This is a genomic window from Rhodoferax ferrireducens (assembly GCF_031458075.1).
In the GTDB taxonomy this organism is placed as follows: Bacteria; Pseudomonadota; Gammaproteobacteria; order Burkholderiales; family Burkholderiaceae_C; genus Rhodoferax_B; species Rhodoferax_B ferrireducens_A.
On the sequence record NZ_JAVDXT010000005.1, the window covers coordinates 1 to 111,520 of the forward strand.

The following is a 111,520-nucleotide window of genomic DNA, read 5'->3' on the forward strand; positions in this document are numbered from 1 at the left end:
AAGGATCAGCACTGCGACTTTTACCTCGCCTTGCCTGACTCGCTGTGATCAGCGAAGCCTTGTATTCTAGCATGCTTTTTCAAGCTTGCTGCAAACGTTTTACGTTTTCTTTAGAGCTTGGAGGTAAGCACTAAAGAAAACGCCCAGTCCGCTGGACTGGGCGTTTCTTGCTGTAATAGCCTGACGATGACCTACTTTCACACGGGAACCCGCACTATCATCGGCGCAGAGGCGTTTCACTGTCCTGTTCGGGATGGGAAGGAGTGGTACCACCTCGCTATGGTCATCAGGCATAACTTGTTGCCGCCCTGACATCGGTCAGGGCAACGAATTCATAGAGATTTAATCAGCTCCGGCATCGCACCGGATATGTTTTTGAATGCGTCACTTGGCATAACTATTCCTTGATCACACCTGCGTATGTATCAAAGTTATAGGGTCAAGCCGCACGAGCAATTAGTATCAGTTAGCTTAACGCATTACTGCGCTTCCACACCTGACCTATCAACGTCCTGGTCTTGAACGACTCTTTAGGGGGCTCAAGGCCCCGGCAGATCTCATCTTGAAACGAGTTTCCCGCTTAGATGCTTTCAGCGGTTATCTCTTCCACACTTAGCTACTCGGCAATGCCACTGGCGTGACAACCGATACACCAGAGGTGTGTCCACTCCGGTCCTCTCGTACTAGGAGCAGGCTTCCTCAAATCTGCAGCGCCCACGGAAGATAGGGACCAAACTGTCTCACGACGTTTTAAACCCAGCTCACGTACCTCTTTAAATGGCGAACAGCCATACCCTTGGGACCGGCTACAGCCCCAGGATGAGATGAGCCGACATCGAGGTGCCAAACACCGCCGTCGATATGAACTCTTGGGCGGTATCAGCCTGTTATCCCCAGAGTACCTTTTATCCGTTGAGCGATGGCCCTTCCATACAGAACCACCGGATCACTATGTCCTGCTTTCGCATCTGCTCGACTTGTCAGTCTCGCAGTTAAGCACGCTTATGCCATTGCACTATCATCACGATGTCCGACCGTAACTAGCGTACCTTCGAACTCCTCCGTTACGCTTTGGGAGGAGACCGCCCCAGTCAAACTGCCTACCATGCACTGTCCCCGATCCAGATAATGGACCTAGGTTAGAACCTCAAACACACCAGGGTGGTATTTCAACGTTGGCTCCACAAGATCTAGCGACCCTGCTTCAAAGCCTCCCACCTATCCTACACAGATCTGTTCAAAGTCCAATACAAAGCTACAGTAAAGGTTCATGGGGTCTTTCCGTCTTTCCGCGGGGAGATTGCATCATCACAAACATTTCAACTTCGCTGAGTCTCAGGAGGAGACAGTGTGGCCATCGTTACGCCATTCGTGCAGGTCGGAACTTACCCGACAAGGAATTTCGCTACCTTAGGACCGTTATAGTTACGGCCGCCGTTTACTGGGACTTCAATCAAGAGCTTGCACCCCATCATTTAATCTTCCAGCACCGGGCAGGCGTCACACCCTATACGTCCACTTTCGTGTTTGCAGAGTGCTGTGTTTTTAATAAACAGTCGCAGCCACCGATTTTTTGCAACCCCGTTGGGCTCCATCCGCGAGGGACTTCACCTACTAAAGGCACACCTTCTTCCGAAGTTACGGTGTCAATTTGCCGAGTTCCTTCTCCTGAGTTCTCTCAAGCGCCTTAGAATACTCATCTCGCGCACCAGTGTCGGTTTGCGGTACGGTCGTGTGTAGCTGAAGCTTAGTGGCTTTTCCTGGAAGCAGGGTATCACTCACTTCGGCTGCAAGCAGCCTCGTTATCACCCCTCATCTAAGCCCGGCGGATTTACCTACCAGGCACGACTACAGGCTTGAACCAACATATCCAACAGTTGGCTGAGCTAACCTTCTCCGTCCCCACATCGCACTACACATCGGTACAGGAATATTGACCTGTTTCCCATCAACTACGCATCTCTGCCTCGCCTTAGGGGCCGACTCACTCTACGCCGATGAACGTTGCGTAGAAAACCTTGCGCTTACGGCGAGGGGGCTTTTCACCCCCTTTAACGCTACTCATGTCAGCATTCGCACTTCTGATACCTCCAGCAGGGTTTACACCACCACCTTCACAGGCCTACAGAACGCTCTCCTACCACTTGCAATAAATTGCAAATCCGCAGCTTCGGTAACTGGCTTAGCCCCGTTACATCTTCCGCGCAGGACGACTCGATCAGTGAGCTATTACGCTTTCTTTAAATGATGGCTGCTTCTAAGCCAACATCCTGACTGTTTTAGCCTTCCCACTTCGTTTCCCACTTAGCCAATTTTAGGGACCTTAGCTGGCGGTCTGGGTTGTTTCCCTCTTGAGTCCGGACGTTAGCACCCGGTGCTCTGTCTCCCAAGCTGTACTCGTCGGTATTCGGAGTTTGCATTGGTTTGGTAAGTCGCCATGACCCCCTAGCCAAAACAGTGCTCTACCCCCGACGGTAATACTTGAGGCACTACCTAAATAGTTTTCGGAGAGAACCAGCTATTTCCAAGTTTGTTTAGCCTTTCACCCCTATCCACAGCTCATCCGCTAGTTTTGCAACACTAGTCGGTTCGGACCTCCAGTGCGTGTTACCGCACCTTCATCCTGGCCATGGATAGATCACTTGGTTTCGGGTCTACACCCAGCGACTGAATCGCCCTATTCGGACTCGGTTTCCCTACGCCTTCCCTATTCGGTTAAGCTTGCCACTGAATGTAAGTCGCTGACCCATTATACAAAAGGTACGCAGTCACCCCTTGCGAGGCTCCTACTTTTTGTAAGCATGCGGTTTCAGGATCTATTTCACTCCCCTCCCGGGGTTCTTTTCGCCTTTCCCTCACGGTACTAGTTCACTATCGGTCAATGATGAGTATTTAGCCTTGGAGGATGGTCCCCCCATATTCAGACAGGATTTCTCGTGTCCCGCCCTACTTTTCGTTAACTTAGTACCACGCGTCTGTTTTCACGTACGGGGCTATCACCCGCTATGGCTAGCTTTTCCAAGCTATTCCGTTAACAGTCGCGCTATCACTAACAGGCTTTTCCGATTTCGCTCGCCACTACTTTCGGAATCTCGGTTGATGTCTTTTCCTCGAGCTACTGAGATGTTTCAGTTCACCCGGTTCGCCTCGCATGACTATGTATTCATCATGCGATACCCCGAAGGGTGGGTTTCCCCATTCAGAAATCTCCGGATCAAAGCTAATTTGCCAGCTCCCCGAAGCTTATCGCAGGCTATCACGTCTTTCGTCGCCTATCATTGCCAAGGCATCCACCACATGCTCTTATTCACTTGACCCTATAACTTTGACGTCTCTTTACAGAAACACCGCCGTTGTCTTCAAGGAATGTTTGATTGGTCTTTCACCAATCGCGTTATGCCGTAAACAACTACAGCTCTTTCGAGCTTTCATCGTTAATTTTGAATTTCAAACCAAAGTCTGAATATTCGTTTTGACGCAATCAAAAAATTGTCGCTAGCGGCACGGTCTGCACTAAACCTTTACGAATGTGCAGTTTCCGCTAGCAACGCTGATTAAACTCTATGAATTTTTAATGAACAGCCGATCAACCTTTCGGTTAATTTATATCGATCAATAGATATTGATCAACAACAAAGTAGCCTCGTTAAAAGCCACTTTGGTGTTGAATAAATAAGCACCAAATTATTGGTGGAGGTGACAGGACTCGAACCCGCTACCTACTGCTTGCAAAGCAGCCGCTCTCCCAGCTGAGCTACACCCCCACAAAACGGCAGTGTTGTTGAATGGATGGTGGGTCTGGTTGGTTTCGAACCAACGACCCCCGCCTTATCAAGACGGTGCTCTAACCAACTGAGCTACAGACCCAAGCCGGTCGCTCTGAGATTCATTTCAAACTAAATACGAGACTCAGTTTAAAAATTGTCTTAGCGACAACCTTCCAACAACCGATAAGTGTGGGCATTCAAATTTGATTGCAGTTTCCAGAAAGGAGGTGATCCAGCCGCACCTTCCGATACGGCTACCTTGTTACGACTTCACCCCAGTCACGAACCCTGCCGTGGTAATCGCCCTCCTTACGGTTAGGCTAACTACTTCTGGCAGAACCCGCTCCCATGGTGTGACGGGCGGTGTGTACAAGACCCGGGAACGTATTCACCGTGACATTCTGATCCACGATTACTAGCGATTCCGACTTCACGCAGTCGAGTTGCAGACTGCGATCCGGACTACGACTGGTTTTATGGGATTAGCTCCCCCTCGCGGGTTGGCAACCCTTTGTACCAGCCATTGTATGACGTGTGTAGCCCCACCTATAAGGGCCATGAGGACTTGACGTCATCCCCACCTTCCTCCGGTTTGTCACCGGCAGTCTCATTAGAGTGCCCAACTAAATGTAGCAACTAATGACAAGGGTTGCGCTCGTTGCGGGACTTAACCCAACATCTCACGACACGAGCTGACGACAGCCATGCAGCACCTGTGTTACGGCTCTCTTTCGAGCACGAAGCTATCTCTAGCGACTTCCGTACATGTCAAAGGTGGGTAAGGTTTTTCGCGTTGCATCGAATTAAACCACATCATCCACCGCTTGTGCGGGTCCCCGTCAATTCCTTTGAGTTTCAACCTTGCGGCCGTACTCCCCAGGCGGTCAACTTCACGCGTTAGCTTCGTTACTGAGTCAGTGAAGACCCAACAACCAGTTGACATCGTTTAGGGCGTGGACTACCAGGGTATCTAATCCTGTTTGCTCCCCACGCTTTCGTGCATGAGCGTCAGTACAGGTCCAGGGGATTGCCTTCGCCATCGGTGTTCCTCCGCATATCTACGCATTTCACTGCTACACGCGGAATTCCATCCCCCTCTACCGTACTCTAGCTATGCAGTCACAAATGCAGGTCCCAGGTTGAGCCCGGGGATTTCACATCTGTCTTACATAACCGCCTGCGCACGCTTTACGCCCAGTAATTCCGATTAACGCTCGCACCCTACGTATTACCGCGGCTGCTGGCACGTAGTTAGCCGGTGCTTATTCTTACGGTACCGTCATTAGCCCACCGTATTAGGGCAGACCGTTTCGTTCCGTACAAAAGCAGTTTACAACCCGAAGGCCTTCATCCTGCACGCGGCATTGCTGGATCAGGCTTGCGCCCATTGTCCAAAATTCCCCACTGCTGCCTCCCGTAGGAGTCTGGACCGTGTCTCAGTTCCAGTGTGGCTGGTCGTCCTCTCAGACCAGCTACAGATCGTCGCCTTGGTGGGCTTTTACCCCACCAACTAGCTAATCTGATATCGGCCGCTCCAATCGCGCGAGGCTCTTGCGAGTCCCCCGCTTTCATCCAGAGATCGTATGCGGTATTAGCACAGCTTTCGCTGCGTTATCCCCCACGACTGGGCACGTTCCGATATATTACTCACCCGTTCGCCACTCGCCACCAGGATTGCTCCCGTGCTGCCGTTCGACTTGCATGTGTAAGGCATGCCGCCAGCGTTCAATCTGAGCCAGGATCAAACTCTATAGTTCGATCTTGAATTTTTGCCCCTGACTTTTACCACCAGGGGCCACTCATAAATTGGAATTGACATGAACTTCATTTCTGATATTCACATCTTTTTTACTTCATGAGCGTTTGTAGTGCTATGCACTAGTTCCGAAGAACTTGGCAATCGCATTCAAACGCCCACGCTTATCGGCTGTATATTTTTAAGGATCAGCACTGCGACTTTTACCTCGCCTTGCCTGACTCGCTGTGATCAGCGAAGCCTTGTATTCTAGCATGCTTTTTCAAGCTTGCTGCAAAAAACTTGTTTTTTGCTTACCTGCCGCAGAACGCTTTCGTTTAAAACTTGGCGCTTGCTGCGTTTAGCAGAGCCTCGAATTATATACTGGTTTTCACCAACTTCCGAGCCATCTGCGACCTTTTGATTTGCTTTCGCATCCTGCATATTTCTACGCATCATCAGGGCAGCTTTCGACTTTAGCACTGTTTCGACGCACAACACAACCCACACGGCAATTTCTCTCAACTACACCGTGAGCGTGGCGTCATCTTTACATATATAAGGCCTGTTTAGCCGCCCTATACAGGCACAAACCCGCAGGCCGGATAATCCCCCCAACATGGCACTCATTACCCTACTCGACGCCCAACTGGCTTTTGGACACGTCGCACTTCTCGATAAAGCCGCTTTTTCCCTTGAAACCACGGAGCGTGTGGGCCTGATCGGCCGCAACGGGGCGGGTAAATCGTCCATGCTCAAGATCTTGGGCGGACTGGAGAAGCCCGACGACGGCACCATGCACGTACAGCAAGGTCTGCGTATCGCCTATGTGGCCCAGGAACCGCTGCTGGACGCGGACGTCAGCGTCTTCAAAGCGGCCAGTGTCGGCCTGGCCGCGGTGATTGAAGCGCGGGACCTGTATTTGTCGGGCGCCGATGGCGTGGATCTGGATGCACTGCAGTCGCAGATTGAAGCCTTTGATGCCTGGAACTGGGAGCAACGCGTAGAAGAAACCCTGCACCGCCTGCACCTGGACCCGGATGCGATTGTCGGCACACTGTCGGGTGGCACCAAGAAACGCGTGGCCCTGGCCCAGGCGTTGGTCGCCAAGCCCGACGTGCTACTGCTCGATGAGCCGACCAACCACTTGGACCTGGACTCCATCGAATGGCTGGAAGACCTGTTGATCGACTTCAACGGCAGCCTGATCACCATCACCCATGACCGCAGCTTCCTGAACCGCGTAGCCACCCGGATTGTGGAGCTCGACCGCGGCAAGCTCAACTCCTACCCCGGCAACTTCGAGCAGTACGTGCTGCAGAAGGAAGAGCAGCTGGCGCAAGAGGCGGTGATTTCCGCCAAGGCCGACAAGCTGCTGGCGCAAGAAGAAATCTGGATCCGCAAAGGCGTGGAAGCCCGCCGCACCCGCAGCCAAAGCCGCATCAGCCGCCTGGAAGCGCTGCGCGACAGCCGCGCCAAACGCCGCGAAGCCCAGGGCAGCGTGAACCTGGACGTGGCCTCGGGCCAGTCCAGCGGCAAGATCGTTGCCGAGCTCACCGATGTCAGCAAATCCTTCGGCGAAAAGATCATCGTCAAGGGTTTCAGCGATGTGATTCTGCGTGGCGACAAGGTCGGTTTTCTGGGCGCCAACGGTGCCGGCAAAAGCACCTTGCTCAAGCTCATTCTGGGCGAAATCCAGCCCGACAGTGGCAAGGTGCGCCAAGGGGCGAACCTGCAAGTCGCCTACTTCGACCAGATGCGCAATGCGCTGGATCTGGACGCCACGCTGGAAGACTTCATCAGCCCCGGCAGCGAATGGATCGAGATTGGCAACCAGCGCAAGCACGTGAAGAGCTATCTGAGCGACTTCCTGTTCTCCCCGGCGCGCGCCAACTCCCCGGTGCGCTCGCTGTCGGGTGGCGAACGCAACCGCTTGCTGCTGGCACGCTTGTTCGCCCGCCCGGCGAATGTGCTGGTGCTCGACGAGCCGACCAACGACCTGGACATCGACACGCTGGAACTGCTGGAAGACCTGCTGCAGAACTACGATGGAACCGTGTTCCTGGTCAGCCATGACCGCGCGTTTCTGGACAACGTAGTGACCAGCATCATCGCCCACGAACCCGAGGAGCGGCCCGGCTTCTGGCGCGAGTACGAAGGCAGCGTGCAGGACTGGCTAATCCAGAGCAAGCGCGCCAAACTGATCACCGAAACCAACCGCAAAAATACGCCACAGCGCACATTAGATCTACCGGTGGCGCTAGCAAATACAGAGCAAAAGCCAGTGGCGGCGGTTGCCGTGACCAAAGCCCGCAAGCTCAGCTTCAAGGAGCAGCGTGAGCTCGATGGCCTGCCGGAGCAGATTGCGGCGCTGGAGCTGGAACAATCCGGCATCACCGCCGAACTGGCCGATGGCAGCATCTACAGCAAGGACGCCGCCCGCGCTGCGACCCTGGTGCAACGCAATGCCGCGATCGACGAACTGCTGCTGGCGGCGCTGGAGCGCTGGGAAATGTTGAGCGCCTAAACGCTATTATTTACATAGCTGGTGGCGCTTATCAAATAAGCGCCAGATGCCAATTACCCATAGGGAATGCGGCATCAAATCCGGTTGTGTAGCCGATCGCCGCTCGCCCCGAGCTTGGCCAACAAGGCCGGGGCGATCTTGTCGAGCGGCAGCACTTCATCGGCCGCACCATGTGCAATGGCTTCGCGCGGCATGCCGAACACGACACAGCTGGCTTCATCTTGCACGTAGTTGTAGCTGCCTTTGTCGCGCATTTCGCGCATGGCGCGCGCGCCGTCGTTGCCCATGCCCGTGAGCATGATGCCGTAGGCGTTGCGACCAACCATCTCGGCACAGGACAGGAACAGCACCTCAACCGAGGGCCGGTGACGGTTGACGGGTTCGGCATCTTCCACCACGGCCACGTAGTTGGCACCGCTGCGGTTGATGCGGAACTGCTTGCCGCCCGGCGCGATGTACGCATGGCCGGGCAGGATGCGCTCGCCATGGACCGCCTCTTTGACCGTGATCTGGCACAGGCTGTTCAAGCGCGCGGCAAAGCTGGTGGTAAAGCCTGGCGGCATGTGCTGGGTGATGACGATGGCCGGCGAGTCGGCCGGCATGTGGACCAGAATCTCCTTGATGGCTTCGGTGCCGCCCGTGGAGGCGCCGATGCAAATCATCTTCTCGGTCGACAAGCGGCCTATCAACGAGTTGGTGGGACGCGCGGCCGAGGCAGCAGCGGGTACGGCGGTAGAGCCGGGAGGGGTGAGCACGGGCAACAACGGACGGCGGAACTTGGCCACCGCAGCAACGCGCACCTTGTCGACGATTTCCGAGGCCAGCTCTCGCAAGCCGCTGGCCAGGCCGATACGCGGCTTGGCGACAAAGTCCACCGCCCCCAGCTCCAGCGCGCGCATGGTGACTTCAGCGCCTTGGGCGGTCATGGTCGAAATCATCACCACCGGCATGGGCCGCAGGCGCATCAAACGGCCCAGGAAGTCGATGCCGTCCATGCGCGGCATTTCCACATCCAGCGTGATCACGTCAGGATCGAGGTCGCGAATCATTTCGCGCGCAATCAGCGGGTCGTTGGCCGCACCGATGCACTCCATATCAGCCTGCCGGTTAATGATTTCGGTCAGCAGACTGCGCACCAAGGCCGAGTCGTCCACCACCAACACACGGATCTTCTTCATCACTCTACCTGGCTAAAACAAATCGACAGAACCACCGGACGTTGACTGCACCACCGTGGCCACATTGCCACGCCGCTCGTTGACTGCCTGGTCCGGATGGGCATGGGCCAGTCGCTTGACCATGGCCTTGCCGGTTACCGGAAAAAAACACACTTTGCGCGGATAAATGTCCAACACGTCTTGCGACAACAGCGGAATCCGCTCGGTGTGCAAATAATCAATCACGAACTGGGTATTGCGCTCACCCACATTCATGGTGGTGAAGTTGGACATCACCTGGCCGCCGCCAAAAATCTTGGCCTGCATGGTTTCACGGCGGGCGCCGTTCTTGAGCATTTCGTTGATCAACAACTCCATGGCGTAGGAGCCGTAGCGCCCGGCCCCGATACCGTCTTCGCCATCGGGCAGCATGAAGTGGTTCATCCCACCCACCTGCGCCCGGGTGTCCCACAGGCAAGCTGCGATGCACGAACCCAGTACCGTCATGATGACCAGGTTTTCGTCCGACACAAAATACTCGCCGGGCAAGACCTTGACGGCATTGAACTGAAAGTGGTGGTCGGCGTAAAAAAATGATGCCTCCCCGGGCTTGCGTGGACGAGCCTTAAGCTGTTCTATCGTGCTATTGCGCTCGCTCTGGGGGCGCCCCACCGGCGTACTTCCTACGCGCAGGGCCCGCCGGCGATCAGCGTCAGGACCGATGGGGAACTCGCCCGCAGCCATGCGCTGGGCAAGCGTGGGACCGGAGGTTCTAGGAATGTCCATAGTCTTTATTCGTCCAACGCAGCTGCGTGGCCCGCACACGGAAAGCCCGACCAGCGGGGGCGGTTGTTAGCAACGCTCATAGCTGGTCTTTCCCCGCAAAGTAAACAAATCGCGCGACTCGCTGAAGTTTTCTGCGTGGCCTACAAACAACATCGCCCCAGGTTTCATCACGCGATGGATGCGCTCCAGCACTGCGCGCTGGGTGGGGCCATCAAAGTAAATCATGACGTTGCGGCAAAATACCACGTCGAACGGCTCACGGAACGGCCAGTCGTCGCGAATCAGGTTGACGCTGATGAAGTCGATCATGCGGCGCAGCTCGGGCTTGATACGCACCAACCCGGCGTTGTCGCCTTTGCCGCGCAACAGGAATTTCTGCATGCGCCCCTGGTCCAGCCCCTTGAGGTTCTCCAGCCGGTAAATGCCTTGTGCGGCCGACGCCAGCACCTTGGAGTCGATGTCGCTGGCCACCAATTTGAAACTAGCATTGGCCCCCAGGGACTCCAACGCCGTCATGGCAATCGAATACGGCTCCTCTCCCGTCGACGAGGCACTGCACCAGACATTCCACGGCGCGCCCGCAGGCTTGGACTTGAACAAGGTGGCCAGAATTTCAAAATGGTGCTGTTCGCGGAAAAAGGCCGTGAGGTTGGTCGTCAAGGCATTCACAAACTCTTGCCACTCAGGGCCATCGGTTTGTTCCAGCCACCCCAAATAATCCCGAAAACTGCTATGCCCGGTATCGCGCAGGCGGCGCGACAAACGGCTATACACCATGGCGTGCTTGCCATCGTGCAGCTTGATACCGGCATGCTTGTAGATCAGCGACTGGACGCGTGCGAAATCGGCGTCCGTCCAAACGAATTCACGCCCCTCCAAAATGGGGCCATTGCCGGCCGCGGCAGGGGAGTGGCTAGGCAACATAGGCTAGGCAGCTCAGTCGGCCGACAAGCCCATTTCCGGCCCGGACATGAGGCGCTCAATGTCCAGCAAGATCAACATGCGGTCACTGACCGAACCCAGGCCCAGGATGCAGCCGTTGTCAATAATGCTCTCGATATCGGGGGCGGTTTTGATGCTGTCTGCCGCGAGTTCCAGCACATCGCTGACCGAATCCACCACGATGCCGACGATGCGGCTGCGCAAATTCAAAATGATGACAACAGTGAAGCTGTTGTACTCGGCCTCGGAGCAGTTGAACTTCAGCCGCATGTCCACGATGGGCACGATGGTGCCGCGCAGATTGACCACCCCTTTAATGAAGGTGGGGGCGTTGGCAATCCGCGTGGGCGGCTCGTAGCCACGAATTTCCTGCACTTTCAGAATGTCGATGCCGTACTCTTCCTGGCTGAGCCGGAAGGTCAAATACTCGCGCGCTGCGGTGGTCAAATCACCAACCCGTTCCATTGCACCCATGTCACTCTCCTTCAACATCTACTCGTTTGTACTGCTTGGCCAGGCGCTCAATGGCGGGACCGGCGCACCAAGGCACCGATGTCCAAAATCAGGGCAACCTTGCCGTCGCCCATGATCGTGGCGCCGGACACATTCGACACCTTGCGGTAGTTAGATTCCAGATTCTTCACCACCACCTGGTGCTGGCCCAGCAGCTCGTTGACCAGCAAGGCCACGCGGCTGCCTTCCGACTCCACCACCACCATGATGTTGTTGGTTTTTTCAGCATCGGCAATAGGCACCTGGAAGATGCGTTCCAAAGCAATCACCGGCATGTACTCTTCACGCACCTTGACCAGCTGCGAACCTTGGGCAACGGTGCTAACGGCCTCGTCATTGACCTGGAACGACTCCACCACCGACGACAGCGGCAGGATGTAGACCTCGTCCCCCACACTGACCGACATGCCATCCATGATGGCCAAGGTCAACGGCAGGCGCACCGACACCTTCATGCCAAAGCCTTCGCTCGAATCAATATCCACCGTGCCATTCAGTGAAGCAATATTGCGCTTCACCACGTCCATGCCTACGCCACGACCCGACACATCGGTAACGGTCTCGGCGGTGGAAAAGCCGGGCGCGAAGATCAGCTGCCAGACCTCGGCATCGGTCATGCTGTCGCTGACATCCAGCCCCCGTTCACGGGCTTTGCGCAAGATTTTTTCACGCGACATGCCTTTGCCGTCATCGCGCACCTCGATCACGATGGAGCCGCCCTGGTGGGCTGCAGACAAGGTGATGGTGCCGTTCTCCGACTTGCCGGCAGCACGCCGCTCTTCGGGCATTTCAATGCCGTGGTCACAGCTATTGCGCACCAAGTGGGTCAGCGGGTCGGTGATTTTCTCGACCAGGCCTTTGTCCAATTCGGTGGCCTCACCTTGGGTCACAAAGTCCACCTTTTTACCCAAACGGTTGGCCAGATCACGCAACATGCGCGGGAAGCGGCTGAACACGATGGACATGGGAATCATGCGGATCGACATCACCGACTCTTGCAGGTCGCGGGTGTTACGGTCGAGATCGGCCAAACCAGCAAACAGCTGCTGGTGCATCGCAGGATCCAGCCCCTGGCTGTTTTGCGCCAACATCGCCTGCGTGATGACCAACTCGCCGACCAGATTGATCAGTTGATCGACCTTTTTGATATCAACGCGGATGGTGGTGGCTTCCAGCGGCGTCTGGGCTGCCGCTTTAGGCTCGGCCTTGGCGGCTTTGGCGGCAGCATCTGCTGCAGGCACCACGGCCTGGGACTCTGATGGATGGCCGGGTGCACCGGCGAAAAACCCATATTCCTCTTCTACTCCCGTAGAGGCCGCAGCAGCGGCCAGCTCCGGCTCTGGCGCAACAGCCACCGCTTCAGGAGCAGCCGCCTCGCCATCGCGGTCGGAAATCTTCACAATCTCTTTGGCGACGTGAAAAACAAAAAGATCCAGTAAATCCTCATCCGAGGAAGTCGTCTCCACCGCAAAAACCCGGGTATCAGCGCGGTCACTAGGCAGGCTGGACATGCTGCCCAAACCCGGAATGTCCCTGAACAGTTCTTGCACCGCATCGGCCTGGTCAGGCCGTTCCAGTGGCCCAATGTGGATGACCAACGAGCGCGGGCCGCCAACTTTCTTGCTGACTGCAACAGGCGCCGGCGCCGGGGGGGCAACCACGACCGGTGCGGCAACTGGAATCTCGCCGGCAGCCAACACGCTAATGCGCTTGACCAAGGCCGAGGTGGACACCGCGACGCCCTCGCCGCCGGCCTGGTGCCGCGCGAGCAAACTGCGGGAAGCATCGGCAGACTCCAGCAAGGCATCAACCATAGGAGGAATCAACTTGAGCTCATGGCGGCGTAAACGGTCTAGCAGCGACTCCATCTGGTGGGTTAACTCAGCCACATCCGAGAAACCAAAAGTGGCGGCCCCACCCTTGATGGAGTGGGCGCAACGGAAAATACCGTTCAGCTCTTCATCATCTGTATTCGCAAGGTCCAGATCCAGCAACATCTGCTCCATCTGGTCCAGGTTCTCCCCAGCCTCTTCAAAGAAGATTTGGTAAAACTGGGTCAGGTCAAAATCGGCGCCTGAGCTCTCTTGGTGCATTTCAGCCATACGGACTCCTGTGTTGCCTCTATCCGAGCGCGTCGAATTTAGCGAATAACTTTCTGGATCACCTCAATCAACCGTGCCGGATCAAACGGCTTGACCAGCCAGCCCGTGGCTCCTGCGCTCCGCCCTGCCTGCTTCATCTGGTCACTGGATTCAGTGGTCAAGATGAGAATGGGGATGGTCTTGAACTTAGGATGCTCTCGCAACAGGCGCGTCAGGCCAATGCCATCCAGCCTGGGCATGTTTTGATCGGCGAGCACCAAATCGATAGAGTGCGACTGCGCTTTCTCAAAAGCATCCTGCCCATCCACCGCTTCAATCACTTGGTAACCCGCTCCGGTCAACGTGAATGACACCATCTTTCGCATTGAGGGTGAATCGTCAACGGCAAGAATCGAATGCATGAAAAGCTCCAGCTAAAGAAGAGAGTGCTTGTAAATTTCGGAGGATAGGCGTGTCAAAACAGCTCAATGGACCCTGCGTCCATTTCGCTTTGGGTCACAGGGTTAGGACGGTCGGGAACCATAGCCCCAAAGGGCGCAGCCTCTTCACCATCTTCCTGTCCCATGCTTTCTGATGCCAAGCGGAACGCACAGCCTTGCAGCATAAGCGTTGTGTGCACGATTAATTGCGAGGCCATATCTTGGAACTGCAGCTCTGTGACTGCCGCACGCAGGTTGCTGCGCACATCGTCCACGGCGGGCACATCGGGTAAAGCAACAGCATCCAGGCCTTGGTTCACGCTGTTAAAGCGCGCCATTAAGTTGTCCATGGTGTGGCTAAGCAAACTTTCGAGTCGACTCAGGTCGTGCATCACCACCATCAGGGAGTCCTGTACCTCAGCGACCAACATCACCGGTAACTGGACGACAGGTCCCGTAGACATGGAAGGCTCTGTTTGCATGTATTCTCCGTCGCTGCAGGAAAGCCCTAGACAAATTGCCTCGTTATAGCCGGATGTTAATTCTATTTCACATTCTGTTACGAACAATCTGCAAATTGATTCGCAAGGCCCCAGCATATAACAGGCCACCACCTTATAGGTATCTGATTTTTATGTGGCTCATTTTTCCATGGATTTGAGGTTGGCATGACACCCTGGTTTGAGACTCAACCTATCCACATACTGCACCTGGAGGATTCCGTCATCGACCACCAAATTGTGGTGCATGCCTTGAAGAAACAAGGGCTTGCCTGCACGGTCAACCGGGTCGAATCACTGCCCGCCTTCGAACAGCTGACACGCAGCACACGGTTCGACCTCATCTTGGCCGACTACCGCCTGCCGGGCTTCACGGCCATTGATGCCTGGAACGCACTCCAACAACAGGAACAGCAGCCACCTTTCGTGTTGCTTTCAGGCGCCATTGGTGAGGCGGCGGCCGTGGATGCGATTCGACTGGGGTTTAGCGACTACCTGCTCAAAGATGACATCAATAAGCTGGCGCATGTCATCGCCCGGGCCATCGAAGTAAGAGAGATCCGCCAAGCCAAAGAGCGCGCAGACAAAGACCTGGCCGCCTCCGAACGCCGCTTGGCAGAGCTGGCAGAACACCTGCAAAGCTCCATAGAACAAGAAAGGGCCGCAATTGCCCGGGAAGTGCACGATGATATTGGCGGTTCCTTGGCCGCAGTCAAACTCGATCTAGCCTGGCTGGCCCGGCACCACAAGGACGCCCCCACCGCCGCACATATTGGTTCGGCCCTGGAAATGCTGCAGCATGCGCTGGGCGCCAGCCAGCGCATCATGATGGATTTACGCCCGCCTATCCTGGACCAAGGCCTGAGTGCCGCGGTACAGTGGCTGGCACAAAGCTTTCAGAAGCGCACCGGCATCAGCACCACGTTTCATGCGACCCATGAAAAAATCCATACCAACAAAGCAATTCAGCTGGTGGCCTACCGCACAGCACAAGAGGCTTTAACAAATATATCGAAACACGCTGAATGCAGCGCCGTCAGCATCGAACTGACCGACGGAGAAGGCGTTTTGACCCTCGAAGTTACCGACAATGGCCGCGGTATACAAAAAAACCAACTGGACAAACCTAAGGCTTTTGGCCTGCGAGGCCTGCACGAAAGAGCCAAAACCGTCCAGGGCTGGCTGGACATCAGCAACCGGGGCGGCGTCGGCACATCCATTATTCTGTCTGTGCCGCTGCCCTCCGAGACAGCAGACCCAGCCAACGGGAATTCCCCATGATCCATGTAGTTTTATGCGATGACCATGCCATGGTCCGCCGCGGTATCCGCGACACCTTGTCCGAAGCAGTAGATATTCAGGTCACCGGCGAAGCATCGGGCTACGCAGAAGTCCGGGAGCTGCTGCGTACCATAGCGTGCGATGTACTGGTATTGGATTTGAGTATGCCCGGGCGGGGCGGCATGGAAGTACTCGCGAGCCTGCGGGAAGCGGACTCGCCCATCAAGGTACTGATTGTGTCGATGTTCCCAGAGGACCAATATGCGATTCGCTGCCTACGGGCAGGCGCACAGGGTTATCTGAACAAAGCCGGCGACCCCGAAGAGCTGGTGCAGGCAGTGCGCACCGTGATGCAGGGACGCAAGTATGTGACGCCCGAAGTCGCGCAAATGCTGGTGGAAAGCTTATCGAAACCGGTGCTTGAAGTCCCTCATGCATCTCTGTCGGAGCGGGAAATGCAGACTCTGTTGAAGATTGCCTCGGGCAAACGCCTGTCTGACATCGCAGAGGAATTGCTGCTGAGCCCGAAAACAGTCAGCGTCTACCGCACACGGGTACTGGAAAAACTGAAACTGACGAACAATGCAGAACTGACGGTGTACGCTATTCGAAACAATTTGGTCTGAGCAGCATTGCCGATAAAGACAGCCCTAACGCCGGGCGGAGAATAAATCGATGGCACGCTCCATCAATGCCATCGTCGGCTGGTCCAACATGGGTAGGGTGACGGTTACCCCCACAAGACCCATGGTTAACGTCACAGGAAAGCCAATCGCGTAAATATTCATCTGCGGTGCGACCCTGGAGATCACCCCCATCGTCAAATTGACGAACAACAGCATACCCACCATGGGCAGGGCCATCCATAAAGCACTGGCAAACAGGTCTGCGCCCAGGGTGTACATCTTGATGTGCTGCAGGGTCACCAGAAAATTGCCATCGACTGGGAAGCTCTCAAAACTCTTGATAACGGCCATTAGCACCATCAGGTGCCCGTTCATCACCACAAACAGCAGTATCGACATGTGGCCTAAGAAACGGGATACCGCACTGACCTGGGCATTGCTCGCCGGATCAAAAAAGGAGGCGAAATTAAGCCCCATTTGCAAACCAACCAATTCGCCCGCTAACTCTACGGAAGCAAATACCAAACGTACCGCGAAGCCGATTGCCAAACCGACCCCGACCTGCTGAACCACTGCAGCCAAAGCTTGCGGACTGTTCAGGCTGATCATGGGTTGATTAGCCAGACTTGCCTGTGCGGCCAAGGCCACGAAAAAAGCCAACGCCACTTTGGCGCGCTGCGGTATGGCCTTTAACGAGAACACTGGCGCGACACTGAACATCGCCAGTACGCGCAAAAATGGCCAGACGATGGGAGACAGCCACCCCGCCAACTGCGCTTCGGTAAAAGTGATCACCGATAAGCCCTGCGCTACAACACCAGGGTAGGAATGGATTCGATGGTGCGGCGGATGTAGTCCACCAAGGTACTCAGCATCCAAGGGCCGGCGATGGCAAACACCAGTACGGCCGCAATCAGCTTGGGCACAAAAGAAAGCGTGGCTTCATGGATTTGCGTGATGGCCTGGAAGATGCTCACAACCAAGCCCACCACCAGCACCGTCACCAAAATCGGGGCCGACACCATCAGCAGCAACCACATGGCTTCTTGCCCTGTGGTGAGAACCATTTGCGAGTTCATGCAATCTGCTTATTTTTTGCTACTGGACAAAGCTGGCGGCCAAGGAGCCGATCAACAAATTCCATCCGTCCGCCAAGACGAACAACATCAGCTTGAACGGCAGTGCCACTAAAACCGGGGACAGCATCATCATGCCCAAGGACATCAGCACACTGGCGACAACAATATCAATCACCAGGAAGGGGATGAAAATCATGAAGCCAATCTGGAAAGCCGATTTCAGCTCACTGGTCACAAACGAAGGTACAAGCACCCGCAAAGGCGCGGTTTCTGCCGTAACACCTGCATCGAGTTTGGCCAACTTGGCAAACAAGGCGAAGTCCGATTGGCGGGTCTGCTTCAGCATGAATTGGCGCACGGGCGCTTCGCCCTTCTCCAACGCTTGCTCAAACGACAAAGCATTGGTCGTGTAGGGGACGTAAGCGTCGGTGTACACGCGGTCCAGCGTTGGCCCCATCACAAAGAAAGTGAGAAACAACGATAAGCCAATAACAATTTGATTCGGAGGCGCAGACTGGGTTCCCAGAGCTTGGCGCAGCAACGACAGCACGATCACGATGCGGGTAAAACCCGTCATCATCAATAAAACCGCTGGCAGAAACGACAACGCGGTAAAAAACAGCAGCGTCTGGATTGGTACGGAATAACTAACACCTTGACCCGGGGCACCAATCAACAGCGGCAAAGTACCGGCAGCCTGGGCAAATACAGGCGCGTGAATCAGGCCCGCCAATACAAGCCCCCAGGTGCGTAAGCGTAACTTAAACATTCGGCGTCCCACTCTGCACAGCAGATGCCACGGCCGCATAAGTCACAGCCTGCCCCGCCACCTGAGCGGTGTGCAGGCAGGTAATGGCCTGCCCGGTAACACCTAGCACCAGCCAAGCCCTCGCACCCTCAGGCCCCACCTCGACCGTCACCACCCGTTGTTGCGGACCTACCGCTAAAACAGACACCAGGCGCGAAGCATTCAATGTTGCATTTGCACTACCCAAGGTACGCCGCTGTATCCACTTAACGGCGAAAGGAAGCATCGCCAAAACAATGACGAATAGCACCACCACGAGCAGCGTCTGGCTCATCATGCTCGATCAGCCTTTGCTCAAGCGCTTCAAGCGCTCGGAAGGCGTCACCACGTCGGTCAAACGGATGCCGAACTTGTCATTCACCACCACAACTTCACCCTGGGCAATCAGGTATCCATTGATCAGAACGTCCATGGGTTCACCAGCGAGCGCATCCAGTTCGACCACCGAACCTTGCGCCAGTTGCAGGATGTACTTGATAGGGACCTTGGTACGCCCCAACTCCACTGACAAAGTGACAGGGATATCCAAGACCATATTGATGTCTTGGGAGGTTCCATCTTTAGCCTGCACGTTTCCGCCAAACAAAGGACCACCCTGCCCGACATCTTCCACCTTTGCGTCGGAAACCTTTTGCTCTTCCAAGGCCTCGGCCCAGGCGGCCATCGGATCTTCAGCTTCGTCGTTCTTGTTATCCGTTGCCATTTAAATCTCCTGGGGAATTACTTTCACTGCCTCGCAAACACTCTTCAATACGAATCGCATACTTCGAATTGTGCGTTCCGTACTGGCACTCAAATATCGGCACACCGCCGATAGAAGCCCGAATCCGAGGCTCCCGCTCCAGCTCGATAAAGTCGCCAGGCTTCATACTCAGAAGCTGCTCTACCGTGGCTTCTGCTTGGGCCAGTTCGGCTACCAACGTAACTTCAGCCGACTGGATCTCCCGGCTCAGCAAGGTGATCCAGCGCCGATCCACCTCCACGGAATCACCCTGCGTAGACGAATACAACACGTCCCGGATGGGCTCCAGCGTCGAATACGGCATGCAAATATGGATCGCGCCGGCGATATCGCCAATTTCGAGCTGAAACACAGTCGAAACCACGATCTCGCTCGGCGTTGCAATATTGGCAAACTGGGGCTGCATCTCCGAGCGCTGGTAGTCCAGCTCCAAGGGGTAGATGCCATGCCAGGCTTTTTTGTACTCCGCACAGACGACATCCACCAGGCGATTGATCACCCGCTGCTCCGTCATGGAAAACTCTCGCCCTTCGATACGCGTTTGGAACTTGCCGACACCACCATACAAGGTATCGATCACCCCAAACACCAAAGAGGGCTCACAAACGATCAAGCCACTGCCGCGCAAGGGGCGGATCGCCATGATGTTGAAATTGGTGGGAACCGCTAGTTCTCGCAAGAACGCGCTGTAGCGCTGCACCGAAACCGTCCCTACGGAAATTTCAGGGCTTCTGCGAATGAAGTTAAAAAGGCCAATGCGGAAATTACGGGCAAACCGCTCGTTGACGACCTCCATGGTCGGCATGCGGCCCCGGACAATACGCTCCTGGCTGGAGATATCGTAGTTGCGGATTTCACCCGCCTCGAAAACTTCCTCTGCCGCTTTTTGGCTTTCACCGGTGACGCCCTCCAGCAGGGCATCAACTTCTTCTTGCGATAAGAATGATTCACTCATGAAGCGACTCCATGGTGGCCCATCATTGGATGATGAAACTGGAGAACAGAATGCTCAGCACCGGATTGGCCGCTGCAGCGGATTTCTTCTTGGCCGCGCTCTTCTTCTTGGGTGCGGCATCTGCGGCAGGCTCTTCTTCGTGCTCTTCCACCTCGTAACCCAGGGGAGTAGACACCTCGCGCAAAATATCGCGCGCCAGCTTCTCTTTGCCTTCTTTAGTTAGTAGCTCGTCCGACGTGTGCTGCGAAATCAATAGCAAAACACCGCTGCGGATAGTAGGCAAATTCGCCTTGACGGCATCTGAAGTCTTTTGATCCACCACGCCAATGGTGATACCAATCTGTACAAACTTCTCCCCACCCGGATCGGCCAAGTTCACGACCATATTGTCCATGGGAAGAAATACGGGAGGCACCATGTGCTTGGCTTCAGCATGGGCCGCAGGAGCAGCATCCTCGCCATCCTCAGAGGCAGGAGCGCGCAAAAAGACAAACCACCCACCACCCGCAAGCACCAATAACAAAATGACCGCCACGATGATGACGATCATTTTTTTGCCCTTGGCCTTAGGGGGCGCGGACGCTTCAGCGGCAGCAGGTGCAGACACAATAATTCCTTCCGGGGTGGGGCTTTTCACGGCCCACGTTCGCCATCAACTCAACATGTATGGATGCATTATTTATCCAAACAAGTTTACTGGCAGCCAGATAAGCGGTACAAAACCGCCGTATTCACACCACTCAGAACAATAAGAGCACGGACTCCTGGCGCACCCAGCTATACAAACAAATCAACCGCACGACCAGAAGTACGTGCAGGCACCACCGCCCGAACCGCCAGCTCCTCCGATACATTGCGCGCAGCATTCTGCCTATCTTCGGAAGGCGCACGGCGCTCACGGGCCCCGGCACCACCAGCCCCAGAGGAGCCCACGGAGAGACCGGAAAGCACCATGCCCTCTTGCTGCAGCAAATCCTTGAGATGGGCCGCAGCTCCGGTCAACAGCTCCCGGGTTTCCACTTGGTCCGTACGGAACTCGACATGGGCCTCATTGCCAGACAGGGAAATGCTCACCTGCACAGGCTCCGCACCCGCGCCATCGAACGTCAACTCCGCATTCTGGATGCCCTGGGATATCCAATAGTTGACCTGGTCCGCAATGGCTGCTTCAGGAGCTATCTGGGCGGCATCCACCGCCACGGCAGTGCTGTCGAATTGAACCGTGGGGGTAAATTGATGCTGCCCTATGCCGCCTTCATGGCCCCGCTCCCCCTTTACCGCCGAAACATCCTTGGTCTCTAGAGCGGTAGCCTTCAGTGCGGCGGCGGCATCTGATGCCAGCTGGGTTGCCGAGGGTTCCGTCACCGGCATCACCCACTTACCGCCCTCCGCCAAGCTGGCCAGGCGATCCGCACGGACATCCGCGACCGCGGTACCCAGCACAGGTTTGGCAGCCCCTTTTTTACCGGCCTCCGCCAGACCGGCTGTTGCCTGCCCGGCATCTGCTGCCGCTGTACTGCCGGCAGCCAGGCGACTTTGAATTTGCTCAAAAACCGAGGCGTAGTTCGCCAAATTGGCCGACTGAGCCTGGCGGTCCGATGCCGTCAATTGCGCCCCCCCCTTACCTGCATCAGCCACACCCGAGGCCATCGTGCCAAGCTCACCGACCAGATTTGACGCCTCCGACTGCTCCGCTCCGGCTTGCGGCAATGTGGCCGGCGTCGCCACCGGCACAGCTGGAGCAAGCCAAATAGCGTCTGGCACCACTGTATCTTTTGCCGGCTTGCTGGCACCTGCTGATTTCTTGCGTGCCAGCCCTTTGGCCTCGGAATCCTCGTCTGCAGAGGCTTCTACGACTTTTTCCGGAGAGGCCTCCGGCTCTTTATCCAGCCCATTCAGCAAGTTGGAAAACGCATCCGGTTCCTTGTCGCCGTTTGCGCCATCGGCTTTGGACCTCGCTCCGCCTTGCTGGATCTCACCAGCCTTTGGCACCAGCGCAACAGGAACACTTTCGATACTCATGACACCCCCTCACCAAATTGCTGGTCTATTGATTTTCCAAACCGTAACGCCGCAAACTCATCGATTTGCTTTTGTTCACGGCGACTCTGCAGGCGGTCCGCCTCCAGCTGCTTGTTTCGGCATACTTGCTTCAATGTAGCGACCCGTATCTCTGCATCCGCCAATTGCTTCTTTGCAACGTCAACCCATCGGGCCTGGTCGGCCAAAATGCCCTGCTGCATCTGAATCGCCTGCGCCAAACGCTCCATAAATTGGTAATGGTGGCGCATCATCTCCGGCAATGCACAGTTCTGCGCCTGCACCATCCAGCGGTCCTCAGTTTCGGTGGCGTAGGTTTCCAGCTGCTCCAACTGGTTCTTCGCTCCCAGGTACTTCTGCTGCGCCTGCCCTAATGCACGGCTTGCCTCATCGCGCTTGAGATGCGCCACATCAATCGCCACCGCCAATGTTTTGAGAAGCGTCATAGTGGCCCCAATTTACGCTTTTGCGAGCTCATCGGCTACCAGGAGCTTTGGTGATGCTCCGCTCCATGTCGGTCAAGCTCTGCTGCAGAGAGGCGGATACATACATGCCCTGCTGCAAGAAGTCGGTCATGCCACCATTCAGGCGAATGGCTTCGTCCAGCCCAGGGTCCGAGCCGCTCGCGTAAGCCCCGATTTGCACCAGATCACGGCCCTTCTGGTAGCGCGAATTGATCACCCGGAACTTTCGAGCAATCTCGAAGTGTGCCGGCGACACCACGTTATGCATCACCCGCGATGCCGATTGCTCTATATCGATTGCCGGGAAATGCCCGGCCTCGGCCAGGGAGCGCGACAACACAATATGCCCGTCCAGAATCGCCCGGGCCGCATCGGCAATCGGGTCTTGCTGGTCATCCCCCTCCGACAGCACGGTATAGAAGGCGGTAATTGATCCTACACCGTTCAACCCATTTCCACTGCGCTCCACCAACTGCGGCAACTTGGCAAAGCACGAAGGTGGATAGCCCTTGGTAGCCGGAGGTTCGCCAATGGCCAAAGCAATTTCACGTTGCGCCATGGCAAACCGGGTCAACGAATCCATCAGCAACAAGACATGCTGGCCCTTGTCCCGGAAATACTCAGCCACAGCCGTCGCATAGGCAGCGCCTTGCAAGCGCAGCAGTGGCGGTGCATCGGCCGGTGCAGCCACGACCACGGAACGGGCGCGCCCGTCTTCGCCCAAAATATCTTCAACAAACTCTTTGACTTCCCGACCCCGCTCGCCGATCAGGCCGACCACGATCACATCCGCCTTGGTATAGCGGGCCATCATGCCCAGCAACACGCTCTTGCCCACCCCAGAGCCAGCAAACAAACCAATACGCTGCCCCCGGCCCACCGTCAACATGGCATTGATCGCACGCACCCCGGTATCGAGCGGTTCACGCACCGGATCGCGATCCATAGCATTAATCGGCTGGCGATCCAAAGGCACGGCCATCACATCTTGCATCGGACCGCCATGGTCCAAGGGTACGCCTTGGGCATCCACCACCCGCCCTAGCAAGCCATCTCCCAGTGGCAAACGCAGCACACCTGCCGTCGCGACTTTGTCGCGCGGCGCATCCCCCAACCGAGGTACCGCGATGTAAGGCGCTGCAGGCACCACGCTGGCTCCGCTGCGCAGGCCATGCACATCGCCAGCGGGCATCAGGTAAGCACGGTCGTTCGAAAACCCCACCACCTCCACCAAGACGGAGGGGCCACCCTCCATGGAAACGTTGCATTGCGACCCCACTGGAGTACGGATACCAACTGCCTCCAACACCAGGCCGGCCAAACGGGTCAACGTGCCTCGCACCTCCAAGGGGCTTCCACTATCGACGCGCTGCTGCGCATCCGCCATAAAGCGTGACCAAAGGGGCAGGCCTTCAGGCTCCATCGTCAACATCCGTCCAGGCCGATGTCAGCCCCAAATTGGCGACCGCACGCTCCCAACGCTTAGACAAGGTGCCGTCGATGACCGTGCCGCCAGACTCCACAAAACAGCCACCGCGCTCAACCGCATCATCGGCCAGCCAGGTCAATGTCGGAGAAGGAAACGCTTCTTGCAATGGTTCGCGCAGCACCTCCAGGTCCAAGGGATGCAATTTGACAATTGCCCGCTTGCCATCCATGACCAGCATACCGAGCGCCTCTCGAATCACGGGCTCCAAGGCGGTCTTGTCGATGGCAAGCTCACGCCGTACCACTTGGCGCGCCAAACTGCATGCAAGCGCCAGTACCTGCTGCGCAATATCTTGTTCCGCTTGGGTCAATCGCTCCTGCATGCCAGACAATATTTGTGCCAGCGCACGCGCCGTCTCCACGCCCTGCCCCTGCACGAACGCGTCCAAACGCTGGTTTCCCTCGTTCATCGCCTCGGTATGGCCCTGCGCATACCCGGCTGCATGGCCATCTTCCCAGGCCCGATCCAGCCGGACCTGCTCGGGCTCTTCCGGCTCTGGTTCTGGCTCCGGAAGCTGCTCCACCACCAAGGCCGGAGGGCCTACGGAACCAAACTGCCACTCCGATACAACCCCCAGTTCTTCACTGCGAATGAAGCGGGAGTGGGTCCGGGCTTTAGACGAAGCTGTCATCGCCACCCGTTCCCAATACAACCTGTCCTTCGTCCACTAAGCGACGCACAATTTTGAGCACTTCCTTCTGCTGAGCCTCGACTTCTGACAAGCGCATTGGGCCACGGGATTCCAGATCTTCGCGCATCGTTTCTGCCGCGCGAGACGACATATTGGCCAAGATTTTCTCTTTCAACTCTGGCCCCGCGCCCTTCAAGGCCACGATCAAGGTCTCCGATGCCACTTCTTTCAGCACCAGTTGGATGGACTTGTTGTCCAGCTTGATGACGTCATCAAAGACAAACATCTTGTCGACAATCTTCTGCGCCAGATCCGAGTCAAAGCCTTTGATCGACTCGATGACCGTGCCTTCGATATTGGCACCCAGCAAATTGATGATTTCGGCCGCCGCCTTGACGCCACCCAGGGAGGTCTTGCGGATCTTGTCGCCGCCCGCCAGGACCTTAAACAAAACCTCGTTCAAATCCTTCAGCGCAGTAGGCTGGATACCCTCCAAGGTGGCCACCCGCAACAGCACCTCGTTACGCTGGCGTTCAGTCAATTGCTTCAGCACTGCCGCCGCCTGCTCGTAGTCCAGATGTACCAGGATAGCTGCAACGATTTGGGGGTGCTCATTGCGCAGCAGCTCGGCGACAGACAGCGGGTCCATCCACTTCAGGCTTTCAATCCCGGATACATCCCCGCCCAGCAAAATGCGGTCAATCAGCAGTGAAGCCTTATCGTCGCCCAGCGCGCGCCGCAGCACCGCCTTGACATAGTCGGCGGTATCGGTGACCAGCAGGCTTTGGGCTGCGGCTGCGCTGGTAAACCGCACCAACACCTGGTCGACCTTTTCCCGTGTCACAACCTTGGTCTTGGCAATCGTTTCGCCCAGCTTTTGTACTTCTTTCGGCGACAGATGCTTAAAAACCTCGGCCGCCTCTTCTTCGCCCAGAGACATCAGGAAAATGGCGGCGTCGGTGAGACCTTGTTCATCCATGGTGCTCTTTCATGCGCCGGCCTCTCAGCCTGCGGACTCTCCGTTAATCCAGTTTTTCACGATATTGGCGACTGCCGTAGAGTTGGTTCGGGCCAGTTCTCGCGCATCCTCCAGCCGCAGCTGGTGCTCGGTGGGGGCCAGTACCTGCACACCATCCTCGTTAAATGTCGTCGGCCGCTGCGTATCGTTGGCAACCAAGGCATCCAATGGCCCGCCCAGAGAGCCCATCGCCGGCGAACCATCGGGCCCGAAGCCACCACCCACGGGACCACCTGAAGGGGCGGCCTTGGGAGTCGCCATAGCCTTCAAACCAGGGCGTACCAAGCCCAGAATAACCAGGGCCGCCAGCAACAGCGTGCCCACAGGCCAAGCCAGGCTGCGCGCCATCTCCAGCGTCTGCGGTTGCTTCCAGAGAGGTGTGTCGTCCACCACCGGGGCTTGCACCATAAACGGTGCGTTCATCAGGTTCACAGAGTCGCCGCGGTCTTTGTTGAAGCCAATCGACTCCCGCACCAGGGCAGTCATCTGTTCGATTTGCTGCTCGCTCAGAGCCTTGGTGACGGGTTTACCCTTGTCATCTTCGGTGGTGGCGTGGTTCACGACCACGGCGGCGCTCAAGCGCTTGATGGCACCGGAGCCCCCCCGCACCACCCGCACCGTCTTGTCCACCTCGTAATTGGTAACAGACTCTCGTTTCATGGTGCCGCCATTGGCACCTGCCGCTGCATTGCCCCCCCCGGCCGTCAAAGGCACGGCCGCCCCATTGATGGGTGCCGCTGCCGACGCTGGCGGCTGGTTGGAGGTTGCACCAGGAACACCGCTCGGACCCGCGTTGGCCGCGTTGCCGCTGCTTTCCACCACTTGCTGGCTCCGCACCGCGCTTGCGTCACTGGCCAGATTGGGCTTGTGCATCTCGGCAGTCGACTCGGTCTGCGAAAAATCAACTTCCGCAGTCACCTGGGCCTTCACATTCTGCCGCCCCACAATGGGCTCCAGCATGTCCAAAATACGGCGGCTGTATTGCTGTTCTATGCGCTGCACATACTGCAACTGCTCTGCATCGGCACCACCGGTGGTGCTATCGGGCGACTGCGACAACAGCTTGCCTGTGTCGTCCAGCACACTCACGGCGCTGGGCTGCATCTCTGGCACGCTGGAAGCCACCAGATGCACGATGCCCGCCAACTGGGTACGGTCCAACGACTGACCGGGGTGCAAACTCACCAGAATGGATGCCGAAGGCTTTTGCTGTTCTCTGAAAAACCCGTTCTGGTTGGGCAACGCCAAGTGCACACGGGCACTGGAGACCGAGGACAACGCCTGTATCGAACGGGTCAGTTCCCCCTCGAGCCCGCGCTGAAACGCCAGGCGCTCCTGGAACTGCGTCATACCAAAGCGGTTGGCTTCCATCAGCTCGAATCCGGAAACCGAGCCCTTGGGCAAACCCAGCGACGCCAGCCGCAAGCGGGTGTCGTGTACCCGGTCGGTGGGCACCAGGATGGCCCCGCCACCCTCAGTGTACTTATAGGGAACATTCATTTGCGACAGCTGCGCCACGATGGCGCCGCCATCTTTGTCCGCCAGATTGGCGTACAGCACCTTGTATTCGGGTTGCCGCCCCAGCACCAGAGCGGCAATCACCACCACCACCAGCAAGGCAATACCCGCACCCAAGCGCATGCGCTGCGGGCGGTCCAAATTGGCCAGCCTTTGCGTCAACGGTGAACTAACGGGTATTTCGGCAACTGCAGACATCATGCTTTCCGGATCGGTATGGCGCGAGCTTGCTCCACGGACAATGGAGATTATTCGGGCTGGCCGCCAAACCATCGACCCAATAAGCTGGGGATTTGGCAACCATTTCCCCGCAATGCTACAGCGTCGGTGTCGCTACGATCCAGGCATTGCATCCATCACCAGGAGGAACCGCCATGGATCTCCGCTTGTCACCCATTTCGCCCAGCCTGCCCAGCCGTACCGGGGCCACCTCACGCATCAGCCCGGCAGCCACACAAGACACCAAAAGTGCCGGCTTTGCAGGCGCGCTAAAAGGCGCACTCACAGAGGTCAGCGCCGCGCAGAACAATGCAACCCAGCTGCAAAAAGAAGTGCAGATGGAAAACCCGAACGTCAGCTTGGAAGAAACGATGGTGGCGATCCAGAAAGCGCAAATCGGCTTTCAGGCCACGTTGCATGTACGCAACCGCATGGTGCAGGCGTACAGCGACATCATGAATATGCAGGTCTAACACCTGCTTGACTGGGCTCTCCCTGGCGGGAGCGCCCTCCCGCCCCTCAATGCAGCAGTTGGGGGCGGCGCTCCAGAATCTGTTCAAACTGCTGAATCCAGGGCTCGGTCAAACAACGGATTTGCGCGTCGTTGCGCAAAATACGTTGCATGATGCGGGCCTTTTCTGTTTTGTGCTCAGGAGTCAGCTGCTCCGCCAACGACTGGTGGCGCAGTTGCTCGATCAACACCGCACAAGCCCCCTCATAGCGCACGACCTCGTCCCAGTTCTCATGCTGGGCAGCCTGCAGCATCTTGTGGCTGCTGTCTTCAATGGCTTTGTAATAGTCAATCAGAATTTGCGACATAGTCTGGGTCCGGCACGATAGGTGAATTTAGATTTTTGCGACAGGAGACACAGCGATGCTTTTCCAGGCATCAAACACAGGGGCAATCAATTGCACGACCTCGTCAACCAAAGCCGCATCATTTTTGAGATTGGCCGTCGTCAGTTGCAAGATGCTGTAGTTGTATACACCACGCAGGTTGAGCGCCAGATCACCACCAGATTCGATATCCAGCGACAACTTCAGACCCTCGTCCAGAATGCGCACTGCCTTGGACAAGGCATTACCCTTGCCTTCCAGGTCGCCGCGGTCGATACAACCACGGGCGGAATACAGAGATTGCATCAAAGCTTCAAACAACAGGCAAACCACTTGGTGCGGACTGGCTCCCTCTACACTGGTTTGAGCGCCGACTCGCTTGTAAGCAGATGCAGCTCGGGCGCTAACTGGAGTAAACATGGTCGTGGATTCCATTGGACTTGATACTTTAGTTATCGGCATGGCCCATAGAAACTCAAATCAAAAATTGGCATTTGGAAAAATTCAGATCCCTGGGTACACAACAGCGAGCAGTACTCCTATTTACTGCTGCTATTCCAAACCTCTACCTGCTGCGTGATGTAGGTACTAAGCGCACTCAAGGTGGCCATCTTGGTGTCCAGCGCGGTATAGGTGGCACGCAAACGCTTTTCTACGGCTGCTGCACGTGCAGTCACCTTGTCCTGCTCGGCTGTATTGCGCTTGGTCTCCGCGGCCAGCGCATCGGCCTTGTTGTTCATTGCACCACTGAAGGACAGCAAATCCGTCGTGAAGGCTTTCACCTTGCGTGCCAAGCCATTGCTGGCGACATCGTTGTTGTTCTGGGCAAAAAAGGTTTTGACCTTGTCCGGGGTATCCAGTGCCGTACTCAGCTTGGCTGCATTCACAGTCAAATTGCCGTCTTGACCCATGCTGATACCAAGTTCATACAAGCGGGTCACGCTGCCACCTGTCGTAGCCGTTCCCATCATCGAACGCAAGCTGTTGCGCAAGCCAATCGCCGTGGCATCCCCCTGCAAATCCCCTGATGTTTTCGAGGTGGCATCGTAAGCCGTGGCATCGGCCAGGTATTTGTTGACGGCGTTGTAGGCATCCACAAAGGCCTGGATATTGGTCGTCAATGCCTCTTTGTCGTTGGTGGCGGATATCTCCACGTTGGTACTGGTCACCTCGGATGCGGTAATCGTCAAACCCGCAATCACGTCCTTGAACTTATTGGTCGTGGAGGTCACGGCAATGCCGTTGATCGTAGCCTTGGCGTTTTGCCCGGCCTGGTAGGTGTTGGCGCCCATGCCGTAGGGGGTAACCGCCGACAAATCAAAGGCCAGACGCGACAAACCACTGCTATCGGTGTTGTTCCCATCGCCATCGGTGGCCAGGATACGAAAACCTGCGGCCTCTCCTGTGGCGGACGAACGCAACATCAAACGGTCGCCAGACGCATCGGTCAACACCGTCGCCACCAGGCCCGAGCCGGAATCATTGATCTTGGTTGCGATCTGGGCCATGGTGTCGGTAGCCGTCACCGTCACAGCCACGCTGGCCGCCGATCCTGCCGTAAAAGCATTGCTGGCCCAGGTGCCCAGCTGCAAGGTCAGGGTGCCCGAAGACCCGAGCGCCGCGCCGGCAGTCACCGCAGTTGACGCCGTAGACTGGGCTTTGGCCAGCTGCGACACCCCGACGTTAAAACTGGTCGCCGAGGCCAGGCCGGTTACAGAAGCCGACACCGCCGAGCTATTCGAGGACGACACCGACAGGCTGTTCCAGCCGCTGTCCAGCGTCATTTTGGAAGCAGCATCCGACAAGGTGGACACCAGCGACTTGATCTGCGAATAGTCGGAGATTTTGGTCTGGATAATCGTGGCCTTGGTTTGCAGCGTTGTCAAAGGCTGCTTTTCCAACGCCACCAGCTTGGTGATGATGGACTCCACCTCCAAACCACTGCCAATACCGGTTGATGAAATACCCATGATGACCTCCGAGAGCGGTGCCTGCCACGCTGAATGCGAATAGCTGTATTTGTATCCGCATTCCAGAAGGCAAAACGGCGGATAAAGGGGGTTCCTTTATCCGCCTTCGAGTTTTAGCACCTTTTTACCAATAAGCAACCTGCATATCGGGGTCGCCTTGGCAACCCGAACCTGCAGACCGCGGTGCTTACAAACTTATTGCAGCAGAGACAGCACGCTCTGTGGCAGCTTGTTGGCCTGGGCCACCATGGCGGTACCCGCCTGTTGCAGGATCTGGGTGCGCGACAGATTGGCGGTTTCCGACGCGAAGTCAGCATCCACAATCCGGCCACGTGCAGCGGAGATGTTTTCCACGCTGATCGCGATATTGCCCACGGCGCTTTCAAAGCGGCTTTGCAAAGCACCCAGATCCGCACGTGCCGAATTCACCTGGTCGATGGCCGCATCGATCTTCTTCAGGGCCACCCAGGCATTGCGCTGCGTGTCCACCGTCAAAGTGTCGATACCCAGGGCATCGGTAGTGGTATTGGTCGCATTGATATTGGAAGCCAATGCGCCGCCGGCCAGGCCGGTGGTGGCGGTGGTGAAACCAGCCAGGGTCACGACCTTGGCATCGCCAGCCGAGTCCAGTTCGCTGGACATCAGGTCGATACGGTAGGTCTGGTCGTCGTTTTGCGACAGAAATGCTGTCACACCGGTATCAGCAGACTTACGGTTGATCGCCTCAACAATTTGACCCATGCGTTCTTCGCCAGAGCTGGCAGCGGCAATCGCCCCCAGATCGAAAGCGGCCGAGTCACCGGTCACCGACACGGTCAACACGTTGGTGGCGATAGAAGTCAGCGTGCTGACGGCGGAGGCATCAACATTGCTGGCAGCTTGGTCGAATGCGTAAGACACATCGGACAAACCCGAGGCAGTAGAGTCCGTCAGTGCACCCACAGAAATGTTGTCACCAGCGTTGGCACCCACTTGGAACACCGCACCGGCGAACGAACCGTCCAACACTTTTTTACCGTTGAAGGTGGTTTGCTTGGCAATCCGGTCGACTTCGTCGGTCAGCTGGGAAACTTCAGCCTGCAGCGCGGCACGGTCGGCCTTGCTGTTGGTGGCATTGCTGGCCTGTACCGCCAGTTCACGCATGCGTTGCAGCATGTCGCCAACCTTGCCCAAAGCGCCTTCAGCGGTTTGCGCCAGCGAAATACCGTCGTTGGAGTTACGGGCACCGACCGTCAAACCTTTGGCCTGGGTCAGGAAACGCTCGGAAATCGCCAGACCGGCGGCGTCGTCCTTGGCGCTGTTCACCCGCAAACCCGAGGACAAACGTTGCATAGACGTCGCCAACGAGTTGGCCGACGACATCAAATTGCGCTGCGCATTGAGCGAATTGATGTTCGTATTGATAGAGGTGGACATTTCAAAGCTCCTGAAGGGTTGAGTTCAATGACGAACCAGTGAAAAGGCCCGTTGAGTATGTTTTCGGGTGCCCCACAGAAAACTTTAGGCCTGACATGTAAATAACCCGGCTTTTCTGCCGCTTATCGCGCCACTGCATTTTTGCCCGATGCCCACAATTTACTTACCGCTCATGGTCGTTGGCCAGCTGAGCTGACCCGAACTGGCATAGGCCAACTTTCATCTGAAAAAGGAGCTCCGTAATGGCTGCAACGATCAACACGAATATCAATTCGCTCAATGCGCAGCGCAACCTGGCAACCTCGGCCAACTCGCTGGCAACCTCCATGCAACGTTTGTCCTCGGGTTTGCGGGTGAACAGCGCCAAGGACGATGCCGCCGGTTTGGCCATTTCGGAGCGTATGAGCACCCAGGTGCGCGGCCTGACCGTAGGCGCACGCAACGCCAACGACGGTATTTCGCTGGCGCAAACCGCTGAAGGCGCGTTGGGCAAAGTGGGCGACATGCTGCAACGTATGCGTGAATTGGCCGTGCAGGCCAGCAATGCCACCAACAGCAAGGCCGACCGCGCCGCGCTACAGGCCGAAGTCTCCCAGTTGACCGACGAAGTCGACCGGATTGCCAAGCAAACCTCGTTCAACGGCAAAAAGATCCTCGACGGCTCGTTTGCCGGCGCCGTATTCCAGGTAGGCGCCAACTCCGGCGACGTCGCATCTCTAGGTGCATTGACCAATTCGACCGCCAAGGGTCTGGCCGACATCTCCTATGCATTCGACCAATCCTCCAGCAATGTGGACGCTTCTGCCGTCAGCACGCTGACATCCATCGCCACCAATACATTGACGATCTCGGTGACAGGCGACACCGCAGCCTTCGACCTGGGCGCCATCGAAGCGGCCAACTCGGGTGAAGAACGCATGGGCCAGGTGATCGAGGCCATCAACCGCAAGTCCTCCGACACCGGTGTCACCGCCTTCCTGTCGCAAAACGACGACCAAACCTACCGCATTGACCTGATGTCCGCCGAACTGGACTCGGCCGGCGATGCCAAAGTTGTGACGCTGGCGGGCTTCTCGCTGGCCACCACCGGGCTAGCCGCTACCACGCTGGCCTCTAACATCAACGCCACCGACACCACCACCGACGCTCTGGGCATCGACACCTTGACGGTCGACACACAGCGCAACTCCTGGGTGGCCCTGAAGAAGATCGACGCCGCCATCGACCAGGTGAACTCGGCGCGCGCCGGTCTCGGTGCTTTGCAAAGCCGCTTTGAAAGCGCGGTCAGCAACATCAGCATCCAGATCGAAAACCTGGCCGCCGCCAAAGGACGGATCGTAGACGCCGACTTCGCCCAGGAAACCGCCAATCTGTCGCGGACCCAGATCCTGCAACAGGCTGGTACCGCCATGGTAGCCCAGGCCAACAAGCTGCCACAGAGCGTGCTGACCCTGCTGCAACAGTAAGCCGGTACCTACGCCCCAAACAAAAAAGACCCCTCGGGGTCTTTTTTGTTTGGGGCTCAGTTCTTAGACAAAACAGGGCTCCAGCGCTTATTTAGATTGCGCTAGCAGCTATGGATAACATAGCAACCGACGATTTTGCATACAAACGTTTACCTAACCCACGCGCTTCAGGAAGCCTTCGGGCGCCACCGTCACCATCAGTCGCGACTCGGCGGTCGGGTCCACCGCAAACTCCGGGTGGCTCTTCAGCCATTGGCGGGTGGCGGTCTTGGGGTTGTTGCCGATGTCCCAGGGGCGGTCGGCAAAGAATTTGGACGGCATGTCTTCTACAAAGGTGTCAAACACCACGCAGTAGCTGCCCGGAGTGACCAGCGGCGCATACGCATCCAGCTCGCCCAGCACATGGTCGTGGGTGTGCATGGAGTCCAGAAACACCATCACTTTTTTGTAACCCTGGGCCGCCGCCCGCACCTGGGCCACCACATCCGAGTCGATGGACGAGCCCTGCACCATGTGGATACGGCTGGCCATGGGGTGGGCTTCGATAGCCGCGCGGTTGTGCTCGCGGATGTCGATGTCGATGCCGATCACCTTGCGCGCCGACACCCGCGGGTCGATGCTGTTGCCGCTTTCAATCGCATCGCACATGTCCAGCATGGCCAGCATGGACGCGCTGAGTACCAGCGAGCCCCCGTGGGCAATGCCGGTTTCGATGATGAGATCCGGCCGCACCGTCCACACCAGCTCCTGGATGGCCACCATGTCCTGCGGGTACTGGATGATGGGCCGGCCCAGCCAGTCAAAGTTGTATACATACTTTTTGTCCATCGACGTTTGCAGCCATTGGCGCGACAAATCTTTGAACGCGGCGTCCTGCGCGTAGGCGCTGAGCCGCTCTTGGCGCTCGGCCGCGAATTGTTGTTCTGGGGTGCTCATGGTGATCTCCTGTTGACATCAAGGTGTGGAATGGACCAGGGCGGCCAGGCCCTGCTCCAGCGTAAAAGCAGGTCGCCAGCCGGTGGCCAGCAAGCGGGTGTTCTCGCCCACCAGCATCGGTGGGTCGCCGGGGCGGGCGGTTGCCAGGGCCAGTACCGGGGCCGGGTCGGCGTTGCACAAACGGGCCAGGGTCTGCACCACGTCGCCGATCAGCGCCGGTTGGCCCGAGCAGATATTGAAGTTGCCCTTGCAGCCCTGCAGCAGCAGGGTCGCCAGCGCATTCGCCGCATCCGGCACATACAGCATGCCGCGGTAAGCCGCCAGATTCACCCCGAAAGGCTCTGCCTGGCCGCGGAACACCCGCAGCAGCGAGGGCAGCATGCGCTGGGTGGCCTCGCCCGGGCCGAACGGGAAGAAGATATGGCCCCAGGCCAGCGACACACCGCGGGCAGCGCACAATGCCGCGGCCATGCGGCGGGTCGCGTCCTTGGCCACACCGTACAGCGTGGCCGGCGCATAGGGCGTGGCGTCTTCGCGCAGATAGCCGGCGGCCCAGTCGTATTCGGCGCAAGTGCCGGCAATGGCCACATGCCGGCCACCGGCGTCGCAAAAGGCTTGCAGCAGGCGCAGGGTCGCGTCGACCCAACGAAAGTTCAGCGGCGACGCCCAGTACACGCCGTATTCGGTGGTCCAAGCCAAGTGCAGAAGATGGCTGGCACCGGCCTGCTGCACCGCCGTAGCCAAATTCGCGCCGTCGAGCAGATCGCAATGCACCAGGGGTACATCTTCAAAACCGGCCGGCAGGCTGCGGCCCAGTACCACCACCTCGCAGCCCTGCGCGCGCAGGCTGGCCAGCACGTAGCGACCCAGGTAGCCGCTGGCGCCGGTGAGCAGTACCTTCACGGCCACACGACCAGCCCCGGCACGGCGGTGACGAAGCGACCACCCCAGTCGCGGATATAGGCCAGTTGCTCCATCACCTCGGCCTGCAGGTTCCACGGCAGTATCAGCACATAGCGCGGCTGCTGGGCGCGCAGATAGGCTTCGTCGACGATGGGGATGCGGCTGCCGGGCAGGTACTTGCCCTGCTTGGCCGGGTTCTTGTCCACCACATAAGGCAGCAGGTGCGGGCGCACCCCGGCAAAGTTCAGCAAGGTGTTGCCCTTGGCGGCAGCGCCGTAGGCAGCAATGCTGTGGCCGGCATGCGCGCCGCTTACCAAAAATGAGAGCAGCTCGCGCGCTATCCGCCTGCTCTGGGCGCCGAATTGGCTATAGAAGTCGGGGCTGCGCATGCCAGCCGCTTCCTCGCCCAACAGCAGCTGCTGCACTGCAGGCGCCAGCGGCTGGGTGCCGGTATCGGAGCGCTGGGCAAACACGCGCAGGCTGCCGCCGTGGGTGGACAACTCTTGCACGTCGAACACCTGCAGGCCGTTGGCCGCAAAAATGCGCTGAACAGCGGTGAGCGACAAATAGGAATAGTGCTCGTGGTAAGCCGTGTCGAACTGGCACTGCTGCACCATCTGCTGCAGGTGCGGAAACTCGAAGGTGGCCACGCCCTGGGGTTTGAGCAACACGGCAAAGCCGGCGACGAAGTCGTTGATGTCCGGCACGTGGGCCAGCACATTGTTGGCCGCGGTCAAATCCGCCTGCCGGCCCTGGGCCGCCAGTTCCTGCGCCAGCGCCACGCCAAAGAAGCGCTCGACCACTGCGATGCCCTTGGCCTTGGCGGCGGCCGCGGTGCTGGCTGTCGGCTCGATGCCGTAGCAGGGCACAGCGGCGGCCTGCACGTATTGCAGCAGATAGCCGTCGTTCGACGCCACCTCAACCACCATGCTCTGGGCGCCCAGCGCAAAGCGCTGCTGCATCGCATCCACATAGCTTTTGGCATGGGCCAGCCAGGAGCTGGAGAAGCTGCTGAAGTAGGCGTAGTCGTCGTTGAACAGCGCATCGCGCCCGGCGTGGTCTTCGGTCTGCACCAACCAGCAGGTCTCGCAGACCAGCAGGCGCAGCGGGTACCAGAGCTCGGGCGCGTTCAGCGTGGTCTCGGTCAGATAGGCGTTGCTGGGCGGGGCGCTGCCCAGGTCCAGGAACGGCAGGCTCAGCGCACTGGCGCAGTGGCGGCATTTCACAAATGCACTCCTTCAAAATCGTCACCAATCAAGGCGTGTTGGGCGTCGCGCGGTGACAGGCCTTGCACCGGCAGCGGCCAGGTGATGGCCAGACGCGGGTCTTGCACATGCAAGGCGGCCTCGCTCTGCGCCGCGTAGGGCTGGGAATGGCAGTAGAGCATTTCCACGTTGTCGGTCAGCGCCTGGAAGCCGTGGGCGAAGCCCGGCGGAATCAGCAGCGCGCACTGGTTGTCGGCCGACAGGCGCTCGGCATGCCATTGCAGATAGGTGGGCGAGCCACGGCGCAGGTCCACCGCCACGTCCCAGACTTCGCCCTGCAAGCAGTTCACCAGCTTGGTCTCGGCATGCGGCGGGTGCTGAAAATGCAGGCCGCGCACCGTGCCCCGTTGGGCGGTGAAGGTGTGGTTGATCTGGGCGATAGGGCCGGTCCAGCCCGCCAGGGCCAGCTCTTCTGCGCAGAACAGGCGCGACAAAAACCCCCGCGCATCGCCCAGGCGCTGGCGCTGCACGCGCTGCAGCCCGGCCAGGGGTGTGGACTGGATGTCGAACCGGCTCATAGATCAAATAGGCCGTTGGCGCAGGTAATGATTGCGCCAATAGCTATAAATAAAATAGCAAGCATATTACAGCAGGCCATAGGCGGCAATCTGCGTGCGGCTGACCGCTGCCATGTCTTCACCCGCCAGCCAGGCGCGCTGCCAGGCGACGGTGTGCTCCAGCGCCTGGTCCAGGCTCCAGCGCGGCTGCCAGCCGAGTTCGGCGCGGGCGCGGGTGATGTCCAGCCGCAGCTGGCCAGCCTCGTGCGGATGTGCGCCACCCTCGGGGATTTCCACCTGGGCGCCCTGCCCCCAGAGCGCGGCCAGGCGTTGGGCGACCTGGCCAACGGTGGCATCGCCACGCGCATCGGGACCAAAGTTCCAGGCGCTGGCGGCATGGGACGACTGCGCCAACAGCGCCTCGGCCAGCCGCAGATAGGCCGACAACGGCTCCAGCACATGCTGCCAGGGGCGCACCGCGCCGGGGTAGCGCAAGTGCACCGGCCGCTGGGCGGCGAAGGCTTGCAGGCAGTCGGGCACCAGGCGGTCCGCCGCCCAGTCGCCGCCGCCAATCACGTTGCCAGCCCGGGCGGTGGCGATCTGCGCTGCGCCGGCCGCATGGAAAAAGCTGGCGCGGTAGCTGGCGGTGACGATTTCCGCCGCGCCCTTGCTGGCGCTGTAGGGGTCATGCCCGCCGAGCGCATCGCTTTCGCGGTAGGGGTAGACCCATTCGCGGTTGTCGTAGACCTTGTCGGTAGTCACCACCACCACGGCCCGCACGCTGGGAACGGAGCGCACGGCCTCCAGCAGATGCGCCGTGCCCATCACATTGGTGGCAAAGGTACCCAAGGGGTCGGCATAGCTGGCGCGCACCAGCGGCTGGGCCGCCAGGTGGAACACCACCGTGGGGCGGACGGCGGCCAGTGCAGCCTGCAAGGCCGCCCGATCGGCCAGATCGGCACGGGTGTCGCTGGCCAAGGTATCGGCCACCCGCGCCACCTCGAACAGGCTGGGCATGGTGTTGGGGTCCAGCGCATAGCCGTGCACCTGGGCGCCCAGCGCCTGCAGGCACAGACTCAGCCAGCCACCCTTGAAGCCGGTGTGGCCGGTGAGGAAAACCGGGGTATCGGTCCAAACGCCCATTACCAGCGCTTCCAGGGGGCTTTGCCGGACGACCAGAGTTCTTCCAGCAGGTTTTTCTCACGCAAGGTGTCCATGGGCTGCCAGAAACCGGTGTGCTCATAGGCCATGAGCTGGCCCTCCGCCGCCAAGCCAGCCAAGGGCTCGGCCTCCCAACTGGTGTTGTCGCCGGTAATGCGGTCCAGCACCTGGGGCGACAGCACGAAGAAGCCGCCGTTGATCAGGCCGCCATCGCCGCGCGGTTTTTCGGTAAAGCCCTGCACCACGTCGCCTTCCATGCGCAGCGCGCCGTAACGCCCCGGGGGCTGCACGGCGGTGACCGTGGCCAGCTTGCCGTGCTGCTGGTGGAAAGCGATGCTGGCGGTGATGTCCACGTCGGACACGCCGTCGCCATAGGTGAAGCAAAACGCGGCCTCATCCTTCAGGTAGTCGGCCACGCGCTTCAGGCGGCCTCCGGTCATGGAGTCGTCGCCAGTATCCACCAGGGTGACCTTCCAGGGTTCGGCATGCTTGTGGTGCACTTCCATGCGGTTACTGGCCATGTCGAAAGTCACGTCGGACATGTGCAGGAAGTAGTTGGCGAAGTATTCCTTGATGATGTAGCCCTTGTAGCCGCAGCAGATCACGAAGTCGTTCACGCCATGGGCCGAATACATCTTCAGGATGTGCCAGAGGATGGGTTTGCCGCCGATTTCGATCATCGGCTTGGGACGCAGATGCGTCTCTTCGGAAATCCGGGTGCCCAGGCCCCCGGCCAATATCACTGCTTTCATTTTTGCTGCTCCTTCCAGCGCGCGAACATCTGGCCATAGGCCTGCTCGACCTTGCGCGTAAAGCCCGCCTCGTCCATCAGCTGGCTGGCCTGCATCTGCGCACGCAGCGTGGCGCGCAGCTGGGCCAGGGCCGGCAGATCCGAGGCCAGGGCGACGACCTTGTTGACATACTCTTCTTCGGTCTTGGCAATCCACTCCGGATGGCCCACCCCGTGCAGGATGGCGCTGCCGATGCGGCCTACGCTGGGACGACCGGCCAGGGTGACAAACGGCAGGCCCATGTACAAGGTTTCGAACAAGGTGGTGCCCGAATTGTGCGGGAAGCAATCCAAGCCGATGTCGATGCCGCGCAGCACGTTCCACGGCGGACTGCTGTAGTCGATGTGCAGCCGCTCACGGTCTATGCCGTAGGCGACAAACTTCTGGGCCACCGATTCCTGCACCACCTGGTCTTTGAACGAACTGCTGTCCATCACCAGGTGGGCCGTAGGCAGGCGTTGCAGTATCTGGGCCCAGACGCGGATGGTATGGCGGTTGATGCGCACGCCGCGGGTCAGCGTGCCCAGGGTGATGTAGCCGCGCTCCAGCGCGGGCAGCGCATTGACTTCGCCCATGCTCGGACTGGGCCGGTAGGCGGCATAGCTACTGTCCGGCAGGCGCCAGGGCTGTTCTGAGAACAGATGCTCACAACCCGCCGGAGCGCTGGCTGCGTCGGTCAAGTAGTAGTCGATGGCTTTCAGGCCGGTGGTGTAGCCAAAGCCCATCCAGCTGAGCGACACCGGCGCTGGTTTGCGCGCAAACACGCCCAGGCGGTTGCCGGCGGTGTGGCCCGCCAGGTCGACCAAAATATCGATGCCGTCGGCCCGGATACGCTGGGCCAGTGCGTCGTCGCTCATGCCGCGGGTGGGCACCCAGTGCTCTACGTATTGCTTGTAGCGCTGGGTCGCCGCATCTTCCTTCACCAGATCGGCATAGGCATAGACATCCACCACATGGCGGTCATGCTGGGACAGCAGGGGCTCCATGAAGAAAGTACACGCATGGCCTTTGAAGTCGGGCGACATGTAACCGACCTTCAGCCGGCGCCCGGCTGCGGACGGATTGCTGTGCGGGAGCCAGGCCGATCGGTGCGGAGCACCAAAAAGCCGGTCGAACTCGGCGTAGTTGGCGTAGATCTCCTCTGCCGTTTTATCGGCGTCGTAGTTCAGTGCAAACAGCAGGCTGGAGAAAATACCCACCAGCTGCGGCTCCAGGGCCATGGCACGCCGGAAACTCACCTCTGCCTCGGCCAGACGTCCCTGCATCAGCAGGACCACCGCATGGTTGGCCCAGCCGGCGACAAACTCGGGCTTGATCTCCAGGGCTTTGACGGCACAGGCCTCGGCCTCGACCAGCCGGCACTGCTCCTTGAGGATGCCACACAGATTGCTCCAGGCCTCGGCGGCCTGGGGTTCGATCTCCACGGCCCGGCGCAAATCGGCCTCGGCTTCTGCCAACAAGCCCAGTTCACCCAGGAAGTTGCCGCGGTGGAAATAACCCACATGGCTGTCATCCGACACATCGACCGCTTTGCGGAAGCTGACCTCGGCCTCGGCCCGCCGTCCTTGCTGCTGCAAGACCCGGCCCAGATGCAAGGCCGCCTGCATATCGTCGGGCTTGAGCCGCAGCAGGCTGCGCCAGACCGATTCCGCCTCGACCAGTCCGCCCGACTCCTGCAACAAGCCCCCCAGGCTTTGGTGCGAGGCTTCAAAGTCGGGCTTGAGCCGCAAGGCTTCGCGGTAGCAAGGAATCGCCTCGTTGCGCCGCCCCTGGCCCACCAGGGTATTGCCCAGGTTGTGGTGCGCCTCGGCATCGCCGGGCTGCAGAGCAATCAGCGCGCGGTAGCAAGGCTCGGCTTGCCGCATCAGGCCCTGCTGCTCATAGGCCATGGCCAGGTTGAACAGCGCCTCGGTATCGTCGGGCAGGAGCTGCACTGCGCGTTGCTTGGCCTGCAAAGCGGCGTCGACATGGCCGCATTTCTGCGCAAACGAGCCCAGCAACTTCCAGCTGTAGCCATGGCGGGGATAGCGGGCGACCAGGGCCTGCGCGGCTTGTTCGCCTTCTGCAAAAGCTTGCTCCTGGTACAGGCGCACCAGACCGTTCATCGCGTCTGTACTGGGCACTGCCTCTACCGCCCCCACCGCGGTGCGGGTGGCCCAGCGCTCGAACATCTGGCCATAGGCCTGCTCCACCTTGCGGGTGAAGCGCTCTTCATCCATCAACTGGCTGGCCTGCATCTGCGCACGCAAACCAGCGCGCAGCCGGGCCAAGGCGGGCAGATCGGATGCCAGGGCGACGACTTTGTCTACATATTCGTCTTCGGTCGAGGCAATCCACTCCGGGCGACCCAATCCGTGCAGGATGGCGCTGCCGATACGGCCCACGCTGGGACGGCCGGCCAGGGTCACATAGGGCAGGCCCATGTACAGGGTCTCGAACAAGGTGGTGCCGGAGTTGTGCGGGAAGCAGTCCAGGCCTATGTCGATGCCGCGCAGCACATCCCAGGGGGGGCTGTTGAAGCCAATGTGCAGGCGCTCGCGCTCTATGCCCAGGGCCACAAATTTCTGCACCACATCTTCTTGTACTGCTGCATCCTGGAAAGACCGGCTGTCAACCACCAGATGGGCCGTCGGCAGACGCTGCAGCACCCGCGCCCAGACGCTGACCGTGTGGTGGTTGATGCGCACACCACGGGTCAGGGTGCCCAGCGTGACGTAACCGCGCTCCAGGGCCGGCAAGGGGTTCACCGCCCCCATGCCGTCGCCCGGGCGGTACACCGCATAGCAGCTGTCCGGCAGGCGCCAGGGTTCCTCGGAGAACAGGGCTTCGCTGCCCACCGGGGCGCTGACTTCGTCGGTCAGGTAGTAATCGATGGCGCGCAGGCCGGTGGTATAGCCGTAGCCCATCCAGCTCAAGGACACCGGAGCCGGTTTGCGCGCAAACACGCCCAGGCGGTTACCGACGGTATGGCCGGCCAGGTCGACCAGGATATCGATGCCGTCGGCCCGGATACGCTGGGCCAGATCGGCATCGCTCATGCCGCGCGTGGGCACCCAGTGCGCCACATGGCGCTGGTAGCGCTGGGTGACGGCGTCCTCCTTGTTCAGCTCGGCGTAGGCCGTGACCTCGACCACAGCCGGGTCGTGCCAGGCCAGCAAAGGCTCCATGAAGAAAGTGCAGGAATGGCTGCGGAAGTCGGGCGACACATAGCCGACCCGCAAACGCCGGCCCAGGCTGCGGTCATTGCCATGTGCGACCCAGTCGCCCCGGTACGGATCGCCAAATCGTCGCTCGTATTCGCGGTAGGCTTCAAAAATGGTTTCGGCGCTGTGCTCGGGGTGGTAGTTCAGCGTGAACAAAAAGTTGTCGTACACCCATTTATGCTGGGGTTTCAGCGCCAGAGCCGCCCGGAAATTTATTTCCGACTCGGCAATGCGGCCCATTTTTTGGTACGTGATGGCGAGGTTGTTATAGGCCTCCGCGTAGTCAGGGTTCAGCACCAAGGCCCGTTGCAAAGCGGCCTCGGCCAGCATGTAGTGCCCCTGGTCCTGCAATGACTGGCCCAGGTTACACGCCGCCTCGGCGTCCTGTGGCATCAGCTCCACAGCCTTCTTTTTGGCCGCCAGCGCCTCGTCCACCAGACCCAGGGGGTGCAGCATGGCGCCCAGGGCCTTCCAGCCAAAGCCTTCACGGGGGTACAAGCGCACCATTTCGCGCGCGGCCGCAGCACCCGCCACAAAGTCACGCGACTCGAAGAACGAGGCCAGCAAGCGCATCTCGTCCGCGCTAGGCGCATCGCGGCGCGTCACCAGCGCCGGTGTGTTGTCCACCTGCGATACCGGGTTCTGCTGGGCCCAGCGCGCGAACATCTGGCCATAGGCCTGCTCGACCTTGCGCGTAAAGCCCGCCTCGTCCATCAGCTGGCTGGCCTGCATCTGTGCGCGCAAACCAGCACGCAGTTGGGCCAGGAGGGGCAGATCCGACGCCAGGGCGACGACCTTGTCCACATACTCTTCTTCGGTCTGGGCAATCCACTCCGGCCGGCCGAGACCTTGCAGAATGGCGCTGCCGATGCGGCCCACGCTGGGACGGCCGGCCAGGGTAATGAAGGGCAGCCCCATGTACAGGGTTTCGAACAAGGTGGTGCCCGAGTTATGCGGGAAGCAATCCAGGCCTATGTCGATGCCGCGCAACACATCCCAGGGTGGGCTGTTAAAGCCGATGTGCAGGCGCTCGGCGGCTATTCCATACGCGCCGAATTTGCCTATCGCAGCATCGCGCACCGTCGGGTCCTTGAACGAACTGCTGTCGATGACGATATGGGCCGAGGGCAGGCGTTGCAGTATCTGGGCCCAGACGCGGATGGTATGGCGGTTGATGCGCACGCCGCGGGTCAGCGTGCCCAGGGTGATGTAGCCGCGCTCCAGCGCGGGCAGCGCATTGACTTCGCCCATGCTCGGACTGGGCCGGTAGGCGGCATAGCTACTGTCCGGCAGGCGCCAGGGCTGTTCTGAGAACAGATGCTCACAACCCGCCGGAGCGCTGGCTGCGTCGGTCAAGTAGTAGTCGATGGCTTTCAGGCCGGTGGTGTAGCCAAAGCCCATCCAGCTGAGCGACACCGGCGCTGGTTTGCGCGCAAACACGCCCAGGCGGTTGCCGGCGGTGTGGCCCGCCAGGTCGACCAAAATATCGATGCCGTCGGCCCGGATACGCTGGGCCAGTGCGTCGTCGCTCATGCCGCGGGTGGGCACCCAGTGCTCTACGTATTGCTTGTAACGCTGGGTGGCCGCATCTTCTTGCGTCAACTCGGCGTAGGCATAGACATCCACCAAGTTGCGGTCGTGCCGGGACAGTAGCGGCTCCATGAAGAAGGTACAGGCATGGCCTTTGAAGTCGGGCGACACGTAGCCGACCTTCAAGCGCCGCTGTGCGTTGCGCGGATTCTGGTGCGGTGCCCAACTGGTGCGATGCGGCAGCCCAAAGCGCTTCTCGTATTCACCGTAGGTCTGAAATATGTCTTCCGCGCTTTTGTCGGGGTGGTAGTTCAAGACAAACAGCAGATTGTCGAAGGCAATACGGTAGTCGGCCTTGGCCGCCACCGCTTTCTGCAGCACGGCAACGGCCTCGTCCACCTGGCCATGGACATTGAAAATACCGCTCAGGTTGTTCAGCGCTTCCGCGAAACCGGGCTGTATGGCGATCGCACGCTCAAAACAGCGGTGCGCAGCATCCACCTGGCCGTCTGCGTTCAAGGCCAAGCCCAGGTTATTGAAAGCCTCGGCGTAATCCGGCTTGACTGCCACACAGGCCTGTAACACCTCGATGGCCTGCTGGGTCTGGCCCAGCTCGAAATACGAGCGGCCCAAATTGCACAGGCCTTCTGCATCCTCTGGCAAAAGCTGCACGGCTTTTAACTTGGCTGCCAACGCCTCTTCCTTCTTGCCCTGCGGCTGCAGCATGGTGCCCAGCGCCTTCCAGGCGAAACCACTGTCCGGGCAGCGCTGCACCAGTGCACGGGCGCGCGCTTCGCCCTGTGCATAGTCCCCTTGGTTGAACAGCTGAACCAAGGCTTGCATCTCTTCAGCAGACGGTTCGGAAGGCGCAGGCGGGGCGGCATGCAGCGACAGGCGGGGCAGGCGTTCACTCAGGGCATTTACGGCAGCCAGCTGCAAACCCTGGGCCTGGGCCAGCGGAAGCACCTCGCGCGCCAGATCGAAATGCTGGCAGCGGATCAAGGCGTCGATGTAGCTGAACCAGAATTGCGGGCGCCCTGCATCCGCATTCAGTGCGGCCTCGAAATGTGGCAATGCCTCATGTGGCCGCAGCAGCTGCACGGCCAGCAACACCCCCAGATTGTGGTGCGCATCCGCATGCAGTGGATCAAGCTCCAACACCGTGCGGTACAAGGCTTCCGCAGACCCGAACTCCCATTTCTTATGGGCCTCCAACGCCTGCTGCAGGGTATCCTGCGTCGCATCCCCATCGGGCAAGACCAGACTGGCAGCGTCCGTCAAATCAGTCATAGTCAATTGGCCTTGCGTAAGAGATGGTTTACAGGACATCCGTCTCGTGGGAGGATAAACCTTCAACTCCCAGCAGCAAGGCCCGATTAAATGCCATTTTGTGGTCCTTATTTTTAAAGTAAGGTGCAACAAATCCGATACATTTAGATAGGTTAAAAGCCGCTTTTGATACCGATGCATTCCAACACCGCCCCAACTCCTGCGCGCCCCCAGACATGATCGTCCTCATCGGCTACGCCGTCTCCATGGGTTGCATCTTCGGTGTTTACATCTTCCACGGTGGCAACATCGCTGTGATTTTGAAGGCCTTGCCGTTCGAGCTGATCACCATTTTCGGCGGTGCACTCGGGGCTTTCGCGGTAAACAACCAGCCCAAAGTGCTCAAAGCCACCATGGCCCTGCTACCGCAGGCGCTCAAAGGCTCGAAGTACACCAAGACCCGTTACCTGGAGCTGCTGTCGCTGCTGTATGACATCCTGCAAAAGGCGCGCAAAGAAGGACTGATGGCGATCGAGGGTGACGTGGAGTCCCCGCACGAGTCCGAGCTTTTCAAAAAATACCCCACGGTCGGCAGCGACCACCACGTGGTGGAGTTCATGACCGACTACCTGCGGATGATGGTGTCCGGCAACCTGAACGCCCACGAAATTGAATCGCTGATGGACAGCGAGATCGACACCCACCACGCCGAAGCCCACGCCCCCATCGCCGCCATTGCCCGGCTGGCGGGTGCCTTGCCCGCTTTCGGGATTGTGGCGGCGGTGTTGGGGGTGGTGAACACCATGGGTTCGGTAGGGCAACCGCCAGCGGTGCTGGGCGGCATGATCGCGTCGGCGCTGGTGGGTACTTTCCTGGGGATCTTGCTCGCATATGGCGTGGTAGAACCCCTTGGCGGGCTGCTAGAGCAAAAAACCGAAGACGGCGCCAAAGAGCTGCAATGCATGAAATCCACCTTGCTGGCCAGCATGCAGGGTTACAACCCCGCTACCGCCATCGAATTCGGTCGCAAAGTATTGTTTTCAACGGACCGCCCCAGTTTTGCGGAACTGGAAGGCCATGTCCGTGGCAAAAAATAACTTAGCAGAAAGCGGGTATGGCGAGCGACGGTAAAAAGCTCCAACCGATCATCGTCAAGAAGATCAAGAAAGGCGGCCATGCCGTGCATGGCGGCGCCTGGAAGATTGCGTACGCCGACTTTGTGACCGCCATGATGGCGTTCTTTTTGCTGATGTGGCTGCTGGGCTCCACCTCCGAAGGCGACAAAAAAGGCTTGTCTGACTTTTTTAACACCCCGCTGAAGGTGGCCATGCAAGGCGGCAGCGGCGCGGGCGCAAGTAACAGCATTTTGTCTGGCGGTGGATCGGATCTGACCAAATCAGCGGGCCAAGGCACACGCGGCACAGGGGACGACCCCGCCAAAAAGAAAATGGACGACGCAGCTGCCAAGGCAGAAATTGCCAAGCAGGATGCCAAACGTATCTCCAGCTTGCGCGCCAAAATCGACTCCCTGATCACCAGCAGCCCCAAACTGAGCGAGTTCCGTTCGCAAATTCGCCTAGAAACCACACCCGATGGGCTGCAGATTCAAATCGTGGACGAGCAAAATCGCCCCATGTTTGACAGCGGCAGCGCCTTGGTGAAGCCCTATATGCGTGAAATTTTGCGAGAAATCGGCAGTGCCCTCAACGAAGTCGAGAACCGCATCAGCCTGGCCGGACACACCGACAGCACCCCTTATGGCAATGGTGAACGGGGTTATAGCAACTGGGAACTGTCCGCCGACCGTGCAAATGCATCGCGTCGCGAATTGGTGGCCGCCGGCATGCCTGATGCGAAAATGGCACGGGTCGTAGGCTTGGCCGCCAGCAATCTGATGGACACCAAAAATCCTTTGGCCCCCGTAAATCGCCGGATCAGTATTACGATCATGACCAGAGAAGCAGAAGAACGGCTGATGGGCAATGCCACAATAGCTGATCCTGTAACAATTGAAACACCATCCGTTACCGACATGACCTCCGCACCAACGCCCGAACGAGGCGTGCAGAAACCATGAGAACGCCGAGAACCCTCACAATGCGCCTTATTTCAGCAACCTCCATCGAAAGGGTCACACGTGGCAACTGACCTGCGTTTCCTCATTGTTGATGACTTTTCAACCATGCGCCGTATTGTCCGCAACCTGCTCAAGGAAAGCGGATTTCCCGACGCAGAAGAAGCCGAAGATGGCGTCGCCGCCATGCAAAAGCTCCGCAGCGGCGTGCATTTCGACTTTGTTGTCAGCGACATCAATATGCCGAACATGAACGGCTTTCAGCTCCTGGCGGAAATCAAGGCGGACGAGAAGCTCAAGCATCTCCCTGTATTGATGGTCACCGCCGAAGCCCGCAAGGAAGACATCGTGGCAGCCGCCCAGGGTGGCGCAGCGGGCTACATCGTCAAACCCTTTACCAAAGCCACGCTGGAAGAAAAGCTTGTGCACATTCTCAAAAAGAATGGGCTGATCCCAGCATGAGCGCCGCAGCTCTTCCCGCCGAAGGGGACCTTCAACCAGCAGTACACCAAAAGCTGGGCATGCTGACGCGGCAGCTGCACGACTCCTTGAACGAGCTGGGCTACACCGACAAGCTCAAAGGCAGCGCAGAAGAGCTTCCCGATGCACAAAGTCGCCTCACCTACATCGCACGCCTGACGGGCGAAGCCGCCGAGAAAGTGCTGAGCCGGGTAGATCTGGCAAAAATCCAGCATGACTTCATTGCCGCAGAGACCAGTCGCCTGGCGGCCCTGATCGTCAAAGATCCGGTGGCGGCCGTGGCAACAGGTGCGGTATACAACTTCGTCGCAGATGTAGACCGCGCCAGCAAAGAGATCGACTCCCATCTGACCGAAATCATGATGGCGCAGGATTTCCATGATTTGACCGGACAGGTGATTGCACGGGTGGTGAACCTGACTGCCACCATTGAAAAACAATTGATTGAGCTGCTGATCCAAACAGCGCCCAGCCCAACCCCGATCACGGCCAAAGCCCCCGAGGGATTGGCTGGCCCAGTGGTGGACCCGACCTCGCGAACCGATGTCGTCACCGACCAGTCTCAGGTCGATGATTTGCTGGCCAGCCTAGGCTTCTAACTTCGCTAACAAGCCCTTCTAAATCCCGTTTATCGGGCTTTAGAAAAATGGCCGGATGCAGACAATGGGGTTTCATAAAACTCCAGTGCCATGGACTCATCCAGCCAAGACAAAAGCCTACCAGCGACCGAGCGCAAGCTGCAGCAAGCGCGCAAGGACGGGCAGGCATCGCGCTCCAAAGACTTGTCGCATCTGGCAGTCCTGGGTGCAGGCTCGGCGGCCTTGCTGGTTTTGGCGCCCACCTTCATGGAGCGCTTCAAGTTGGCCATGGGCCAACAACTCTCCTTTACCGCCAGCACACTGGCAAACAACGGCAGCATGCTGGACCGCCTGCAGGACATGGTGCTGATCGGCATGATTGCCAGTGCCGTTTTCGCGGGCATCGTGATGGTCGCTGCGGTGGGCAGCGCAGTGGCCGCCGGCGGATGGGTAACCAGCCTGAAACCCATCATGCCGGACTTGAGCCGACTGAACCCGATCTCCGGCTTCGGCCGCCTGTTCTCCAAAGAGCAAGTGACAGAAGTTATCAAATTGATAGCAATCACCGCAGTACTTATCACGGTTGCATGGACATTTTTATCCAATAGTCTGAATACGGTTGCACTCCTGGTGCTGCAGCCGTCCGCCGCTTCGATCCAGCAGTTGGCCAACTGGATTACCTCGGGCATGAGCCTTTTGCTGCTGGTGGTATTCGCATTGGCGGCCATCGACGTGCCTTTGCAGACTTTTCTCATGAAGTCGCGGCTGAAGATGTCGCACCAGGAAGTGAAGCAAGAGCACAAAGAATCCGATGGCAATCCACAGATGAAGGGCAAGATGCGCGCCCGGGCGCGTGAGGTGGCCCAGCGTAGCAGCGTCGGCGCGGTACCCAAGGCAGACTTCGTGCTCATGAATCCAACGCACTTTGCGGTCGCCCTGCGCTATGACGAAAAAACCATGCGTGCGCCGCAAGTCATTGCCAAAGGCGCCGATCTGGTGGCCATGAAGATACGGGACATGGCCAAGGCCCACTCCGTGCCGGTATTCCAGTCCCCCATGCTGGCCCGCGCACTGTATGCCCATGCCGAAATCAATGGCGAGATTCCATCGGCCCTGTACACCGCGGTAGCCCAGGTGTTGGCCTATGTGTACCGAGTCAAAGCCGCAATGCGGGGCGAGGGCACCATGCCCGATAGCTTCCCGCAGCCCGATGTTCCGCCTGAGCTGGACCCCTTGAGTAAAACCATTCTGGCCGAGGCCACACCGTGAACCCGCAACTCAAATCAGCCCAGCAGTGGTTCAACACCAATCGGTCGCTGATGCAGGGCGTGTCTGCGCCCATCATGGTGATGACCATTTTGGCCATGATGGTCCTGCCCATGCCCGCATGGTTGCTGGACACGTTCTTTACCATCAATATCGCCGTTGCGCTGATGGTTATGATGGTCGCAGCCTATATGGTGCGGCCACTGGACTTTGCCGCGTTTCCCTCGGTTCTGCTGCTCACCACGCTGATGCGTCTGTCGCTCAACGTGGCATCCACCCGGGTTGTGCTGCTGGAAGGCCATACCGGCGCAGGTGCTGCAGGCGCGGTGATTGAGGCCTTTGGGCATTTCCTGATCGGCGGCAACTTTGCGGTCGGTTTGATCGTTTTCGCCATTTTGGTGGTCATCAACTTTATCGTGGTGACAAAAGGCGCAGAACGTATTGCGGAAGTCTCTGCGCGCTTTACGCTGGACGCGATGCCCGGCAAGCAAATGGCCGTCGATGCCGACCTGAACGCCGGCTTGATCAATGACGCGGAAGCCAAACGCCGCCGCGCCGAAGTGGGAGAAGAAGCCGACTTTTTTGGATCGATGGACGGTGCATCCAAGTTTGTCCGAGGCGACGCGATTGCGGGCATCTTGATTCTGCTGATCAACATCGTGGGCGGCTTCACGATCGGCGTGTTGCAGCACGGCCTCACCGCCTCCAAAGCCGCCGACACCTACATCCTGCTGGCGGTGGGCGACGCGCTGGTTGCGCAGATCCCCGGCTTGCTGATCTCCATCGCAGCCGCCATGGTGGTGTCGCGGGTGGGCAAAGACGACGATATTGGCAAGCAGATCATCCACCAACTGTTTGACTCCCCCAAGGTATTGGGCATTACGGCCGGCATTTTGGCGTTCATGGGCATCATTCCCAATATGCCGCACACGGTGTTTTTGTCCATGGCTGCCGTCTTGGGCTATAGCGCCTGGGCCATCTCCAAGCGCCCTGCTCCGGTGGACGCCACCGCCATCGTGGCACCGCCCCCGACCGATGGCGAAGCCACCTGGGACGACCTCCAGCCCGTCGATCTGCTGGGACTGGAGTTGGGTTACCGACTGATTACATTGGTAGATAAAACCCGCCCTGGCGATCTGCTGACCCGGATCAAGGGGGTACGGCGCAAATTCGCACAAGAGGTTGGCTTTCTGCCGCCACCTGTCCACGTGCGCGACAACCTCGACCTCAAACCCAGTGCTTACCGCATTACCTTGCGCGGCGTTGTGGTGGGCGAAGGCGAAGCCTTCCCGGGGATGTACCTGGCCATCAACCCTGGCGGCATCACCACCCCACTGATTGGCACGGCTACCACCGATCCTGCCTTCGGCCTACCCGCACACTGGATCGACGAGCGGCAGAAGGAAGCGGCACAAATGGCCGGCTTTACCGTGGTTGATTCGGAAACCGTGATGGCCACACATTTGTCACACTTGATGCAAGTGCAGGCGGCCAGGTTACTGAGCCGCACAGAGACGCAACAACTGGTGGAGCATGTCAGCAAGCTGGCCCCCAAACTGATCGAAGAAGTGGTTCCCAAAATGGTGTCTATCGCCACGTTCCAGAAAGTCTTGCAGCTCTTGCTGGAAGAGTCTGTGCACATCCGCGATATCCGAACCATTGTGGAATGCCTGGCCGAGCACGCAGGCAGCACCACCGACCCAGCCGACCTGGCCCGCCGTGTGCGCATTGCCTTGGCTCCGGCCATCGTGCAACAAATTTACGGCCCGACCCGCGAACTGAACGTCATCGCCATCGAGCCCGGCCTGGAGCGGATGCTGGTGCAAGCCCTCGGCAATGCCGCCGGCCCGGCACTGGACCCCGGCGTTGCCGACCTGCTGACCCGCAATGTGGCAGACGTCGCCCTCCAGCAGGAAGAGCTGGGTGTACCCGCCTGCCTGCTGGTCCCAGACCAAATTCGCAATGCAATTTCGCGGCTGGTGCGCCGGGTAGCCCCCCGCCTGCAAGTGCTGGCGCACAGTGAAATTCCAGAAACCCACACCATCCGCATTGGCCCCATTCTCAAAGGTGCACTCACATGAATATCCAACGCTTTCACGCTGCTACGTCCCGCGAAGCTTTGGCCAAGGCCCGCGCGGTTTTTGGTGAGGGCACGCTCATCCTGTCCAACCGCCCAACCTCCACAGGAGTCGAAGTGGTCGCGACCGCAGAAGATGCACTGTCCTCACTGGACCGGACGTCAGAGCCGTCCGGCCTGGGACAGACCCATGCAGCACCTGCTTCGTCTTCTGCAGCCACCCAGGCCATGGCACAGATCCCGGTAGAAGAAGACACCGAACAACTGGCCATGAGCACACTGTCGTTCCAGGACTATGTGCGCGAACGCATGCTGCGCCGCCGCCATGAAACCAGTACGGGTTTGCGCGACGAAATCTTCCCGCCCAAAGTGGATGCACAACCCAGCGTTGCAACGCCCGTGCCGCAATCCCAGCGCGCGCAACATGCGGCGCCGTTTGCAACCGCCCCGGTGGCTCGCCCCAAGCCTGCGCCCGCATCGGCCGTGATGAACTCCAAGGGTATCGTGGACGAACTGCAAGCCATGAAGGACATGATTGAAGAGCGCTTCAACACCATGGCCTGGCTGGGCAAAACCAAGCAAGATCCCATCCAGTCCAATCTGATGCTCAAAATGATCCGCGCAGGCTACTCGCCAGCCTTGGCCCGGGCCGTTATCGAACGACTGCCAGAGGATGCCAACCCTGCAGAGGCCGTACGTTGGCTGATGGAGGTGCTGGAGCGCAATCTGCGTACCGATGCCGGCGCTAAACCTTTGTTTGACCAAGGCGGTATCTATGCACTGGTCGGCGCCACCGGCGTAGGCAAAACCACCACGGCCGCCAAACTCGCGGCCCATTGCGTGCGGGTCCATGGTGCCAACAGCGTCGGCCTGATCACGCTGGACACCTACCGGATTGCCGCACACGAGCAGCTACGCGCTTTTGGTCGCATGCTGGGCGTAGTGGCGCATCTGGCCCATGACCGGGCCGCTCTGCAAGACCTGCTGGGCTTGCTGGGCAACAAGAAAATGGTGCTGATAGATACCACGGGCATCGCCCCCAAAGATCCGCGCAAGCGTGACATGATGGATGTGCTGGACCTGCCTGGCGTCAATCGCCTGCTGGTGCTCAATGCCGGTAGCCACGGCGACACCATGGACGAAGTGCTGACCTCTTTCAAGACCCGGGGCGTGCAACAGGCCATCCTGTCCAAAATCGACGAAGCAGCCAAGCTGGGCCCCGCATTGGACGCCATCATCCGGCATCAGTTGGTGCTGCGCGGTGTGTGCAACGGCCAACGTGTGCCCGAGGACTGGGAGGCGGCTGACGCCAAAAAGCTGGTTCGGGCTTCCATGCGCTCCACCACCAAATCCGCATTTGACCCCAAAGCGGTGGATTTGAACTTCTTCTTCACCCCTGCATCGCCTTCCCCTGCCCGCAAGGAACGGGTACATGCTTGAGTCGTGTGTCGACCAAGGCGAAAGCCTGCGTCGCATGGCGCCGCAGGCCGCCTGGAGTGTGATTGCCATGGTGACCCGGGGGGACTCCGACACAGAGCTGCCCCTGCTATGGCAAATCTGCGCCGTGTTACAAAGCTTCAACTACCGTATCACCGTACTGGACGCAAGTTCAACGGAAACCGATGACAATCCGGGTTTACAGAACCTACTGGATCACGCACACTGGCTGGAAGATGTGCCAGCAGACACATCTCCATGGCATATCGTGCCAGCCCGTTTAGGGCTTGGCCGCATAGCAAGCCAACACAGTCGGGGACACCGCATGCCGCTGCAGCCCTTGGGCCACTTGTTTCGCAACTGCGACCTCGTCGTGGTGTATGCGGACGCCCACATGCTGGCCACCTTGCTGCCGGGCAGCCAGGTTCGGCCATTGCTGGCGGTTACCCCGCATAGAGCATCTATCATTGGCGCTTACAAAGGCTTCAAAAAATTATTCCTGCAAGCCCAGTTGGCGCCTCTGATCGCGTCCGTAGTGAGTAATCCGTTCAAAAATGCGGAGAATTTGGCCAGAACCACCGGCCTCGCGCTACAGCAGTGCGCCCAAATCCACCTGGGCTGCCATACAGAATTCATGACGGTTCGCACCTTTCCGCAGCAGCACAAGCACTGGAACGATGCCCATCCGCTCGCACGGCGCCTGATGGCCAATGCGATTCCGATAGCGCATAGCTTGGCAGATGCAGCCAGAGCGTCTTTACCCACCCCTTTCGGCTATCGGGCAGGGGCATATTGATGTACACAGCGAAAGGCCATCTGGACCGGGAGCACATGATCCGCCAGTATGTCCCTCTGGTTCGACGGCTGGCGCACCACATGATTGCCAAGCTGCCGCCGAATATCGAGCTCGATGATCTGATCCAGGTGGGCATGATCGGATTATCGGAAGCGCTGACACGCTACGAGGTCGCCCAGGGCGTGCAGTTCGAAACGTTTGCGACGCAACGCATTCGCGGTGCGATGATTGATGAGTTGCGCGAGGGTGACTGGATGTCCCGCGGTTCACGCAAGAGCCAGAAGGAAATCGAGCGTGCAGTGCAGCGCCTGGAGCAAAAGCTCGGCCGCAGCCCGCTGGAGTCAGAAATCGCCGCCGAGCTGGACATGGAGCTGGCCGACTACCAGGAGTTGCTGGGCAAAGTCCGCGGCACCCAGCTGGTGTATCTGGAAGACATGACCGGAGGTTCGGACGAGGAGTCCAGCTTTCTCGACCGGCATATCGCCGACGAAAGCGCCGACCCCATCCATTTGCTGCGCGACCACCGGCTGCGCGCGTCTCTGGTCGAAGCCATCAAAACCCTGCCGGAGCGGGAGCAGTACATCATGAGCATGTACTACGAAAACGACTTGAATCTCAAGGAAATTGCAGCTGTACTGGAGATTACCGAATCCCGGGTCTGCCAGTTGCACAGCCAGTCCATTGCCCGACTGCGTGCCAAGATGCGCAGCCACTAAGGTAGTTTTTGCACCCGCCCATAAAAAATCGCCCCAGTGGGCGATTTTTTATGGGCGAAGCCAAAGCATATCAAGTGGCAACCGCCGCGTAGATACGGGCTGCTCCGCCACGGTAGGCACTCGCCTTGGCGCCTCCCGAATAAGTTGCCAAGGACTGGGCCTGAGGCAATACCGTCAACAAGGTGCGATCCACCACTACCGCGCGCCGGATCAGGCTTTCGCGCTGCTGCGTCAGGGTCAGCGAAATCTTCGCCAGGCGCTTGCGCATGTTCTCATCCAAAGACTTCAAGCCCGTCGCAGCCGGCACCAAGCGCGCCATATCCATCATCGCCTGGCGCAACGAGGTACTGGCAGCTTGCAGCACCAGCGGCTCACCAGCAAGCAATGCGGCAGAGACATCATCCAGCAATTGCTCAACCGAGGACAAACTGGCTTCCAAGCCGGAGGAAGAAGGGTTAGCTGCCATATTTAAAGACCTCGCCCAAAAACCAACCCCATAAAGCTTATTTTTCCGTTACGTCCAGCATCTCCTGGGCATTGGCCAGTAATTTGTCGGCAATCGCCTCTGGATTGACGGAATAGGTGCCGCCCTTGATCGCTGCACGGATATCCGCGACCTTCTTGGCGTCGAAATCGGCTCCAACGCCCCGATCGGTCTGTTCCAGCGTACGTGCCAGCGTAGAAACGGACACCGAGGCCCCCGCCGAAGGGGTCGCACGCGCGCCCTTTTGCGCCAAGCTGGCGGGCGCAGCTTCCTTGTCCTGCTCGGTCTTTTTGACGTTTGCAGAACTGACTGCTACCGGCAACTCTAGCCCTTGTCCAATTTTCATCACACTCTCCAACAGCCTTGAAGTTAAGGCATCGTAGCAATGGTTTCGACCGATCTATCATTTTCTTTAGCCCAATTCCTGCGCAATGGCAAAAAGAAACTACTCTTTACATGTCGACACGGATGGTGCGTGCATCCTGCACCACACCGGACATCACCCGGCCGCTCTCCATCCGCACCCGGGCGGGCTGTCCCACCACCCCGGCGGTCATGGCCTGGCCGTCCGACGTCACCTGAAAACCCGGCCCCTGGGCCAAAACCCGGATCTGGGTTCCGGCCTGGAACACCTGGGGTGCCCTGACCATCGATTGGCGAATGGCCTGTCCGGCCACCCAGGAACGCGTAGCGACCTGGCCTATCCATTGCTCGGGCAGCGCCACCACCGGCGACGCATCCTCGGCCCAATCCACCTCCGCCTCCATGGCGTCATCGGGCATCAGCACCGCCCCTGCATTGATATTGCTCTTGGCCACCCATGCCGGACCAAAGGCCTTGACGGTGACCGGCAAGAACACGCTCCAGCGGGTAGCCCCATCCAGGCAGCGCAAACCCACACGGCTCCGCCCCCATAGACGGGTGCCCTGCGGCACAAAAGGCTCCACTTTGGCGCAAGGAGACAAGCGCAATCGGGCATCGAGCGCCCCCACGGCGACTTCCATGCGCAGCGCCATCCCATTCGGAGACGCCACCGGCGACACCTGGGTGACCGTGGACTCCAGCCACCGCTGACCGACCTGCACCACATCGGCCTCCACCTGCGCCACTGCACCGAAAGCCTGCGCGCACAACACCAGGCCCGTAGCCCCCACGCGGTAGCGCCACAACTTCGACAAAATTTGTAACATAAAAACTCCTTGCCTGAAGAGCACTGCGCAGCTAGCTGCGCCCAGACGCTCCATGACACAACAAACTATAGGCAGCACCCGCCTTGGCAAAGGGCCGAACTAACCACGAATCACCCGCTTCTTTAGCGGCTAAAAAGACTCAAGTTTTTCCATAATTTGCCCAACGCGAGAACCGGGATGGCACCGGCTGCCTCGCCAGAGATAACGCGAGGTGTCGCATGTTGGACAAAATGGTCGGTGGAATGGACTTCCAGAGCAAGGCATTGGTGCTACGCGCCGAGCGCCAGCGTGCCATCGCCAGCAATATCGCCAATGTGGACACTCCTGGCTACGTAGCCCGCGACTACAACTTCAAAGATGCAATGACGGCCGCAACGTCTGGCCAGAAGCTGATGGCCGGCGAGAAGACCAGCGCCCAGCACATGGATCTCCCCGGGCTGGATAGCAGCCTGAGCAACGCCCAGAAGCTGGGCTACAGCGTGCAAAGCCAGCCCAATATGGATAACAACACCGTTGACCTGGACCGTGAGCGGGCTAATTTTGTCGACAACTCCGTTCGCTACGAAGCCACCCTGCGCTTTATCAATGGCCAGGCCAAGACCATGCTCGCCGCCATTACCGGGCAGTAAGCCGCACCGTACCTAAAGGATCACCATGTCCATGTTCTCCATCTTCGGCGTCTCCGGCAGCGCCATCAGTGCCCAATCGCAGCGGCTCAACGTTGTGGCCAGCAACCTGGCCAACGTGGACGCCGTGGCCGGGCCGGACGGGCAAGCCTACAAAGCGCGCCAAGTCGTATTCCAGACCACCTTGATGGGCGCCGAGAGTTCGGCAGGGGTGCGGGTCAAAGAAGTCACCGAAAGCCAGCAACCTGGCCGCAAGGTGCTCGACCCCAACCATCCCTCTGCCGATGCGGAAGGCTATGTCACCCACTCCAACGTGAACGCAGTGGATGAAATGGTGAACATGATTTCGGCCTCCCGCTCGTACCAGAACAACGTGGAAGTCATGAACACCGCCAAATCCCTGCTGCTCAAGACGCTGCAGATGGGTCAATAATTTTTTCAGAAAGCCCGCCATGGATTACAGCGCCATCAATGCCGCAAGCAGCTCATTGGTTACATCGGCCAGCACCAAGAACGCCACCACATCGGAAGCCTCGCAAGACCGCTTCCTGAAACTGCTGGTCGCCCAGTTGAACAACCAGGATCCGATGAATCCTATGGACAACGCGCAGATGACCAGCCAGCTGGCGCAGATCAATACCGTGTCCGGCATCCAGACACTGAACGACACCATGACCAGCATGGCGTCACAAATCGCGGCCCTGCAGTCGCTGCAAGGCAGCACCACCATTGGCCACGAGGTGCTGACCGAAGGCTCCACCGTCAGCGTCACCGATGGCGTGGGCAAAGGTGCATTCGACCTGAGTGGCAACGCCGATACCGTCAAGGTGGAAGTCCGCAATGCCGCTGGCACCGTGCTCGGCACGGTAAACATGGGAGCGCTGGAATCCGGCCGCCAGTCATTCTCCTGGGACGCGTCGCAGTACGCCAATGCAGGCGAACTGAGCTTCAAGGTAGTGGCCACCAATGGCAGCACCGCCGTCACCAGCACGGCCCTGGAACGCAACAAGGTGGTGTCGGTCAGCAACGACAACAACGTCCTCAACCTGCAACTGCAGAACGGTGAATCGGTCGCATACAGCGCCGTCAAAGCCATTCTCTAAGCCCGCACACCCCTACCGCATTTTCAGGAGCACCCCATGAGCTTTCAACAAGGTCTGTCCGGTCTGAACGCCTCCAGCCAGAATCTGGACGTGATCGGCCACAACATCGCCAACGCGAACACCACAGGCATGAAGGCCTCGCGGGCCGAGTTTGCCGAGTTATACGCCTCCTCGCTGGGCAGCTCCGGCGGCATCAGCAACGGCATCGGCGTCGAGGTTTCCACCGTGTCGCAGCAGTTCACCCAGGGCAATATCAGCATTACCAACAACTCGCTGGACGTCGCCATCAACGGTAACGGCTTCTTCCAGATCGAGCTGCCCAATGGCAGCACCGCCTACAGCCGCGACGGTGCCTTCAAACTCAACGACGACGGAGAGATCATCACCAATAGCGGCGGCCACCTGATGGGCCTGACTGCCGCCGCGGATGGCAGCATTCCTACGGGCGGCGCCATCGGCCCCCTGCTCCTGCCTGCCGGTGGTGAAATTCCGGCCGAGGTCAGCACCAAGATCGACTTGACCTTCAACCTGGACACCGAAGCAGCCATTGCCACCGGTACCGCACCCAGCGCCCTGGTACCGCCGCTGGCCACCTACGGAACCTCGGCGCTGGCCTACAACGAGCAAGGCGTGGCGATTCCCGTCAGCATCTATTTCACCAAAACTGCGGTCAATACCTGGGACGTGTATACCAGCGTAGACGGAGCCACCCCCACCCTGGTGCCAACGCCTCTGACGTTTGGCACCAACGGCACGATCACCCCCGCCTCGTTCACCCTGGGGTCGATTGCGCTGCCCAGCGCCGCCACACCGCCACCGGCCGGCACGTTCTCGGTCGACATCAATATCGCCGACGCGACGCAGCAGGGCTCCAAGTTTTCTGTTACCAAAGCCAAGGGCGACGGGCAGGCACCTGGCACGCTGACTGCCATCAACATCGATGAGAGCGGCATCATCCAGGGCACGTACTCGAACGGCAAATCTCTCGCTGCCGGGCAGATCCAGCTCGCCAGCTTTACCAACGTACAGGGCCTGGCGCCGATTGGCGGCAATTACTGGCAGGCCACCGTGTCCAGCGGCGAGCCGTCGGTCAAGGGCGCCCCCGGCACCGGCAACCTGGGCGGCCTGCGCGCCGGTTCGCTGGAAGACTCCAACGTCGACCTGACCAAAGAGCTGGTCAACATGATGACCGCCCAGCGCGCCTACCAGGCCAACGCCCAGACCATCAAGACCCAGGACCAGGTGATGTCCACCCTGGTCAATCTGCGCTAAGCCCGCTGAGCGCAGCGCCCGCCTGAGAAAGCCCCGCCATGGACCACATCATTTACACCTCGATGACGGGAGCCAACACGGCTGCCAACCGGCAAGCCGTGCTGGCCAACAACCTGGCCAACGTCTCTACCGGCGGGTTCCGTGCCGAGCTGTCCACCTACCGCTCCGTGCCCCTGAACGGCCCCGGCGCCAGCACCCGCGTCTTTGCACTGGAAGCCACGGCCGGCCACTCGGAAACCCCGGGCCCGATACAGCGCACCGGCCGCAACCTGGATGCCATGGCCCAGGGCAACGCCTGGTTCACCGTGCAAGGCCTGGATGGCACAGAAGCCTACACCCGGGCCGGCTCTTTCGAAGTTTCGCCCAACAACACCCTGGTCACGCCCATGGGCCTGCCCGTGTTGTCCGACGGGGGCGCGCCCATCGATGTGCCGGCCAATTCTGAAATTACCTTCGGCAGCGATGGCACTATCAGCGCCAAGGTGGCGGGCCAGGCACCCACCAACCTGGGCCGGCTGAAGATGGTCACGCCCGATGTGGACAACCCCATCAAGCGCGGTGACGACGGCCTGTTCCGCGGCGCCACCGGCGACCCGCTACCCGCCGATGCCAACGCCAAGCTGCTCTCCGGCGCAGTAGAAGGCTCGAACGTCAATGCCGTGGAAACCATGGTCGGCATGATCCAGGTCGCCCGCCAGTTTGAAACCCAGATGCGCCTGCTGCAGACCGCAGAAACCAACGACAAATCTGCCAGCCAGTTGCTGAACGTACAGGGCTGATCGCCCGCAAAGTAAAGGAATCGCCATGATCAACTCCCTGTGGATCTCCAAGACGGGTATGGAAGCCCAGCAAACCCAGCTGGACGTGATCTCGCACAATCTGGCGAACGTCTCCACCACCGGTTACAAACGCGCCAATGCGGTGTTTGAAGACCTGATCTACCAAAACCTGCGCCAGGTCGGCGCCAACAGCACCGAACAAAACCAGCTGCCCACCGGCTTGCACCTGGGCCTGGGCGTGCGCACCGTAGCCACCACCCGCTCCTTCGCCCAGGGCAGCCTGCAATCGTCGGGCAATGCGCTCGACGTGGCGATCAATGGCAACGGCTTCTTCCAGATCAACCAGACCGACGGCACGATTGGCTACACCCGCGATGGCTCTTTCCAGGTGGACTCCCAAGGCCGTCTGGTCACCGCCGCCGGCCTGACGGTCGCCAGCGGCGTAACCATCCCAGTTACCGCCCAAAGTGTCACCATCAGCACCGACGGCTCGGTCACCGTGATGTTGCCGGGCAACAGCACACCCCAGCCCGCCGGCAATATTGCGCTGGCCAACTTCATCAACCCGGCCGGTCTGGAGCCCAAAGGCGGCAACCTGTACACCGAAACCCCGGCCTCTGGCCAACCGACCACCGGCACGCCCGGCGTCAGCGGCATGGGCGTGGTCAAGCAGGGCTTTGTAGAAACCTCCAACGTCAACGTGGTGCAGGAACTGGTCACCATGATCCAGACCCAGCGCGCGTATGAAATGAATTCCAAGGCCGTGCAGACCTCCGACCAGATGCTGCAAAAACTGGCCCAGCTCTAGGAACCAAGCCATGTACACCGCATCCCTTACTGCTGCTCTGCGCTGGTGTGCCGCCGTGGCGGCCATCGGCCTGCTCTGCACTGGCTGCGAAACCCTGCAGCCCGCACCCAAGGTGGATTTCGTTGAATCCACCCTGCCCCGGGCGCTCCCCCCAACCGCGGCGGCGACGACGGCACGCCCCACCGGCAGCCTGTTCACCTCGTCGGCCTACCGGCCGGTTTTCGAGGACCGGCGCCCACGCCTGGTGGGCGACAGCCTGACGATCCAGATCGTGGAAAACGTCAGTGCCAGCCAGAAATCCTCCAGCACCGTCAACCGATCGGCGGAAAACGAAGCCGGCATCACCGCCTTGCCATTCCTGAAAACGCCGCTGCTGAACAAGCTGTCGGTCGGCGCCAGCTCTAGCAGCGACTTCTCCGGCAAGGGCGGCACCGAAAGCGCCAACACCTTCTCCGGCGCAATTACCGTCACCGTGGTGGAGGTGCTCGCCAACGGCCACCTGGTCGTGGCTGGCGAGAAGCAGATTGGCGTGAACCAGAACGTCGACGTGCTGCGCTTCTCGGGCACCGTCGACCCCCGCGCCGTGCAACCCGGCAGCATCGTCAGCTCCACCCAGGTGGCAAATGCGCGTATAGAGTCCAAAGGGCGCGGCGCCCAGGGCGAAGCCCAAACAATAGGCTGGTTGTCCCGGTTCTTTTTGACCGTTCTCCCGTTCTAGCGCGCAGGAAAATAATGCTAAAGGTTGGACCAATTCGGTCGAACCATACGTAGAACGGGTTGTTCGCCATGCATTTTTTCCGCCACCTGCCGACACGCCGTGCCGTGACCTGGGTCTCGGCGCTGTGCATGGTGCTGGGCGTGCTGGCAGCCAGCCCCGCCCAGGCCTTGCGCATCAAGGAAGTCGCCGCCGTCCAGGGCGTGCGCAGCAACCAGTTGACCGGCTACGGCCTGGTGGTCGGCCTCGACGGCACGGGTGACCAGACCACCCAGATGCCCTACACCTCGCAAAGCCTGTCCAGCTACTTGCAGCAAATGGGCATCACCCTGCCGGCCAGCCTGGCGTCGTCGCTGCAGCTGAAAAACGTGGCAGCGGTCATCGTTACTGCCCAATTACCCGCATTCGCCCAACCCGGACAGACCATCGACGTGAACGTGGCCTCCATGGGCAACTCCAAGTCGCTCAAGGGCGGCATGCTCATCACGACCCCGCTGCGCGGCGCTGATGGCGAAATCTACGCCATGGCCCAGGGCAATATGGTGGTGGCCGGCGCCGGCGCTGCCGCCGGCGGCAGCAAGGTGCAGATCAACCACCTGAGTGCCGGTCGCATCCCTTCCGGCGCCCAGGTCGAACGCAGCGTGCCCACGCCGCTGCAAGAGGGCGACTACATCACCCTGGACCTGAACTCATCCGACTTCCAGACCGCCCGCCGGGTGGCTGCGGCCGTCAACAACAAGCTGGGCAGCGGCCTGGCGAACGCGATGGACGGCCGTACTGTCCGGGTGCGTGCGCCCAACGACCCGAATGCCCGCGTCAACTTTTTGGCCGACCTGGAAGAGCTGCCGCTCGAAGCCTCTTCGCCGGCCGCCAAGGTGGTGATCAACTCCCGCACCGGCTCCATCGTGCTGAACCAGGCCGTGACCCTCGGCCCCTGTGCGATTGCCCATGGCAATTTGTCCATCAGCATCAGCACCACGCCCTCGGTCAGCCAACCCAATCCCTTGTCGCAAGGGCAGACCGTGGTGACAGAAAAAAGCAATATCCAGATCAAGCAGGAACCCGGCATCCTGATCCAGGTTCCACCCGCACCCCAGCTGTCCGACGTGGTGCGCGCCTTGAACGCCCTGGGCGCGACCCCCCAGGATTTGCTGGCCATTCTGCAAGCCATCAAGGCCGCAGGTGCCCTCAACGCCGAGCTGGAGGTGATCTGACATGTCGTTATCGCTGAATCCACTGAACCAGGCCTCGCAAGTCTCTTCCAATGCGCTTGCGGCCGACGTCAAATCGCTGAATGCGCTGAAACAGCAGGCCGGCCAAGACAGCCCTGCCGCCATCAAGGAAACCGCCAAGCAGCTGGAATCGCTGTTCATGCGCGAGCTGATCAAGAGCATGCGCGAGGCCACCACCAAATCCGGCATGTTCGACAGCCCCCAGGGCGACCTGGGCACCGACCTGCTCGACCAGCAGCTGTCGGTCACCATGTCGGGCCGGCCCGGCGGTTTATCGGAAGCCATCGAACGCCAGCTGACGCGCCAGACCGTGCCCGCCGATGGCAGCACCCTGCAGCTGGGCACGCCGGCCAGCCGCCTATCCCCTGCACCGGTGACCGGGCCAGTGAGCCGCACCACCAGCCAAAGCGACTTTGTGCAACGCCACAACGGTACGGCCATGCAGGTTGAAAAAGACACCGGTTTGCCCGCCAGCTACTTGCTGGGCCAGGCAGGCCATGAAACCGGCTGGGGCCGCAAAGAGATTTTGAACAAAGACGGCAGCACCTCGTTCAACCTGTTCGGCATCAAGGCGGGCTCCAGCTGGACGGGCAAGACCACTACCATCACCACCACCGAGGTGATCAACGGCGAATCGCGCAAGGTCAGCGCCAAGTTCCGGGCTTACGACTCCTATGAAGAGTCGTTCAAGGACTACGCCAAGCTGATCAACGAAAGCCCGCGCTACGCCCAGGCCCGCCAGCAGACCGGCTCATCCCAGGCCTATGCAACCGAACTCAAGCGCGCCGGCTACGCCACCGACCCCGACTACGCCGCCAAGCTGACCCGGGCCATCAGTACCACCCAGCAGCTGCGCCGGGCCTACGCGTAACAGACCGCCATGAGCAATCTACTCAACGTCGGCACGCGGGCCCTGGTCGCCAACGAAGTCGCCCTGCAAACCATTGGCAACAATATTGCCAACGCCAACACCGTCGGCTACTCGCGCCAGACCACGGTGCTGCAGACCGTCGAAGGCCAGTTCAGCGGTGGCGGCTATATCGGCAAGGGCGTGGACATTGCCACCATCCAGCGCAACCACAACGAATACCTGACCCGTCAAGCCGCACTGTCCAAGTCGGTCTCGGCCTCCGACATCGCCCGTGCCAACAAGCTGCTGCAGCTGGAAGACATATTCACCGGTGGCAAGAACGGCCTGGGCGCTGCGGTCACCGACATGATGAACGCGTTTTCGGACGTGGCCAGTGCCCCGACCGACCTGACCGCGCGCACCGTGGTGCTGACCCGCGCCGACGAAGCCGCAGCCCGCTTCAACGATGCCGCTACCCAGCTCACCAACCTGCAGACTGGCCTGCGCACCGAACTCGAAAACTCCGTCGATGCGGTCAACACCCTGACCAGCAGCATCGCCGCCGTCAACCTGCAGCTGCAACAGGCCAGGGGTAACGGCCAGTCGCCCAACGACTTGCTGGACAAGCGCGATAACCTGATCAGCCAGCTCAACCAGTACATACAGACCACCTCCATCGATGCCGGAGACGGCACCGTCACGCTGTTTGCGGCCAGCAGCCAGCCCCTGGTGCTGGGCGTCAAATCCAATCCGCTGTCGGTGCAAACCGACCCGCAGGACAACACCAAGACCCAGGTTGCCATCAATTTCGGCAACCAGACGGCCGTGCTGTCCGAGGACATGCTGGGTGGCGGCGAGATCGCCGGCATGTTGAAGTTCCAGAACAAGGACCTGGCCGAGGGCGTGAACCTGCTGGGTCGCATGGCGGTCAGCATCACCACCGTGCTGAATGCGCAGCACCAGCTAGGCCTGGACCTGGACGGCAACGCCGGCGGCAACCTGTTCAGCCCGGTCAACATGCCCAACGGCGTGGGCGCCACCTTCAATACCGGTACAGGCACCATAGGCATCAGTGTCGACCCGGCCAATGTGGCCAAGCTGGCGGCGTCGGACTACACCGTCACTTACACCTCGGCCGTTGCCTTTACCGTGACGCGCAACTCCGACAACACCGTGGTCACGCCCGACCCGGTGACCGGCAGCTACGACGGCCTGTTGATCACGCCCGGCGGCACGCCCAACTCCGGCGACAGCTTCTTGCTCCGGCCCTACAGCAATGCAGCGGCCGACATCGGCATCGCATTTGCCTCGCCGCGCCAGTTGGCCGTGGCCAGCCCGGTACAGGCGGCCATGGGTACGACCAATACCGGCAGCCTGTCGGTGGCGAACTTGACGGCCAAATCGGTGCCGATTCCAGCTTCCGTGACCCTGACCTTCACCGGGGCCAACACCTATACCCGCTCGGATATTGCCGGCACCTTTACCTACAACCCTGGCACCGCCATTCCCTACGACGCGGCCAATACCGCGTCGGGCTGGTCGCTCACCATGTCGGGGGCTGCGCAGATCGGTGACACCATCACCCTCGGCCCCGCCAACACCAGCTACGCCAAACTCAACGCCGGCAATGCCGATGCGCTGATGGACCTGCGCGATCTGGCCTTGTTCGACGGTGCCAGCCTGGCCGACGGCTATGCCTCGCTGATGTCGCAAGTCGGTGTACGCGTGCAAAGCGTGCAGTACACCGCCGAAGTCTCCAAGTCGATTGCCGACAACCTGGAAACCTCGCGTACCGGCGTGTCCGGCGTGAATCTGGACGAAGAAGCCGCTAAGCTGCTGCAATACCAGCAGGCCTACCAGGCTTCGTCCAAGATGATCCAGATCGCCCAAACCATTTTTGACAGTCTGATGGCCAGCGTCGGCCGTTGACCGCCCGAACCGCCCCCCTTAGGAGCGCTTGATGAGCAATACCTTCACCCGCATGGGTACCGCCAACAGCTACGACAACGCGCTGCGCAACCTCACCTCGCGGCAGAACGCACTGTCGAGCCTGCAAGAAAACGTCACCTCCGGCAAGAAGATCCTGCGCGCCAGCGACGACCCCACAGGCGCCGGGGCGGCCGAACGCGCCACCACCCGTATCGAACGCATCAAGGTCGAGCAGCGCGCACTGGAAGTGCAAAAAAGCGCCATCACCCAGGCTGAATCCACCCTGGGCAGCGCCACCTCGCTGCTGCAGAGCTTCCGCGATCTGGTGGTGCAGGCCGGCAACGGCGCCAACAGCCCGACCGAACGCGAAACCATCGCCAAGCAGCTGGTCGGCATCCGCGACGAACTGCTGGAACTGGCGAACCGCAAGGACAGCAATGGCATGCCCTTGTTCAACGGCCTGGGCAGCACGGCCGCGCCGTTCGAAACCAGTGTCGACGGCACGCCGCCCGACCCCGACTACACCTACAACGGCCTGCCCGGCCAATCTGCCGCCAGCACCGTGGCCATACCGTTCACGCTGGACGGCCGTGCCACCTGGATGGACGTGCCAGAAAGCAATGGCGTGTTCAATGTCTCCCTGGGCGCAACCAACACCGGCCAGGCATTTGCCGACATTGGCCTGGTGACCGACGCCACCACCGCCGCCTTGCCCGCCAACGGCTACGACTACACCATCAGCTTCACCGCGCCGGTTGCTCCCGCCACCGGGGCCACCACATACGCGGTGACCAATAACACCACGGGCATCACCTCTGCGGCGCAAACCTACACCGCCGGCCAGAGCATCACCATGGGCGGCATCTCGGTGGTGGTCAAGGGCGTGCCCGCCAATGGCGACACCATGGAGGTCAACGCCAATGTCGCCGCCAGCCGGCCCAGCATTTTTGGCGTGCTCGACCGCGCCATTGCCGCCATGTATGCCAAAGACGCGGCCGGCAACACCACCACCACCGGCGCCAACAGCACCGACGCCAATTTCAACCACGAACAGGCGATATCGCTGGCCCAGATCGACACCAGCCTGGAGAAAATCAGCTCCAGCCGCGGCAAGGCCGGCGACCTGCTGACCCGCGCCGACCGCATCACCGACACCCAGTCCAAGAACACCATCCAGTCGGAATCCGACCGCTCGAATGCCGAAGACCTGGACATGATCGCCGCCATCGCCGACCAGAAAAACCAGCAAACCGCCTACCAGGCTGCGCTGCAGTCGTATGCCTCGATCCAGAAGCTGTCTTTGTTCAACTACATCGGGTAAGTTGGACTAAGCTAGCTGCTATGGCCCAAACCATTCTTGGCAGCGTGACCCTGGGCTACAGGCCCATCTGGAACCGCCACCGCGCGCTGGCGGCGGTCCAGCTGTGCATTACCGCCCCGCCCGATGCGGCACTGGACGCCGCCCACCTGCTGGCCATCCTGCAAGAGCAGGACAGCCCGCACAGCCCGCCGCTGCTGCTGTCCGTCACCTCCTCTCCGCAACTGCTGCGCGATCTGCTCGACCACGCGCCGCCCAGCCGCCACTGGATCGAAGTCCGCAACGACTGGATGCACAGCCATGCCATGCCCCAGCGCGTGCAGCGCGCCCACCGCCGCGGCCTGCGCCTGGTCTGGCGCGGCGAAGCCGAGCAGCGCCCCGACCCCGAGGTCGCCGCCTGCTTCTTCACCCAGGTACTGCGCCTGGGCCCGCAGGACGCGCTGGCCGCGCTGCAGGCCGCGGCCCGCCAACGCGCGGGCTCCAAGCAACCCGAACCCAGCCCGGTGCTGGCCGGCTGCATCTACGAAGGCGTGGCCAGCCGGCTGCTGATGGAACACTGCCTGGACCAGCGCAACGCCACTGGCCTGCTGGGCTGGCCCGACGAAGACATCCTGCATGCGCTGCAGCACAAGGCCACCGCGCCCGACCACCAGGCCATGCTGCAGCTGGTCCGGGCCATCGACGACGACCTGGCGGTCGAACGCATCGAAGCCTTGCTGGGCGAAGAGCCCATCCTCACCTACCGCTTCCTGGCCTATGCGAACTCGGCGGCCGTGGGCCTGCGCAACGGCATCGAGTCGCTGCGCCACGGCCTGATGATGCTGGGCTATACCGAGCTGCGCCGCTGGCTCAGCGCGCAGCTGGCCCAGTCTTCACGCGACGCCAATCTGCGGCCGGTCAAGGCCGCCATGGTGGTGCGGGCCCGGCTGATGGAGAACCTGATGGACGCCGGCGCCGAGCACGAGCTGGCCCGTGAAATCTACCTCTGCGGCCTGTTCTCGCAGATCGACGTACTGATGGGCGAGCCCCTGGGCAGCGCGCTGCACCGCGTGCCGCTGAGCAGCCGCATCTACAACGCCACGGTGCGCAACAGCGGCCCGTATGCGCCGCTGCTGGAGATCGCCAGCGCCATGGAATCGGACAACAACCACGCCGCCATGCGCCACCTATGCCATGAACACGGCATGGGCCTGGAAGAGGTGAACCGCGCGCTGCTACGCACCCTGGCCGCGCTGAAAGCCGACAAGTAAACCATACGACAAATCAGCCTCCAGCGCTTATACAGATTTTGCAAGTCGCTTTTATTTTGATAGCACCATAGCGCCATCTGCAAACTAGGCTTGCGGGTGCGTGTGATAGATCTTGTTGACGATGCTCCAGTTGCCGTCGATCTTCAGCAGATTGAAGAAGTCCGTGAACCGCTGGCCCGCCACCTTTTCGCTGTCCAGGCGCACGCTCGCGGCCGTGCCAACAATGTCGACGCGCGCAATCACGGCCGTGGCTTCTGGCGAGGGTTCGAACTGGTCGACCAGGTCAAACAACTTCCCGATCTCGGGGCCGAACACCTCGCCGCCGTTGAGCCCGAAGATGGTGGCCTGCGCATGGAAGGCCGCCCGCATGCGGGCACCGCTGCCTTGTTGGTTGCCGTCGATGTAGTGGCCCAGCACCTGGACGATGGCTTGGTAATCCTGGATATAGCTCTGGCTTGGCATGGTTTGCTCCTGATGGATGGATGGATGGATGGATGGATGGGGATGGCGCGCCGGCTCAGTGCGCGGCGGCGTACTCTTCGGTCGACTTGTCGTTAGGATTGGCCCAGGCGGCCTTGGTCGCCTGCGATGCCGGCAGGTTGATGACGGCACCCGTAGGCGGAATCGGCTTCAAGAACCATTTGTCGTAGATGCTTGCGATCTCGCCGCTCTTCATCAGCCCACGCAAGCTGTTGTCGATGCTCTGCTTGAAAGCCGGGTCGTCTTTGCGCAGCATGATGGCGATGGGTTCTACGCCCAGCACCTCGCCCACGATCTTGTAGTCGGAGGGATTGCACGCGTTGGCGATGTTGCCGGCCAGCACCTGGGCATCCATCACGAAGGCGTCGGCGCGCCCTGACTCCAGGTTGAGCAGGCTCTCAGCGTGGTCCTTGCCAAACACTTCCTGGAACTCGACACCCTGGGCCCGCTGGTGCTTGCGCAGCACCTGCACGCTGGTCGTGCCGCTGGTGGTTGCCACCTTTTTACCGTTCAACTGGCCAATCGACTGGATGCCGGAATGGGCCTTGACGGCAATACGGATCTCTTCCATGTAGGTGGTGACGGCGAAGGCCACCTGCTGCTTGCGCGTCGCGTTATTAGTGGTGGAACCACACTCCAGGTCGATAGTTCCGTTCTGCAGCAACGGGATGCGGTTGGTGGAGGTGACCGGAACATAGCGGATGTCCAGCTTGGGAAGCCCGAGCTGCTTCTGGATGTCGGCCAGCGCACGTTGGCACAGCTCGATGTGGAAGCCGACATACTGCTCCTTGCCCAGGGTGTACGACAGTACGCCGGACGAATCCCGCACGCCCATCGTGACGGCGCCGGTCGATTTGATCTTCTGCAGTGTGTCCGCCTGCGCCGTGAGGGCCGTAAGGGCCGTAAGGGCCGTAAGGCCCGCGCAGGCGGCGATGAGGGTCAGAGCCAGGTGTTTCATGGTGGTTTTTCTCGTGGGGATATTGCTGCGGGGGCTTTACTTGGCAAACAGCTTGGTGATGTCGCCGAACGCCTTGAGCTCCAGCGCATTGCCCGACGGATCGAGGAAGAACATGGTGGCCTGTTCACCGGGCTCGCCCTTGAAGCGGATGTAGGGTTCGATGATGAATTCGATGCCGTGCGACTTCAGCCGATCTGCCATCGCATCCCAGTCGGACATCGGCAGCACGATGCCGAAATGGCGTACCGGCACCCCGTGGCCGTCGACAGCATTGCGCTGGGCCAGGCCGGTTTGGCTGGGCGCCAGATGCGCAACGATCTGGTGGCCGTAGAAGTTGAAGTCGATCCAGTCTTCCGAACTGCGGCCTTCGGGGCAGCCCAGAATTTCGCCGTAAAACTGGCGCGCCTTGGCCAGATCGTCCACCGGGAAAGCCAGGTGAAACGGGGAGAGCATCGCGGGATTCGTTTGGGGACTTTGCATTTTTGACCTTGGTAGTGAGGAAAGATGCGCAAGTGTGAATCCCCGATGAAAATAATAAAATCAATATATATTTAGTCTGAGTACAAATATTTTTTGTGATTGGCTGCGGCCCATCCACCACCTGGGAGCAGACGCATGATTCGCGAACTCAAGACCTTCGTCTCGGTGGCGAGGCAGGGCACATTTGCGGCGGCGGGCGAGTCCATCGGCCTCACCCAGGCCGCGGTCAGTGCGCAGATGCAGCGCCTGGAGGCCGAGCTGGGCTTTGCGCTCTTCGACCGCACCGGCCGGTCGGCGCGGCTCAACGCCATGGGGCACCAGACCCTGGACCGGGCCCAGGAGCTGATCCGCCTCTACAGCGACCTCGGGTCCCGCCAGAAGGGCCGGGCGGCGACGGTGTTGGTACGCATCGGTGCGATTGCATCGGTGCAAAGAACCCTGCTACCCGACGTGCTGGCCAAATTCCACAAGCAGTTTCCCGATTGCCGCTCCCGCGTGATTCCCGGTCTGTCGATGGATTTGGTGAACCGGGTGGATGCCGGGGATATCGACATGGCGGTGATCATCCGTCCGCCTTTTTCGCTGCATTCGGACTTGCGCTGGACCACGCTGTCGCGCGAGCCCTTCCGCCTGCTGGTGCCGCGCGCGGTGGAAGGCAGCGACTGGTCTGAACTGCTGGCCAGCCAGCCGTTCGTGCGCTACGACCGGGCCTCATTCGGCGGCCGACAGGTCGACCGCTTTCTGCGTGCAGCACACCTGCGGGTGCAAGAGGTCTGCGAGGTGGACGAGCTGGAAGCCATCGTGCGCCTGGTGGCGAACGGGGTCGGCATCGCGCTGGTACCGCAGACCAGCACCAACCGGCGCTGGCCTGCTGCAGTGCGCGCGATCAACCTCGGGCAGCACACCTTCCACCGGGACATTGGCCTGGTGCACCGCGCCCGCCGCAGCATGGGCGAGGCGGCCCAACAGCTGGCCGACCTGGTAGCTGCTGCCTACGGCGAAGCTCCGTCGGCGGCCGAAGCATGAAACAGCCATTCTGCGCTTATTCCACCTGCGCAGAATGCTACAGATGTCAGAGCAGAACCAGGCTATGACGCCCCCGCCCGCACCCGCGTAAACACCTTCCAGAAAGCCGCGTCCTGGGCGTTCGCAAAGTTGATGCGCATCAGGCTGCTGGGCTGGCGGTTGGCGTGGAACAGCGCGCCCGGGGCCAGCATATAGCCCTCGTCCAGCATGCGCTGGGCCAGCGCGTCGGTGTCCACGCCGGTATCCACCCAGCCAAACAGGCCGGCGGGCTCGGAGGCAAACCGGCAGCCGGCCGCCAGTACCAGCTTGGTGCTGCGGGCGCGCGCCTGGTCGAGCCGCTCGCGTACCCGTTCGGAATGGCGGCGCAGCTGGCCCTGGTCGATACACCAGGCCAGGGCTTTCTCCAGCAGGGCCGGGGTGGTCAGGGTGGCCAGCAGCTTGGTGTCGGTAAGCCGCTCGACAAGCGCCAGCGGCGCCGCCAGAAAGCCCACGCGCCAGCCCGGCGCCAGTATCTTGGAGAAACCGCTGGCGTACAGGGTGCGCTGCAGGCCGTCCAGCACACAAAGCCGGGTTGCGTGTTCGGGCGCCAGGTGGCTGTAGGTATCGTCTTCCAGGATGTAGAAGTTGTGCGCGTTCGCCAGGGTCAGCACCCGGTGCGCGCTGCCCGGCGTCAGGCTGAAGCCGGTGGGGTTGTGCAGCACGCTGACGCTGACGAACAGCTTAGGGCTGTGCGCCTCGCAGTAGCGCGCCATCACCTCCAGGTCCGGCCCGTCGGCATGGCGCGGCACCGGCAGGATGCGCATGCCCATGGCCTCAAGCCGGGCAAATTCCACCGCCCAGCCCGGCTCCTCGACCATCACATAGTCGCCGGCGCGCAGCAGGGTGCGGCTGGCGATGTCCAGCGCATGGGTGGCGCCCACGGTGGTGATGATCTGCTCGGGCCCGGCGTGCACATGCAGGCCGGCCAGCTTCTTGGACAGGCTCTGGCGCAGGCCCGGGTCGCCGGCCGGGTCGCCGTAGCGGCGCGAAAAGTCTGCCGTGCCGGCCGCCACCCGGCGCACGGCGGCGGGCATGAAGCTGTTCTCCAGCCAGTCGGGCGGCAGCACGCCCATGCCCGGCTGGGGCTTGTCGCTATCGCCCTGGAACATGCCGCGCATCAGGGCGGTGGCGTCGATGGGGCGGCGTGGTGGGCCCTCGTTTGCTCCTGAATGTGTAGCTGCTCGCGCAAGTACATCCTGCGCTGGAGTCGTTTCTCTTACATAAAAACCGCGGTTCTTGCGGGCTTCGACCAGGCCCAGCGCCAGCAGCCGATCGTAGGCCGCCACCACGGTGGATGCGCTCACCTGGTGCTGCTGCGCGCACTGGCGCACCGAGGGCAGGCGCGCACCGCCGGCCAGCAGGCGGCTGCGGATGCGCTCGGCGAAATGGCTGGCAAGCTGCTCGGTGAGCGACTGGGCGGCGGCTTTCATCAACATGGAATGCACTCCTGTGTGCTGGCCTCAGGACCAATACAGACAACAAACTGGCTGGTTAAAGTGTACTGCCAGTGTGCTGGTATTACCACTACATTGGATGTCCACTCTGTACTTGCCACCGCATGACTACCCTGCACGCCACCCTCCCCCTTGCGCCCACCTCCGCCGAGCGCCGTGGCCTGTGGCTGGGCCTGCTGGGGGTCGTGATTTTTGCGCTGACATTGCCAATGACGCGCATGGCCGTGGGCACACCGGCCGACCCACAGATGTCCGGCGTGTTCATTGCCATGGCCCGGGCCGCCGCCGCCGGGCTGCTGTCCATCGCCTTCCTGCTCGCCACCCGGGCACCGCTGCCGCAGCGCGCCGACTGGTGGCCGCTGGCCTTGACCGCCTTGGGCGCGGTGTTCGGCTTTCCGCTGCTGACCTCCATCGCCATGCGGCATGTGGAAGCGGTGCATGCCAGTGTGATCATCGGTGTGCTGCCCCTGACCACGGCCGCCGCCGGCGCCCTGCTGCACCGGCAGCGCCCGTCCACCGGCTTCTGGCTGTGTGCGGCCCTGGGCAGCGCGCTGGTAGTGGGCTTTGCGATGCTGCGCTCAGGCAGCGGCCTGGCCATCCAGTCCGCCGATGTACTGCTGTTGCTGGCCATGCTGTTCGGCGCCGTGGGCTACGGCTTCGGCGGCCTGCTGTCGCGGCGCATGCGGGCTGACCATGTGATCTGCTGGGCCTTGGTGATCTCGCTGCCGCTGACCGTACCGGGCGCGGCACTGACCTGGCCGGACGTGCAGTTGCAGCCCACCACCTGGCTGGCCTTTGGCTACCTGGCGGTGTTCTCGCAGTGGCTGGGCTTTTTTGCCTGGTACCGCGGCCTGGCGCTGGGCGGCACGGTGCGCGTCAGCCAGGTGCAGCTGGTACAGCCCTTTTTGAGCATGCTGTTTGCCGTGCCGCTGCTGGGCGAGACGCTGGACGCGGTGACGGTGGGTTTCGGCCTGGCGGTCATCGCCGTGGTTTTCATCGGCAAACGCATGCCGGTCCGTTGATTTTTCAGGAGATACCATGAGCACCCAACTCTTCTTTGCGTTGACGCTGTTTGCCTTTGTCAGCTCCGTCACCCCAGGCCCGAACAACCTGATGCTGCTGGCCTCGGGCGTGAACCACGGCTTTCGCGCCACCCTGCCGCACATGGTGGGTATTTCGGTCGGCGTGTTTATTCTGCTGACCTCGGTCGGCATGGGTCTAGGCCTGCTACTGGAACAGATACCGCAGCTGTACCTGGTGCTGAAGTGGCTGGGTGCGGCCTACCTGCTGTACCTGGCCTGGGGCGTGGCTACGGCCGGCGCACCGAAGGACGCGGAAGCCAAACGCCCGATCAGCTTCTGGGGCGCCGCCGGCTTCCAGTGGGTGAATCCGAAAGCCTGGGTCATGGCCGTGGGTGCGTTCAGCAGCTACCTGCCGGCCCACAGCGGCAGTGCCCTGGTGCTGGGCACGGCGATCTTGTTCGCCGTGGTGAACCTACCGACCATCAGCCTGTGGGCTTTGTTCGGCAGCCGCCTGCGCCACTGGTTGCGCATACCCCACTACCGCCGGATTTTCAACGGTTTGATGGCGGTTTTGCTGGTCGCTTCGCTCGCGCCCATGCTGTCCTAACCGACAATCGGCGCACTCCCATATTTTTGTACTACTGCCGCGCTGTGCGGCCCGCTGAAAGACACTTATGAGCATTCCCGCCAACCCCTGGACCTTGGCCGCCCGCACCGAGAAGATGAACTCCTCGGTGATCCGTGAAATCCTCAAAGTGACCGAACGCCCCGGCATCATCAGCTTTGCCGGCGGCCTGCCCTCGCCCAAGACCTTCCCGGTGGCCGAATTCGCCGCCGCCTGCGAAAAAGTGCTGCGCGAAGACGGCAAGGGCGCGCTGCAGTACGCGGCCAGCGAAGGCTATGGCCCGCTGCGCGAAATCGTCGCCGCCGGCCTGCCCTGGAAGGTAGACCCCGCCCAGGTGCTGATCACCACCGGCTCGCAGCAGGGGCTGGACCTGATCGGCAAGGTGCTGATCGACCCGGGCAGTAAGGTGCTGGTCGAAACCCCCACCTACCTGGGTGCGCTGCAGGCGTTTGCGCCCATGGAGCCCAAGGTGGTCAGCGTGGCCAGCGATGACGAGGGCGTGGACCTGGACGACCTGGGCCGCAAGGCGGACAACGGCCGCTTTCTGTACGTGCTGCCCAACTTCCAGAACCCCACCGGCCGCACCATGACCGAAGCCCGCCGCGCCGCCCTGGTGGAGCGTGCCGCGGCACTGGGCCTGCCGCTGGTCGAAGACAACCCCTATGGCGACCTGTGGTTCGACGCGCCGCCGCCCGCGCCGCTGACAGGCCGCAACCCCGACGGTGGCGTCTACATGGGCTCGTTCTCCAAGGTGCTGGCGCCCGGCCTGCGCCTGGGCTACGTGATCGCCCCCAAGGCCATCATGCCCAAGCTACTGCAGGCCAAGCAGGCCGCCGACCTGCACAGCCCCAGCTTCAACCAGCGCATGGTGGTGGCGGTGATGCAGGACGGCTTCCTGGCCCGCCACGTGCCGACCATCCGCACGCTGTACAAAGCCCAGCGCGACGCCATGCTGGCCGCTTTGACCCGCGAAATGCCTGCCGGCGTGACCTGGAACACACCTGACGGCGGCATGTTCCTGTGGGCCCGCCTGCCCGAAGGCGTGCACGCCGTGGACCTGCTGCCCAAGGCCGTGGACCAGGGCGTGGCCTTTGTGCCCGGCACCGCCTTCTATGCCGACAACGCCGATCCGCGCAGCATGCGTCTGTCCTTCGTGACCGCCAGCGTGGAACAAATCAATATTGGCATCAAGGCCCTGGCCTCGGCCATCCGCGCCCTCTAAACTCGCACCCAATCCCCCTCTCCCCCGGCGGGGGGGACCGGGGGACACTTTCACCCAGCCCACACTACCCGCCATGTCCACACTGCAACGCCCCTTCCAGCAAGTCGATGTTTTCACGCCCACCCCCTACCAGGGCAACCCCCTGGCGGTGGTGATGGACGGCTCCGGTCTGAGCGATGCGCAGATGCTGCGCTTTGCCAACTGGAGCAATCTGTCGGAAACCGCCTTTGTGCTGCCGCCTACCGAGGCCGGCCGGGCCGCCGGTGCCGACTACCAGGTGCGCATCTTCAGCCCCATCGACGAAATGCGCTTTGCCGGCCACCCCACGTTGGGCAGCTGCCACGCCTGGCTGCAGGCCGATGGCCAGCCGCAAGCCCGGGGCTATGTGGTGCAGGAGTGCAAGGTCGGCCTGGTGAAGATCCGCCGCGTCGACAGCCGCTTGTTCTTTGCCGCCCCGCCTTTGAGGCGCAGCGCGCCCAGCCCCATGCTGCTGGCCCAGGTGGCCGCCGCCCTGGGGCTGAAGGCCCGCGACGTGCTGGCCGCCCAGACCCTGGACAACGGCTCGGCCTGGCTGGGCCTGCTGCTGGACAACCCGCACACCGTGCTGCAGCTCAAGCCCGACCAGCTGGCGCTGAAGAACCTGGGCCACAAGGTCGGCGTGGTCGGCATTTACCCCCAGCCCGAGGCCCCGGCCCTGATTGGCCGCTCGAACCGCGAGGCCCGCGCCTTCAGCCAGTCGGCCGCCGCCAGCGGCTCCGAGCCGCACCTGGAAGTGCGGGCCTTTGGCGCGCCGGTCGGCATCCTCGAAGACCCGGTCACCGGCAGCCTGAACGCCAGCCTGGCCCAGTGGCTGATCGCCGACGGCTACGCGCCCGAGCAGTACCTGGTGTCGCAAGGCACCTGCCTGGACCGCATGGGCCGCATCCACATCGAACGCGATGCCGACGGCCAGGTTTGGGTCGGCGGCGAGTCGGTGACCTGCATCAGCGGCAGCGTGCTGCTGTAGGCCGCTTACTCTTTTTTTGATAGCTGCTTGCGCAGTCTTTATTGCGCCAGCAGCCTTTTTTACATTAAACCGCCATGCACCAGCGCCGCTTCCAGCAAGTCGATGTCTTCACCCCTGTACCCTACCAGGGCAACCCGCTGGCCGTGGTGCTGGACGGTGCCGACCTGGGTGACGCCGAGCTGCAGCGCTTTGCCAACTGGACCAATCTGTCGGAAACCACTTTTCTGCTGCCGCCCAGCGCAGCCGGTCGGGCTGCGGGCGCCGACTACCGGGTGCGCATCTTCGACCCGGTGAGCGAGCTGCGTTTTGCCGGCCACCCCACGCTGGGCAGCTGCCACGCCTGGCTGCAGGCCGGCGGCCAGCCGCAGCGGCCGGACCGGGTGGTGCAGGAATGCCAGGTCGGCCTGGTGCAGATCCGCCGCGTCGGCCAGCGCCTGCTGTTTGCCGCACCGCCGCTGCAGCGCAGCGCGCCCAGCCCCATGCTGCTGGCCCAGGTGGAGGCCGCGCTGGGCCTGAAGCCGCAGCACATCCTGGCCGCGCAGACCCTGGACAACGGCCTGCCCTGGCTGGGCATCCTGCTCGACAGCCCGCAAACCGTGCTGCAGCTGCAGCCCAACCACCAGGCACTGAAGCAGATCGGCGTCACCGTGGGCGTGGCCGCTGTCTATGCCGACGCGCCCAGCCCCCAGCTGGAAGTGCGGGCCTTCGCCGCCGCCGTCGACGTGCCCGAAGACCCGGTGACCGGCAGCCTGAACGCCAGCCTGGCCCAGTGGCTGATCGCCGAGGGCTACGCGCCCACCCAGTACCTGGCCACCCAGGGCCGCTGCCTGGGCCGCAACGGCCAGGTCCACATTGAGCGCGACGCCGAGGGCCAGGTCTGGGTCGGCGGAGCATCGGTGACCTGCGTGGACGGCACGGTACAGCTGTAACCTGCGCGGCCCCAAAAAGACTCTGAACAGGTTCTAAAAATAGCTTGCAGCGCAGCATCTGCCTGCACAATAAGCTATCAAATCAGGAGTTGACCGATATGCACAAAGCATGGATCGCCGCCGGCCTCGCGCTGGCATGGGTGGGCGCCGCTCAGGCTGCCGAAGTCAAACTGCGCATCCTGGAGACCACCGATGTGCACATGAACCTGCTGAGCTACGACTACTACCAGGACAAGCCCACCGACCAGTACGGCCTGGCGCGCACCATCAGCCTGATCAAGGCCGCCCGCGCCGAGGCGCCGAACAGCCTGCTGTTCGACAACGGCGACCTGCTGCAGGGCAACCCGCTGGGCGACCTGGTGGCCAAGGTGCGGCCGCTGCAGGACGGCCAGATCCACCCGGCCTACAAGGTGATGAACCAGTTGGCCTACGATGCCGCCAACCTGGGCAACCACGAGTTCAACTACGGCCTGCCATTCCTGCAGCGCGCGCTCAAGGGAGCGAACTTTCCCTACGTCAATGCCAACATCTACCGGGCCGATGCGCCGGACCAGCATGCATTCACGCCCTACATCCTGCTCAAGCGCGAGCTGGTGGACGCCGACGGTAAAAAGCATCCCATCACCATCGGCGTGATCGGCTTCGCCCCGCCGCAGATCCTGCAGTGGGACAAGGCGAATCTGGAGGGCAAGGTACTGGTGCGCGACATCGTGGCCACAGCGCAAAAGTACGTGCCCGAGATGCGCGCCAAGGGCGCCCAGCTGGTGGTGGCGATTCCGCACAGCGGCTTCGAGAAGGGCGAGGTCGGCATGCTGGCCGAAAACGCCGTTTCCAAGCTGGCCGAGGTGCCGGGCATAGACGCCATCCTGTTCGGCCACGCGCATGCCGAATTCCCCAGCCCGGCCTTCGCCAGCTACCCCAAGGTGGACGCAGCCCGCGGCACCATCAACGGAGTGGCCGCGGTGATGCCGGGCCGCTGGGGCGACCACCTGGGCGTGGTCGACTTCCGGCTGGACAACGCCAGCGGCAGCTGGAAGGTGCTCAGCAGCCAGTCGTCGATCCGGCCGATCTTTGACCGCGCCGCCAAGCAGTCGCTGGCCGCCGCCGACCCGCTGGTCGAGCAGGCGATTGGCGCCGAGCACGCGCAGACGCTGGACTACGTGCGCAACAAGGTGGCCTTCAGCAGCGCGCCCATCTACAGCTACTTTGCCCAGGTCAGCGACGACCCGTCGGTGCAGATCGTCTCCAACGCGCAGACCGCCTACGTGAAGCGCGCCATGCAGGGCACGGACTACGAAAAGTACCCGGTGCTGTCGGCCGCCGCGCCCTTCAAATCCGGCGGCCGCCAGGGCTGGGCCTACTACACCGACATCCCCGCCGGCCCGTTGGCCATCAAGCACATGGCCGATCTGTACATCTACCCCAACACCTTGAAAGCCATGCTGCTGACCGGCGCCGAGGTGCAGGAATGGCTGGAAATGTCGGCCGGCCAGTTCCGCCAGATCGCCCCCCAAGGCCCGGCCCAGCAGCCGCTGGTGAACGACGCGTTCCCCTCGTACAACTTCGACACCATCGACGGCGTGGCCTACGAGCTGGACCTGACCCAGCCCGCCAAGTACGACGCCAAGGGCGCGGTGGCCGCGGCCGGCGCCAACCGGGTGAAGAACCTGCGCTTCGCCGGCCAGCCCATCGACCCCGCGGCCAAATTCATCGTCGCCACCAACAACTACCGGGCGTTCGGCGGCGGCAACTTCCCGGCCCTGAATGCCAGCAAGGTGGTGCTCGACGCGCCGGATGAGAACCGCCAGGTGCTGGTCGAATACCTGGCGCTGGTGAACACCTTGACACCCGGCGGCCAGGTCAACCCCACGGCCGACGGCAACTGGAAGATCCGCCCGGTGCCCGGCGTGCGCATGGCCTTCACCTCGGGTAGCGGCGGCATCCGCTACCTGGCGAACCACCCGGGCATCAAGCTGGAGAAGGACAATGGCGACGGGTCGGCGTTGTACACCTTGGGGGAGTAGAGGGTGCTATCGGATTTGTAGCCTCTGGCGCTTATTCTCTGTGCGTTGGCGGTCGATTGGGCTTGTGATTGGCTTGGGGGGAGGGTTATGGGTGTTTGCCAGAGATCCCCGGCCGGGGATCTCTGGCAAACACCGGTCTGGCCAAAACGGCCCACAGCACAAGATAATGCTTTTCGAGGCGCATCAGGGATGCCATTTATTCAGTCGCAGCAATATATCCTGCCATGTATAGCAGCCCGAATCATCAGTGATACTTCGACTGTCCTGGCCAGTTCTGGACTGCGTTCCACAATACCAGCCCTTCCATCAGCAGACATGGTTTGCCTGTTGTTTAAACACCGATCACCCATCTGGCCCATGCATTTTTCCACCTTGTCCAAGACCAAAAAGACTTTGGCAGCGCTGGCATTGCTTGTGTTTGCGCTCGTTTATTTCTTTGCCAAGAACGATTTCCAATATTTCAAATACTACGTCTACGACTTTACGCACGAAAGCGATAGATTCGCAGCGTTAGTGAATGCGCAGCTAGTGAGTACGCAAGGAGATACGGCGGCAAGTGCCGTCGCCGAGTCAAAAACAATGGCCATCTTTACCGGCGATACAGGCCATATCACCAAGGGCAAGCTTCTGGATGCAAGCTACAAAAAAGAGTACGACCAGCTTCCTGAAAAACTGTACGCCCCCAGTTTTGGTGACATCTTTTACTGCGTTACCTGCACAGACGACAAAGGCACAAAGCAACCCGGATACTCCATGATTGAAACGAATTCACCACAGGATCTGGAAAAGTATCAACCGAAGCTTGCTCAGGAAAACTGGAAAGCGTATTTAAAGCTCGCCATGAAGGGCGCTGTTGAATACCCCACCCTGCTGCCCGCCATCCTGAACGACAACTACCTGGTCTCGGCAGAAGACTTCAGCAGAAAATACGGCCACAACTTCGATGCGTTTTATCTCAAGGAATTGCCGTATGGCGTCAAAGAGAAACTCATGAGGTTTTACGCATCCGACGAAGGAACCAACTATCGATTCCTGAAATCCGGAAATCTCAAATACTCCAGCCTGTTAAGAAAAGGCAATTTCAGCGGGCCAGACAAAGAAGAAATCGCAATTCTTCTTAAAGACACGCGAGAAGAACTGAACGAGACCTACCTCCTCCTGGTTTTCCTCAAAAAGAACGATACCGCGCTTCATCCGGAGTACTACATCGCATTCAACGAAGTTTTTCAAGGCAAGGTCATCCTTGAAACTATTTATCCCGATCCGGAGGAGCGCTGGGATCACAAGGTATTTATGAATACGGAAGAGAAAGTCGAAACCAGGTACGACAGCTTGCGAATTCTCCAGCCCGAACAGAAAGACAATGTCCTGGTTTACGATGAAAAATTCGACGGAATGAGGAAGTACGTACAGCTTCCAAAGTCCGAGATAAAAACAATATCTCGTGATTAACCGCCAAAATCCAGCCGCAAGCGCACCGTGCCCAGCGGCGCCTCCACACCGCCCGCACCAAAGCTGCGCTCTACCACGCTGACCTGGCTGCGCGCATGCTGCAGCAGGGTGCTGGCGCGGGTGCCGTAGTGCGGCAAGTGCACAAAGGCGGCAGACAAGGCGCGCTCCAGCTCCAGGCCCACGCCGGTGGTGGGCAGGTCGGCATCGTCGGCCACGCAGGTATCGGCCAGCAGGTTCCACAAAGCCGCTTCCAGCGCCGGGCTGATGTCGGGCGACTCGGCCGCCTGGTGGGCCTGCAGCACCTCGGCAAACGCACGGCGCAGCTGCACCAGCTTGGGCCAGGGCGTGTCGAAGTCGGCATTCGACACCGCCCAGACACCGGGCTGGGGTGCGAAATGGCGCCGGTGCCGGCTCTCGAAGGCCACCAGCTGCTGGCCATCGAACAGCAGCAGGTTGAAGGCGTTAAAGGCGTCCGAGCGCGCCGCCAGCGCCTGCGCAAACTTGTCCGCCCCCAGCGGGCTCTGCAAGAAGTCGGTAACGATGCCGCCGCGCGACGGCGCATCGGCGCGGTTATGGCCCGGGTCGCGGTAATTGGTCAGCGCCGCCAGCCGACCACTGGGCTGGTGCACGCCCATCCAGGTGCCGCCGCCCTGCTGGTCCTGCCCGGCCACGATCTGCCCGCCACCGGCTTCCGGCCAGGCATGCAAAGGCAGCGTAGGGCGCGCGTAGAACTCATCGCGGTTGGCGGCGATGGTCAGCGGCACGCGGGCGTCGGGCTGCCATTGGAAGGTGAGTAGGCACATGGGGAAGGTAGGAGTTTGCTATTGTGTTTATAGCTTCTCATGCATATCTGATAAGCGCGAGGGCTTATTTCCTGCCCCACGCGCAGCCCTCAGGTCAGCGAAAACTTCTCGCTGGGAAACGCGTCCTTGGGATTCGGGCCAAAGCGGTTGCTGCCGGGCTGGCTGTCCTTGAGGCTGAACACCAACAGGACGATGGCGCCGACCACCGGGACCACCGCGATCAGCAGCCACCAGCCGCTGCGGTCTATGTCGTGCAGGCGCCGCACGCCCACCGCCAGCGAGGGCAGCAGCAGGCCCAGCGCCACGATGCTGCCGAACACGCCCACGCCCGCCTGCCGATTGAATGCACCGACCATGCCGTCGAGCAGGGCCGCGCCTATCGCGAGTCCGAAGTAAAACAGAAAGAAGTACCAGTACTCGCTGCGTTGCGCGCGGCCGGAAAACACCGCGTATTTCTTCAGGGCATCGACAAACCAGTTCATTGCACTCTCCCTCGTGGCACAGCGCCGCCGCCCGCCCCTGTGGCGCACGGCCCGCCTAGCCCCTACGCTGAAATTATGGCCGTGTCTGGGCAGATTTTTCTGTGACGCATGACCCGAATCCGAACGCCCTAGCCCGCCGCCGGGTTGCAGATGGCATTCAGGTCCATGGTGAGCAAAGCGCCCTTTTTCGGCAGATCGGCCACGCAGATGACGGTGCGCGCCGGCAGGTGGCTGGTGAACACCTCGGCGTAGGCGCGGTTCATGGCCGCAAAGTCTTCGACGTGCTTGAGGTAGACATGGACGTGCATCACGTCTTCCAGGCGCGCGCCCACCGACTCCAACATCCGCCGGAAGTTCTGCAGGATTTGCCGCGACTGGGAATAGGCGTCGGTACCGGCCATCAGCCCGGTAGCACTGTCCACCCCCGGCGTGCCGGAAATGGAGATGAAGGGGCCGGACTTGGCGATGTGGCTGTATGGCCCGATGGGCGTGAACAGATCGGGCGGGGTGAAGGTTTCTACGGTCATGGTGAACAGGGCTCAGATAGCATGGACAGGACGGGGCGCAGGGAAACGCTTCCTGAATTCTAGGGTGCCCGCCGCCCGTTCCGGAGATGGGCCCACTCTCATATTGAGAGCAGCTTACGCAGGTAGATACTGCGCTACTGGCCAAAATAGGCTCAATATTTCAGCGGTTACCGATATCCGCCGGCAGCAGCCCATAAACACTGGCGTCCTCGGCCACGCCGTTGAAATACAGGCGGTTGCGTGCATCGCATTCCTTGCGGGCACCGACGGCCTGGGCCACGCGGTGGCTGGCCGCGTTGTGCAGCAGCACGATGATCTCCAGCCGGGTCAACGCCAGCTCTTTGAAGCCGATATCAGCCGCCATCCGTGCCGCCGCGCGGGCCACGCCGCGGCCGGTATGCGGCGTTCCCACCCAGTAGCCCAGGCTGCCCATACGGTAGGCCGAATTTACGTCGTGGATGCCGGTGCCGCCCAGCACCTGGCCGCTCGCCAGGTCAAAAATACCCAGCGGAAACGCGCTTCCGGCGCGCCACACGTCCTCGCAATAGGCCATCCAGGCCTGGGCGTCCTGCAGACTGTAGGCGGGCGTGCACCAGGGCATCCAGTACGAGAGCGAATCTATCGACGCGCACACGGCGGCATAGAAAGCGTCCGCATCCGCAGGGCTGAACGGGCGGACCGTAATCCGGTCGTTGGCACGCACCACCACCTCAGGCCAGCCCGCGCGGCTGCTCCAGCCAATGCGCCTTCGCCGCCACATCCCGCCATTCGGCGTGGCCAGGCAAGGGCGCGCGGGGCCGGGTGATGGACCGCCACTGCGGACTCTTGGCCAGACGGGCGTTGAGCGCGATGTAGGGGCGCTGCGCATCGTTCGCCTCGGCGGCATTGACGATGGCGTTCACCGGGCATTCGGCTACGCAGATCGAGCAGTCTATGCAGCTGTCTGGGTCGATCACCAGAAAGTTCGGGCCTTCGACGAAGCAGTCCATGGGGCAGACGGCGACGCAGTCGGTGTATTTGCACTGTATGCAGGGTTCGGTCACGATGAAGGGCATGGCCGTATCATCGTAGACGAAGATGACAGAGCGGTCATGCCGGCCGCCATCCGCGCCAACGCCCGCCGTTTCCCAGCCGCCTCTCCATCCCCTACACAGCCGCCATGCGCATCCAACTAGACGACCTCCAAGGCCCTGAAATCCACGCTCTGCTGGAAGAACATATGCGTGGCATGCACGCCCTTTCACCACCCGAAAGCGTGCATGCGCTGGACCTGGACGGCCTGCGCCAGCCGAACGTGCGCTTCTGGACCGCCTGGGACGGCGCCGACCTGCTGGGTTGCGGCGCCTTGAAGCAGCTGGATGCCGAACACGCCGAGATCAAATCCATGCGCACCGCCGAACAGCATCTGCGTAAAGGTGTGGCACGTGCGCTGCTGGCGCATATCGTGGAGCAGGCGCAAGCGCTGGGCTTGCGGCGCCTCAGCCTGGAGACCGGCCCTGTGCCCGGCTTCGCCGCAGCGCACAGGCTGTACCAAGCGTTTGGTTTCCAGGAATGCGGGCCGTTTGCCGACTACAAGCTGGACCCGCACAGCGTGTTCATGACGCGGCTGCTGTAACGCAACGCTACAAAAACAATAGCCACCTGTGCAGGCAGAACCTGCATCAGGTGGCTATTTACTTTGAACCCCTAACAAGGGGAATACATCGCCGGTGTTACTTATCCAAGCCCCCCAGGCAGATGTACTTCATCTCCATGAACTCATCCAGCCCGTACTTGGAACCTTCGCGGCCCAGGCCCGACTGCTTGACGCCGCCGAATGGCGCTTCGGCGGTGGAGATCAAACCGGTATTGACGCCGACCATGCCCGACTCCAGCTGCTCGGACACGCGCATCACGCGGCCTATGTCGCGGCTGTAGAAGTAGGCGGCCAGGCCGAACTCGGTGTTGTTGGCGCGTTCAATAACCTCGGCTTCGGTGTCGAATACGAAGATCGGCGCCAGAGGGCCGAAGGTTTCGTCCTGGGCGAACAGCATGTCCTCAGAAGCACCACCGATGACCGTGGGTTCGAAAAACAGGCCGCCCAGCGCATGTGGCTTGCCGCCGGCCAGCACCTTGCCGCCCTTGGCCACGGCGTCGGCGATGTGTTCCTTGATCTTGGCCACAGCCTTGCTGTCGATCAACGGGCCCTGGGTCATGCCGGCTTCGACGCCATTACCGACCTTCAAGGCGTTGACCTTGGCCACCAGCTTGGCGGTGAAGGCTTCCAGCACGCCGCGCTGCACATACAGGCGGTTGGCGCAAACGCAGGTCTGGCCGGTGTTGCGGTACTTGGAGATCATGGCGCCATCCACAGCGGCGTCCAGATCGGCGTCGTCAAACACGATGAAGGGCGCGTTGCCGCCCAGCTCCAGCGACAGCTTCTTGATGGTGTCGGCCGACTGGCGCATCAGGGTGCGGCCGACTTCGGTGGAGCCGGTGAAGGTCAGCTTGCGCACGATGGGGCTGCGCGTCATCTCGCCGCCGATCTGGCTGGCCGAGCCGGTCAGCACCGACAGCAAGCCCTTGGGCACGCCGGCGCGGTCCGCCAGCTCGGCAAACGCCAGCGCCGAGTACGGCGTCTGCGTGGCCGGCTTGACCACCATCGAACAACCCGCGGCCAGCGCCGGGCCGGCCTTGCGGGTCAGCATGGCAGTGGGGAAGTTCCACGGCGTGATGGCGGCGGTGACGCCGATCGGCTGCTTGATGGCCATCAGGCGGCGGTCGGCGCTGGGCGTGGGGATGGTGTCGCCATAGCTGCGGCGGGCCTCGTCGGCAAACCATTCGATGAAGGACGCCGAGTAAACGATCTCGCCCTTGGCCTCGGCCAGCGGCTTGCCTTGCTCGGACGTGAGTATCAGCGCCAGGTCGTCCTGGTGCTGCAGCATCAGGTCGTTGAGGCGGCGCAGGATGGCGGCCCGGTCTTTGCCCGACACATTGCGCCACTGGCGCTGGGCGGTTTCGGCGGCGGCAATGGCGCGCACGGTCTCGGCCGTGCCGCACATGGGCACCGTGCCCAGCACCTCGCCGGTGGCGGGGTTAGTCACAGGCACGGTCTCGCCGTTGTCGGCATCGACCCAGGCACCGGCGATGAAGGCCTGCTGGCGCAGCAGGGTCGGGTCTTTGAGGTTCAATTTCGCGGTCATGCAGTAGTCCTTAAGCGGTCATCGCGGTGGCAAGAATGTCCAGACCTTCGGCCAATACGGCGTCTTCAATGGTCAGCGGGAACAGGAAGCGGATCACGTTGACGTAGACGCCGCAGGTCAGCAGGATCAGGCCCGCGTCGAGGGCGCGCTTCTGGACCAGCTTGGTGAATTCGGGGTCGGGCGAGCCGTCGGCCTTGTTGAACTCCACCGCCACCATGGCGCCCAGGCCGCGGATTTCGGCGATCTGGGGCACTTTGGTGCGCAGGCTTTCCAGCCGGGCTTTCAGCACCTGACCCAGGCGCTCGGCGCGTTCGCAGAGCTTTTCTTCTTCCAGCACGTCCAGCACCGCGTGCGCCGAGGCGATGGCCAAGGGGTTGCCGGCGTAGGTGCCGCCCAGACCACCGGGGGCCGGCGCGTCCATGACTTCGGCGCGACCGCAAACCGCCGACAAGGGCATGCCGCCGGCCAGGCTCTTGGCCATGGTCATCAGGTCGGGCACCACGCTGTGGTGGTCCATGGCGAACATCTTGCCGGTGCGGGCAAAGCCGGTCTGGATTTCATCGGCGATCAGCAGAATGCTGTGCTGGTCGCACAGCGCGCGCAAGGCCACCATCAGCTCGGATGGCATCACGTAGAAGCCACCCTCGCCCTGGACCGGTTCCAGGATGATGGCCGCGACCTGGGTGGGCTCGATGTCGCATTTGAAGATCTGCTGGATGGCGTTCAGCGTGTCCTGCACCGTCACTTCATGCAGCTCGGTGGGCGCCGGCACATGGAAGATGCTGCCGGGGAAGGGGCCGAAACCGACCTTGTAGGGCACGACCTTGCCGGTCAGCGCCATGCCCATGAAGGTGCGGCCATGGAAGGCGCCGGTCAGCGCGATCACGCCGGGGCGGCGGGTGTGGGCGCGGGCGATCTTGATGGCGTTTTCCACGGCTTCGGCGCCGGTGGTGAAGAAGGCGGTTTTCTTGGCGTGGCTGCCCGGCGTCAGCGCGTTCAGGCGCTCGGCCAGGTGCACCGAGCTTTCATAGGGCACGACCTGGTAGGCGGTGTGGGTGAAGCGCTCCAGCTGCGCCTGGATGGCGGCGATCAGCTTGGGATGGCGGTGCCCGGTGTTCAGCACGGCGATACCGGCCGCGAAGTCGATGAAGCGGCGGCCTTCCACGTCCCACAACTCGGCGTTCAAGGCGCGGTCGGCGTACATCGGTGTACCGATGCCCACACCGCGCGGGGTGGCGGCGACGCGGCGCGCATCCAGCTCTTTGTTGCTGAGGGCAGGGGTGAGGTGGCGGGTGTCGGTAGCGGTGTTCATAGTTTCCTTGCGGGCAATGGAGTAGACGTGGGCAAAGTTTAGAATCGATTTGGCCCCAAAATTAGAACCAATATTGAATACTTTATGGAACCAATTAGGCGCAACAGTGTTCCGAAGGCCAGCACCCTGCCCGACTTCGTGCTGCGCCAGTTCGACCAGCACAGCCCGCAGAACGACCACCGCCAGCTGTACAGCATTCTGCAGGGCGGCATCCGCCAATCGGTGCTGGCGGCCGGCACCAAGCTGCCACCGACCCGGGTGCTGGCCCAGGCGCTGGGCATCGCCCGCAATACCGTGGTGCATGTCTACGAACAGCTGGCGCTGGAGGGCTATGTGCAGGCCGGCGTCGGCCGCGGCACCTATGTGGCGGCCATCGGCCCGCGCCTGGTGGACCGCAGCGCAGCCCAGCCGCCCAGCGCCGGCGCACGCACCGCCCTGCTGTCGCGCCGCGGCAGCCAACTGGTGCGCGACAGCAAGGCCGCGCCGCTGCAGTGGGGCGCCTTCACCCCCGGCGTGCCCGAGGTGCGCATGTTTCCGTCCCAGGTGTGGAGCCGACTCCAGGCCCGCATGCTGCGCCAGCACACGCCCGACCAGCTGACCTACGCCACCGGCCCGGGCGACGCCGGCCTGCGCCAGGCCGTGTCCGAATACCTGCAGGGCACGCGCGGCGTGGTCTGCAGCCCCGAGCAGGTGGTGATCACCAGCGGCACCCAGCAGTCGCTGCACCTGGTGGCGCAGCTGCTCAGCGATGTGGGCGACACCGCCTGGCTGGAAGACCCGGGCTACTGGGGCGCGCGCAGCGTGTTCCGCGCGCATGGGCTGCAGCTGGAGCCGGTGGCCGTCGACGCCGAGGGCATGGCGCCCACACCCGAGCAGCTGCGCCAGCCGCCGCGGCTGATGTTTGTCTCGCCCTCGCACCAGTACCCGGTGGGCGCGCTGATGGGCCACGGCCGGCGCCAGCAGCTGCTGGACTACGCGGCGGTGCACAGCGTCTGGGTGGTGGAAGACGACTACGACAGCGAATTCCGCTACGGCACCCGGCCGCTGCCAGCGCTGCAAGGCCTGGACGCGCACGGCCGCGTGGTCTACCTGGGCACGTTTTCCAAGACCCTGTTCCCTGCCCTGCGCATCGCCTACCTGGTGCTGCCACCCGACCTGGTGGACGGCTTTGCGCGCGCGCTGAACGAGCTGTTCCGCGAGGGCCAGACCCTGCAGCAGGCGGTGCTGGCGCGCTTTCTGGCCGAAGGCCACTACGCCAGCCACATCCGGCGCATGCGCGGCGTCTACAGCACCCGGCACGATGCGCTGATCCAAGCCATCCAGCAAGAGTTCGGCAGCCAGCTGCCGGTGATCGGCGGCGATGCCGGCCTGCACCTGGTGCTGGGCCTGCCGCCGCAGGTGGACGATGCTGCCGTGGCCCAGGCCGCGCTGCGCGCCGGCGTGACGACCCGGCCGCTGTCGCTGTACTACCTGCGCCAGCCGGCGCCCACCAAGGGCTTGCTGCTGGGCTACGGCGCGGTGCGCGAGGAAGAAATCGGCCCCAGCTTCGCCAAGCTGGCCCAGGTGGTGCGCGGCTTTTTATAAGCTTGCATGAGGTAACTCTGGCGACTCCAACGCCGCCGGTGGCTGCCCATAATCCGCCCATGGGACACCTCTACCTTGTGCGCCACGGCCAGGCCTCGCTGGGGGCTGCGGACTACGACCAGCTGAGCCCGCTGGGCCAGCAGCAGAGCGTGCGCCTGGGTGCGTATTTCGCCAGCAAGGGCATCCAGTTCGAAGCCGTGCTGACCGGCACGCTGCGCCGCCATACGCAAACCTATGCCGGCATCTGCCTGGGCAGCGACGCGCACCTGGTCGCCCTGCCCTGGCCGGGGCTGGACGAGTACGACAGCGCGGCGCTGATCGCTGCCATCCACCCCGCGCCGCTGCCGCCACCCACCGAGCCCGAGGCCTACCGCCAGCACTTCCGGCTGCTGCGCGACGGCCTGACGCAGTGGATGAACGGCGTGCTCAGCCCCCACGGCATGGCCCGCTACGAAGACTTTCGCCACGGCGTGGTCGCCGCGCTGGACCATGTGCGCCGGCAGTACCGCGGCAATGTGCTGATCGTCAGCAGCGGCGGGCCGATCGCCACCGCCGTCGGCCACGTCCTCGGCACCACGCCCGAGACCACCATCGCGCTGAACCTGCAGATCCGCAACAGCGCCATCACCGAGTTCGCCTTCACGCCGAAAAAGTGCCTGCTGCACAACTTCAATACGCTGCCGCACCTGGAGCATGCGGACTACGCCAGCTGGGTCACTGCCGCCTGAATGCTATTTAATCGATAGCTACCAGCGCAGATAAAACCTGCGCCAACGGCCTGTTTCTTATAAATTTCCGGCACCAACCCGCTCGGCCAGCAGGGTCTGCGCCGCCGCCTTCACCGCCTGCGTCAGCCGCTGGGCCGACACGGGCTCGTGCTCCCAGTGGTGCCAGTACAGCGCCACGTCGACGGTGCGGCCCGGCAGCAGTTCTTCCAGCGGCAAGCGGCCGACGCGGCGCGCCAGAAACTGCTCGGGCACCATGCCCCAGCCCATGCCGTGCTCCAGCGCGCTCTCGAACGCATCCACCGCCGGCACGAAATGCCGCGGGTACTGGGGCGAGGCCAGGCCGAAATGCTGGGCCAGAAAGGCGTCCTGCAGCGCATCCTTGCGGTCGAAGATCAGGGCCGGCTGGGCCAGCAAGCGGTGCACCGACACCGCGCCGGCCCGGGTCCGGCACTTCTGCAGCAGCGCGGGCGCCACCATGGCGCGGTAGCGCATCACGCCCAGCGGCTCGGCCAGGCAGCCGCGCATGGCCTGGGCCAGCGCACTGACGCAGCCGATCACGTCGCCGTTCTTGAGTGCTTCGAGAGTGTGGTCCTGGTCGTGGATGGCGATGTCCAGCAGCAGCCGGTAGCGGGCCAGCGTCGTGGCCACGCCGGGCAAAAACCAGCTGGCCAGCGAGTCGGCATTGACGGCCACACCCAGGCTCTGCCAGGGGCTGGCGGCACCGCCCTGGGCCCGGCTGCCGGGCAGGCCGTGGACCAGATCAGCCTCCATCAGCCGCAGCTGCTTCACATGCGCCAGCAGGGTCTGGCCGGCCGGCGTAGCCCGCACCGTCTTGCCGCGCACCAGCAGGCGCTGGCCCAGCGCGGCCTCCAGGCCTTTGATGCGCAGGGAGATGGCGGCCAGGGTGAGGTTCAGCGCTTTCGCCGCCGGGCCGAAGCCGCCTTCTTCCAGCACCGCGGCCAAGGCTTCTAACTGCCGCGCGTCTAGCATGGCAACGCCGCCAGCACATGTGGGAGGTACAGGCGTGTTGACGAAAGCGTGGTGGGATGCAATTCGGGCTACTCCATCAAGTATTTTTTACGTGATGGAGTTTATGCCTAGCAGCGCTTAAATCCCACGCCGCACCGGGGTGCCTACACCCCGTCCAGCAGCACCAGGTCGAAGCTGGCGCCGCTATCGCGCAGCTGCTTCAGCGGAGCATGGGCGGGGTCGTCGTACCAGGCGCGGGCCTGGGCCGCGCTGGGGAATTCGATGACGACCGTGGTGCCGGGCAGGTGGGCCCTGCCCTCCAGCAGTTGCACGGGGGCTCGAGCCCGCAGGATGCCGCCGTGCCGGGCGATCAGCGCGGGCATTTTTTCGCTGTATTCCTTTTGCCAATCGGTGTTGTGGACGACGAGAGAGCCAATCGCATAGCTGGGCATTGCAGTTCCTTGGGTGGTACCGCCCATCGGCGCTGTCGCATTACAGCGCAGAACCTGGGCGTGCAGCCATTATTTAAGGCACTACCATTGCCGTAAATGGCCAAACTCTTACGATATCCGTAACTAATTATTCTGGATATGAGCGACAAACTCCGCAGCATGCAGGTCTTCGTGGTGGCGGCCAGCGCCGACAGCTTTGCCGCCGCCGGACAGCAACTGGAGTTGTCCGCCGTGATGGTGGGCAAACATGTGCGCGCACTGGAGACGCAACTGGGCGCACGCCTGATCGAACGCAGCACCCGCAAACAGGCCCTGACCGACATCGGCGCCAGCTACCTGGAACGCTGCCGCGAAGCCCTGGCCAGCGTGGAGGCAGCCGACCAGGTGGCCGAGAGCCTGCGCGCCGCGCCGCAGGGCAGCTTGCGCATCTCCGCCCCGGTGGCCTACGGCGTGCATTGCCTGACGCCGGTGCTCAGCGCCTATGCCGCCACCTTCCCGCAGGTGCAGATCGACCTGGTGCTGAACGACCGCGTGGTCGACATGGCCGAAGAAGGCATAGACATTGCGCTGCGCGCCGGCACGCTGGCCGACACCGCCCTGGTCGCCCGCGCCCTGTGCGCCACCCAGGTCTGGGCCGCGGCCAGCCCTGGCTACCTGCAGCAGCGGGGCGTACCGGCCCACCCAACTGATCTGGCGCAGCACAACTGCCTGGCGTTTGCCGCCTGGGGCAGCCAGCCCCGCTGGCGCTTCAGCCGCGGCGATGAGAGCTTCACCGCGCCGGTGGTGGGCGGCTTCACCAGCAACAACGGCCAGGCCTTGCTGGGCGCCGCCATCGGCGGGCTCGGCGTGGTGGTGCAGGCCGACTACGTGCTGCGCGCTGCCGTGGCCAACGGACAGCTGACCCGGCTACTGCCCGACTGGCAATTGCCGGAACGCGCCATGCACATCGTGCGCCGCGCCGAACGCCGGCCCAGCGCCAAGGTGCGCAGCTTTATCGACTTCACGCTGATGCAGCTGGGTTAGCCGCCGCACAGCTCAATTATTTCTTACGTGATACAAATTAGATTTAGCTTTGTTTAATTAAAAACCCGGTCACCGGATACTGCGGGCCAACCTGATACGAAAGCCCCCATGTCCACCCTCTTGCTCACACCCGCCTTCAGCGCCGGCCTGCTGCTCAGCCTGTCGCTGATCATCGCCCTGGGGCCGCAAAACGCCCATGTGCTGCGCATGGGGCTGACCGGTCAGCATGTGTGGACCACGATTGCGGTCAGCATCGCCTCAGACATCGGCCTGATCGGCATCAGCGTGCTGGGCCTGGCACAGCTGGGCGGCCTGTCGGACAAGCTGCAGGGCGCGATGGTCGGCGCTGGCATCCTGTTCCTGCTGTACTACGGCTACCAGGCGTTCACCCGCTTCCGCACCGGCGCCACGGATACCCAGGTGGACTTGGCGCCCACCGCGGCAATGACCCGGCGCCAGGCGGTAATGGCGGCACTGGCCTTTGCCTGGCTGAATCCGCATGCCTGGCTGGACACTGCGGTGCTGATCGGCACCGCCTCACTGGCCTGGGGCCGGCCCGGCAACGCGGTGTTCGGACTCGGCGCTGCAACCGCCTCGGTGCTGTGGTTTGGCGGACTTGGTCTGGCCCTGGTGTGGCTGGGCCAGCGGCTGCGCAAGCCCGCGCTGTGGCGGGCGCTGGACGGGCTGGTGGCCGCCATGATGTGGGGCACCGCCGCGGTGCTGGCCTGGGGGTTGGTCTAAGCATTTGCTCTAGTTTTGAATATCAAAAAAAGGAGCAGCTCGCGCAGGATTAATCTGCGCCAGAGGCCGATTTCACGCCTGAAAAATCAACCTAAATCGGGGCTATCCACCAGGGTCGACAGCGGCAGGTCGGCGATCTCCTGCAGCAGCAGGGCCAGCTGCTGGCCCGAAGCCTCGACCAGGGCCTGGCCCTTTTCGGCGGTGGCAGCAGCAGCGTTGCCGGCCGCGCCGGTGGCGTTGTAGTCCTGCATCTGCCAGCCCAGCTTGGCGCTTTTGCCATTGCCGAGGATAGGGTACTTGGCCGCGCGGTCTTGCGAGCTGGACTTGAAATCGCGGGCCTGGTCCATGCGCACCCATTGCGGACGCAGCGCCAGCATCATCGAGGTTTCCACATCGCCGGCGTGCACACCGAAGCGCTGTTCCTCGGCGCTGAACGGAGCATTCGCCGCGCCCAGCGGCAGATTGAACCAGCTGGCGCTATAGACCAGCAGATCGTGTTCGGTACGCAGGGTGCGGGCCACGATGTCCATCAGGCTGACCTGGCCGCCATGGGCATTGAAGATCAGCAGCTTCTTTACGCCGCTGCGCGCCACGCAAGCGCCGAGTTCGGTCCAGATGCGGATCACGGTTTCGCTGGACAAGGTCAGCGTGCCGGGAAAGCGCTGGTGCTCGGGGCTGAAGCCGACCTGCTGCGTCGGCAGCACCAGCACCGAGGCGTCGGCCGGCAGATGCGGCAATGCGGCCGCCACCACGCCGTCCGCCAGGGTGGTGTCGACGCTCAGCGGCAGGTGCGGGCCATGCTGCTCGGTGGCGGCCACCGGCAGCACGGCGACCGTGCGGGGGGCGTCAAGTTGCGCAAAGTCGCGGGTGGTGAGGTCGGCCCAGAAGCGTGGTGTGGCGTGCATGGCCTGGATTTCACCACAGGCTGCGGCACCACTCCAGCACGCGGGGGTCCATGTCGTGCAGCAAGGCCCACACGGCCACACCGGCCAGGGCTGCGCCGGCCATCCGCATGCCCCAGTCCTTGCGCTGGGGGCTGCGCCAGGCCTGCAGGCGCAGCCAGAGCCAGGGCCCGGCCACCAAGGTGATGCTGCTGCCCAGGGCGAACAAGGCCATGGACAGCGCGCCGTCCAGCGGGCCGCCGCTCAGCGACGCAACCAACAGGGCCGAATACAGCAGGCCGCAGGGCATCAACGCCCAGGCGGCCCCGGCCACCAGCACCCAGCGCCGCCCGGCCACCCGGGAACGCACGCGGGCCCAGATCTGGCGGCCCGCACCGTCCACCCACAGCGGTTGCCGCGCCAACACCAGCAGCACGCCGCCCCAGACCAGCACGGCGACATGGAACAGCGTCCACACCGGCCGCAGCACCGCCGATTGCTCGGCCAGCCAAGCCAGGTTCTGCACCGCCGCGGCGGCCAACGCACCGGCCAGCGTGTAGCCCAACAAGCGCCCGGCCTGCAGCTGCAGCATGCCGCGCGGGGCGCCGGCCACCCGCACCACGCCCGCACAGGCCGCGCCGCACATGGCAGCGCAGTGCGGCCCGCCGGCCAGGCCCATCAGCAGCGCGGTCCAGGCAAGTGACGTCTGCATAGTAATTACTTACCCCCTCGCATTCGGCCAGAACGCACGCCACCCAGAGATGCCGTGGAACCGGCTTTGCCGGGCCACTGGCATCGCCCCCTGCAAGGGGGTTGGCGGAAAGTGCTTTAGCACTGGAGCCTGGGGGTGAGTCAAATGATCCGGGAAAAGCGCGCGCGGTTCTGGTCGGCCTGCAGGTAGCGGTCGAACACCATGGCGGCAGCGCGCACAAAGAACCAACCCGTCGGCGTAACCTGGATGCTGCTGGCATCGATGCTGACCATGCCGGCGTCGACCAGGGGCTGCAGGGCATCCAGCTCGGCGGCGAACATGGCTTTGAAGTCCACCAGGTAGGCCAGCTCGATGGATTCGAACTGCACCTCGCCCTGGCACATCAGGGCCATGATGATGGCGCGGCGCACCAGGTCGTCGCGGTTCAGTGCCAGGCCCCGTACCACCGGCAACTGGCCCTGGTCGAGCTTGTCGCAGTACTCCTCCATGGTCTTGGCGTTCTGGCTGTAGGTGGCGCCCATGCGGCCGATGGCCGAAACGCCCAGGGCAATCAGGTCGCAATCGGGCTGGGTGCTGTAGCCCTGGAAGTTGCGGTGCAGCCGCCCCTGGCGCTTGGCCACGGCCAGCGCGTCGTTGGGCAGGGCGAAATGGTCCATGCCCACGTAGACGTAGCCGGCACCCAGCAGCGCGTCCAGGGCCTGCGCCAGCATGCTGAGCTTGGCAGCGGCCACCGGCAGCTCGGACTTGAGGATGCGGCGCTGCGGCTTGAAGCGCTCTGGCAGGTGGGCGTAGGCGTACAGCGCAATCCGGTCGGGACGCAGGTCCACCACCTGCTCCAGGGTGCGGGCAAACGAGGTCGGCGTCTGGCGCGGCAGGCCGTAGATCAGGTCGGTGTTGATGGACTCAAACCCCAGCGCCCGTGCGGCTTCCACCAGGGTGAACACCTGCTCGGCGGGCTGTACGCGGTGCACGGCCTTTTGCACATCGGCATCGAAGTCCTGCACGCCAAAGCTCAGGCGGTTGAAGCCCAGCGCCGCCAGGGCGGCCAGCCGGGCCGGGTCGACGGTGCGGGGGTCGACCTCGATCGCGTATTCACCGCCCGGAGCCAGCGTGAAATGGCGGCGCAGCATCTGCATCAGCTGGCCCAGCTCGGCGTCGCTGAGAAAGGTGGGACTACCACCGCCCAGGTGCAGCTGGCTGACCACCCGGCTGCTGCCCAGCTCGGCGGTGTGCAAGGCCATCTCGCGTTCCAGGTACTGCAGGTAGGCCGCACCGCGCTCGTGGCGCTTGGTGATGATCTTGTTGCAGGCACAGTAGTAGCACAGCGATTCGCAAAACGGGATGTGCACGTAGACCGACAGCGGCAGGGTCTGCGCGGCGGCCCGGCGCAGGCGCAGGGCGCGGGCATAGTCGTCGGCGGTAAACGCTTCAACAAAGCGGTCGGCCGTGGGATAGGATGTGTAACGCGGCCCTGGCACGTCAAAACGGCTGAGTAGATCTGGCGTAACGCGGGTCATAAAGGGCACTCTGGTTGCATATGCCCAATGTGCCGCGAACGCCGCCAGCTTTCCTTGACCTGGATCAAGCCGGTTTCAGATACTTCTATACACAATATAAGTTCTTATATGCCCTTTCGTTTTTGAATCAGCCCATACTCCGCGCATGAACCCTATTGCCATCAAAGTTGCCTGTTCGAACTGCAATCTGCGTGAACTGTGCATGCCGTTGGGGCTGAACCAGGACGAGCTGGACCGCATCGACAGCCTGGTGGCCGTGCGGCGCAAGATCAAACGCGGTGCCACGCTGTTCCGCAATGGCGAGACGTTTACTGCGCTCTATGCCATCCGTACCGGCTTCTTCAAAACCTCGATCACCACCGAGGACGGGCGCGACCAGGTGACCGGCTTCCAGATGGCCGGCGAGATCATCGGCCTGGACGGCATCGTCAACGACCACCATACCTGCGATGCGGTGGCGCTGGAGGATGCCGAGGTCTGTGAGATGCCATTTGAGCGCATCGAAGAGTTGTCGCGCGAGGTCAATGCCTTGCAACGCCATGTGCACAAGATCATGAGCCGCGAAATCGTGCGCGAGCACGGTGTGATGCTGCTGCTGGGCAGCATGCGGGCCGAGGAACGGCTGGCGGCGTTTTTGCTGAACCTGGTGCAACGCCTGCATGCGCGCGGCTTCTCGGCGCTAGAGCTGGTGCTGCGCATGACGCGCGAAGAAATCGGCAGCTACCTGGGGCTGAAGCTGGAAACCGTAAGCCGCACCTTCTCCAAGTTCGTCGAGGACGGCATTGTCGAAGTCAAACAGCGCCACATCCGCATCCTGGACACCGAAGCGCTCAAGCGCATCGTCAATCAGCAGACGCAGGCCTGTCTGTAGGCTTCGCCACCAGCAGCGCCAGGCTGGCGACCAGCGCCGTCACCCCCCAGAAACCAAAGAACGCCAGGCTGTACACGCTTTGCCGTGACAGCTCCAGCGACTGCCCCTGCCATTGCAGGCTGTGCGGATCGACCACGGCAAACACCAGGGCTTCCAGCACGCAGGCGCCCAGGAAAGCCGGCCACAACACGCTAATGGTGCGCTGCGCTGTCATTGCGGGCACCGCTTACTTCTGCAGCACCGCGCCAGCAGGCGTGGCTGCATGGTTGCGCCCCTGCATCGCCGGCGCCAGCGAACCCTGGGCGGCCAGGGTCTTGTTGATATTCACACCCTGGCGGTAGTAGTCCTGCGCCAGCACCGGATCTTGCTGGCTGAAGGCGATCCAGGCCGTGACCACGGCGGCCACCACCACCACCAGAGGCCCGGAGATCACCAGCCACACATGGCCGTATTTCCACCAGGGTTGCGAGATAGGTTCAGGCATGAAGGTCTCCTTATCGGGGCACGATGAACGTGGATTTTTCCGAGACACGGTGTTCGCCGTCCGCGGTTTCTATGTCGAACACCACCGGGTGCGAACCCGGGGTCGCCGAGCCATAGGGAATGTGCAAGCGTACCGCCATCCAGCGGGACTGCACGGCATCCACCTCCACCCATTCGTCGGACGCCAGCACCAGGCCGTCCAGCCCATGGGCCGCCAGGCGGTAGCGCTGAGGCGACTCGGTGGCGTTCATTACCTGCAGGCGGTAGACATTTTCCAGCTGGCCACCGGCGACGATGCGCGACAAGGCCGCGCGGTCGCGCACCACGTCCACCTTCAGCGGGGTGCGCAGCAGCAGGCTGGCCAGCAGGACGGCGGCAATCGTCCACAGTACCGCGGTGTAAATCAGCACACGGGGCCGCAGCACCCGGCGCAGCATCTGCCGGGCCGACCAGCCCTGGGCGATACCGTTCTGCGTGGCAAAGCGGATCAGGCCGCGCGCATAACCCATCTTGTCCATCACGCCATCGCACACGTCCACGCAGGCCGCGCAGCCTATGCACTCGTACTGCAAGCCCTCGCGGATGTCGATACCGGTGGGGCAGACCTGTACGCACAGGGTGCAGTCCACACAGGACCCCAGCCCCAGGGCCGCCGGATCGGCCTTGCGCGAGCGCGCACCGCGCGGCTCGCCGCGGGCCGCGTCGTAGCTGACGATCAGCGTGTCCTTGTCGAACATGGCGCTCTGGAAGCGGGCATACGGGCACATGTACTTGCACACCTGTTCGCGCAGAAAACCGGCGTTGCCGTAGGTGGCAGCACTGTAGAACAGGCCCCAGAACACCTCCCACGAGCCAAAGCTGCCGCTCAGCGACTCCTGCAGCAGCTCCTGCGTGGGCGTGAAATAGGAGACGAAGGTAAAGCCGGTCCACAGCGACAGCACGATCCAGACCGCATGCTTGGCCCACTTCTTCCAGAGCTTGCGCACCGACAAAGGCCCGCCGTCCAGCCGCATGCGCGCCGTGCGGTCGCCTTCGATATGGCGTTCTATCCACATGAAGATTTCGCTGTACACCGTCTGCGGGCAGGTAAAGCCGCACCAGAGCCGCCCCGCCACCGCGGTGAACAAAAACAGCGCCAGCGCCGACACCACCAGCAAGCCCGTCAGGTAAATGAAATCCTGCGGGTACAGCACCAGGTTGAAGATGTAGAAGCGCCGCGCGCCCAGATCGAACAGCACCGCCTGGCGCTCGCCGTACTGCAGCCAGGGCAGGCCGTAGTAGACCAGCTGGGTCAGGAACACCATGGCCCAGCGCCAGCGGGCGAACAGGCCTTGCACCGAGCGCGGGTAGATCTTCTGCTGCGCGGCGTACAGCGACACCATATCCCCATCGGCCGGCACGGCGGCGATGGGAATGGTCTTGCGGGGGCTGGGCGCGCGCATGGTCTGTTTACGGGGTGACCGCAGGCTTGTTCGACAGGCCCCAGACATAGCTGGTCAGCACATGGATCTGCGCCTCGGTCAGCTTGCCTTGCTGGGCCGGCATCTGGTTGGTCTTGCCGTTGTTGACCATGGCCACGATGGCCTCCTCGCCCCAGCCGTGCAGCCAGATGTCGTCCGACAGATTGGGGGCCCCCAGGGCCGGGTTGCCCTTGCCACCCACGCCATGGCAAGCGGCGCAGACGCCGAACTTGGACTTGCCCAAAGCGGCGCGCAACGAGTCGTGCGGGCTGCCCGACAGGCTGAGCACATAGTTGGCCACGTTCTTCACGTCGTCCGGCGTGCCCACCGCGGCAGCCATGGGTGGCATCTGGCCGGTGCGGCCCTGGCTCACGGTTTCCTTGATCTTGTCGGTGCCGCCGCCGTGCAGCCAGTCGGCATCGGCCAGGTTCGGGAAGCCCTTGCTGCCGCGGGCATCCGAGCCGTGGCACTGGGCGCAGTTGTTCATGAACAGGCGCTCGCCCACGGCCATGGCCTGCGCGTTGCCGGCCAGCTTCTCGGGGGGCAAGGCAGTGAAGTTGGCATACAGCGGCGCCAGAGCCTGGTTGGCCTCGGTCACTTCGCCCTCGTATTCACCCACCTGTGTCCAACCCAGCGTGCCTTTGTAGCTGCCCAGGCCGGGGTAGACCACCAGGTAGCCGATGGAGAACAGCACCGTCAGGATGAACAAACCCACCCACCAGATAGGCAGCGGGTTGTTCATCTCGCGCAGGTCTTCGTCCCATACGTGGCCCGTGGTGTTATCGCTCTGGAACGGTACTTTCTTGCGCGCAGTGATCCACAGCAAAAGCAGACACGCGGCAATGCTGACCACCGAAATGCCGGCGACAAATAACGACCAGAAGTTGCTGGTGAAATCACTCATGGGAATATCCTGTTAGCCGTCAATCTTGTAGAAAAGGAAGCTGCGCTGCTTCGTCAAACCGGGCTTTGTTGCGGCGCGAGAAAGCCCAGACCCAGATACCAATGAAGGTGATGAAGCTGCAGACGGTGGCGATAACGCGCAAGGTGGTGACGTCCATGGTGGGCTTTCTGAATCAAGGAGCGCTGGCAGGTGCAGCGGGGGCAGGGGCAGCAGCGGTCGGCGCGGCTTGCAATGCAAGCTGGTCGGTCAAGGCCCGGCCCAGCACCTGCAGGTAGGCGATCAGCGCGTCTTGCTCGGTCTTGCCTTGCACTGCCTCCGCGCCCCCGGCGATCTCTGCATCGGTGTAGGGCACGCCCACGCTGCGCAAGGCCTTCATGCGGGGTGCCACCACGGCCGGATCGACCATGGCTTTTTCCAGCCAGGCGTAGGCGGGCATGTTCGACTCGGGCACCACGTCGCGCGGGTTGTTCAGGTGGATGCGGTGCCATTCGTCGCTGTACTTGCCGCCTACGCGGTGCAGGTCCGGGCCGGTGCGCTTGCTGCCCCACTGGAACGGGTGGTCGTAGACAAACTCGCCGGCCACCGAGTAGTGGCCGTAACGCAGGGTCTCGGCGCGGAACGGGCGGATCATCTGCGAGTGGCAGTTGTAGCAGCCCTCGCGCAGGTAGATGTCGCGGCCCACCAGCTGCAGCGGGGTGTAGGGCTTGAGGCCGGTCACGGCCTCGGTGGTGGACTTCTGGAAGAACAGCGGCACGATCTCGACCAGTCCGCCCACGGCGACCACCAGCAGGATGAGCACGATCATCAGGAAGTTGTTGGTCTCGATCTTCTCGTGCGAAAACAGCGGGATGGGTTTGTTGTTGTCAGCCATGTTCTTGTCCTCAAGCGTGGGCAGGTTGGAACGCCGGCACGGGTACCAGCACCGAGCGGCCGGAGATCGCCGTCATCCACACGTTCCATGCCATCACCAGCATGCCGCTCAGGTACAGCAAGCCACCGACCATGCGCACCACATAGAACGGGAAGGTGGCTTTGACGCTCTCCACAAAGGTGTAGGTCAGGGTGCCGTCGGTGTTCACCGCACCCCACATCAGGCCCTGCATCACGCCGGCAATCCACATAGCGGCAATGTAGAAAACAACGCCGATGGTGGCCATCCAGAAATGCAGCTCAATGGCCTTGATGCTGTACATGGTCTTGCCGCCAAACATGCGTGGGATCAGGTAGTACAGCGAGCCCATGGTCACAAAACCCACCCAGCCCAAGGCGCCGGAATGCACATGGCCCACGGTCCAGTCGGTGTAGTGGCTGAGCGCGTTCACCGTCTTGATGGCCATCATCGGACCCTCAAAAGTGCTCATGCCGTAGAAGGACAAAGAGACGATCAGGAAGCGCAGGATGGGGTCGTCGCGCAGCTTGTGCCAGGCGCCCGACAAGGTCATCACGCCGTTGATCATGCCGCCCCAGCTGGGTGCCAGCAGGATCAGCGAGAACACCATGCCCAGCGACTGGGTCCAGTCCGGCAAGGCCGTGTAGTGCAGGTGGTGCGGACCCGCCCACATATAGGTGAAGATCAGCGCCCAGAAGTGCACGATGGACAGGCGGTAGGAGTACACCGGCCGCTCGGCCTGCTTGGGGATGAAGTAGTACATCATGCCCAGGAAGCCGGCCGTCAGAAAGAAGCCCACGGCGTTGTGGCCGTACCACCACTGGACCATCGCATCCTGCACGCCGGCATAGGCCGAGTAGGACTTCATCCAGCCCGCAGGCACCTCGGCACTGTTCACCACATGCAGCAACGCCACGGCGATGATGAAGGCGCCGTAGAACCAGTTGGCCACATAGATGTGTTTGACCCGGCGCCGGCCTATGGTGCCAAAGAACACGATGGCATACGACACCCACACCAGGGTGATCAGGATGTCGATCGGCCACTCCAGCTCAGCGTATTCCTTTCCGGTGGTGTAGCCCAGCGGCAGGCTGATGGCGGCGGCCACGATCACCGCCTGCCAGCCCCAGAACACGAAGGACGCCAACGGCGGGCAGAACAGCCGAACCTGGCAGGTGCGCTGCACCACGAAGAAGCTGGTGGCCATCAGCGCGCAGCCACCAAACGCAAAAATCACCGCATTGGTATGCAGTGGCCGCAAGCGCCCGTAGCTGAGCCAGGGAATGCCCATGTTGAGATCGGGCCAGGCCAGCTGGGAGGCAATGATGACCCCCACCAGCATGCCCACCACGCCCCAGACCACGGACATGATGGCGAACTGCCGCACCGCCGTATCGCTATAGACCTCGGATGGGGCCATCTGTGTATTCGTAAAAGCCATGGGCACCTCATTTGTGTTCATGGCAGTGTCGGCGCGGTGCACTTGCCGCACTTTGATGCAAGTCAATCGATGGCTACTTAGCACTGCCTATAAGCAGGCCCTGTATTTTTCAAGAACACCGCAGAGCTGGCTTTGCCAGGCTACTGGTGTTGCCCCCAGCCTGTCGTAGATGTTTTGCAAACATCTACGAGGGGGGTTGGCGGAAACATGCGTTATCGACCTATTGGGTCGATTCCGGGCAGTGTGTAGCGTGGGGGTGAGCCAATCCCTTCAATCGTTGTGCAGAATCCGCTCGCCTTCTTGCTCCACCGACTCGAACTGGCCCTGGTAGATGGCCCACCACAGCCCACCCAGGATCAGCAGCACCAGCACCACCGACAAGGGGATCAACAGATACAGGATGTCCATCCGTGCTCCAATACCGTTTTGCTATGCAATACATAGCTGCTTGCGCAGTTTAAATAAGCGCCAGAAGCAGTTTTCATATACAACTAGCCGCGGGACAGGCGGGCGGCATTCAGCACCACCAGCAGCGAACTCAGCGCCATGCCCAGGCCCGCGGCCCAGGCGGGCAGCCAGCCGGCCAGCGCCAGGGGCACGCAGACCGCGTTGTAGGCTGCGGCCCAGAGCAGGTTTTGCCGCACCACGCGCAGCGTGCGCCGGGCCATCCACAGGGCCTGCGGCACCACGTTCAGCGCATCGCCGGTAACCACCAGGTCGGCCTGGCGCTGCGCCAGCGGTACAGCCTGGCCGAAGGCAAACGACACATGGGCGCCGGCCAGCACCGGGCCGTCGTTCAGCCCGTCGCCCACCATCGCCACGCAATGGCCCTGGGCTTGCAGCGCCTGCAGATGCTGCAGCTTGTCCTGCGGCGAACAGCCGCCGCGGGCCAGCGCAATGCCGACCTGCCCGGCCACCCGCAGCGCGGCCGCGGCGTTGTCGCCCGACAGCAGCTCGACCCGGATGCCCGCGGCCCGCAGCGCCTGGATCGCCAGCACTGCATCGGGCCGCACGTCCTCCGACAAATCAAAGGTGGCCAGCCAGCCCTGCGCATCGCTGAGGTGCACCTGCTGCTGGGCCGGGTCCGCGGGCACGCCGCAGAACAGCGCCGCGCCGAAGCGGTAGTGCGCACTGCGCAAGCCCTGGCCGACGACCTCCTCCACATCCTGCACCGGCTCGGCCGGCAGGCCCAGCGCCTGGGCGGCGGCCACCACCGCGCGCGACACCGGGTGCAGCGACTGGCTGGCCAGCGCCGCCGCCAGGGCCAGCGCGCGCTGTGCCGACACATCGGCCCGGTGGTGGGTGGTGACCACGGCCATGCCGTCACGGGTCAGGGTGCCTGTCTTGTCGAACACCACGGTATCCACCTGGGCCAGGTTTTCCAGGGCCTGCAGGCGCCGCACCAGCACGCCCGACCTGGCCATGCTGCCAGCGGCCGCCAGCAGCGCCGCCGGCGTGGCCAGCGACAGCGCACACGGGCAGGTGACCACCAGCACCGCCACCACCACCATCAGCGCATGGCCGGGGCCGGACGGCCACCACAGCAGGCCGGCCAGCGCGGCGGCCAGCAGCACACCCCACAGGAACGGCCGCGCCACCCGGTCGGCCAGCTGCGCCAGCCGCGGCTTCTGGCTGGCGGCCTGGGCCATCAACGCAACGATCTGGGCGAAGCGGGTGCTGGCACCCAGTTGGTCTACATGCAGCTCGACTGGCGCGCTCAGGTTGTAGCTGCCGGCCAGCACCGCGTCGCCCACCGCGCGGCCCAGCGGCCGGGATTCACCGGTGAGCAAGGCCTCGTCCACCTGGGTGCGGCCTTGCAGCACGGTGCCGTCGGCCGGGAAGGCCTCGCCCGGCAACACGCGGATGTGGTCGCCGGTGTGCAGCCGCCGCACCGCCACGCGGACAAAGGCCGTGCCGTCCCAGCGCTCCACGCTGTCGGGCAGGCGGCCGATCAGCGCCTCCAGCGCGCCGGCGGTGCGGTCGCGCAGCCGCAGCTCCAGCCAGCGGCCGGTGAGCAGAAAGAACACGAACATGGTCAGCGAATCGAAATACACCTCGTGGCCCAGCAGGCCGTCGGGGTCGAAGGTGCCGGCGCTGCTGACGGCAAAGGTCACCGCCATGCCCAGCGCGGCCGGCAGGTCCATGCTGATGCGGCGCTGCAGCACGTCGCGCCAGGCATTGGCAAAGAACGGCCCGCAGGAGAACACCAGCACCGGCAGGGTCAGCACCCAGGAGGCCCAGCGCAGCAGCTGCGCCATGTCGGCCGTCATCTCGCCCGGCCCGGCCACATAGGCGGGCATGGCGTACATCATCACCTGCATCATGCACAGGCCGGCCACCAGCCAGCGCCACAGCGCCCGCCGTTGCTCCACCTGGCGGCGCTGGCGCTCGCCGGCGTCCAGCGCCGGGATCGCGTAGTAGCCGGCCTGCGCCACGGCGGCCAGCCACTGCGAGGGCCGGGTCTGCGTGGCCGACCAGACCACCCGCGCCCGCCGGGATGCCGCGCCCACCTCGGCCAGGCGCACGCCGGGCACGGCGCGCAGGGCTTGCTCGACCGACAGCGCACAGGCCGCGCAGTGCATGCCGTCGATCAGCAGCTGCGATTCCTGGTAGGCCGGCCAGTCGCTGGATGGCTGGCTGAACGCAGCCCATTCGCCAGGTTCGTCCAGCCAATCGCGGATGGGCTGGGGGGAAGGCGCAAGGGTGGCAAGCATGGGGCCTAGCGTAGCCGTGTAGGACGAGGCCGCATTTGATGTGGATCAACCCCATAGCCGATAAATAGGACTAATCTATCGGTCTAGTCCACTACCGGAGATCACCATGTACAAATGCATTCTTGTCGCTACCGATGGGTCGGAACTCTCGCAGCTGGCAGTCACCAGCGGCATTGACCTGGCCAAGCTGACCGGGGCCAAGCTGGTCATCGCCAAGGTCGTGCCGTTCTACGCGCGCAGCTATTTCGAGGGCTCGATTCCCGTGAGCATGGACGAGCTGGCCCGCATCGAACAGCAATGGTCTGACGACGCCCTGGTCGTGGTGGACGCCGACAAAGCCCGTGCCGAGGCCCAGGGCGTCAACGCCAAGGGCGTGGTGGTGAAGTCGGACCTGGTGGCCGAGGGCATCATTGCCGCCGCCACCCAGCACGACGCCGATTTGATCGTCATGGCCTCGCACGGCCGCCGCGGCATCAAGCGCCTGCTGCTGGGCAGCGAAACCCAGCAGGTACTGACGCACTCGCACACGCCGGTGCTGGTTTTACGCTAAATCGATGGCTGGCGCATATATAGCTTGCGCAAGCAGCTATCAAACGCATAGCATTCGAAAAGCCAACGCCCCATCTGGGGGCGTATAAAGGGGAACCCACCCGCGCAAGCAGCCTCCAAGCTGGAGCGGCGGGGCCGGTTCCTCTATTTTCGAAAGGTTGTGCTATGGCGTTAGGCTGGTTTTCACTGCTCAAGACCGTACCCTGGGCAGAGGTGATCGCCACCGCACCGGTGGTGGCCGACGGCGCCAAGAAGCTCTGGAAAACCGTTTCCAAAAAGCCGGTCACGGCACCCGCCCCGGCCTCGGTGGTGCTGGCCACCGAAGGCGACATCCTCAGCCAGCTGCAGGCCCGCATCGCCACCCTGGAAGCCACCACCGCCGAGCTGCATGCGCAAATGCAGGATTCGACCGAGCTGATCCAGGCCCTGGCCACCCAAAATACCGAGCTGGTACAGCGCGCCGAAGCCAACCGGGTGCGGCTGCGCTGGGTCAGCCTCGGCCTGGTGCTGTTGGCGCTGGTGTTGGCCTACACCCTGAAAACAGGCGTCTAACCCCCAGGAGTCCACCATGTACATCCCGCCCGGTTTCAACACGGTCACGCCCTATTTCTTTGTGCGCAACGCCGATGCGTTTGTGGACTTCCTGGTCAACGGGCTGGGCGGCCGCGAAACCGGCCGCACGCTGCGGCCCGATGGCTTCATTGCCAACGCCCGGGTGCAGATCGGCGGCTCGGCGGTGATGGTCAGCGAGGCCAGCGACCATTACCCGCCCATGGCCGCGGCCTACTACCTGTATGTGGAAGACGCCGACGCGGCGATGGAGCGGGCACTGCAGCACGGCGCAGTGCTGCAGATGCTGGTGGCCGACATGCCCTACGGCGACCGCCAGGGCGGCGTGCTCGACCCGCACGGCAACATCTGGTGGATTTCCCAGCGCACCGTGCAGGCGCCCTATTCAGACTGAGCTGTACCGGCCAAGGCCGCGCGCAGCCGTGGCTGGGCGAGATCCAGGCCCAACTGGCTCGCCAGCGCCAGCACCGGAGCCAGCCGCCGCTGCTTCTTCTGCGCATGGTTCTGCGCAATGTCGGCCAGGCGGTGGGCCAGAAACGGATTCAGCAGGCGTTCGCGCAGGTCGACCAGATAGGCCAAGGCTGCATCGCGCTGGCCCAGTGCGTCGAACACCGGCAGCACCTCTTCGGCCCATAGCGATTCCAGCGCAGCGCGCAGGGCCGCGTCGTTCATCGCCTGCTGCACCGTCTCGTCGGCCGCGCGGCCGTCGACCAGCCAGCGTTCGGCCAGGTAGGTATGGCCGGCATTCAGCAGGAACAGCTTGAGCCGCTCGTGGTGGTCCAGATCGTCGGTCAGGACAATAGCCTCGTGCTCGCAAGGCAACACCAGCCGATCCTGCTTTTCCACCGCCCACAGCGCATAAGGCTCGGCCACTGCGCCCACCGGGTCCAGCGCTTCGGAGACGATGCGGTCGACCAGCGAATTGGCCCAGACGCAGTGTTGCCGCAGCCAGGCAATGCAGTCGGCCGGCAGTGCCCAGCCAGCGGCCAACCCGCAGACCACCTCGCGCAGCGCATCGCCGTTACGCTCAATCAGCTCGCAGGGAAAGATCGACAAGGGGGCTTCTGGCTGCTGCTGCCAGCGGTGCCGCAACAGCACCAGCAGCTTGGCGGGGAAACTGCGCGGCACGCGGCTTGGTGAGGCCAGCAGATCGGGGCCATCCTGGGCGTCCAGCTGGTAGCCGCGGTCGGCGGTGTTGGAGACGATCACCCGGACCTCGCCAGCCACCGCCTCCAGTAGCCGGGGCCAGTCGGCATCGGCCTGCCAGGCCTGGCGCACGGCGTTGCAGGTGACGGTGCTGTCGATGCGCTCGCCGCGCAGCAGGCCGCGCAGATGCACCGGGTAGCCAGCGCCCTGGGCCAGGGCCGCCACGCGCTGCGCGCTGGCCGGGTTGTGGGTGGTCTGCACCACGGTGATCCCGCCCAACGCCTGGCCGCGCGCCAGCGCCTGCGAAACGAACAAGTCCACATGCGCCTGCAGGAAGCGGCTGGTGCCGAACTGGAGTATGGGCTGGGTCATGGCGCTGGGCTCTAGCATTCGACGATGGCCTTGACCACGCCCTGGGTCGGGTCCAGCAGTTTCTGGAAGCCGGTCGGCACATCGGCCAAGGCAAGGCGGTGGGTGTTCAATGCGGCGTCCGGTATCTTCCCGGCGCGCATGGCCTGCAGCACGGTTTCAAAATCCTCGGTGGTGGCGTTGCGGCTGCCCAGCAGCGTGGTCTCGCGCTTGTGGAATTCCGGGTCCGAAAAAGTGATGCTGGCGCCCACCACCGAGATCAGCACATAGGTGCCCGCATGGGCCACAAATTGGAAGCCGCGCTCCATGGCCTGGGGGTTGCCGGTGGCATCAAAGACCACGTCGAAAAACTCACCCTGGGTCAGTGCAGAGAGCTGCGTTTCGTCGTCCGGGCCGATCTGCACTACGGCCGGAATCGCCAGCTGCTTGGCGCAAAAATCCAGCCGGTCGCGCCGCGTATCCAGCGCCGTGACCACCGCACCGCGCAGCTGGGCGAAGATCATCGCCGCCATGCCGATGGGCCCGGCGCCGACCACCAGCACGCGCTGGCCCGCCTGCACCTGGCCGCGGCGCACCGCATGCGCGCCGATGGCCAGGAACTCGACCATCGCGGCCTGGTCCAGGGTCACACCCTCGGCCTTGTGCACAAAGGCCTGGGGCACGGTGAGGTATTCGGTAAAAGCGCCGTCGCGGTGCACACCCAGCACCTGGATGTTGACGCAGCAGTTGGTCTTGCCCTGGCGGCAGGCCACGCACTTTCCGCAGGACAGATAAGGCATGACGTAGACCGTGTCGCCGGCGGCCAGGTGGCTGCCGGCCGGCGCCTGCTCAACGATGCCCGACAGCTCGTGCCCCATCACCCGCGGGTAGCTCAGGAACGGCTGCTTGCCGGTAAAGATGTGCAGGTCGGTGCCGCACACGCCCACGCGCTTGACGCGCAGCAGCACCTCGTCTTCGCCGCGCAGCGGCATGGAACGGTCTTCGGCGCGCAGCGTGCCCGGGGTTTCGCAAATCACGGTCAGCATGGAAATCCTTCAGTTCGGTTCAGTTCGATGGAGCGCTTCAGCCGTGGAAGCGCTTGTAGATGGCGGTGAGGTTGCCGTTCTCGTTGTTCTTGGCGACCCAGTCGTTGATCCAGGCCTGCAGCTTGGTCTCGCCCTTGCGCATGCCTATGCCCAGGGGGAAGCTGTTCATCACGAACTTGGTTTCCACGCCCAGCGCGGGTGCCTTGTCGGCCACGGTCTTCACGATGGACGGCGAGGTGGCGAAGATCTCGACCTGGCCGCTGGCGATGGCGGTGACCAGGGTGGCGTCGTCGTCGAAACGCACGATCTGCGCCCCCTTGGCGCCTTCGGTGGCCAGGCGGTCGTTGGTGGTGCCGCGGGCCGTGGCCACGCGCTTGCCCGCCAGGTCGGCAAAGCCCTTGAGCGCCATGGCCTTGGGTGCAGCAACCACGGCCTGGATGTGCGCGTACGGGGTCGAGAAATCGATCACCTTCTCGCGCTCTGGCGTGACCGACAGCGAGGAGATCACCAGGTCGGCCTTGCCGGTCTGCAGGAACGGGATGCGGTTGGCGCCGGTGGTCTGCACGATCTCCAGTTCCACGCCCAGGTCCTTGGCCAGCAGGCGGGCGGTTTCCACGTCGGAGCCGGTGGGCTTCATCGCGCTGTCCATGGTGCCGAAGGGTGGCGACCCCACGTCGATGGCGACGCGCACCTTCTTGGCGGCGCGCACATCGTCCAGCAAGTCGGCCTGGGCCGCGCCGGCAAAAGCAGCCACGGCCGCAGCAGCCAGCAGGCCGCGCACAAAAATGGAACGTTGGATCATGGTTTTATCTCCTGGGGGGTTGTGGGGCGGAACGGGTAACACAGGCAGGGCTAGTACTGCGCCCCAGAAGTAACGAAACATGAAAGCGCGTCTTCGTCCCCATGGTGTCGTTGCAAACCTTGCGAAGGCGTACAGCCTTCGCTGCGGCTTGCGCCTAACCCTGAGAACGAATCCATCACTTTCATTTTGTTCCGCTACTTCTGGGGTGCAGTACTAAAGTCCACTGCCGACGAACTGGCGCAACTCTTCGGTTTGGGGGGCATCGAGCATGGAGCCCGGGCCTTGCTCCCAGACCTTGCCGCGGTGCATGAAGATGATTTCGTCGGCCACCTTGCGGGCGAAAGCCATCTCGTGGGTGACCAGGATCATGGTCATGCCGTCGGCGGCCAGCTTTTCCATCACGCGCAGCACCTCGCCGGTCAACTCGGGGTCGAGCGCCGAGGTCACTTCGTCGAACAGCATCAGCTGCGGCGCCATGGCCAGCGAGCGGGCAATCGCCACGCGCTGCTGCTGGCCGCCGGAGAGCTGCGAAGGGTAGGCATCGGCCTTCTCCGCCAGCCCGACCTGGGCCAGTACCTTGTGGGCGCGTTCGCGCAGCTCGGCCTTCGCGCCCTTGAGCACCAGGCGCGGCGCCAGCATGATGTTCTGCTCGACCGTCATGTGCGGGAACAGGTTGTAGCTCTGGAACACGATGCCCACATCGCGGCGCAGCTGCTGCAGGTCGAGCTTGGGCGAGGTGATGCTGTGGCCGCAGACTTCGATGCGGCCGCTGTCTACCGTCTCCAGCCGGTCGATGCAACGCAGCGCCGTGCTCTTGCCCGAGCCGCTGCGGCCGATGATGGCGACCACGCTGCCCTTGTTGACATTGAAAGACACGTCCTCCAGCACCCGCACGGCGCCGAAGCTTTTGGAGATCGACTCGACCTTAACGATGGGCAACATTGAATTTCCTCTCTAGGCGCCGGCTCCACACCGACAGGGGGTAGCACAGCGCGAAATACAGCGCGGCAATCAGCACAAAAATCACGAAGGGCTGGAAGGTGGCGTTGTTGATGACCTGGCCGGCGCGGGCCAGCTCGACAAAGCCGATGGCCGAAGCCAGCGAGGTGTTCTTGACGATCTGCACCATGAAGCCGACGGTCGGCGGCGTGGCGATCTTGATGGCCTGGGGCAGCACCACATGCACCAGCCGCTGGCGCCAGTTGAGCGCCAGGCATTCGGCGGCCTCGACCTGGGTGGCCGGCACCGACTGGATGCAGCCGCGCCAGATCTCGCCCAGGTAGGCCGAGACATAGACGCTCAGGCCCAGGCCGGCGGCGGTCAGCGGCTCGATGTTCAGGCCCATGGCGGGCAGGCCGAAGAAGGCCAGCGACAGCAGCACCAGCAGCGGTGTGCCCTGGACCAGCTTGATGTAGAGCATCGCCAGGTGGCGGCTGCCGCCGGGCCCGTAGACCCGGACGATGGCCACCAGAAAGCCCAGCAGGCCACCGCCCGCAAAGGCCATCAGCGACAGCAGCACCGTCCAGGCCAGGCCATGGAACAGAAACTGCAGCTGGGGAAGACTCAGGGATGTCATGTCAGCCCCTTCAGACGGTGGTGCCAAGGCGGCGCCGGCGCGGGAAGGCCACGTAGCTCGCGGCCCAGAACACCACCCGCATCAGCAGCGACAGCACCAGATAGGCCACGGCGACGATCAAATAGGTCTCCACCGAACGAAAGGTGTCCGACTGGACCCGGTTCGCCACGGCGGTTAGCTCCTCGGCAGAAATCTGCGAGGTGATGGACGAGGCCAGCATCAGCAGCACGTACTGGCTGGTCAGCGCCGGGTAGACCCGCTCGATGGCCGGCGGCAGCACCACATGGGTGAGGATCTGGGCGCGGCTCAGGCCCAGGCACTCCGCCGCCTCCAGCTGGCCGCGGGGGATCGAGTCGATGCCGGCGCGCACGATCTCCGAGGTGTAGGCGCCAACATTGATCACCAGCGCCGCCGTGGCCGCAGTGAACGCATCCACCTTCCAGCCCACCGAGGCCAGGCCGAAATAGACGATGAAGATCTGCACCAGCAGGGGCGTGTTGCGGATGGTCTCCACATACACGGCGCACAGCCGGGCCAGGCCGGCCGACTGCCCCATCCGCCCCAGGGCGCAAAAAATCCCCAGCAGAAAGCCGAACACCGTGGCCGCCAGCGACAGACCCAGCGTGGTGGCCGCGCCCGCCAGCAGGTCCGGCCAGTACGCCAGCGGAGCGCTGAAATCGAATGTGTACTGCATGTGTCTCCGTGCTGCCGTGGGGCAGGGTCTTGATTTTTGGTAAGGCCACTTTACCTAGAAATCAAAATTGGCCTTACCGTACTTACCCTAAAGCCTGAAAAAGCAGCAACCCTCGCGCCGGTAGCCCCATAAAATCCGCAGATGCAATGCTTGGTAAGGCCAATCCCGGCCCTGACCCCGCAGACACAGGAATACCGATGCTGGAACAACTCAAACAGGTGGACACCCGGCGGCTCTACCAACAGATTGCCGACCAGATCCGGGCCTTCATCCAGAAAGGCACCTACCCACCCGGCACCCGCCTGCCGCCAGAGCGCGACCTGGCGCAGCAGCTGGGCGTGTCCCGCCCTTCGGTGCGCGAAGCCCTGATCGCGCTGGAAATTGACGGCAGTGTGGAAGTGCGGATGGGCGCGGGCGTCTACGTGTGTGCGCCCTCAGCCCGCACGTCCCAGGCAACGGCGGCCATGGGCGAAAGCCCGAGCGAGCTGATGCAGGCGCGCGCGCTGCTGGAGGGCTCGGTGGCCATGCAGGTCTGCGCCCTGGCCACGCCCGAGACGCTGGCGCCGCTGCGCCAGGCACTGGAAGACATGCGCAGCGCCATCGCCCAGCAGCGCCCGCCGTTGGCGCACGACCGGCAGTTCCATCTGGCAATTGCCGCCTTGACCGGCAATGCGGTGCTGGTGCGGCTGGTGGGAGAGTTGTTTGACGAGCGCCACAGCCCGATCTCGGCGCAGCTGCGCGAGCATTCGGAAAGCAGCCAGACCTGGGCCGAGGCGCTACACGAGCACGAGGCCATCCTGCAGGCGCTGGAGCGCCGCGATGTGCTGGAAGCGCAAACCGCGATGCGCGCCCACC

At 61.9% G+C, this 111,520-nt stretch carries 110 protein-coding genes, 2 tRNA genes and 3 rRNA genes (1 of these 115 cut by a window edge); 44 read left to right on the forward strand and 71 right to left on the reverse strand.

The window, feature by feature from the left end; all coding sequences use genetic code 11:
- Window positions 1-178: 178 nt before the first annotated feature.
- The 6 genes from rrf to J2X19_RS21000 all read right to left on the reverse strand — a co-directional run bounded on the left by rrf (window position 179) and on the right by J2X19_RS21000 (window position 5,961).
- A 5S ribosomal RNA gene (rrf, locus tag J2X19_RS20975) occupies window positions 179-291 on the reverse strand.
- Window positions 292-435: 144 nt separating this feature from the next.
- Window positions 436-3,317, reverse strand: a 23S ribosomal RNA gene (locus J2X19_RS20980).
- Between the two features lie 371 nt (window positions 3,318-3,688).
- Window positions 3,689-3,764 (reverse strand) — tRNA-Ala (locus J2X19_RS20985).
- A 26-nt stretch (window positions 3,765-3,790) separates the two neighbouring features.
- Window positions 3,791-3,867: transfer RNA gene (locus tag J2X19_RS20990), tRNA-Ile, on the reverse strand.
- A gap of 120 nt (window positions 3,868-3,987) precedes the next feature.
- Window positions 3,988-5,524: ribosomal RNA gene (locus J2X19_RS20995) — 16S ribosomal RNA — on the reverse strand.
- The 16S, 23S and 5S rRNA genes sit together here with 2 tRNA genes alongside, the layout of an rRNA operon.
- A gap of 248 nt (window positions 5,525-5,772) precedes the next feature.
- Complete coding sequence (locus J2X19_RS21000) at window positions 5,773-5,961, reverse strand: hypothetical protein (RefSeq protein WP_310376238.1); 189 nt, start codon at window positions 5,959-5,961, stop codon at window positions 5,773-5,775.
- Window positions 5,962-6,121: 160 nt separating this feature from the next.
- Between J2X19_RS21000 and J2X19_RS21005 the strand changes: the two genes are divergently transcribed.
- On the forward strand, window positions 6,122-8,029 hold the full coding sequence (locus J2X19_RS21005; RefSeq protein WP_310376239.1) for an ATP-binding cassette domain-containing protein: 1,908 nt from the start codon (window positions 6,122-6,124) through the stop codon (window positions 8,027-8,029).
- Between the two features lie 74 nt (window positions 8,030-8,103).
- On the opposite strand, the gene J2X19_RS21010 is transcribed toward J2X19_RS21005, so the two are convergent.
- The 7 genes from J2X19_RS21010 to J2X19_RS21040 all read right to left on the reverse strand — a co-directional run bounded on the left by J2X19_RS21010 (window position 8,104) and on the right by J2X19_RS21040 (window position 14,430).
- Window positions 8,104-9,210: a protein-glutamate methylesterase/protein-glutamine glutaminase gene (locus J2X19_RS21010; RefSeq protein ID WP_310376241.1), complete on the reverse strand. Its 1,107-nt coding sequence runs from the start codon at window positions 9,208-9,210 to the stop codon at window positions 8,104-8,106.
- Between the two features lie 9 nt (window positions 9,211-9,219).
- On the reverse strand, window positions 9,220-9,930 hold the full coding sequence (gene cheD, locus J2X19_RS21015; protein ID WP_116606964.1) for a chemoreceptor glutamine deamidase CheD: 711 nt from the start codon (window positions 9,928-9,930) through the stop codon (window positions 9,220-9,222).
- Between the two features lie 108 nt (window positions 9,931-10,038).
- Window positions 10,039-10,896, reverse strand: coding sequence for a CheR family methyltransferase (locus tag J2X19_RS21020; protein ID WP_116606963.1), 858 nt, complete (start codon window positions 10,894-10,896; stop codon window positions 10,039-10,041).
- 12 nt (window positions 10,897-10,908) lie between these two features.
- The gene (locus tag J2X19_RS21025; RefSeq protein ID WP_092762528.1) at window positions 10,909-11,388 is read right to left on the reverse strand and encodes a chemotaxis protein CheW; all 480 of its coding nucleotides are present in this window, start codon (window positions 11,386-11,388) and stop codon (window positions 10,909-10,911) included.
- A 47-nt stretch (window positions 11,389-11,435) separates the two neighbouring features.
- Window positions 11,436-13,529: a chemotaxis protein CheA gene (locus tag J2X19_RS21030; protein WP_310376247.1), complete on the reverse strand. Its 2,094-nt coding sequence runs from the start codon at window positions 13,527-13,529 to the stop codon at window positions 11,436-11,438.
- Between the two features lie 38 nt (window positions 13,530-13,567).
- Window positions 13,568-13,930 carry a response regulator gene (locus tag J2X19_RS21035; RefSeq protein WP_092762532.1) on the reverse strand — a complete coding sequence of 121 codons (363 nt, stop codon included), beginning with the start codon at window positions 13,928-13,930 and terminating at the stop codon, window positions 13,568-13,570.
- A 53-nt stretch (window positions 13,931-13,983) separates the two neighbouring features.
- The gene (locus tag J2X19_RS21040) at window positions 13,984-14,430 is read right to left on the reverse strand and encodes a hypothetical protein (RefSeq protein ID WP_116606961.1); all 447 of its coding nucleotides are present in this window, start codon (window positions 14,428-14,430) and stop codon (window positions 13,984-13,986) included.
- A 186-nt stretch (window positions 14,431-14,616) separates the two neighbouring features.
- On the opposite strand from J2X19_RS21040, the gene J2X19_RS21045 reads away from it, so the two are divergent.
- Complete coding sequence (locus J2X19_RS21045; RefSeq protein WP_310376248.1) at window positions 14,617-15,729, forward strand: hybrid sensor histidine kinase/response regulator; 1,113 nt, start codon at window positions 14,617-14,619, stop codon at window positions 15,727-15,729.
- On the forward strand, window positions 15,726-16,355 hold the full coding sequence (locus J2X19_RS21050; RefSeq protein WP_310376250.1) for a response regulator: 630 nt from the start codon (window positions 15,726-15,728) through the stop codon (window positions 16,353-16,355). The genes J2X19_RS21045 and J2X19_RS21050 overlap by 4 nt, the downstream gene beginning before the upstream one ends.
- Before the next feature lie 24 nt (window positions 16,356-16,379).
- Here the strand turns inward: J2X19_RS21050 and fliR are convergent, their stop codons facing one another.
- The 13 genes from fliR to fliF all read right to left on the reverse strand — a co-directional run bounded on the left by fliR (window position 16,380) and on the right by fliF (window position 27,297).
- Window positions 16,380-17,150 (reverse strand): flagellar biosynthetic protein FliR, encoded by a 771-nt coding sequence (fliR, locus tag J2X19_RS21055; protein WP_310376252.1) that lies wholly within the window; start codon window positions 17,148-17,150, stop codon window positions 16,380-16,382.
- 14 nt (window positions 17,151-17,164) lie between these two features.
- Complete coding sequence (fliQ, locus tag J2X19_RS21060) at window positions 17,165-17,434, reverse strand: flagellar biosynthesis protein FliQ (protein WP_092762542.1); 270 nt, start codon at window positions 17,432-17,434, stop codon at window positions 17,165-17,167.
- A gap of 19 nt (window positions 17,435-17,453) precedes the next feature.
- Window positions 17,454-18,203 (reverse strand): flagellar type III secretion system pore protein FliP, encoded by a 750-nt coding sequence (gene fliP / locus J2X19_RS21065; protein WP_310376254.1) that lies wholly within the window; start codon window positions 18,201-18,203, stop codon window positions 17,454-17,456.
- The gene (locus tag J2X19_RS21070) at window positions 18,196-18,519 is read right to left on the reverse strand and encodes a flagellar biosynthetic protein FliO (RefSeq protein ID WP_310376256.1); all 324 of its coding nucleotides are present in this window, start codon (window positions 18,517-18,519) and stop codon (window positions 18,196-18,198) included. The genes fliP and J2X19_RS21070 overlap by 8 nt, the downstream gene beginning before the upstream one ends.
- A gap of 6 nt (window positions 18,520-18,525) precedes the next feature.
- Window positions 18,526-18,945, reverse strand: a complete 420-nt coding sequence (gene fliN, locus J2X19_RS21075) for a flagellar motor switch protein FliN (protein ID WP_116606957.1) — start codon at window positions 18,943-18,945, stop codon at window positions 18,526-18,528.
- Window positions 18,932-19,939, reverse strand: coding sequence for a flagellar motor switch protein FliM (fliM, locus tag J2X19_RS21080; protein ID WP_092762549.1), 1,008 nt, complete (start codon window positions 19,937-19,939; stop codon window positions 18,932-18,934). The genes fliN and fliM overlap by 14 nt, the downstream gene beginning before the upstream one ends.
- Before the next feature lie 22 nt (window positions 19,940-19,961).
- Window positions 19,962-20,489, reverse strand: coding sequence for a flagellar basal body-associated FliL family protein (locus J2X19_RS21085; RefSeq protein ID WP_116606956.1), 528 nt, complete (start codon window positions 20,487-20,489; stop codon window positions 19,962-19,964).
- Between the two features lie 227 nt (window positions 20,490-20,716).
- Window positions 20,717-21,961 carry a flagellar hook-length control protein FliK gene (fliK, locus tag J2X19_RS21090; RefSeq protein ID WP_310376262.1) on the reverse strand — a complete coding sequence of 415 codons (1,245 nt, stop codon included), beginning with the start codon at window positions 21,959-21,961 and terminating at the stop codon, window positions 20,717-20,719.
- A complete protein-coding gene (gene fliJ, locus J2X19_RS21095) occupies window positions 21,958-22,425 on the reverse strand; it encodes a flagellar export protein FliJ (protein ID WP_116606954.1) in 468 nt (155 codons plus the stop codon). Before fliJ ends, fliK begins: the two co-directional genes overlap by 4 nt.
- A gap of 28 nt (window positions 22,426-22,453) precedes the next feature.
- Complete coding sequence (fliI, locus tag J2X19_RS21100) at window positions 22,454-23,830, reverse strand: flagellar protein export ATPase FliI (protein WP_405048727.1); 1,377 nt, start codon at window positions 23,828-23,830, stop codon at window positions 22,454-22,456.
- Between the two features lie 25 nt (window positions 23,831-23,855).
- On the reverse strand, window positions 23,856-24,563 hold the full coding sequence (locus J2X19_RS21105; protein WP_310376266.1) for a FliH/SctL family protein: 708 nt from the start codon (window positions 24,561-24,563) through the stop codon (window positions 23,856-23,858).
- Window positions 24,547-25,542 (reverse strand): flagellar motor switch protein FliG, encoded by a 996-nt coding sequence (gene fliG, locus J2X19_RS21110; RefSeq protein ID WP_116606951.1) that lies wholly within the window; start codon window positions 25,540-25,542, stop codon window positions 24,547-24,549. The genes J2X19_RS21105 and fliG overlap by 17 nt, the downstream gene beginning before the upstream one ends.
- A 24-nt stretch (window positions 25,543-25,566) precedes the next feature.
- Window positions 25,567-27,297, reverse strand: coding sequence for a flagellar basal-body MS-ring/collar protein FliF (fliF, locus tag J2X19_RS21115; protein WP_310376270.1), 1,731 nt, complete (start codon window positions 27,295-27,297; stop codon window positions 25,567-25,569).
- A 176-nt stretch (window positions 27,298-27,473) separates the two neighbouring features.
- Between fliF and fliE the strand changes: the two genes are divergently transcribed.
- A complete protein-coding gene (fliE, locus tag J2X19_RS21120) occupies window positions 27,474-27,791 on the forward strand; it encodes a flagellar hook-basal body complex protein FliE (protein WP_116606950.1) in 318 nt (105 codons plus the stop codon).
- A gap of 46 nt (window positions 27,792-27,837) precedes the next feature.
- On the opposite strand, the gene J2X19_RS21125 is transcribed toward fliE, so the two are convergent.
- The 4 genes from J2X19_RS21125 to J2X19_RS21140 form a co-directional block, all read right to left on the reverse strand.
- Window positions 27,838-28,137, reverse strand: a complete 300-nt coding sequence (locus J2X19_RS21125; protein ID WP_092762567.1) for a flagellar protein FliT — start codon at window positions 28,135-28,137, stop codon at window positions 27,838-27,840.
- A 27-nt stretch (window positions 28,138-28,164) separates the two neighbouring features.
- Window positions 28,165-28,575: a flagellar export chaperone FliS gene (gene fliS / locus J2X19_RS21130; RefSeq protein ID WP_116607006.1), complete on the reverse strand. Its 411-nt coding sequence runs from the start codon at window positions 28,573-28,575 to the stop codon at window positions 28,165-28,167.
- 119 nt (window positions 28,576-28,694) lie between these two features.
- A complete protein-coding gene (gene fliD, locus J2X19_RS21135) occupies window positions 28,695-30,125 on the reverse strand; it encodes a flagellar filament capping protein FliD (RefSeq protein WP_310376274.1) in 1,431 nt (476 codons plus the stop codon).
- 195 nt (window positions 30,126-30,320) lie between these two features.
- Complete coding sequence (locus J2X19_RS21140; protein ID WP_310376276.1) at window positions 30,321-31,541, reverse strand: flagellin N-terminal helical domain-containing protein; 1,221 nt, start codon at window positions 31,539-31,541, stop codon at window positions 30,321-30,323.
- Window positions 31,542-31,783: 242 nt separating this feature from the next.
- On the opposite strand from J2X19_RS21140, the gene J2X19_RS21145 reads away from it, so the two are divergent.
- Complete coding sequence (locus J2X19_RS21145; protein WP_310376278.1) at window positions 31,784-33,007, forward strand: flagellin N-terminal helical domain-containing protein; 1,224 nt, start codon at window positions 31,784-31,786, stop codon at window positions 33,005-33,007.
- A 153-nt stretch (window positions 33,008-33,160) separates the two neighbouring features.
- On the opposite strand, the gene J2X19_RS21150 is transcribed toward J2X19_RS21145, so the two are convergent.
- The 7 genes from J2X19_RS21150 to J2X19_RS21180 all read right to left on the reverse strand — a co-directional run bounded on the left by J2X19_RS21150 (window position 33,161) and on the right by J2X19_RS21180 (window position 44,583).
- Window positions 33,161-33,943: a cephalosporin hydroxylase family protein gene (locus tag J2X19_RS21150; protein WP_310376280.1), complete on the reverse strand. Its 783-nt coding sequence runs from the start codon at window positions 33,941-33,943 to the stop codon at window positions 33,161-33,163.
- 18 nt (window positions 33,944-33,961) lie between these two features.
- Window positions 33,962-34,846: an NAD-dependent epimerase/dehydratase family protein gene (locus tag J2X19_RS21155; RefSeq protein WP_310376282.1), complete on the reverse strand. Its 885-nt coding sequence runs from the start codon at window positions 34,844-34,846 to the stop codon at window positions 33,962-33,964.
- Window positions 34,843-36,072 (reverse strand): class I SAM-dependent methyltransferase, encoded by a 1,230-nt coding sequence (locus tag J2X19_RS21160; RefSeq protein WP_310376284.1) that lies wholly within the window; start codon window positions 36,070-36,072, stop codon window positions 34,843-34,845. Before J2X19_RS21160 ends, J2X19_RS21155 begins: the two co-directional genes overlap by 4 nt.
- Window positions 36,069-36,629: a dTDP-4-dehydrorhamnose 3,5-epimerase family protein gene (locus J2X19_RS21165; protein ID WP_310376286.1), complete on the reverse strand. Its 561-nt coding sequence runs from the start codon at window positions 36,627-36,629 to the stop codon at window positions 36,069-36,071. Before J2X19_RS21165 ends, J2X19_RS21160 begins: the two co-directional genes overlap by 4 nt.
- 66 nt (window positions 36,630-36,695) lie before the next feature.
- The gene (rfbG, locus tag J2X19_RS21170; RefSeq protein ID WP_310376288.1) at window positions 36,696-37,751 is read right to left on the reverse strand and encodes a CDP-glucose 4,6-dehydratase; all 1,056 of its coding nucleotides are present in this window, start codon (window positions 37,749-37,751) and stop codon (window positions 36,696-36,698) included.
- Window positions 37,751-38,521, reverse strand: a complete 771-nt coding sequence (gene rfbF, locus J2X19_RS21175) for a glucose-1-phosphate cytidylyltransferase (RefSeq protein WP_310376290.1) — start codon at window positions 38,519-38,521, stop codon at window positions 37,751-37,753. The genes rfbG and rfbF overlap by 1 nt, the downstream gene beginning before the upstream one ends.
- Window positions 38,518-44,583, reverse strand: a complete 6,066-nt coding sequence (locus J2X19_RS21180; protein WP_310376292.1) for an O-linked N-acetylglucosamine transferase family protein — start codon at window positions 44,581-44,583, stop codon at window positions 38,518-38,520. The genes rfbF and J2X19_RS21180 overlap by 4 nt, the downstream gene beginning before the upstream one ends.
- 215 nt (window positions 44,584-44,798) lie before the next feature.
- Between J2X19_RS21180 and motA the strand changes: the two genes are divergently transcribed.
- From motA to J2X19_RS21225, 9 genes are all read left to right on the forward strand, one after another.
- Entirely contained in the window at window positions 44,799-45,659 is an 861-nt protein-coding gene (motA, locus tag J2X19_RS21185; RefSeq protein ID WP_092762587.1) for a flagellar motor stator protein MotA, read from the forward strand.
- A 17-nt stretch (window positions 45,660-45,676) separates the two neighbouring features.
- Window positions 45,677-46,639, forward strand: coding sequence for a flagellar motor protein MotB (gene motB / locus J2X19_RS21190; protein WP_310376294.1), 963 nt, complete (start codon window positions 45,677-45,679; stop codon window positions 46,637-46,639).
- 60 nt (window positions 46,640-46,699) lie between these two features.
- A complete protein-coding gene (gene cheY, locus J2X19_RS21195) occupies window positions 46,700-47,098 on the forward strand; it encodes a chemotaxis response regulator CheY (RefSeq protein WP_092762591.1) in 399 nt (132 codons plus the stop codon).
- Window positions 47,095-47,715 (forward strand): protein phosphatase CheZ, encoded by a 621-nt coding sequence (locus J2X19_RS21200; RefSeq protein ID WP_116606939.1) that lies wholly within the window; start codon window positions 47,095-47,097, stop codon window positions 47,713-47,715. The genes cheY and J2X19_RS21200 overlap by 4 nt, the downstream gene beginning before the upstream one ends.
- Before the next feature lie 90 nt (window positions 47,716-47,805).
- Complete coding sequence (locus J2X19_RS21205; RefSeq protein WP_310376297.1) at window positions 47,806-48,963, forward strand: EscU/YscU/HrcU family type III secretion system export apparatus switch protein; 1,158 nt, start codon at window positions 47,806-47,808, stop codon at window positions 48,961-48,963.
- Window positions 48,964-49,013: 50 nt separating this feature from the next.
- The gene (gene flhA / locus J2X19_RS21210) at window positions 49,014-51,041 is read left to right on the forward strand and encodes a flagellar biosynthesis protein FlhA (protein ID WP_310376877.1); all 2,028 of its coding nucleotides are present in this window, start codon (window positions 49,014-49,016) and stop codon (window positions 51,039-51,041) included.
- On the forward strand, window positions 51,038-52,477 hold the full coding sequence (flhF, locus tag J2X19_RS21215; RefSeq protein ID WP_310376300.1) for a flagellar biosynthesis GTPase FlhF: 1,440 nt from the start codon (window positions 51,038-51,040) through the stop codon (window positions 52,475-52,477). Before flhA ends, flhF begins: the two co-directional genes overlap by 4 nt.
- A complete protein-coding gene (locus J2X19_RS21220) occupies window positions 52,470-53,270 on the forward strand; it encodes a hypothetical protein (protein ID WP_310376302.1) in 801 nt (266 codons plus the stop codon). Before flhF ends, J2X19_RS21220 begins: the two co-directional genes overlap by 8 nt.
- Window positions 53,270-53,986, forward strand: a complete 717-nt coding sequence (locus J2X19_RS21225) for an RNA polymerase sigma factor FliA (RefSeq protein WP_310376304.1) — start codon at window positions 53,270-53,272, stop codon at window positions 53,984-53,986. The genes J2X19_RS21220 and J2X19_RS21225 overlap by 1 nt, the downstream gene beginning before the upstream one ends.
- A gap of 70 nt (window positions 53,987-54,056) precedes the next feature.
- On the opposite strand, the gene J2X19_RS21230 is transcribed toward J2X19_RS21225, so the two are convergent.
- The 3 genes from J2X19_RS21230 to flgA form a co-directional block, all read right to left on the reverse strand.
- Complete coding sequence (locus J2X19_RS21230; protein ID WP_310376306.1) at window positions 54,057-54,452, reverse strand: hypothetical protein; 396 nt, start codon at window positions 54,450-54,452, stop codon at window positions 54,057-54,059.
- A gap of 37 nt (window positions 54,453-54,489) precedes the next feature.
- Complete coding sequence (gene flgM / locus J2X19_RS21235) at window positions 54,490-54,816, reverse strand: flagellar biosynthesis anti-sigma factor FlgM (RefSeq protein WP_092762607.1); 327 nt, start codon at window positions 54,814-54,816, stop codon at window positions 54,490-54,492.
- Window positions 54,817-54,922: 106 nt separating this feature from the next.
- A complete protein-coding gene (flgA, locus tag J2X19_RS21240; protein WP_310376308.1) occupies window positions 54,923-55,660 on the reverse strand; it encodes a flagellar basal body P-ring formation chaperone FlgA in 738 nt (245 codons plus the stop codon).
- A gap of 218 nt (window positions 55,661-55,878) precedes the next feature.
- Between flgA and flgB the strand changes: the two genes are divergently transcribed.
- The 12 genes from flgB (at window position 55,879) to J2X19_RS21300 (ending at window position 67,542) form a co-directional block, all read left to right on the forward strand.
- Window positions 55,879-56,289, forward strand: a complete 411-nt coding sequence (flgB, locus tag J2X19_RS21245; protein ID WP_092762611.1) for a flagellar basal body rod protein FlgB — start codon at window positions 55,879-55,881, stop codon at window positions 56,287-56,289.
- Between the two features lie 25 nt (window positions 56,290-56,314).
- The gene (gene flgC / locus J2X19_RS21250) at window positions 56,315-56,719 is read left to right on the forward strand and encodes a flagellar basal body rod protein FlgC (protein WP_116606931.1); all 405 of its coding nucleotides are present in this window, start codon (window positions 56,315-56,317) and stop codon (window positions 56,717-56,719) included.
- A gap of 19 nt (window positions 56,720-56,738) precedes the next feature.
- Window positions 56,739-57,389, forward strand: coding sequence for a flagellar hook assembly protein FlgD (locus tag J2X19_RS21255; protein WP_116606930.1), 651 nt, complete (start codon window positions 56,739-56,741; stop codon window positions 57,387-57,389).
- A gap of 36 nt (window positions 57,390-57,425) precedes the next feature.
- Entirely contained in the window at window positions 57,426-58,661 is a 1,236-nt protein-coding gene (flgE, locus tag J2X19_RS21260) for a flagellar hook protein FlgE (RefSeq protein WP_310376313.1), read from the forward strand.
- Between the two features lie 38 nt (window positions 58,662-58,699).
- On the forward strand, window positions 58,700-59,440 hold the full coding sequence (gene flgF, locus J2X19_RS21265) for a flagellar basal-body rod protein FlgF (protein WP_116606928.1): 741 nt from the start codon (window positions 58,700-58,702) through the stop codon (window positions 59,438-59,440).
- Between the two features lie 25 nt (window positions 59,441-59,465).
- Window positions 59,466-60,248, forward strand: coding sequence for a flagellar basal-body rod protein FlgG (gene flgG / locus J2X19_RS21270; RefSeq protein ID WP_092762622.1), 783 nt, complete (start codon window positions 59,466-59,468; stop codon window positions 60,246-60,248).
- Window positions 60,249-60,258: 10 nt separating this feature from the next.
- The gene (locus J2X19_RS21275; RefSeq protein ID WP_116606927.1) at window positions 60,259-60,966 is read left to right on the forward strand and encodes a flagellar basal body L-ring protein FlgH; all 708 of its coding nucleotides are present in this window, start codon (window positions 60,259-60,261) and stop codon (window positions 60,964-60,966) included.
- A gap of 128 nt (window positions 60,967-61,094) precedes the next feature.
- On the forward strand, window positions 61,095-62,177 hold the full coding sequence (locus tag J2X19_RS21280; protein WP_310376878.1) for a flagellar basal body P-ring protein FlgI: 1,083 nt from the start codon (window positions 61,095-61,097) through the stop codon (window positions 62,175-62,177).
- Between the two features lies 1 nt (window position 62,178).
- On the forward strand, window positions 62,179-63,066 hold the full coding sequence (locus J2X19_RS21285) for a glucosaminidase domain-containing protein (protein WP_116606926.1): 888 nt from the start codon (window positions 62,179-62,181) through the stop codon (window positions 63,064-63,066).
- Window positions 63,067-63,075: 9 nt separating this feature from the next.
- A complete protein-coding gene (gene flgK, locus J2X19_RS21290) occupies window positions 63,076-64,974 on the forward strand; it encodes a flagellar hook-associated protein FlgK (protein ID WP_310376317.1) in 1,899 nt (632 codons plus the stop codon).
- 31 nt (window positions 64,975-65,005) lie between these two features.
- Window positions 65,006-66,295, forward strand: coding sequence for a flagellar hook-associated protein FlgL (gene flgL, locus J2X19_RS21295; protein WP_116606924.1), 1,290 nt, complete (start codon window positions 65,006-65,008; stop codon window positions 66,293-66,295).
- Between the two features lie 20 nt (window positions 66,296-66,315).
- On the forward strand, window positions 66,316-67,542 hold the full coding sequence (locus J2X19_RS21300) for an HDOD domain-containing protein (protein WP_116606923.1): 1,227 nt from the start codon (window positions 66,316-66,318) through the stop codon (window positions 67,540-67,542).
- Between the two features lie 84 nt (window positions 67,543-67,626).
- Here the strand turns inward: J2X19_RS21300 and J2X19_RS21305 are convergent, their stop codons facing one another.
- Genes J2X19_RS21305 through J2X19_RS21315 form a run of 3 tightly spaced genes read right to left on the reverse strand, consistent with a single transcriptional unit; the run spans window position 67,627 to window position 69,433 of the window.
- Window positions 67,627-68,004 (reverse strand): nuclear transport factor 2 family protein, encoded by a 378-nt coding sequence (locus tag J2X19_RS21305; RefSeq protein WP_310376320.1) that lies wholly within the window; start codon window positions 68,002-68,004, stop codon window positions 67,627-67,629.
- A 55-nt stretch (window positions 68,005-68,059) separates the two neighbouring features.
- On the reverse strand, window positions 68,060-68,980 hold the full coding sequence (locus J2X19_RS21310) for an amino acid ABC transporter substrate-binding protein (RefSeq protein ID WP_405048716.1): 921 nt from the start codon (window positions 68,978-68,980) through the stop codon (window positions 68,060-68,062).
- A 36-nt stretch (window positions 68,981-69,016) separates the two neighbouring features.
- The gene (locus tag J2X19_RS21315; RefSeq protein WP_310376322.1) at window positions 69,017-69,433 is read right to left on the reverse strand and encodes a VOC family protein; all 417 of its coding nucleotides are present in this window, start codon (window positions 69,431-69,433) and stop codon (window positions 69,017-69,019) included.
- 162 nt (window positions 69,434-69,595) lie between these two features.
- Between J2X19_RS21315 and J2X19_RS21320 the strand changes: the two genes are divergently transcribed.
- Window positions 69,596-70,486 (forward strand): LysR family transcriptional regulator, encoded by an 891-nt coding sequence (locus tag J2X19_RS21320; protein WP_310376324.1) that lies wholly within the window; start codon window positions 69,596-69,598, stop codon window positions 70,484-70,486.
- A 62-nt stretch (window positions 70,487-70,548) separates the two neighbouring features.
- Here the strand turns inward: J2X19_RS21320 and J2X19_RS21325 are convergent, their stop codons facing one another.
- On the reverse strand, window positions 70,549-71,961 hold the full coding sequence (locus tag J2X19_RS21325) for an aminotransferase-like domain-containing protein (protein ID WP_310376326.1): 1,413 nt from the start codon (window positions 71,959-71,961) through the stop codon (window positions 70,549-70,551).
- A gap of 122 nt (window positions 71,962-72,083) precedes the next feature.
- On the opposite strand from J2X19_RS21325, the gene J2X19_RS21330 reads away from it, so the two are divergent.
- The 7 genes from J2X19_RS21330 to J2X19_RS21360 all read left to right on the forward strand — a co-directional run bounded on the left by J2X19_RS21330 (window position 72,084) and on the right by J2X19_RS21360 (window position 80,259).
- A complete protein-coding gene (locus J2X19_RS21330; RefSeq protein WP_310376328.1) occupies window positions 72,084-73,001 on the forward strand; it encodes a DMT family transporter in 918 nt (305 codons plus the stop codon).
- A 16-nt stretch (window positions 73,002-73,017) separates the two neighbouring features.
- Window positions 73,018-73,608 carry a LysE family translocator gene (locus J2X19_RS21335; protein ID WP_116606916.1) on the forward strand — a complete coding sequence of 197 codons (591 nt, stop codon included), beginning with the start codon at window positions 73,018-73,020 and terminating at the stop codon, window positions 73,606-73,608.
- A gap of 67 nt (window positions 73,609-73,675) precedes the next feature.
- The gene (locus J2X19_RS21340) at window positions 73,676-74,848 is read left to right on the forward strand and encodes an aminotransferase-like domain-containing protein (protein ID WP_116606915.1); all 1,173 of its coding nucleotides are present in this window, start codon (window positions 73,676-73,678) and stop codon (window positions 74,846-74,848) included.
- A gap of 73 nt (window positions 74,849-74,921) precedes the next feature.
- Window positions 74,922-75,854, forward strand: a complete 933-nt coding sequence (locus tag J2X19_RS21345; RefSeq protein ID WP_310376331.1) for a PhzF family phenazine biosynthesis protein — start codon at window positions 74,922-74,924, stop codon at window positions 75,852-75,854.
- Window positions 75,855-75,928: 74 nt separating this feature from the next.
- On the forward strand, window positions 75,929-76,783 hold the full coding sequence (locus J2X19_RS21350) for a PhzF family phenazine biosynthesis protein (RefSeq protein ID WP_310376334.1): 855 nt from the start codon (window positions 75,929-75,931) through the stop codon (window positions 76,781-76,783).
- A 98-nt stretch (window positions 76,784-76,881) separates the two neighbouring features.
- Window positions 76,882-78,807 (forward strand): bifunctional 2',3'-cyclic-nucleotide 2'-phosphodiesterase/3'-nucleotidase, encoded by a 1,926-nt coding sequence (locus tag J2X19_RS21355; protein ID WP_310376337.1) that lies wholly within the window; start codon window positions 76,882-76,884, stop codon window positions 78,805-78,807.
- A 189-nt stretch (window positions 78,808-78,996) separates the two neighbouring features.
- On the forward strand, window positions 78,997-80,259 hold the full coding sequence (locus J2X19_RS21360) for a hypothetical protein (protein WP_310376339.1): 1,263 nt from the start codon (window positions 78,997-78,999) through the stop codon (window positions 80,257-80,259).
- Here the strand turns inward: J2X19_RS21360 and J2X19_RS21365 are convergent.
- The 5 genes from J2X19_RS21365 to fdxA all read right to left on the reverse strand — a co-directional run bounded on the left by J2X19_RS21365 (window position 80,256) and on the right by fdxA (window position 83,126).
- Entirely contained in the window at window positions 80,256-81,062 is an 807-nt protein-coding gene (locus J2X19_RS21365; RefSeq protein ID WP_310376341.1) for an NRDE family protein, read from the reverse strand. The two genes, J2X19_RS21360 and J2X19_RS21365, sit on opposite strands and share 4 nt — an antisense overlap.
- 89 nt (window positions 81,063-81,151) lie before the next feature.
- Window positions 81,152-81,544 (reverse strand): DUF805 domain-containing protein, encoded by a 393-nt coding sequence (locus tag J2X19_RS21370; protein ID WP_116606910.1) that lies wholly within the window; start codon window positions 81,542-81,544, stop codon window positions 81,152-81,154.
- A 128-nt stretch (window positions 81,545-81,672) separates the two neighbouring features.
- Window positions 81,673-82,071, reverse strand: a complete 399-nt coding sequence (locus tag J2X19_RS21375; RefSeq protein WP_310376343.1) for a RidA family protein — start codon at window positions 82,069-82,071, stop codon at window positions 81,673-81,675.
- A 160-nt stretch (window positions 82,072-82,231) separates the two neighbouring features.
- Complete coding sequence (locus tag J2X19_RS21380) at window positions 82,232-82,831, reverse strand: GNAT family N-acetyltransferase (RefSeq protein WP_310376344.1); 600 nt, start codon at window positions 82,829-82,831, stop codon at window positions 82,232-82,234.
- Window positions 82,782-83,126 (reverse strand): ferredoxin FdxA, encoded by a 345-nt coding sequence (gene fdxA, locus J2X19_RS21385; RefSeq protein ID WP_310376346.1) that lies wholly within the window; start codon window positions 83,124-83,126, stop codon window positions 82,782-82,784. The genes J2X19_RS21380 and fdxA overlap by 50 nt, the downstream gene beginning before the upstream one ends.
- 104 nt (window positions 83,127-83,230) lie before the next feature.
- Here fdxA and J2X19_RS21390 point away from each other — a divergent pair, with 104 nt between their 5' ends.
- Entirely contained in the window at window positions 83,231-83,686 is a 456-nt protein-coding gene (locus J2X19_RS21390) for a GNAT family N-acetyltransferase (protein ID WP_310376348.1), read from the forward strand.
- A 97-nt stretch (window positions 83,687-83,783) separates the two neighbouring features.
- Here J2X19_RS21390 and J2X19_RS21395 read toward each other — a convergent pair whose 3' ends face one another.
- Window positions 83,784-85,253, reverse strand: coding sequence for an NAD-dependent succinate-semialdehyde dehydrogenase (locus tag J2X19_RS21395; protein WP_310376351.1), 1,470 nt, complete (start codon window positions 85,251-85,253; stop codon window positions 83,784-83,786).
- Window positions 85,254-85,263: 10 nt separating this feature from the next.
- Window positions 85,264-86,565 carry a 4-aminobutyrate--2-oxoglutarate transaminase gene (gabT, locus tag J2X19_RS21400; RefSeq protein ID WP_310376353.1) on the reverse strand — a complete coding sequence of 434 codons (1,302 nt, stop codon included), beginning with the start codon at window positions 86,563-86,565 and terminating at the stop codon, window positions 85,264-85,266.
- 84 nt (window positions 86,566-86,649) lie between these two features.
- Between gabT and pdxR the strand changes: the two genes are divergently transcribed.
- Together pdxR and J2X19_RS21410 are read left to right on the forward strand one after the other, a co-directional pair.
- A complete protein-coding gene (gene pdxR, locus J2X19_RS21405; RefSeq protein ID WP_310376355.1) occupies window positions 86,650-88,149 on the forward strand; it encodes a MocR-like pyridoxine biosynthesis transcription factor PdxR in 1,500 nt (499 codons plus the stop codon).
- Between the two features lie 59 nt (window positions 88,150-88,208).
- Entirely contained in the window at window positions 88,209-88,877 is a 669-nt protein-coding gene (locus J2X19_RS21410) for a histidine phosphatase family protein (protein ID WP_310376357.1), read from the forward strand.
- A gap of 57 nt (window positions 88,878-88,934) precedes the next feature.
- On the opposite strand, the gene J2X19_RS21415 is transcribed toward J2X19_RS21410, so the two are convergent.
- Both J2X19_RS21415 and J2X19_RS21420 read right to left on the reverse strand, forming a co-directional pair.
- On the reverse strand, window positions 88,935-89,867 hold the full coding sequence (locus tag J2X19_RS21415) for an HTH-type transcriptional regulator ArgP (RefSeq protein ID WP_310376359.1): 933 nt from the start codon (window positions 89,865-89,867) through the stop codon (window positions 88,935-88,937).
- A gap of 143 nt (window positions 89,868-90,010) precedes the next feature.
- The gene (locus J2X19_RS21420) at window positions 90,011-90,298 is read right to left on the reverse strand and encodes a DUF1330 domain-containing protein (RefSeq protein WP_116606901.1); all 288 of its coding nucleotides are present in this window, start codon (window positions 90,296-90,298) and stop codon (window positions 90,011-90,013) included.
- A gap of 138 nt (window positions 90,299-90,436) precedes the next feature.
- Here J2X19_RS21420 and J2X19_RS21425 point away from each other — a divergent pair, with 138 nt between their 5' ends.
- Both J2X19_RS21425 and J2X19_RS21430 read left to right on the forward strand, forming a co-directional pair.
- Window positions 90,437-91,321, forward strand: coding sequence for a LysR substrate-binding domain-containing protein (locus tag J2X19_RS21425; protein WP_310376362.1), 885 nt, complete (start codon window positions 90,437-90,439; stop codon window positions 91,319-91,321).
- A gap of 108 nt (window positions 91,322-91,429) precedes the next feature.
- The gene (locus tag J2X19_RS21430) at window positions 91,430-92,062 is read left to right on the forward strand and encodes a LysE/ArgO family amino acid transporter (RefSeq protein ID WP_116606899.1); all 633 of its coding nucleotides are present in this window, start codon (window positions 91,430-91,432) and stop codon (window positions 92,060-92,062) included.
- Window positions 92,063-92,148: 86 nt separating this feature from the next.
- On the opposite strand, the gene J2X19_RS21435 is transcribed toward J2X19_RS21430, so the two are convergent.
- The 3 genes from J2X19_RS21435 to hemN all read right to left on the reverse strand — a co-directional run bounded on the left by J2X19_RS21435 (window position 92,149) and on the right by hemN (window position 95,172).
- Complete coding sequence (locus J2X19_RS21435; protein WP_310376367.1) at window positions 92,149-92,967, reverse strand: creatininase family protein; 819 nt, start codon at window positions 92,965-92,967, stop codon at window positions 92,149-92,151.
- 10 nt (window positions 92,968-92,977) lie between these two features.
- A complete protein-coding gene (locus J2X19_RS21440) occupies window positions 92,978-93,655 on the reverse strand; it encodes a sulfite exporter TauE/SafE family protein (RefSeq protein ID WP_116606897.1) in 678 nt (225 codons plus the stop codon).
- Window positions 93,656-93,795: 140 nt separating this feature from the next.
- Entirely contained in the window at window positions 93,796-95,172 is a 1,377-nt protein-coding gene (hemN, locus tag J2X19_RS21445) for an oxygen-independent coproporphyrinogen III oxidase (protein WP_310376369.1), read from the reverse strand.
- A 145-nt stretch (window positions 95,173-95,317) separates the two neighbouring features.
- Between hemN and fnr the strand changes: the two genes are divergently transcribed.
- Window positions 95,318-96,043 (forward strand): fumarate/nitrate reduction transcriptional regulator Fnr, encoded by a 726-nt coding sequence (gene fnr, locus J2X19_RS21450; RefSeq protein WP_116606895.1) that lies wholly within the window; start codon window positions 95,318-95,320, stop codon window positions 96,041-96,043.
- Here fnr and J2X19_RS21455 read toward each other — a convergent pair.
- From J2X19_RS21455 to J2X19_RS21495, 9 genes are all read right to left on the reverse strand, one after another.
- On the reverse strand, window positions 96,015-96,257 hold the full coding sequence (locus J2X19_RS21455; protein ID WP_310376880.1) for a hypothetical protein: 243 nt from the start codon (window positions 96,255-96,257) through the stop codon (window positions 96,015-96,017). The genes fnr and J2X19_RS21455 overlap by 29 nt on opposite strands.
- Window positions 96,258-96,269: 12 nt before the next feature.
- Window positions 96,270-96,527: a FixH family protein gene (locus tag J2X19_RS21460; RefSeq protein ID WP_310376372.1), complete on the reverse strand. Its 258-nt coding sequence runs from the start codon at window positions 96,525-96,527 to the stop codon at window positions 96,270-96,272.
- 10 nt (window positions 96,528-96,537) lie between these two features.
- Entirely contained in the window at window positions 96,538-97,968 is a 1,431-nt protein-coding gene (gene ccoG, locus J2X19_RS21465) for a cytochrome c oxidase accessory protein CcoG (RefSeq protein ID WP_310376373.1), read from the reverse strand.
- 7 nt (window positions 97,969-97,975) lie between these two features.
- Window positions 97,976-98,890, reverse strand: a complete 915-nt coding sequence (gene ccoP / locus J2X19_RS21470) for a cytochrome-c oxidase, cbb3-type subunit III (RefSeq protein WP_310376374.1) — start codon at window positions 98,888-98,890, stop codon at window positions 97,976-97,978.
- Between the two features lie 19 nt (window positions 98,891-98,909).
- The gene (locus J2X19_RS21475; RefSeq protein ID WP_092760593.1) at window positions 98,910-99,047 is read right to left on the reverse strand and encodes a cbb3-type cytochrome oxidase subunit 3; all 138 of its coding nucleotides are present in this window, start codon (window positions 99,045-99,047) and stop codon (window positions 98,910-98,912) included.
- A gap of 15 nt (window positions 99,048-99,062) precedes the next feature.
- The gene (gene ccoO / locus J2X19_RS21480; RefSeq protein ID WP_310376376.1) at window positions 99,063-99,761 is read right to left on the reverse strand and encodes a cytochrome-c oxidase, cbb3-type subunit II; all 699 of its coding nucleotides are present in this window, start codon (window positions 99,759-99,761) and stop codon (window positions 99,063-99,065) included.
- A 10-nt stretch (window positions 99,762-99,771) separates the two neighbouring features.
- Window positions 99,772-101,241 (reverse strand): cytochrome-c oxidase, cbb3-type subunit I, encoded by a 1,470-nt coding sequence (gene ccoN / locus J2X19_RS21485; protein ID WP_405048717.1) that lies wholly within the window; start codon window positions 101,239-101,241, stop codon window positions 99,772-99,774.
- A gap of 249 nt (window positions 101,242-101,490) precedes the next feature.
- The gene (gene ccoS, locus J2X19_RS21490; protein WP_116606889.1) at window positions 101,491-101,628 is read right to left on the reverse strand and encodes a cbb3-type cytochrome oxidase assembly protein CcoS; all 138 of its coding nucleotides are present in this window, start codon (window positions 101,626-101,628) and stop codon (window positions 101,491-101,493) included.
- Window positions 101,629-101,711: 83 nt separating this feature from the next.
- Window positions 101,712-103,934 carry a heavy metal translocating P-type ATPase gene (locus tag J2X19_RS21495; RefSeq protein ID WP_310376378.1) on the reverse strand — a complete coding sequence of 741 codons (2,223 nt, stop codon included), beginning with the start codon at window positions 103,932-103,934 and terminating at the stop codon, window positions 101,712-101,714.
- A gap of 106 nt (window positions 103,935-104,040) precedes the next feature.
- Between J2X19_RS21495 and J2X19_RS21500 the strand changes: the two genes are divergently transcribed.
- From J2X19_RS21500 to J2X19_RS21510, 3 genes are all read left to right on the forward strand, one after another.
- Complete coding sequence (locus J2X19_RS21500) at window positions 104,041-104,484, forward strand: universal stress protein (RefSeq protein ID WP_116606887.1); 444 nt, start codon at window positions 104,041-104,043, stop codon at window positions 104,482-104,484.
- Between the two features lie 164 nt (window positions 104,485-104,648).
- On the forward strand, window positions 104,649-105,035 hold the full coding sequence (locus J2X19_RS21505) for a hypothetical protein (protein ID WP_116606886.1): 387 nt from the start codon (window positions 104,649-104,651) through the stop codon (window positions 105,033-105,035).
- Between the two features lie 16 nt (window positions 105,036-105,051).
- A complete protein-coding gene (locus tag J2X19_RS21510; RefSeq protein ID WP_310376381.1) occupies window positions 105,052-105,447 on the forward strand; it encodes a VOC family protein in 396 nt (131 codons plus the stop codon).
- On the opposite strand, the gene J2X19_RS21515 is transcribed toward J2X19_RS21510, so the two are convergent.
- The 6 genes from J2X19_RS21515 to J2X19_RS21540 all read right to left on the reverse strand — a co-directional run bounded on the left by J2X19_RS21515 (window position 105,435) and on the right by J2X19_RS21540 (window position 110,665).
- Complete coding sequence (locus J2X19_RS21515) at window positions 105,435-106,571, reverse strand: mannitol dehydrogenase family protein (protein ID WP_310376881.1); 1,137 nt, start codon at window positions 106,569-106,571, stop codon at window positions 105,435-105,437. The two genes, J2X19_RS21510 and J2X19_RS21515, sit on opposite strands and share 13 nt — an antisense overlap.
- Before the next feature lie 11 nt (window positions 106,572-106,582).
- Window positions 106,583-107,593, reverse strand: coding sequence for a zinc-binding alcohol dehydrogenase family protein (locus tag J2X19_RS21520; protein WP_116606884.1), 1,011 nt, complete (start codon window positions 107,591-107,593; stop codon window positions 106,583-106,585).
- 37 nt (window positions 107,594-107,630) lie between these two features.
- Window positions 107,631-108,395: a transporter substrate-binding domain-containing protein gene (locus J2X19_RS21525; protein WP_116606883.1), complete on the reverse strand. Its 765-nt coding sequence runs from the start codon at window positions 108,393-108,395 to the stop codon at window positions 107,631-107,633.
- Window positions 108,396-108,608: 213 nt separating this feature from the next.
- Window positions 108,609-109,337 (reverse strand): amino acid ABC transporter ATP-binding protein, encoded by a 729-nt coding sequence (locus tag J2X19_RS21530; RefSeq protein WP_310376386.1) that lies wholly within the window; start codon window positions 109,335-109,337, stop codon window positions 108,609-108,611.
- Window positions 109,321-109,971: an amino acid ABC transporter permease gene (locus J2X19_RS21535; RefSeq protein ID WP_116606881.1), complete on the reverse strand. Its 651-nt coding sequence runs from the start codon at window positions 109,969-109,971 to the stop codon at window positions 109,321-109,323. The genes J2X19_RS21530 and J2X19_RS21535 overlap by 17 nt, the downstream gene beginning before the upstream one ends.
- Before the next feature lie 10 nt (window positions 109,972-109,981).
- Window positions 109,982-110,665, reverse strand: a complete 684-nt coding sequence (locus tag J2X19_RS21540) for an amino acid ABC transporter permease (protein ID WP_310376389.1) — start codon at window positions 110,663-110,665, stop codon at window positions 109,982-109,984.
- Window positions 110,666-110,862: 197 nt separating this feature from the next.
- On the opposite strand from J2X19_RS21540, the gene J2X19_RS21545 reads away from it, so the two are divergent.
- A protein-coding gene (locus J2X19_RS21545; protein WP_116606879.1) for a FadR/GntR family transcriptional regulator crosses the window boundary here: on the forward strand, window positions 110,863-111,520 show its 5' portion. It continues 53 nt past the right edge of the window; the window shows 658 of its 711 coding nt (coding positions 1-658); it begins with the start codon at window positions 110,863-110,865; its stop codon lies beyond the right edge, outside the window.

Excerpts from the sequence above, each read along its gene's own strand:
- J2X19_RS21395 (WP_310376351.1), bottom strand. The coding sequence starts at position 85,253 with ATGACCGCGAAATTGAACCTCAAAGACCCGACCCTGCTGCGCCAGCAG.
- J2X19_RS21370 (WP_116606910.1), bottom strand. The coding sequence starts at position 81,544 with ATGAACTGGTTTGTCGATGCCCTGAAGAAATACGCGGTGTTTTCCGGC.
- J2X19_RS21425 (WP_310376362.1), top strand. The coding sequence starts at position 90,437 with ATGAGCGACAAACTCCGCAGCATGCAGGTCTTCGTGGTGGCGGCCAGC.
- fnr (WP_116606895.1), top strand. The coding sequence starts at position 95,318 with ATGAACCCTATTGCCATCAAAGTTGCCTGTTCGAACTGCAATCTGCGT.
- J2X19_RS21150 (WP_310376280.1), bottom strand. The coding sequence starts at position 33,943 with ATGAGCACCCCAGAACAACAATTCGCGGCCGAGCGCCAAGAGCGGCTC.
- J2X19_RS21345 (WP_310376331.1), top strand. The coding sequence starts at position 74,922 with ATGTCCACACTGCAACGCCCCTTCCAGCAAGTCGATGTTTTCACGCCC.
- J2X19_RS21495 (WP_310376378.1), bottom strand. The coding sequence starts at position 103,934 with ATGCTTGCCACCCTTGCGCCTTCCCCCCAGCCCATCCGCGATTGGCTG.
- flhF (WP_310376300.1), top strand. The coding sequence starts at position 51,038 with ATGAATATCCAACGCTTTCACGCTGCTACGTCCCGCGAAGCTTTGGCC.
- J2X19_RS21225 (WP_310376304.1), top strand. The coding sequence starts at position 53,270 with ATGTACACAGCGAAAGGCCATCTGGACCGGGAGCACATGATCCGCCAG.
- J2X19_RS21390 (WP_310376348.1), top strand. The coding sequence starts at position 83,231 with ATGCGCATCCAACTAGACGACCTCCAAGGCCCTGAAATCCACGCTCTG.
- flgL (WP_116606924.1), top strand. The coding sequence starts at position 65,006 with ATGAGCAATACCTTCACCCGCATGGGTACCGCCAACAGCTACGACAAC.
- J2X19_RS21050 (WP_310376250.1), top strand. The coding sequence starts at position 15,726 with ATGATCCATGTAGTTTTATGCGATGACCATGCCATGGTCCGCCGCGGT.
- J2X19_RS21275 (WP_116606927.1), top strand. The coding sequence starts at position 60,259 with ATGTACACCGCATCCCTTACTGCTGCTCTGCGCTGGTGTGCCGCCGTG.
- J2X19_RS21045 (WP_310376248.1), top strand. The coding sequence starts at position 14,617 with ATGACACCCTGGTTTGAGACTCAACCTATCCACATACTGCACCTGGAG.
- ccoS (WP_116606889.1), bottom strand. The coding sequence starts at position 101,628 with ATGGACATCCTGTATCTGTTGATCCCCTTGTCGGTGGTGCTGGTGCTG.
- J2X19_RS21520 (WP_116606884.1), bottom strand. The coding sequence starts at position 107,593 with ATGCTGACCGTGATTTGCGAAACCCCGGGCACGCTGCGCGCCGAAGAC.
- fliP (WP_310376254.1), bottom strand. The coding sequence starts at position 18,203 with ATGTTTAAGTTACGCTTACGCACCTGGGGGCTTGTATTGGCGGGCCTG.
- flgA (WP_310376308.1), bottom strand. The coding sequence starts at position 55,660 with ATGTTACAAATTTTGTCGAAGTTGTGGCGCTACCGCGTGGGGGCTACG.
- J2X19_RS21180 (WP_310376292.1), bottom strand. The coding sequence starts at position 44,583 with ATGACTGATTTGACGGACGCTGCCAGTCTGGTCTTGCCCGATGGGGAT.
- J2X19_RS21415 (WP_310376359.1), bottom strand. The coding sequence starts at position 89,867 with ATGCTAGACGCGCGGCAGTTAGAAGCCTTGGCCGCGGTGCTGGAAGAA.
- J2X19_RS21280 (WP_310376878.1), top strand. The coding sequence starts at position 61,095 with ATGGTGCTGGGCGTGCTGGCAGCCAGCCCCGCCCAGGCCTTGCGCATC.
- J2X19_RS21420 (WP_116606901.1), bottom strand. The coding sequence starts at position 90,298 with ATGCCCAGCTATGCGATTGGCTCTCTCGTCGTCCACAACACCGATTGG.
- J2X19_RS21435 (WP_310376367.1), bottom strand. The coding sequence starts at position 92,967 with ATGCACGCCACACCACGCTTCTGGGCCGACCTCACCACCCGCGACTTT.
- fliM (WP_092762549.1), bottom strand. The coding sequence starts at position 19,939 with ATGAGTGAATCATTCTTATCGCAAGAAGAAGTTGATGCCCTGCTGGAG.
- J2X19_RS21315 (WP_310376322.1), bottom strand. The coding sequence starts at position 69,433 with ATGCTCTCCCCGTTTCACCTGGCTTTCCCGGTGGACGATCTGGCCAAG.
- J2X19_RS21070 (WP_310376256.1), bottom strand. The coding sequence starts at position 18,519 with ATGATGAGCCAGACGCTGCTCGTGGTGGTGCTATTCGTCATTGTTTTG.
- J2X19_RS21360 (WP_310376339.1), top strand. The coding sequence starts at position 78,997 with ATGCCATTTATTCAGTCGCAGCAATATATCCTGCCATGTATAGCAGCC.
- J2X19_RS21005 (WP_310376239.1), top strand. The coding sequence starts at position 6,122 with ATGGCACTCATTACCCTACTCGACGCCCAACTGGCTTTTGGACACGTC.
- flgK (WP_310376317.1), top strand. The coding sequence starts at position 63,076 with ATGAGCAATCTACTCAACGTCGGCACGCGGGCCCTGGTCGCCAACGAA.
- J2X19_RS21410 (WP_310376357.1), top strand. The coding sequence starts at position 88,209 with ATGGGACACCTCTACCTTGTGCGCCACGGCCAGGCCTCGCTGGGGGCT.
- J2X19_RS21515 (WP_310376881.1), bottom strand. The coding sequence starts at position 106,571 with ATGACCCAGCCCATACTCCAGTTCGGCACCAGCCGCTTCCTGCAGGCG.
- J2X19_RS21305 (WP_310376320.1), bottom strand. The coding sequence starts at position 68,004 with ATGCCAAGCCAGAGCTATATCCAGGATTACCAAGCCATCGTCCAGGTG.
- J2X19_RS21020 (WP_116606963.1), bottom strand. The coding sequence starts at position 10,896 with ATGTTGCCTAGCCACTCCCCTGCCGCGGCCGGCAATGGCCCCATTTTG.
- fliI (WP_405048727.1), bottom strand. The coding sequence starts at position 23,830 with ATGGCGGATGCGCAGCAGCGCGTCGATAGTGGAAGCCCCTTGGAGGTG.
- gabT (WP_310376353.1), bottom strand. The coding sequence starts at position 86,565 with ATGAACACCGCTACCGACACCCGCCACCTCACCCCTGCCCTCAGCAAC.
- ccoG (WP_310376373.1), bottom strand. The coding sequence starts at position 97,968 with ATGCGCGCGCCCAGCCCCCGCAAGACCATTCCCATCGCCGCCGTGCCG.
- flgB (WP_092762611.1), top strand. The coding sequence starts at position 55,879 with ATGTTGGACAAAATGGTCGGTGGAATGGACTTCCAGAGCAAGGCATTG.
- flgE (WP_310376313.1), top strand. The coding sequence starts at position 57,426 with ATGAGCTTTCAACAAGGTCTGTCCGGTCTGAACGCCTCCAGCCAGAAT.
- fliN (WP_116606957.1), bottom strand. The coding sequence starts at position 18,945 with ATGGCAACGGATAACAAGAACGACGAAGCTGAAGATCCGATGGCCGCC.
- flgF (WP_116606928.1), top strand. The coding sequence starts at position 58,700 with ATGGACCACATCATTTACACCTCGATGACGGGAGCCAACACGGCTGCC.
- J2X19_RS21535 (WP_116606881.1), bottom strand. The coding sequence starts at position 109,971 with ATGACATCCCTGAGTCTTCCCCAGCTGCAGTTTCTGTTCCATGGCCTG.
- J2X19_RS21105 (WP_310376266.1), bottom strand. The coding sequence starts at position 24,563 with ATGACAGCTTCGTCTAAAGCCCGGACCCACTCCCGCTTCATTCGCAGT.
- J2X19_RS21350 (WP_310376334.1), top strand. The coding sequence starts at position 75,929 with ATGCACCAGCGCCGCTTCCAGCAAGTCGATGTCTTCACCCCTGTACCC.
- pdxR (WP_310376355.1), top strand. The coding sequence starts at position 86,650 with ATGGAACCAATTAGGCGCAACAGTGTTCCGAAGGCCAGCACCCTGCCC.
- motB (WP_310376294.1), top strand. The coding sequence starts at position 45,677 with ATGGCGAGCGACGGTAAAAAGCTCCAACCGATCATCGTCAAGAAGATC.
- J2X19_RS21000 (WP_310376238.1), bottom strand. The coding sequence starts at position 5,961 with ATGATGCGTAGAAATATGCAGGATGCGAAAGCAAATCAAAAGGTCGCA.
- fliK (WP_310376262.1), bottom strand. The coding sequence starts at position 21,961 with ATGAGTATCGAAAGTGTTCCTGTTGCGCTGGTGCCAAAGGCTGGTGAG.
- flhA (WP_310376877.1), top strand. The coding sequence starts at position 49,014 with ATGCAGGGCGTGTCTGCGCCCATCATGGTGATGACCATTTTGGCCATG.
- J2X19_RS21125 (WP_092762567.1), bottom strand. The coding sequence starts at position 28,137 with ATGTCGCAAATTCTGATTGACTATTACAAAGCCATTGAAGACAGCAGC.
- J2X19_RS21200 (WP_116606939.1), top strand. The coding sequence starts at position 47,095 with ATGAGCGCCGCAGCTCTTCCCGCCGAAGGGGACCTTCAACCAGCAGTA.
- J2X19_RS21375 (WP_310376343.1), bottom strand. The coding sequence starts at position 82,071 with ATGACCGTAGAAACCTTCACCCCGCCCGATCTGTTCACGCCCATCGGG.
- J2X19_RS21500 (WP_116606887.1), top strand. The coding sequence starts at position 104,041 with ATGTACAAATGCATTCTTGTCGCTACCGATGGGTCGGAACTCTCGCAG.
- J2X19_RS21140 (WP_310376276.1), bottom strand. The coding sequence starts at position 31,541 with ATGTCCACCTCTATCAATACGAACATCAATTCGCTCAATGCGCAGCGC.
- motA (WP_092762587.1), top strand. The coding sequence starts at position 44,799 with ATGATCGTCCTCATCGGCTACGCCGTCTCCATGGGTTGCATCTTCGGT.
- J2X19_RS21025 (WP_092762528.1), bottom strand. The coding sequence starts at position 11,388 with ATGGGTGCAATGGAACGGGTTGGTGATTTGACCACCGCAGCGCGCGAG.
- J2X19_RS21230 (WP_310376306.1), bottom strand. The coding sequence starts at position 54,452 with ATGGCAGCTAACCCTTCTTCCTCCGGCTTGGAAGCCAGTTTGTCCTCG.
- J2X19_RS21430 (WP_116606899.1), top strand. The coding sequence starts at position 91,430 with ATGTCCACCCTCTTGCTCACACCCGCCTTCAGCGCCGGCCTGCTGCTC.
- J2X19_RS21365 (WP_310376341.1), bottom strand. The coding sequence starts at position 81,062 with ATGTGCCTACTCACCTTCCAATGGCAGCCCGACGCCCGCGTGCCGCTG.
- rfbG (WP_310376288.1), bottom strand. The coding sequence starts at position 37,751 with ATGGGCGTTTGGACCGATACCCCGGTTTTCCTCACCGGCCACACCGGC.
- J2X19_RS21145 (WP_310376278.1), top strand. The coding sequence starts at position 31,784 with ATGGCTGCAACGATCAACACGAATATCAATTCGCTCAATGCGCAGCGC.
- fliS (WP_116607006.1), bottom strand. The coding sequence starts at position 28,575 with ATGTTTACTCCAGTTAGCGCCCGAGCTGCATCTGCTTACAAGCGAGTC.
- J2X19_RS21085 (WP_116606956.1), bottom strand. The coding sequence starts at position 20,489 with ATGATCGTCATCATCGTGGCGGTCATTTTGTTATTGGTGCTTGCGGGT.
- J2X19_RS21525 (WP_116606883.1), bottom strand. The coding sequence starts at position 108,395 with ATGATCCAACGTTCCATTTTTGTGCGCGGCCTGCTGGCTGCTGCGGCC.
- J2X19_RS21165 (WP_310376286.1), bottom strand. The coding sequence starts at position 36,629 with ATGAGCCGGTTCGACATCCAGTCCACACCCCTGGCCGGGCTGCAGCGC.
- J2X19_RS21205 (WP_310376297.1), top strand. The coding sequence starts at position 47,806 with ATGGACTCATCCAGCCAAGACAAAAGCCTACCAGCGACCGAGCGCAAG.
- J2X19_RS21540 (WP_310376389.1), bottom strand. The coding sequence starts at position 110,665 with ATGCAGTACACATTCGATTTCAGCGCTCCGCTGGCGTACTGGCCGGAC.
- J2X19_RS21285 (WP_116606926.1), top strand. The coding sequence starts at position 62,179 with ATGTCGTTATCGCTGAATCCACTGAACCAGGCCTCGCAAGTCTCTTCC.
- J2X19_RS21455 (WP_310376880.1), bottom strand. The coding sequence starts at position 96,257 with ATGACAGCGCAGCGCACCATTAGCGTGTTGTGGCCGGCTTTCCTGGGC.
- J2X19_RS21460 (WP_310376372.1), bottom strand. The coding sequence starts at position 96,527 with ATGCCTGAACCTATCTCGCAACCCTGGTGGAAATACGGCCATGTGTGG.
- fliE (WP_116606950.1), top strand. The coding sequence starts at position 27,474 with ATGGATCTCCGCTTGTCACCCATTTCGCCCAGCCTGCCCAGCCGTACC.
- flgC (WP_116606931.1), top strand. The coding sequence starts at position 56,315 with ATGTCCATGTTCTCCATCTTCGGCGTCTCCGGCAGCGCCATCAGTGCC.
- J2X19_RS21510 (WP_310376381.1), top strand. The coding sequence starts at position 105,052 with ATGTACATCCCGCCCGGTTTCAACACGGTCACGCCCTATTTCTTTGTG.
- J2X19_RS21310 (WP_405048716.1), bottom strand. The coding sequence starts at position 68,980 with ATGAAACACCTGGCTCTGACCCTCATCGCCGCCTGCGCGGGCCTTACG.
- J2X19_RS21475 (WP_092760593.1), bottom strand. The coding sequence starts at position 99,047 with ATGGACGTCACCACCTTGCGCGTTATCGCCACCGTCTGCAGCTTCATC.
- ccoN (WP_405048717.1), bottom strand. The coding sequence starts at position 101,241 with ATGAACACAAATGAGGTGCCCATGGCTTTTACGAATACACAGATGGCC.
- flgG (WP_092762622.1), top strand. The coding sequence starts at position 59,466 with ATGATCAACTCCCTGTGGATCTCCAAGACGGGTATGGAAGCCCAGCAA.
- fdxA (WP_310376346.1), bottom strand. The coding sequence starts at position 83,126 with ATGCCCTTCATCGTGACCGAACCCTGCATACAGTGCAAATACACCGAC.
- J2X19_RS21530 (WP_310376386.1), bottom strand. The coding sequence starts at position 109,337 with ATGTTGCCCATCGTTAAGGTCGAGTCGATCTCCAAAAGCTTCGGCGCC.
- J2X19_RS21355 (WP_310376337.1), top strand. The coding sequence starts at position 76,882 with ATGCACAAAGCATGGATCGCCGCCGGCCTCGCGCTGGCATGGGTGGGC.
- fliQ (WP_092762542.1), bottom strand. The coding sequence starts at position 17,434 with ATGAACTCGCAAATGGTTCTCACCACAGGGCAAGAAGCCATGTGGTTG.
- fliD (WP_310376274.1), bottom strand. The coding sequence starts at position 30,125 with ATGGGTATTTCATCAACCGGTATTGGCAGTGGTTTGGAGGTGGAGTCC.
- J2X19_RS21300 (WP_116606923.1), top strand. The coding sequence starts at position 66,316 with ATGGCCCAAACCATTCTTGGCAGCGTGACCCTGGGCTACAGGCCCATC.
- J2X19_RS21030 (WP_310376247.1), bottom strand. The coding sequence starts at position 13,529 with ATGGCTGAAATGCACCAAGAGAGCTCAGGCGCCGATTTTGACCTGACC.
- J2X19_RS21330 (WP_310376328.1), top strand. The coding sequence starts at position 72,084 with ATGACTACCCTGCACGCCACCCTCCCCCTTGCGCCCACCTCCGCCGAG.
- ccoO (WP_310376376.1), bottom strand. The coding sequence starts at position 99,761 with ATGGCTGACAACAACAAACCCATCCCGCTGTTTTCGCACGAGAAGATC.
- J2X19_RS21440 (WP_116606897.1), bottom strand. The coding sequence starts at position 93,655 with ATGCAGACGTCACTTGCCTGGACCGCGCTGCTGATGGGCCTGGCCGGC.
- J2X19_RS21335 (WP_116606916.1), top strand. The coding sequence starts at position 73,018 with ATGAGCACCCAACTCTTCTTTGCGTTGACGCTGTTTGCCTTTGTCAGC.
- J2X19_RS21035 (WP_092762532.1), bottom strand. The coding sequence starts at position 13,930 with ATGCATTCGATTCTTGCCGTTGACGATTCACCCTCAATGCGAAAGATG.
- J2X19_RS21340 (WP_116606915.1), top strand. The coding sequence starts at position 73,676 with ATGAGCATTCCCGCCAACCCCTGGACCTTGGCCGCCCGCACCGAGAAG.
- fliF (WP_310376270.1), bottom strand. The coding sequence starts at position 27,297 with ATGTCTGCAGTTGCCGAAATACCCGTTAGTTCACCGTTGACGCAAAGG.
- J2X19_RS21325 (WP_310376326.1), bottom strand. The coding sequence starts at position 71,961 with ATGTTGATGAAAGCCGCCGCCCAGTCGCTCACCGAGCAGCTTGCCAGC.
- J2X19_RS21040 (WP_116606961.1), bottom strand. The coding sequence starts at position 14,430 with ATGCAAACAGAGCCTTCCATGTCTACGGGACCTGTCGTCCAGTTACCG.
- fliG (WP_116606951.1), bottom strand. The coding sequence starts at position 25,542 with ATGGATGAACAAGGTCTCACCGACGCCGCCATTTTCCTGATGTCTCTG.
- ccoP (WP_310376374.1), bottom strand. The coding sequence starts at position 98,890 with ATGAGTGATTTCACCAGCAACTTCTGGTCGTTATTTGTCGCCGGCATT.
- fliJ (WP_116606954.1), bottom strand. The coding sequence starts at position 22,425 with ATGACGCTTCTCAAAACATTGGCGGTGGCGATTGATGTGGCGCATCTC.
- flgM (WP_092762607.1), bottom strand. The coding sequence starts at position 54,816 with ATGAAAATTGGACAAGGGCTAGAGTTGCCGGTAGCAGTCAGTTCTGCA.
- hemN (WP_310376369.1), bottom strand. The coding sequence starts at position 95,172 with ATGACCCGCGTTACGCCAGATCTACTCAGCCGTTTTGACGTGCCAGGG.
- cheD (WP_116606964.1), bottom strand. The coding sequence starts at position 9,930 with ATGGCTGCGGGCGAGTTCCCCATCGGTCCTGACGCTGATCGCCGGCGG.
- J2X19_RS21255 (WP_116606930.1), top strand. The coding sequence starts at position 56,739 with ATGGATTACAGCGCCATCAATGCCGCAAGCAGCTCATTGGTTACATCG.
- J2X19_RS21380 (WP_310376344.1), bottom strand. The coding sequence starts at position 82,831 with ATGTGGCGGCGAAGGCGCATTGGCTGGAGCAGCCGCGCGGGCTGGCCT.
- J2X19_RS21220 (WP_310376302.1), top strand. The coding sequence starts at position 52,470 with ATGCTTGAGTCGTGTGTCGACCAAGGCGAAAGCCTGCGTCGCATGGCG.
- J2X19_RS21320 (WP_310376324.1), top strand. The coding sequence starts at position 69,596 with ATGATTCGCGAACTCAAGACCTTCGTCTCGGTGGCGAGGCAGGGCACA.
- rfbF (WP_310376290.1), bottom strand. The coding sequence starts at position 38,521 with ATGAAAGCAGTGATATTGGCCGGGGGCCTGGGCACCCGGATTTCCGAA.
- J2X19_RS21505 (WP_116606886.1), top strand. The coding sequence starts at position 104,649 with ATGGCGTTAGGCTGGTTTTCACTGCTCAAGACCGTACCCTGGGCAGAG.